Annotated in this window: 50 protein-coding genes and 20 pseudogenes (1 of these 70 running past the window's edge); 43 read left to right on the top strand and 27 right to left on the bottom strand. The window is 40.8% G+C overall.

What is annotated here, in order from left to right; genetic code table 11:
• From DXA05_RS26995 to DXA05_RS03700, 20 genes and pseudogenes are all read right to left on the bottom strand, one after another.
• Positions 1-45, bottom strand: partial view of a RagB/SusD family nutrient uptake outer membrane protein gene (locus DXA05_RS26995; RefSeq protein ID WP_284515399.1) — the beginning only. The gene continues 993 nt to the left of window position 1, outside the view; only the first 45 of its 1,038 coding nucleotides appear in the window; it begins with the start codon at positions 43-45; the stop codon falls past the left edge of the window.
• A 21-nt stretch (positions 46-66) separates the two neighbouring features.
• Positions 67-3,218 (bottom strand): annotated as a pseudogene (locus tag DXA05_RS03785) (TonB-dependent receptor).
• 235 nt (positions 3,219-3,453) lie between these two features.
• A pseudogene (locus DXA05_RS03780) lies at positions 3,454-4,064 on the bottom strand (DUF1793 domain-containing protein); the annotation flags it as partial.
• 240 nt (positions 4,065-4,304) lie between these two features.
• Complete coding sequence (locus DXA05_RS03775; RefSeq protein ID WP_004298164.1) at positions 4,305-5,105, bottom strand: nucleotidyl transferase AbiEii/AbiGii toxin family protein; 801 nt, start codon at positions 5,103-5,105, stop codon at positions 4,305-4,307.
• Positions 5,102-5,908, bottom strand: a complete 807-nt coding sequence (locus DXA05_RS03770) for a type IV toxin-antitoxin system AbiEi family antitoxin (protein ID WP_049702264.1) — start codon at positions 5,906-5,908, stop codon at positions 5,102-5,104. Before DXA05_RS03770 ends, DXA05_RS03775 begins: the two co-directional genes overlap by 4 nt.
• 238 nt (positions 5,909-6,146) lie before the next feature.
• Positions 6,147-7,145, bottom strand: a complete 999-nt coding sequence (locus DXA05_RS03765) for a DUF4973 domain-containing protein (protein ID WP_049702263.1) — start codon at positions 7,143-7,145, stop codon at positions 6,147-6,149.
• Between the two features lie 16 nt (positions 7,146-7,161).
• A pseudogene (locus DXA05_RS03760) lies at positions 7,162-9,210 on the bottom strand (RagB/SusD family nutrient uptake outer membrane protein).
• 15 nt (positions 9,211-9,225) lie between these two features.
• Positions 9,226-12,347 (bottom strand): annotated as a pseudogene (locus DXA05_RS03755) (TonB-dependent receptor).
• A gap of 21 nt (positions 12,348-12,368) precedes the next feature.
• Positions 12,369-13,853, bottom strand: a pseudogene (locus DXA05_RS03750) (IPT/TIG domain-containing protein).
• Positions 13,854-13,871: 18 nt separating this feature from the next.
• Positions 13,872-14,480, bottom strand: a pseudogene (locus DXA05_RS03745) (DUF1793 domain-containing protein); the annotation flags it as partial.
• Between the two features lie 274 nt (positions 14,481-14,754).
• Positions 14,755-15,912, bottom strand: coding sequence for an ATP-binding protein (locus tag DXA05_RS03740; protein ID WP_049701665.1), 1,158 nt, complete (start codon positions 15,910-15,912; stop codon positions 14,755-14,757).
• Positions 15,913-16,274: 362 nt separating this feature from the next.
• The gene (locus DXA05_RS03735) at positions 16,275-17,747 is read right to left on the bottom strand and encodes a glycoside hydrolase family 76 protein (protein ID WP_225450163.1); all 1,473 of its coding nucleotides are present in this window, start codon (positions 17,745-17,747) and stop codon (positions 16,275-16,277) included.
• A 98-nt stretch (positions 17,748-17,845) separates the two neighbouring features.
• Positions 17,846-18,871: a DUF4973 domain-containing protein gene (locus DXA05_RS03730; protein ID WP_008024164.1), complete on the bottom strand. Its 1,026-nt coding sequence runs from the start codon at positions 18,869-18,871 to the stop codon at positions 17,846-17,848.
• A 17-nt stretch (positions 18,872-18,888) separates the two neighbouring features.
• A pseudogene (locus DXA05_RS03725) lies at positions 18,889-20,939 on the bottom strand (RagB/SusD family nutrient uptake outer membrane protein).
• A 12-nt stretch (positions 20,940-20,951) separates the two neighbouring features.
• Positions 20,952-24,077, bottom strand: coding sequence for a TonB-dependent receptor (locus tag DXA05_RS03720; RefSeq protein ID WP_008024168.1), 3,126 nt, complete (start codon positions 24,075-24,077; stop codon positions 20,952-20,954).
• A 13-nt stretch (positions 24,078-24,090) separates the two neighbouring features.
• Positions 24,091-24,201: a hypothetical protein gene (locus DXA05_RS26990; protein ID WP_284515410.1), complete on the bottom strand. Its 111-nt coding sequence runs from the start codon at positions 24,199-24,201 to the stop codon at positions 24,091-24,093.
• 1,057 nt (positions 24,202-25,258) lie between these two features.
• Positions 25,259-25,639 carry an IPT/TIG domain-containing protein gene (locus DXA05_RS26985; protein ID WP_284515398.1) on the bottom strand — a complete coding sequence of 127 codons (381 nt, stop codon included), beginning with the start codon at positions 25,637-25,639 and terminating at the stop codon, positions 25,259-25,261.
• 72 nt (positions 25,640-25,711) lie between these two features.
• A complete protein-coding gene (locus DXA05_RS03710; RefSeq protein ID WP_225450165.1) occupies positions 25,712-27,514 on the bottom strand; it encodes a family 43 glycosylhydrolase in 1,803 nt (600 codons plus the stop codon).
• A 67-nt stretch (positions 27,515-27,581) separates the two neighbouring features.
• Positions 27,582-28,193 (bottom strand): annotated as a pseudogene (locus DXA05_RS03705) (DUF1793 domain-containing protein); the annotation flags it as partial.
• Between the two features lie 713 nt (positions 28,194-28,906).
• On the bottom strand, positions 28,907-30,190 hold the full coding sequence (locus DXA05_RS03700) for a site-specific integrase (protein WP_008024175.1): 1,284 nt from the start codon (positions 30,188-30,190) through the stop codon (positions 28,907-28,909).
• Between the two features lie 535 nt (positions 30,191-30,725).
• Here DXA05_RS03700 and DXA05_RS03695 point away from each other — a divergent pair.
• The 9 genes and pseudogenes from DXA05_RS03695 (at position 30,726) to DXA05_RS03655 (ending at position 45,838) form a co-directional block, all read left to right on the top strand.
• Positions 30,726-32,714 carry a DUF4965 domain-containing protein gene (locus DXA05_RS03695; RefSeq protein ID WP_128858806.1) on the top strand — a complete coding sequence of 663 codons (1,989 nt, stop codon included), beginning with the start codon at positions 30,726-30,728 and terminating at the stop codon, positions 32,712-32,714.
• Positions 32,715-32,722: 8 nt separating this feature from the next.
• Positions 32,723-33,247 carry a DUF1793 domain-containing protein gene (locus tag DXA05_RS03690; RefSeq protein WP_128858818.1) on the top strand — a complete coding sequence of 175 codons (525 nt, stop codon included), beginning with the start codon at positions 32,723-32,725 and terminating at the stop codon, positions 33,245-33,247.
• Positions 33,248-33,264: 17 nt separating this feature from the next.
• Complete coding sequence (locus DXA05_RS03685; protein ID WP_008024180.1) at positions 33,265-34,770, top strand: IPT/TIG domain-containing protein; 1,506 nt, start codon at positions 33,265-33,267, stop codon at positions 34,768-34,770.
• 12 nt (positions 34,771-34,782) lie between these two features.
• A pseudogene (locus DXA05_RS03680) lies at positions 34,783-37,886 on the top strand (SusC/RagA family TonB-linked outer membrane protein).
• A 15-nt stretch (positions 37,887-37,901) separates the two neighbouring features.
• Positions 37,902-39,948, top strand: a pseudogene (locus DXA05_RS03675) (RagB/SusD family nutrient uptake outer membrane protein).
• Between the two features lie 20 nt (positions 39,949-39,968).
• The gene (locus DXA05_RS03670; protein ID WP_087318141.1) at positions 39,969-40,988 is read left to right on the top strand and encodes a DUF4973 domain-containing protein; all 1,020 of its coding nucleotides are present in this window, start codon (positions 39,969-39,971) and stop codon (positions 40,986-40,988) included.
• A gap of 220 nt (positions 40,989-41,208) precedes the next feature.
• Entirely contained in the window at positions 41,209-42,561 is a 1,353-nt protein-coding gene (locus DXA05_RS03665; protein WP_087318142.1) for a sulfatase-like hydrolase/transferase, read from the top strand.
• Positions 42,562-42,598: 37 nt separating this feature from the next.
• On the top strand, positions 42,599-44,284 hold the full coding sequence (locus DXA05_RS03660; protein ID WP_087318143.1) for an arylsulfatase: 1,686 nt from the start codon (positions 42,599-42,601) through the stop codon (positions 44,282-44,284).
• Between the two features lie 135 nt (positions 44,285-44,419).
• The gene (locus DXA05_RS03655; protein WP_087318144.1) at positions 44,420-45,838 is read left to right on the top strand and encodes a glycoside hydrolase family 28 protein; all 1,419 of its coding nucleotides are present in this window, start codon (positions 44,420-44,422) and stop codon (positions 45,836-45,838) included.
• Positions 45,839-46,028: 190 nt separating this feature from the next.
• On the opposite strand, the pseudogene DXA05_RS03650 reads toward DXA05_RS03655, so the two are convergent.
• Both DXA05_RS03650 and DXA05_RS03645 read right to left on the bottom strand, forming a co-directional pair.
• A pseudogene (locus DXA05_RS03650) lies at positions 46,029-48,589 on the bottom strand (hypothetical protein).
• A gap of 9 nt (positions 48,590-48,598) precedes the next feature.
• A pseudogene (locus DXA05_RS03645) lies at positions 48,599-50,382 on the bottom strand (sugar-binding domain-containing protein).
• A 301-nt stretch (positions 50,383-50,683) separates the two neighbouring features.
• Here DXA05_RS03645 and DXA05_RS03640 point away from each other — a divergent pair.
• From DXA05_RS03640 to DXA05_RS03620, 5 genes and pseudogenes are all read left to right on the top strand, one after another.
• Complete coding sequence (locus tag DXA05_RS03640) at positions 50,684-52,276, top strand: arylsulfatase (protein WP_162487422.1); 1,593 nt, start codon at positions 50,684-50,686, stop codon at positions 52,274-52,276.
• Positions 52,277-52,294: 18 nt separating this feature from the next.
• The gene (locus tag DXA05_RS03635; RefSeq protein ID WP_004310842.1) at positions 52,295-53,665 is read left to right on the top strand and encodes a sulfatase; all 1,371 of its coding nucleotides are present in this window, start codon (positions 52,295-52,297) and stop codon (positions 53,663-53,665) included.
• A 55-nt stretch (positions 53,666-53,720) separates the two neighbouring features.
• Positions 53,721-55,097, top strand: coding sequence for an arylsulfatase (locus DXA05_RS03630; protein ID WP_118218239.1), 1,377 nt, complete (start codon positions 53,721-53,723; stop codon positions 55,095-55,097).
• Positions 55,098-55,131: 34 nt separating this feature from the next.
• Positions 55,132-56,510, top strand: a pseudogene (locus DXA05_RS03625) (sulfatase).
• Positions 56,511-57,073: 563 nt separating this feature from the next.
• A pseudogene (locus DXA05_RS03620) lies at positions 57,074-58,598 on the top strand (sulfatase-like hydrolase/transferase).
• A gap of 102 nt (positions 58,599-58,700) precedes the next feature.
• Here DXA05_RS03620 and DXA05_RS26975 read toward each other — a convergent pair.
• From DXA05_RS26975 to DXA05_RS03610, 3 genes and pseudogenes are all read right to left on the bottom strand, one after another.
• Positions 58,701-58,832, bottom strand: coding sequence for a hypothetical protein (locus DXA05_RS26975; RefSeq protein WP_284515395.1), 132 nt, complete (start codon positions 58,830-58,832; stop codon positions 58,701-58,703).
• Between the two features lie 307 nt (positions 58,833-59,139).
• Positions 59,140-60,231: pseudogene (locus DXA05_RS03615) on the bottom strand (sulfatase).
• A gap of 155 nt (positions 60,232-60,386) precedes the next feature.
• A pseudogene (locus DXA05_RS03610) lies at positions 60,387-62,200 on the bottom strand (sugar-binding domain-containing protein).
• Positions 62,201-62,746: 546 nt separating this feature from the next.
• Between DXA05_RS03610 and DXA05_RS03605 the strand changes: the two are divergent.
• The 12 genes and pseudogenes from DXA05_RS03605 (at position 62,747) to DXA05_RS03560 (ending at position 84,178) form a co-directional block, all read left to right on the top strand.
• Positions 62,747-64,249, top strand: coding sequence for a DUF6377 domain-containing protein (locus tag DXA05_RS03605; RefSeq protein WP_241149817.1), 1,503 nt, complete (start codon positions 62,747-62,749; stop codon positions 64,247-64,249).
• 351 nt (positions 64,250-64,600) lie between these two features.
• Entirely contained in the window at positions 64,601-66,538 is a 1,938-nt protein-coding gene (locus tag DXA05_RS03600) for a glycosyl hydrolase 115 family protein (RefSeq protein WP_232305843.1), read from the top strand.
• Between the two features lie 149 nt (positions 66,539-66,687).
• Positions 66,688-69,852, top strand: a complete 3,165-nt coding sequence (locus DXA05_RS03595) for a TonB-dependent receptor (protein WP_128858805.1) — start codon at positions 66,688-66,690, stop codon at positions 69,850-69,852.
• A gap of 21 nt (positions 69,853-69,873) precedes the next feature.
• The gene (locus tag DXA05_RS03590; protein WP_087322861.1) at positions 69,874-71,772 is read left to right on the top strand and encodes a RagB/SusD family nutrient uptake outer membrane protein; all 1,899 of its coding nucleotides are present in this window, start codon (positions 69,874-69,876) and stop codon (positions 71,770-71,772) included.
• A 24-nt stretch (positions 71,773-71,796) separates the two neighbouring features.
• Complete coding sequence (locus DXA05_RS03585) at positions 71,797-74,568, top strand: SusC/RagA family TonB-linked outer membrane protein (protein WP_032852725.1); 2,772 nt, start codon at positions 71,797-71,799, stop codon at positions 74,566-74,568.
• 9 nt (positions 74,569-74,577) lie between these two features.
• The gene (locus DXA05_RS26970) at positions 74,578-75,045 is read left to right on the top strand and encodes a hypothetical protein (RefSeq protein ID WP_284515394.1); all 468 of its coding nucleotides are present in this window, start codon (positions 74,578-74,580) and stop codon (positions 75,043-75,045) included.
• Positions 74,994-76,361 carry a RagB/SusD family nutrient uptake outer membrane protein gene (locus tag DXA05_RS03580; RefSeq protein WP_284515393.1) on the top strand — a complete coding sequence of 456 codons (1,368 nt, stop codon included), beginning with the start codon at positions 74,994-74,996 and terminating at the stop codon, positions 76,359-76,361. Before DXA05_RS26970 ends, DXA05_RS03580 begins: the two co-directional genes overlap by 52 nt.
• 28 nt (positions 76,362-76,389) lie before the next feature.
• Positions 76,390-76,905 carry a DUF1735 domain-containing protein gene (locus tag DXA05_RS26965; protein ID WP_284515392.1) on the top strand — a complete coding sequence of 172 codons (516 nt, stop codon included), beginning with the start codon at positions 76,390-76,392 and terminating at the stop codon, positions 76,903-76,905.
• Complete coding sequence (locus tag DXA05_RS26960; RefSeq protein WP_284515391.1) at positions 76,893-77,309, top strand: hypothetical protein; 417 nt, start codon at positions 76,893-76,895, stop codon at positions 77,307-77,309. Before DXA05_RS26965 ends, DXA05_RS26960 begins: the two co-directional genes overlap by 13 nt.
• Before the next feature lie 159 nt (positions 77,310-77,468).
• Positions 77,469-79,481 (top strand): alpha-glucuronidase family glycosyl hydrolase, encoded by a 2,013-nt coding sequence (locus DXA05_RS03570; protein ID WP_225450215.1) that lies wholly within the window; start codon positions 77,469-77,471, stop codon positions 79,479-79,481.
• A 198-nt stretch (positions 79,482-79,679) separates the two neighbouring features.
• Positions 79,680-81,202 (top strand): annotated as a pseudogene (locus tag DXA05_RS03565) (sulfatase-like hydrolase/transferase).
• A 27-nt stretch (positions 81,203-81,229) separates the two neighbouring features.
• Positions 81,230-84,178 carry a glycosyl hydrolase 115 family protein gene (locus DXA05_RS03560; RefSeq protein ID WP_128858803.1) on the top strand — a complete coding sequence of 983 codons (2,949 nt, stop codon included), beginning with the start codon at positions 81,230-81,232 and terminating at the stop codon, positions 84,176-84,178.
• A gap of 1 nt (position 84,179) precedes the next feature.
• Here the strand turns inward: DXA05_RS03560 and DXA05_RS03555 are convergent, their stop codons facing one another.
• On the bottom strand, positions 84,180-85,283 hold the full coding sequence (locus tag DXA05_RS03555) for a glycoside hydrolase family 43 protein (protein ID WP_128858802.1): 1,104 nt from the start codon (positions 85,281-85,283) through the stop codon (positions 84,180-84,182).
• Positions 85,284-85,447: 164 nt separating this feature from the next.
• Between DXA05_RS03555 and DXA05_RS03550 the strand changes: the two genes are divergently transcribed.
• The 17 genes and pseudogenes from DXA05_RS03550 to DXA05_RS03470 all read left to right on the top strand — a co-directional run bounded on the left by DXA05_RS03550 (position 85,448) and on the right by DXA05_RS03470 (position 113,353).
• Entirely contained in the window at positions 85,448-86,437 is a 990-nt protein-coding gene (locus DXA05_RS03550; RefSeq protein WP_118029770.1) for a glycoside hydrolase family 43 protein, read from the top strand.
• A gap of 105 nt (positions 86,438-86,542) precedes the next feature.
• Positions 86,543-87,115 (top strand): sigma-70 family RNA polymerase sigma factor, encoded by a 573-nt coding sequence (locus tag DXA05_RS03545; RefSeq protein ID WP_004299529.1) that lies wholly within the window; start codon positions 86,543-86,545, stop codon positions 87,113-87,115.
• Positions 87,116-87,228: 113 nt separating this feature from the next.
• Positions 87,229-88,431 carry a FecR domain-containing protein gene (locus DXA05_RS03540; protein ID WP_049702267.1) on the top strand — a complete coding sequence of 401 codons (1,203 nt, stop codon included), beginning with the start codon at positions 87,229-87,231 and terminating at the stop codon, positions 88,429-88,431.
• 158 nt (positions 88,432-88,589) lie between these two features.
• The gene (locus DXA05_RS03535) at positions 88,590-92,021 is read left to right on the top strand and encodes a TonB-dependent receptor (protein WP_049702268.1); all 3,432 of its coding nucleotides are present in this window, start codon (positions 88,590-88,592) and stop codon (positions 92,019-92,021) included.
• Positions 92,022-92,032: 11 nt separating this feature from the next.
• On the top strand, positions 92,033-93,952 hold the full coding sequence (locus DXA05_RS03530) for a RagB/SusD family nutrient uptake outer membrane protein (RefSeq protein ID WP_004322390.1): 1,920 nt from the start codon (positions 92,033-92,035) through the stop codon (positions 93,950-93,952).
• Between the two features lie 23 nt (positions 93,953-93,975).
• Positions 93,976-95,296 (top strand): annotated as a pseudogene (locus tag DXA05_RS03525) (glycoside hydrolase family 76 protein).
• Positions 95,297-95,321: 25 nt separating this feature from the next.
• Complete coding sequence (locus DXA05_RS03520; protein ID WP_128858801.1) at positions 95,322-96,464, top strand: DUF4972 domain-containing protein; 1,143 nt, start codon at positions 95,322-95,324, stop codon at positions 96,462-96,464.
• A 22-nt stretch (positions 96,465-96,486) separates the two neighbouring features.
• Entirely contained in the window at positions 96,487-97,953 is a 1,467-nt protein-coding gene (locus DXA05_RS03515; RefSeq protein ID WP_117611276.1) for a DUF4972 domain-containing protein, read from the top strand.
• Between the two features lie 232 nt (positions 97,954-98,185).
• Positions 98,186-99,445: a glycoside hydrolase family 76 protein gene (locus tag DXA05_RS03510; RefSeq protein ID WP_128858800.1), complete on the top strand. Its 1,260-nt coding sequence runs from the start codon at positions 98,186-98,188 to the stop codon at positions 99,443-99,445.
• A 55-nt stretch (positions 99,446-99,500) separates the two neighbouring features.
• Positions 99,501-101,978 (top strand): DUF4965 domain-containing protein, encoded by a 2,478-nt coding sequence (locus DXA05_RS03505; protein WP_128858799.1) that lies wholly within the window; start codon positions 99,501-99,503, stop codon positions 101,976-101,978.
• A 12-nt stretch (positions 101,979-101,990) separates the two neighbouring features.
• Entirely contained in the window at positions 101,991-104,282 is a 2,292-nt protein-coding gene (locus DXA05_RS03500) for a GH92 family glycosyl hydrolase (RefSeq protein ID WP_128858798.1), read from the top strand.
• Positions 104,283-104,386: 104 nt separating this feature from the next.
• Positions 104,387-105,748 (top strand): annotated as a pseudogene (locus DXA05_RS03495) (glycoside hydrolase family 125 protein); the annotation flags it as partial.
• Positions 105,749-105,891: 143 nt separating this feature from the next.
• Positions 105,892-107,020 (top strand): annotated as a pseudogene (locus DXA05_RS03490) (aldose epimerase family protein).
• Positions 107,021-107,453: 433 nt separating this feature from the next.
• Complete coding sequence (locus DXA05_RS03485) at positions 107,454-108,629, top strand: retropepsin-like aspartic protease (protein ID WP_284515390.1); 1,176 nt, start codon at positions 107,454-107,456, stop codon at positions 108,627-108,629.
• A gap of 95 nt (positions 108,630-108,724) precedes the next feature.
• The gene (locus DXA05_RS03480) at positions 108,725-110,146 is read left to right on the top strand and encodes a retropepsin-like aspartic protease (RefSeq protein ID WP_087318161.1); all 1,422 of its coding nucleotides are present in this window, start codon (positions 108,725-108,727) and stop codon (positions 110,144-110,146) included.
• Between the two features lie 37 nt (positions 110,147-110,183).
• Positions 110,184-112,238: a beta-L-arabinofuranosidase domain-containing protein gene (locus DXA05_RS03475; protein WP_117611265.1), complete on the top strand. Its 2,055-nt coding sequence runs from the start codon at positions 110,184-110,186 to the stop codon at positions 112,236-112,238.
• Positions 112,239-112,264: 26 nt separating this feature from the next.
• Entirely contained in the window at positions 112,265-113,353 is a 1,089-nt protein-coding gene (locus DXA05_RS03470; protein WP_117611264.1) for an acyltransferase, read from the top strand.
• Between the two features lie 241 nt (positions 113,354-113,594).
• On the opposite strand, the gene DXA05_RS03465 is transcribed toward DXA05_RS03470, so the two are convergent.
• Positions 113,595-114,938, bottom strand: coding sequence for a VapE domain-containing protein (locus DXA05_RS03465; RefSeq protein WP_128858796.1), 1,344 nt, complete (start codon positions 114,936-114,938; stop codon positions 113,595-113,597).
• Positions 114,939-115,343: the final 405 nt, after the last annotated feature.

Here is a 115,343-nt window from a genome sequence, read left to right as displayed (position 1 = left end):
ACCAAGAATGAAAACTGAACAGATATATAATAATACTTTTCTCATCTTTATTTCTTTTGAATATGATTAAAATGAAACTCTTAGTCCTAAAGTGTAAGTACGGACAATCGGATAGCTGCCTACACCTCCTGTTTCAGGGTCCACGCGTTTGTCCCCTTTCCAGAGGTTAGTAAATTATTCCCGTTCATGTAAACCTGAAGATTAGAGATATGTGCTTCACTCAACCATTTTTTAGGGAATGTATATCCTATCTCCATGTTCTTTAATCGTATATACGAATAGTCGGAATAGCGATAAGTACTTTCCACTTTGTTGTATGTATTGTTCAAGTGTGTAGCAGGTCGCATAACACCCGATGAATTAGCTGTTTCCGGCGTCCATCGTTCCATGGATTTTGGTTGAACACGTATGTTTGAAGCTGGAAAATCCCACAGATATTGATCGAACTGTAACTTATATATATTGCGTGGCGAATAGAGCATTGCACTGAAGTTAAGTCCTTTCCAATTGAACCCGAAAGAAAATCCGATGGTAGTCAATGGGTAATTCAATTCGTCTACAACTACCTTGTCGTTTGAGTTGATTATTCCGTCTCCATTGAAGTCTATATAGATAAGGTCTCCAGGAATTACTTGCGATGCTGTAGTACCATTTATAGCTGTTTGTGCGTAATTGAACACATCGTCTATCGAACCATAATTACCGATCGCAATAAAACGGTTTTGATAATCAATCGGTTTACCTGCAGCTTTCAAGTGCTCATCCGCATTTCTAGGATCATCTTTATAGACAATCCGGTTTTCGCTGGCTGCAAAAGTTAAAGCTCCCCAGTAATTAAAATTACGTCCGATTTTGTCATTCCAGCGTAACTCTAATTCTAAACCATGATTTTTTGTTTCTCCTCGGTTGATAGCGTTAAAAGTAGCTCCTACAATAGAAGACGTAGTTTGTGGGGTCATTAGAATATCTTTACGATTCTCTTTAAATAAATCCAAAGTTAAATCTAACTTATTCCATAAGCCAATTTCTATTCCAAAGTTATGTTTAGTCGCTTTTTCCCATGTTGAAGTCAAGTTAGCAATATCTCCTTCTGTATAGAGCGGGCTATGTGTGACTCCTTGTGTATTTCCTAATTCAATACTTCCTAAAGAATTAAATAATTGGATGTAATTCCAACGTGCAGCAGCTGCATCACTACCGACTTTTCCGTATGAATATCTAAATTTTAGGTTAGTCAGCACATCTCCAACATGTTTTTTTATAAAAGGTTCTTCTGAAGCACGCCATCCCAAAGAATAGGAAGGGAACAGGCCGAAGCGTTGTCCTCGGGCAAATTTTTCCGAACCTGTATAAGAGATATTCATCTCCGCCAAATAACGTTCTTTCCAGTTATAAGTAACACGTCCCACCCATTCTTCACGATAACTTGGGAATTTGATAACTTTATCATCTTTTGAATCAGATACTTGACGGTTCATCAGCGCTAACGCTGTTACATTATGACTCCCGAATGAACGATTATATTCCACAGAGAATTCGTAATATAACTTACGATTATAACCATCCAAATTATCATAAGAAACGTTGGGAGGGAGTTCAATATCCTCATCATTTGGCCATCGTTTTTCCAAAATCATGGGGTAAGTGAGGGAACCATCTGCATTGACTGTCGGATTAGAATAATCATATTCGCGATGGTATTTAATAATACTGTTTCTGGATTCAAAATCATTGTTACCCCAAATTTCACCAGTCTTTATACTAGAACGAGTAGTGGAAGCAGAGGTGTATGAAACTTTAGCGGCAGCTTTTAGTCCTTTAGTTAGAAAGTCCAGTTTTTGTTCCAAACGAACATCATACCATCCCTGAAAGGTTTTATACAGTTGTGATCCATTCGTATTCATATTACAAACAGGATTATAGCCGGCAGTAGATCCATCTCCCCAATAGCCATCACTATACTTTATCGGGAAAGAATTGGTTGGTGCCGCAATGATTCGAGTGTACACATCATCAGCAAAGTTGTCATTGCGGTATCCCATTTTCCCTGCAATATTTACTGATAAGGAAGTCGTTTTAGTTAAATTAAAATCTAAATTTGAACGCCAGTTATAACGGCGATAGTAGTTTCTTGGATCAAAATTCTCCTGTTTCTGTAAATCATAAATATCACCGTCATTTTGATAACCGATGGAGGCGAAGTAACGCATGAAATTGGTTCCTCCGCTGATATTCACATTATATTGTTGGGAAAAACCTGGTTTAACCAACTCATCCCACCAGTCTACTTGTGGAAAGACATCATTATAAGGGCCGTAGTTGCCTGTATCAAAAGCATTTGACCAAGCATTGATAACAGATTGTTTAATTTGTTGATTCCAGTTGTTGTCATTAGCTACAGCTTCATTATACATTTTCATGGATGTAACATAATCTGCCCATTCCATATTTGCAGTAGTCTGTTTAATACCAAAGCTTGTAGAAAAATTGATGTTTGGTTTCTTATCTTGTCCGCGTTTGGTTGTTAACAATATTACACCATTTGCACCTCGAACCCCATATACGGCTGTAGCAGAGGCATCTTTTAGAATAGATATAGACTCGATTTCATTCATGTCAACATCGTTCATATCCCTTTCTATACCATCCACTAATACCAAAGGGTCAGAGTTTTGCCAGGAAGCCTTGCCACGAATGTACATTTTGGTATCACTAGCTCCAGGTTTGCCTGAAGTATTGATAGCTACCAAACCATTTAGTTTGCCTTGTAAAGCCTCTGATACAGAAGTGATATTACCTCCTTTCAACAATTCTTCTCCTTTAGTTTGGGTAATAGCGCCTACACTTGATACCTTTTTCTGAATACCATAACCTACTACCACTACTTCTTCTAGTTGTTTGCTGTCTTCTTCCAGAGAAATGATAGGCTCTTTTTTCAGATCATCCACTTTGATTTTCTTTTCTTGATAGCCGATATAAGAGATTTTGAGTACAGCATTAGCAGCTACAGATAGCGTAAACCGACCATCTATGTCAGAAATGGTACCATTCGAAGTGCCTTCAACAGTAATATTTACTCCTATTAAAGGTTCATTACTTTTTGCATCTACAATTTGTCCTTTAATGCTATGATTCTGCCCCCAAAGTAGAGGAGGAGAGAGTAGCAGAGCTAGAAAGAGTAGACACATCCACTTAAATTCCAAGTTTTGATGTTTCATAGTAATAACGTTAAAAAGTTGTGTGTATAAAAAACATTCTTATTTCTTTTTTGGGTAAGGTGCTACTATACAGCGTTTAGCCCATATTTGGTAAGCCTTTGTCATTTCAACAACTTTTTGCCATAGCATTATTGATGAACAATAATGCTATTGGCAAAATGAGATAATTTGATTTTATAGTAATATTCTTTAAAGATCTCATATGTATAAATTTGAAGTAAACGTCGTGCTAACTTTATTGATTATTCTGAACTTTATCCATTAATACTTTCATCCAGTATCCTCCGATCACCGAACGGGCTCTGAAGCCTACCCATCTACGCTGTCTGTATGGTGCCAGTCGCTGATAGGTACACGAGATACTGTTTCATTGATATATTTATAGACAGGATCAGAGAATTTCTGGAAGGTTTCCTTATCTGAAGACATAGCTGCCGTCCACATGATCCAGTCGGATTTTGTGTATTCTTTACGAGAGTCTAGAGGGAGCCCATAAGGATTCTGTTTTGTCAAATAATAGTTAATCTCTTTTCTGATAACATTATTAGGGAATAAATTCAGGTTCCACAACTTATCCCAAACCATGTTATATTTTTGACTCCAGGTATCTTTACGGTCAAAAGCCAGACGGTAATGATCTCCCTCATTCGCCATTTCTTCCCATTTCACTGCCATTTTCTTAGCTATAGCAGCATATTTATCTGCCACATCGTTCAAACCGAGCATACGAGCCATTTCGCTGTATCCAGCTACGCCCATGATCGCTTTCACTGAAAGATTGGCATTATGAGCCCAGTGACCAGCAAAATCATCCGTGCAAAGTTGGTTTTCCGGGTCCTGTCCAAACTAAGATATAAGTATGTAACCTGCTGTAATTTAGTGTATTATTCATTATTGTGTTGTTTTTGTATTGTTATAAGAAGATGTATCAGGTAAAAACCAGAGATTTTGCCTGATAAAAAATAGCTTTTATTTTTTATCAGGTATATTAATGATAATGTGCTTGAATTATGAATTATTTTGTCTTTCCCTCCCCCAAAAAACAAAATCAAAAATAGATAAGTGTATGTAATAAAGTATATGAATTTAAAAGTCTTTTTTCAAACGCTCAATCAATACTTCTTTAATAAGCTCATACCCTTCTTGAGGATTGAACATCTCATTAGGACGTATTAGATTTTGGATATCCCCTAAGAAATCCATATCGTTCATCTTTTCTTCCATGTTCAAAATGAACTGTTTGTAAGTAGGTGGTTGTCCGGCAACAAAGTCCATATATCGTTTATAGCAGCGAATAATTTCATCCGGATTTACTTCATGTAAAGTGAGAGCTTTGTATAAATCAAATAAGTCACGACCTTTTTTACGCTGATATAATGCGCGTAACTTAGTGCCTAACAGTTCATTCAGTCTATAAGTCGTTAATTCACATTGTCCTGTAAACCAACTATTGTCTACAGAAAAAGGAATCTTGACTAGCCCTAATTCGTTGAAGTGTTCAAAACAGTTAATCTCCACTTTCAATCGAATTTGCACAGTCGGTGGTATCTCCGATTCCATACGAAAAAGCATTGTGTTATTAAATCTTTTCTGTTTTGTGACTCGGTCTGGCAAGAAATTCAAGACTTCACCTAGTCTATACATAGTAGATTTAATTGGTTCTGCATCGATTTGTACAAGATCAATATCCTCACTATATCTAGGCTGCGGAGAAAGATATAATTTGTGTAATGCAGTTCCACCCCTAAAAGCAAGTTTGGAAGCTAAAAAATCATCACTGAAGATGGCAACTAATGCCCGACTAATAATAAGATCTTGCTCAACTTGTTCGTTTGCATTCCATGGAACATGTGTTCTCCATTGCATTATAGCAGCTCTGTTTATCATAGTTCGTCTATTTCTATATCAATATTTATATTTATTTTCCAACGTCTATTCGCACCCTTCAAAATTCGAGGATGGCGTGAACTCAAAGGTATATAATTCAAACGTTTATCATAAATCCGTAACTGTTCATATAGTGTATCTGCCTGTTCTGATTCATTGAGAATACAATCCAAAATATAACCTAGTCTCTGAATAGTTGCTACGGATGTATTATCAAACAAATAATCTTCCACTGCGTTAGAGAAATCTGTCTTTTCAACAAGTTCAGCTAATACAGTAGACACTCGTGATAATCCACCTACATATTGCTCATATTGTACAAGGTCAATAGCTGTTAACTCTGGATTAGAAAAAAGAATAGTTCCTGTTTCTGAATTCTTTTCTTGTAAAAGTCTATCAGGAATCTGTTTGCGATATATCCAACTCAAAAAACTATTTTTATTTTCTGAAACAGACGATTTGGGAAGAATAGTCATTACTGAAAACTTTTGTGGACGTTGATGGGCAGCACCTAATAATTCAGCAGCATTTAACAGGCAAATGTAATAGGGTTTTTTCAGAAAACTCATTAGCTGTTCAATGTAATATATTGGCGGTACAATACGTTTGGCAGCATATTGTATGGGAACAATTACATAAAATCCTTTATAAACAGACAAAATTTTGCCCTGCATTTTTAATCGGTAAAGTTCATTCTTAATTACTTGTTCTGATGAAGCAATGAAACAAGAACGAAGCTCTTCAACACTAAAAGTTGAAGTCCCATTGATTTCTTTTTCTCTGATCCATTCTCTTACTGTCATTTCTTGATATGCTAAATTCAATGCAAAGATAATCATAAATAGATTACTTTTGCATTAAAAACAGGCATTTTATCCATTAATATATCATCGAAAGAATAGCTTATTTTTGTCTTAATCATTAAAAGTGACTATTCGAGAAATGCCTTAAAATGAAGTTTCCCCCTGCTACAACTGTTTTGTAACAGGGGGGAAATCCTTTCAGACGTATTTCTTTAACCTCTTCTAGTAAAGACTAATATTACCACTCAATCTGTTGATCTTCATCTGGTATTTGGGTATTGATGTTACGTTCAAGCGTTAATGTACCTTTTACTTTATATGGCACTATTGCTCCCGGAGCAGAAGTAATGTCATCATAATTATACTCAATCGAAAAGGAGACATAATGATGTTCCAAGTATGGACGAGTAGCATCTTTAATTACCGCAACACTGTAATCAGGTGTACCAAACAATTCGAAATTAATCCTATCATCTTCCGGCCATACTTTCAATGTTTTTGTTTCCTGATCAAATTGCATATATATTTTGTAGGTACGGCGTATCTCTTTGTCTAAATTCTCACCGACTAAACCTGCGTAAAAGAAAATTGTATTTTCGTCTACTACGTATGCAGTACGTGAATTGGCAACCATTGGCTTTTTATCAATGCTTCCATCCGGATTACGAAAAAACACTTCCATAGTAGTTGTACTATAACTTCCTGAATAATCATTGAACGGAATAACCCTTAAGAGTGCTTTTGCATAATTCTTACGCGGATGACTCATATAATTATAAGAAGCATCATCAACTATAGTCAGAGGTAATACCCATTTTTCTACCATGTCAATTCCGTTTAATGTAAAATCAATATTCATAGTTTCCGCATAAGAGTCGGCAGGGATATGAACCGATTCAGAAAAACTGTAAAACTTCTCATCCAATAGCTCATAGAACAATTCAGTTCGTGTACTAAAACGTTCCTGATTCATAATATTCAAAGTATCTGGATCTATGGCGACATGTACATCCAGATCTTGAGAATTCATAGTGGTTCCACTCACTGTTAGAGGTAACTTATACGTTACTTTACCATCTGTTTTATACCGCACATAGATGTTCATGACACCCTGATCGTTTATGGGAGCTGCAAAAGATATGTATTGCTTATACTGTTCTTCTGTCCATTCATCATTACAAGATGTAGCTAATAGCAAAACGGACAATACAATCCAACAATTATATATAGTTTTCATATTATACTTTTTTATATTAATCATTATATGTCCATCCAGGATTCTGGGTTAACAAATTATTCCGTTTTAACTCATCATACTATAGACGCAGAAATATAGTTTGCGCGAGAATGGTTGAAGGCAGATCGTTTATAACCACAGGAGAATGAAATAGAACTTTTTGATCTTCCGAATCAGTCATTAACGTATTGCATCCATATACTTTCATTGCCTCTTCCACCGGAGCATCCTTCCATCTACGTAAATCAAAATATCGATGCCCCTCACCCATTAATTCAATTTGGCGCTCACGTTTCAACTTCTTACGAAATTCATCCTTATTCCCATATACAGTAGTAAGATCATAATCAGGCACACCGGCACGGCAGCGAATCGGTCGAATCCCCTTCTTCATTTCATTAATGTCACGCTTGATGGAATAACTAGTAGAGCCATCCCACGACGAAATGTCATACGTGGATCCATCTTCCAGCTCATTCAAAGCTTCCGCATATATCAGTAATATTTCTGCGTAGCGGATTGCAGGCTCTGGTTTTTTAGTGATGCGGTCGTTTATTTTGCCTACTGCTGTATCATCCGGACTGACAAATTTCATAATTCCTATTCCACTACGTAACCAGAAATTTGTATTCGTATATCCATTACCATTACCACGATAATAGAATATTTGTACATCTACCGGCTGGGCAGGGGTTAGGGATGAATTTTGTAGCATAGGCCATATAGCTCCATTAAATCCGACGGAAGCGTAGAAGCGAGGTTCACGCCCGGCATATTGCTTGGAGACTCCAGCACGTAAGTGTTCATATCCTTCAGTTCCTGCTTCTGTTTTGCTGACAAATCCATTTGCACGTTCGCGCATGTCACTACGACCAGGAATATTTAATTCACGTTCTTTACCCGGACAATCATCCCCATTAGCCATATAATAGGCATCACATTGTTTTTGTGTCATACCATGTGTATTCCAACCACCATAAATTGATGGGAGTTGATGCCTGACCATATCCGCCAGATCACGGTCACCCTGATTTTTACCACGTGTAAAAATCAATTCTTTATTATCTGAGGCTGCTAAATCACCATCAAAGAGCGAACGGTATGACTCAAACGGATCTATATTTTTGTACCCATCCGGCCAATCCTGTTTCGAGAAATCGTTATCTTGATAGGGAGTAACGGTTTTAGGAAAGCCTGGACTTGATTCTGTCTTTGCTAACGAATAATGCAACTCATATTGCCCGAGTTTCATCACATCAAGTGCAGCTGCAGCAGCTTTTGCCCATTTATATTCGTCATATTCCTGCGCAATGAGACATTTACCATCATGGTCCACCAAGTCAGTAAATCTTTCTGTATCTTCCGGGCGAGGATTGTTTATCGGACTTGCCGCATACAGTAACACTTTGGCACGCGCAGCTAGAGCGGCTCCTCTGGTTGGACGAGCTATGTGGTTGGTTCCTCTCTCCAATGGTAAATCTTTTGCAGCTAAAGCCATTTCGGAAGCAATGTAGTTGGCACATTCGTCATAAGTATTGCGTTGCCGTGCCAAACCTTCATAACTATCAGTGTAATCAAGTCCTTCGTCCGGCAACAAAGGTATAGGACCATACCTACGAAGTAAAAGCCAGTAGTAATAAGCTCTTACGAAGCGCGCTTGTGCTTTAAAGTCTGCTTTTTCCTGTTCCGTAATCTTCATATTCATGTCAACATTTTGAATAAAAATAGAAGCTTGACGAATGCCTTTATAGCTTGCTCCCCAAGAATGTCGGAAGCCTTCATTATATGTACCGTTCTTAAATGTTTTATAATCATCACGGTCACCGAAATAAATATCATCGGCAAAGCAGAACAGATTATTATCTTTACTGGAAACATCCATATTTTCTCCTGACAGATATGAAAAAGCATGTGCTAACCACCTTTCTGTCCGTGTTTCATCAGTAAACACATCTTCAAGTAACATGCGGTCTTTGAAATACTTGTCAGAATCCAAGTTGTCCGCACAGGATGCAATTCCTACTCCTAATAGGATATATATGCATATATAATATATTCTTCTCATTTCACGTATATTAAATTAGATATTAACAGATAAACCTAGAGAAAAGACTTTGGAAAGTGGATACTCGGTACCTGTAGAACTACCGAGTTCAGGATCCCATTCTTTGAATTTAGCGAATGTCAATAAGTTCGTTCCGATAAAGAATACGCGTATCTTATTAAATTTCAGTTTGTTTACAACTGTTTTAGGTAAAGTATAGCCAACTTCCAGAGTTTTTAATCGCAAATAAGAACCATCACGCAACCAAAATGTAGACTTCCGGAAATTGTTATCATTTCCACCGAAACTTAAACGAGGATACGAAGCATTTGGATTTTCATTAGCAGGAATACCAAACCTGGCAGCAGTTTCTGCATCCACCCAGCGATTTTCCACCAAATTCTCCAATACGTTTCCCCATTGGTTGTCTTTGAAAGCATATACGGTAGAGCCCTCAATAAAGAATGAAGACTTGCCGGCTCCTTGAAAGTGAACATTGAAGTCAAGTCCTCTCCATTGTGCCGAAATACCAAATCCGTAAATCAAGTTCGGTTTGGTAGTGGCTCCAATAGCCGCTTTATCTCCATCATTAATGACCCCGTCACCATTCACATCCTTATACTTGATGTCACCTGGCTGTACTTTACCAAACTGTTGTTTAGGACTATTACGAATATCATCGTAATCTTTGAACAGACCTAACGCAATAAGTCCTTTTGCCTGATTGACACGATATCCTTTTTCTAATTGATAAGGATAGACAGTATTTGTTTCATCTCTCTCCAGAATTTCATTCTTACTATAAGTCATATTACCTCGAATGGTGAGATTTACTTTACCTAACTTTTGTTTGTAAGCAAAATGACCGTCAAATCCTTCAGATAATACACTACCGACATTGGCTTTAGGATTACTTCTTACGATACCTACCATACCTGGAAGAAATTTTCGCTCCATGTAAATGCCATCACGTTGCTCGTGGAAATAATCGACTGTAGCTGTCAATTTATCATTAAATAGAGATAAATCTACTCCAAAATCATGTTTGGTAGCAATTTCCCATGTTACATTTTCGGAAGCCAACATGCTATATGTCATACCATCAAACTTTTTATCGTATCCGTAATCTCCCCAATTCCATCCGGGGAATATCTTTTCTACATCTTTGTCATCCACTTTTTCTGTATACTTACCGGAAATGGTATATAAATAAGGAAAGCGTGTTCCCAACTGATCATTTCCGACTTTTCCGTATGAATAACGTAGTTTAAACATGTTCATCCATTTCAGATGATCCTTGATCAATTTTTCTTCAGCTATATTCCAAGCAACAGAAAATGCAGGAAAAAAACCGAACCGATGTCCGTCAGCAAAGTTCTCCGAACCGTTGTATCCAAAATTGAAATCGACGAAATAACGGTAATTCCAGTTGTAACTGGCTCGTCCGGCTATTCCCATATGACGTTTGGCAATACTGTTTTTTACATCTGTACCAACATCAACAGTTGTTTTATAAGCATCCTGGCTATATTTGAGAGTTGCTCCTACATGGTGTTCTTTAAATCCACGATTATACTGTAAAAAAGCTTCGAGGAACTCTCTGCGATTACCTGATGACTTACTGGTCTGTTCCATCTTCTGTTCTTCCCTTTGTCGATCATACACTATTTCGCCCGCCGAATTACGGAAACGTTGTGCACGCCATGTTTCAGGCATTTTCTTGTGGTTGATTTCATTATCATTATTGATGTCAAATCCAAAACGTCCTTCAAAGCGTAGCCCTTTTGTTATAAAATCCAGTTTTTGTTCCAAAGAAATGTTTGTCTGTACTTTATTATTCCAAAACTCTTTGTATCCAGTTTGCGTAGCAAGCACCCATGGGTTCGAGCGATCATCTTCTTTACCAAATGCCGGTATATAGCCGTTAGAATACATCAATGGAACACTAATCGGATTTTGATTCATCAATGATTTCCATACATTTTCCCCTTGTCCCGGTGCATTTCGTTTCTTTAAAGAACCGGAAACTCCAACTTTCAGGAGAGTACTTTTAGTTATATCAATGTCCGTGTTCAATCGATAATTCCAACGTTGACTACTTGGGTTGCTATTATAATCCTCACGCATAGCGTCGTCTGTTTTATACATTCCTCCTTCGCTGATATAACTAAGTGAAACAAAATAGCGTGCAGTAGCCCCACCACCATTCATGTTCACATTAGCACGATAAGTCATCGCTCCATCTTTCAGCAACACATCCTTCCAATCCACATTCGGATAAAGATCAGGATCAAGTCCTAATCGTAAAAGCTCCAATTCATCATCTTGGTATATAGGTTCTTTATTACGAGTAATGCGTGATTCATTCATCATGCGTGCGTAAGTGTAACCGTCTGCAAATTCGGGTGTAATGGTGCGTGTGTTGTAAGACGTTTCAACTTTTGCGTTTATATTGATTTTACCGGCTTTACCGTGTTTGGAGGTAATCAAGATTACCCCGTTAGCACCACGGGGACCATATATAGCTGTCGTAGAAGCATCTTTCAATACAGTGAAAGACTCAATGTCCTCTATATTCATTTCGTCCAGGCTACGTTCAAATCCATCAACTAATACCAGCGCAGAATTGTTTGCTCCGAAAGTGGAGATACCCCGAATCCAGAATTCAGAAGTATTCACTCCCGGCTGCCTGATGTCTGCATGGCGAGAATACCTGCTACATTACCTGCCAAAGCATTTGAGAGGTTTGCTGAAGGATTTGATTTCAGGTCGTCTACATTTACAGTCGTTACCGCTCCTGTCACCGTCAGTTTTTTCTGCACGCCTGTTCCGGTGATGACAACTTCATCAATCTCTCTTGCATTGGCTTCTTTCATTGTAATATTCACTATACGTTGCTGCTTTATCAGCACTTCCTGTTTATCAAATCCAATATATGAAAAGAGCAGCCTTGAATATTCTTCAACATTTATTTTGTAACGTCCGTTAATATCTGTGATAGCTCCCAAGCCAGCCTGGTCTTTTACTGTTACATTCACACCAATCAGTGGTTCCTTATTCTCATCTGTTACAATTCCTGTAACTTCTATCTTTTTTTGCGCAAAAACGCTTATAGAAATCAATAATAGACAGAAAGTTATCAATTTCTTAATATTTATGCATTCCATATTATTCGGTTATTATTTAACTTCATCCGATATTCTTTTATCTGATTGGTCTCTAATGAGGTCTTCCGGTATTTTTTCCAAAGCAATTTTACGGATACGATGATTATTTACATCTCCCACATAAAATATATTGTTTACTTCATCGTATGCCAATGCGGCTGGAGAATCAAAACGAGCCTCTTCGCGTAATGCCCCATCTACATAACCATTGGCATGTATATTCATACCAACGCTTCCTCGTCCTGCAAAAGTTGAAGTAATTCCGTCTGGTGTCAGCTTTCGAATACAATGATTATCACGATCAGTAAAGTAAAAATCGTAAATTTCATCTTTTCCGGCTGCCTTATACTCTGGATTCTTGACAAACACTCCTTGGTAGGGTCTGCTTAATCGCGCCTTAGCTCCAATTTTATCATCATAGCCAGCTTGACCTGGTGCTCCGCATACGACATACGGATTGGTAAATGTTTTCTTGTCTTCATCATAGTTTGCACGGAGGATATAGTGACGGTTTATTACCACTATATATGCATACTTTCCGGATGGGTGAATGATATAATTGAATTCCCAATCTATATCTTGAATAGCGTACAGCTTTTCTTGATGTTCCTTATTATTGTTTATTCCCCACTTGTGATAATCATATCTTATCACCATACCTTCTCCGAAGTTATTATAATATAATTCTCCATTTCTGGGATGCACAGCAGAAGCTTGGCATCCATTACCGGTAGTCAATCGTTTCTGATCCAAAAAGTTACCTTGGCGAGTCATGAAGATGTTACTTGCACCATTAACATCTCCTTTTGAGCATGCAATTATCATTGTATCACCATCTAATGTCTAGGTAATACTGCGAAAACGTCCTACTCCATCACTTCCGGCAGCCAATCCAGTCGTTATGTATTCTCTTTCTAAATCTAAAATTCGTATAGGCTTTTTACCTTGATCACCATTGTCTTGGGTTAAATAAAGAAGATTCGGAAATTTTGGATCAAATGAAAACCACGTAGGAGAATCTATCTTTCCACAATCATTAAATGGACCTTCTTTTTTTATTTCTCCATTTCCTAGTTCATCCACATAGCCACATAAAGTAGTGACAAGCATCTGTTGGACATATTTATATTTCTGTGGTATAGTTACAGTTGGGGTTTCGCCGACTGTTAGTTCTATCGTACCTTCATAACACTGGTCTGGAGTAATGCAATATAAACAATTGCCTTCTACACTAATAACCTTAGCTTCTTTTCCACCTACCCTAACTGAAATAATAGAGGGATCAATGCCAAAATTACTACCATAAATAATCATACGTACTTTTGTTCCTCCTGATTTAGGGGTAAAGTCCGTTACCTCTACTGGTTGACTTGGATCATAAGGGGCTGCAGTTGTATCTTTGTCGTCTTTACAACTGCTGAAACAGACTGTAAAGATGAATGCCAACATCATGCATTGTAGTCCTATGTTCCCATGTTTCATAGTTTTACATTTCATAATACACTAGATTTAAAATTATTGATTATTCTGAACTTTATCCATTAACACTTTCATCCAGTATCCTCCGATCACCGAACGCGCTCTGAAGCCTACCCATTTACCGCTGTCGGTATGGTGCCAATCACTGATAGGCACACGTGACACGGTCTCGTTAATGTATTTATAGACAGGATCAGAGAACTTTTCAAAGGTTACTTGATCCGGAGACATAGCTGCCGTCCACATTATCCAGTCGGATTTTGTGTATTCTTTACGAGAGTCCAGAGGAAGCCCGTAAGGATTCTGCTTTGTCAAGTAATAGTTTATTTCTTTTCCGATTACATCGTTAGGAAATAAATTCAGGTTCCATAACTTATCCCAAACCATGTTATATTTTTGACTCCAAGTGTTCTTTCTGTCAAAAGCCAAACGGTAATGATCACCCTCATTCGCCATTTTTTCCCATTTCACTGCCATTTTCTTAGCTATAACAGCATATTTTTCAGCTACATCATTCAACCCGAGCATCCGAGCCATTTCACTGTATCCGGCCACTCCCATGATCGCTTTCACGGAAAGATTGGCATTATGAGCCCAATGTCCGGCGAAGTCATCCGTGCAAAGTTGGTTTTCCGGGTCCTGTCCAGACTAAGTTTTTTTTAGTTATTTAGTTTATTATCAGATATGTATAGCTAACATGTCTTGTTTCTGTGTTGTAATTAGTTGGTTTTTCGAGTGTTTTTGTAGTCTATAAAAATGATTTATTTCTAGGATTTGGGGTATCCCAGATTGTTTCAACAAATTCTAATTTTAGAATAAAATATCAACAGTTCATGCATGATAAAGAAATAATATATCCCCAAATGTAGTTTCAGGGATCAAATAAGATGGAATAAAGACATGATATATTAGTGGCGGTTTAAAACAGACTAAAATGATTCCATCCATTCACTTGACCGACAGATGTTTTTATATCCTTATCTCCATTATAAATCGCGAAACATTGTTCCGTTGGAGTATTAGATAGTTTAGCCCATTTTGAAATACCTTTAAAGAAATCCGGTGAATAAGTTGCTCCTGATTTGATTTCATAGGCATACTGTTTCCCGCCAACCATTCTTAATAAGTCAACCTCATTGCCAGTACTATCACGCCAAAATGATAATCCCGGTTCAACACCTCTATTATAGGATTCTTTTACAAATTCATTGATGACAAGATTTTCAAACAATCCTCCACGTAAAAAATGAGTAGTTATTTGTTCTGCATTTTGTATGTCAAGTAAAGAACAGGCTAGCCCTGTATCATAAAAATATAACTTAGGAGTTTTTACCAATCGTTTGGCATAATTGTTATAATCAGGTTTCAGTAAATAACAGATATAACTTGCTTCTAATATAGATAACCAGTTAGTAGCTGCTGTGACAGAAATTCCACATTCATTTGCTAATGATGAAAGATTTAATAATTGCCCTATGCGACCTGCACATAATTTGAGGAATTTAATAAATTTACTTAGATCCCCAATATTACGTAATAATCTCACATCTCTTTCTACATATGTTTGTATATAGAAAGGATAATAATCATCCGGATTTATAGCTTTATCATAAATACGTGGATAAGCTCCCTTAAAAACTTCTTCATTTACACTGGATGGCAATATTTCTCCTTTTTCCATTTCATAATGCGAAAACGGTAGTAGCTTGAGTACTGCCGTACGTCCAGCTAATGATTGATTCACACTTTCCATTAATAAGAAGTTATGAGATCCGGCCAGCATATACATACCTTCTTTATTCTCTTTATCGGTATGCGTTTGGATATAAGAGAAAAGTGACGGAACTCTTTGAACTTCATCGATAATTGTTTTATCCGGGTAGGTGGAAAGAAATCCTCTCGGATCATCTGTAGCAAATAGTCTCATATCAGGATCTTCCAAAGACACATACTCATAGTCCTGAAAGGAATTCCTCAATAATGTTGATTTTCCAGATTGTCTAGGTCCTGTCAATGTAACAATCGGATATTTATTTGCCATTTCAATTAGCTTGGATTTCAGTATTCGTTCTATCATTGCTGCTCTTATTTTACTGTTTGCAAATTTAATCTTTAAAAGTGAATTTGCAAAACTTCTCTGTTTTTTAATTTAAAGTTCTCTATTTATATTAGATTATATTAGATCTTTTATAATCATATCTGCAGCATACTATAAGTAATTATAATTTAAGCAGCCTGTCATTGAGCTGGATTTAAACAATGGCAAGCTGCTTATTATTTATCTTATATTCAATAATATACCTTCTATCTGTTCTACGGAGCGTATCAAAGCTATTTTAGCATCAAAGAATTTCTTAAAAACAAGAACTTACATTCAACAACTGATTCGCATGAATAATTAAGGTTGCATTGCTTCATTTTAAACAGTGATGCTTATGACTAATTATTTTCTAGTGCTGTATTCAATCGGAGAACACCTTCCAAAAGAGAAGCTCCACTTGCTTGTGCGCCCATAGAAGCAATATTTCCAGTAAATATGGATCCCCAATAATAGTTACAATACATTTCCGGATAAGTTCCACGAGTCAAGTTTGCGCTCAACGTTTCTGCATTTTTTCGCAGGAAAAGAATCAGATTCTGCCTAAGTGTACTATTAGCAGCTTCATCCAATGCCAAATTGACTATATAAGGAATCAAAACTGCTTTAAAGATGCTTTGGTCCATAGACGGACCTTCATTACGCAAAATGCCATTAGTTAAGCACCTATCACTGGTTGTGACATAGCTAATAACTTTTTCTGCACATGTCAGATAATATTTTTCATTTGTAATATGATACAATTGCCTACTTGCTTCTCCATACGTACCTTGCGTATAGGTTAAAGGAGGTTCCTCTATTCTACCATCTCCCAATGTTAAGTAATTATTATCGTAGGCAAATTTATGAAGTATTTTAGCATCTGATAAATACTTATCTTCATTGTATTTTTTATACAATTTGGTAGCCATCAAAGCACCGGGAGCATTGGTACATATATTCCGGCTTCGCCCATTAGAATTATTTTCATTATTCCAAGGAAGTCCAGTTCCTTTATCATCTGTCCATTTTCGTGTAATAATGTAAGTGTCATACAACCTCTTGGCTGTATCGGCAAACTTATTATCGTCTAACACTTCTGACATTCGCAATAAAGTCAGACCAATCCAACACATATCATCAGTATATGGATTTGAAAAGCCTGTAGGATCGTTGTTGTCGTGATGATAATTATTTCCATGATTTTGAAACCATCTTTCAAAATATTCTTTATATGTCGCAGCCAATATAGGATTATTATCTTTGATACGTTCATAAGAATACAATACCACATCAATAGCATGAGCCTGTTGCCAATAAATATAAGTATTAGCCGAATTTCCAGATATATTTTGGGGGGATACCCAAAACGTTCCTTTCGTTTTATCCATAAACTGTTCAATAAGTACATACGTACAACTATCTGCCAAAGGTACTCCCTTATTCGATGGAATAGCAGTAATGGTAACTCTTTCTGATTTTCTTCCGTAGTTATCCACCACAACAACAGATATGAAATAAGGCTCTGCGGATGTCAACCGGAGTAAATACCCTTCTCCTTTCTGAATCGTATTCACTCTTTTTTCGTCATTGGAACCTTTCTGCTTATAATAGATCTCTACCCCTAGCATATTGGTCACAGTAATCGGATTCGTCCATGTTAGATAAAGTTCATTGGGATTTTGTGTAATCTTAGCCTTCAAATTCGTCACTGGTGTAATAGTTATTTGCGAAGTATCGGTGCTACCCTCTATTGTATTGGTATCCTGTTCATTTGTTTCCCCACAGGCAATACATGAAAATATAAAAATTAAAAACAATACATATTTATTCATTGCGATTAATAATAAACGACTGAAATGCTATGGATATTTACAAATATCCATAGCATTTACAATCCCCATTTATAGTTTATTTATTCTTTGACCAACCTTTAATTTCCTTCTTCCCATTCGATAGCTTGGTCTTCATCCGGAATTTGAGTATTGATTTGACGTTCTAATGTCAACGAACCCATTACATGAAATTCAGTTTCGACACCGGGAATCGTTGTATAGTCTTTGAACGTATAGTTGATATTATTGATAATAATGGTTCGGTGCATTAAGTAGGGACGGATAGCGTCCATTGACTCCGTGATACTGTAAGAAGCAGTGATCTCATTATTAAAATCATCTTTACCGAGCGCAAACTGCATTTTATTATTTGGATCTGCCGGAGAAAGCGTTACTGTTCCATTATTGTTGAATTTTGCTTTAATCCGATACCCTTTCCTGTCTTGACGAGTTTCATCAAATAAACCTGCATAGAAGAATAACGTTTCATCGTCAACTACATACATCATGACATAATTTTTCACGTATGGTGCATCTGTTTCTGAACCATTCAAATATGTTTTGTAATTTACAGCACTATAATTTCCTGAATAATCATTGAATGGCATCACACGAAGCAATGCCTTCCGATAGTGCTTTCGATAGTTTGGGGTATAGTTTCCATCAGGTGATTCTTCGATAGTCAATGGTAATACCCATTTGTCTGATAAGTCGATGCCCTCCATTGAAAAGTCGATAGGCATTAATGCTACATCTTGCCCGGCATTGATCTGCACCGTTTCTGAATGAGAGTAGAATTTTTTTGGCAATACTTGATAGTACAAGTCGGTACGATTATTGAAGCGTTCTTGGTTTAGTACTTTTAAGGTATCTGTATCCAAACCAACATGTACTGTAATGTTACGTTCATTGGTGGTAGATCCGCTCACAATGATTGGTAACTGAAATGTCGTCTTTTCATTACCAGATCTATAGCGTACATTGATTCGAGACACACCATCACTGTTAATGGGAGCTTTAAATGATATATAATGTGTAAACTGTTCATTTTCCCATTCATCATTGCACGAACTACATAAGCCGGCTATGGGTAACAGATATAATAAGATATTTTTCAGTTTCATATTCTAGTTTTTTTAGATTAATCATTGTAGGTCCATCCCGGGTTTTGGGTCAGAAGTTTATTTCGTTTCAGTTCACTGTGCTTGATGGGCCAAAAATACATTTTCGGTGAGAAAGTAGCAGAAAGATTTGATATAGGAACCGGTGTGTGGAACAGGTCTTTATTGGCATTACTCATAAATGTATAACAACCGTAAACAGGCATTGCTTCCTCTACTTCCGCATCTTTCCAGCGTCGAAGATCATAGTAGCGTTTTCCTTCAGCAAAGAGCTCAATCTGACGTTCGCGTTTTAGTTTGATGCGAAATTTAATCGGGTTACTATATGTATCTGCATCATAATCGGGCACCCCGGCACGCATGCGTATTGGTTTTATACCTGTACGCATATCTTCTACGTTGCGGCTGATTGTGTAAGTGATGGAGCCATCCCAAGAAGGAACTTCATAACTAGCAGTCAATTCATTCAAAGCTTCTGCATACATCAGCAGGATATCAGCATATCGAATAGCTGGTTCATCTTTATCTTTTACCTTGGCTGCATCGCTATTATAATAGGTATCATCAGGATGCACATACTTAGCTACCCCAATGCCGGTGCGCAACCAGAACATACTATTTGCATAACCATTTCCATCTCCGCGATAATAGAATACTTGTTGATCTTGATTCTGAACTTCTGGTTCATTACCTAGATGCCAGTACATACCATTATAAGCAATGGACGCATAGAAACGTGGTTCACGTTCAGCATATTGCAAAGATACTCCATTTGGAAGCGGTTTGTGATCTGTATTATTTGTTGTATAACCAGTTGCGCGAGGGCGAGTATCTATGCGTCTTGATAAGCTGGAGTACCTGCATATTCAGAGTTCATTCCCGGACAGTCAGTACCATCGCTCATATAATAGGCATCTACCTGTTTCATGGTGGCGCCGTGCGTATTCCATCCTTTAGCTACAGTGGGCAATTGATGAATGACCATATCTTTGATGCGTTCACCGGAAATATTTTTTCCACGAGTAAAAATCAATTCAGGATTGTCCATAGCAGTTACCTGTCCGTTGAATAGAGAACGATAAGATTCGAACGGATCAATATTCTGCCAACCTTCTGGAAAATTTTTATAACTATATTCCGGGTGAATCGGAGGAGCGATGGTAGCAGGAAAAGCAATAGAATGAGTCGACCGGAAATCGGCTGTATAAATATGGTAAACGCCTAGTCCCATCACATCTTTGCAAGCAGCTGCTGCTTTAGCCCATTTACTGTTGTCGTATACAGGATTTAATAAACGTTTCCCGTCACGGTTGGTCATTTGCTGTGCATACGCATCATCGTTGCCATTCATTAGCGGACTTGCAGCATAAAGCATTGCCAAAGCACGGGTAGCTAAGGCGGCACCGCGAGTAGGACGGGTAATGGAAAGCTGGTCTCTTTTCAAAGGTAAACCCTGTGCTGCCAAGACCATCTCTTTAGCGATATAATCTACACATTCATCGTATGTATTGCGGGGAAGTTCCAAATCTTCGTATGACTGATTGTAATCAAAACCCTCATCTGGAACCAGTGGAATAGGACCATACTTCCGGAGTAACAACCAATAGTAATAGGCACGAACAAAGCGGGCTTGTGCTTTGAGGTCAATGATTTCCTCCGCACTATGCTCAATGCTCATATCTGCATACTGGATGAAAATAGAAGCCTGTCGAATACCATTATAACAACGGTTCCAAGTATCTTGGAAAGTGTTTTCATCGTATGCTCCTTCACGGAATTTATTATAAGATAAAGCACCGCCTTTGGTTGCATCCACTGTAACATCATCATCGCCATAATACATGCAATCATCAAACACAAAAGGTGTATTACGTTTACTTGCAACATCACAACATTGTCCCAACAAATAGGTATACGCCTGTGCCAACCATTGTTCTGTTTTTTTATAGTCGGTAAAAACTTTATCAATTGTTTCTCTATCCTCAAAAATGTAATCAGAATCCAAATAATCGGAACAAGAAGTGGAACTGATCGCAAAAATTGCGACTAATAGTATATATATTTTTTTCATATCATTAATCATTTATAAGTTAACGCTCAAACCTAACGTTACGGATTTGGACAATGGATATTTCTCTCCATTATTGCTACCCATCTCCGGGTCCCAGAGTTTGAAACTAGACCATGTAAGTAAATTGGTTCCAGTCAAGAAAATACGTACATTATTAAAATGTATTTTGTTAACCAGTGCTTTGGGAAGTGTGTAGCCAATATCAACCGTTTTCAGACGTACGTAGGAACCGTCACGCAACCAGTAAGTAGAGTTGCGGTAGTTATTAGTATAAGCATAAATCGTTGTATTTCCATTTCCTTGGTCTGTGTAACTTAGGCGGGGGAAAGTAGCATTGGGATCCTCGTTGGCTGCAATACCTAATTTCTCGGCAGTATCCGCATCTACCCAGCGATTATCCAAAGTTCCTTTAATAATATTACCCCATTGCCCTTCGCTGAAAGCTCTGATACATTTCCCGGACAAGAAAAACTGCGACTTGCCCGCGCCTTGAAAATGCAAATTGACATCAAGTCCTTTCCATTTAACAGAAAGTCCAAGACCATAAATCAGATTCGGACGATTAGTAGCTCCTACTGCTACAATATCGTTGTCATCCACTACACCATCACCATTTACATCTTTGTATTTAATATCACCGGGCATTACAGGACCATACTTTTGAGTAGGACTATTGCGAATATCATCGTAATCCTTGAACAGTCCTAATGCAATCAATCCTTTATTCTGGTTCACTCGATAGCCCTTTTGCATTTGATAGGGATATACATTGTTAGCTTCGTCTCTTTCAATAATCTCATTTTTGCTGTAAGTCATATTACCACGTACTGTCAAACTTACCTGATTGAACCTCTGTTTGAAAGAGAAATTGCCATCGAATCCCTTGGAATTTACTTTACCGACATTTGCAAAAGGACTCTTTCCTTGCAGGCCAATCATGCCAGGCAAATACTGGCGTTGCATGAAAATTCCGCTACGACTTTCATCAAAGTAATCAACTGTCAATTTGAATTTATCATCAAACAAAGCCAAATCTACTCCCAGGTCTTTCTTCGTTGCCACTTCCCAACTAACTTGGTCGGAAGCTAGTTCTGTGTAAGTTAATCCTGTGAATCCATAAGAACTACCGTAGTTTGCCCAATCATAACTATTGCCTTCGCCAATTGCGTACAGATAAGGGAAACGTACATCTGCATTGTTATGACGAATCTTATCATTACCTACTTTACCATAAGAGAAACGCACTTTGAACATACCCATCCATTTCCAATTCTTTTTGATAAATGATTCTTCTGCAATGTTCCATGCTAAAGAGTATGCCGGGAAGAAACCGAAGCGATGCCCTTTTGCGAAATTCTCCGAACCATTATAGCCGAAGTTGAAATCTACGAAATATCGATAGTTCCAGTTATACGCAATTCGCCCTGCCAATCCTTGATTACGTCTGTTGACACCATTTTTCAGATCATCACCTAAGTCTTGTGTTTTGATGTACGAGTCCTGTGTGTATTTCAACGTAGCATTGAGATGATGTGCCTTAAAACCGCGTTCCCAATTAAGCATCATATCTAAAAATTCACGACGGTTACCGCTAGAACCACTTTCTTGATGCATATTGCTACTATCCGAAATTTTCTTGAATACCAAATTTCCATTTTCATCGCGTGAACGTTCGGCACTCCATTGCTCAGGCCATTTACGACGATTGATGTGATTGTTATTATAGGTATCATAGCCGAAGCGTCCAACAAATTTCAGACCTTTGGTGATAAACTTCAAATTCTGTTCCAACGTAATATTTGTCTGAATCACATTTTCCCAGTTTTCATTGAATCCAGTCTGTGTAGCTGCTACCCATGGGTTTGTTTTGTTGCCTGTACCTACTGCCGGAACACGACCGTTGGAATAAAGTAAAGGAGTACGAATGGCGGTATAGCCAAAAAGTTCACCCCATACATCTGCATCACCCAGTCCCGGACTGTTTCTCTTAGATAACCAACCGGATACACCTAACTTTAATAGTGTAGTTTTCGTGATATCAATATCTGTATTCAGACGATAGTTGTAACGACGATAGTTTGCATTAGTGTTGTAATCGTCTTTCAACGCTTTATCAGTGTTGTACATGCCTTCTTCATCAAGGTAACTAATAGAGGCGTAATACCGTGCAGTAGAACCACCACCGCTTAAATTCAGGTTAACGCGGTGTTGCCATGAGCCTTTCCTCAACAATAAATCCATCCAATCCACATTCGGATAGAGATCTGGGTCTAATCCGTTTTTTAGAATCTCCAGTTCCTCCGGTTGATATACAGGTTCATAATTGCGTGTAATTCGTGACTCATTCAATAAGTTTGCATACGAAATCCCGTCTTCAAATTCAGGTGTAATAGTGCGCATGTTGTAGGTGGTTTGTGCCTTTATGTCAATCTTGATTTTTCCGGATTTACCATGCTTAGTGTTAATCAATACAACGCCATTAGCTCCTTTAGAACCGTATATTGCAGTAGCGGAAGCATCTTTCAAGATAGAAAAGTCTTGAATATCCTCAATATTGATTTCATCCATGCTACGTTCGAATCCATCTACCAAAATATAAGCACCGGTTCCAGCCCCAAATGTGGAAATACCGCGAATCCAGAATTCTGAAACATTTTGTCCTGGTTGACCGGAAGTCTGGCGGGCTAATACACCTGCAACGTTACCTGCCAAAGCATTAACAACACTAGACGACGGATTAGCCATCAGATGTTCCATGTCTACTGTAGTGATGGCACCGGTTTGTACCAATTTACGTTGTGCACCGGTACCTGTGATTACAACCTCATCAATAGTAGTAGCTACATCTTCTTCCATTTTTATATTGACCGAACGCTGTTCCTTAATCAATACTTCTTGTGTCTTATATCCAATATATGAGAAGACCAGTCGGTTATAAGGTTCTACTTTAATGGTATATTTCCCGTTGATATCAGTAATGGCTCCTAATCCGGGAACATCCTTGACGATAATATTCACACCAATAAGCGGTTCCTTATTACTGTCAGAAACAATACCCGATACAGTAACAGTTTTCTGAGCCATTGTGTCGGTTACTACACATAGCAACAGTATACATAAAATTGTTATTTTTTTCATTTTTATACGGTGTTTATTCATTAATATCTTCTTCAGGCACATCTTCTTCAAGGCCAATCTTTCTGATTCGATAGTTGTTGGCGTCTCCCACATATATCGTATTATCACGCTCATCCCACGCAATTCCTTTAGGCCGGTTAAAACGTGCATCTTCTCGTAAGCGACCATTTGCATACCCCCATGGGTTGAATTCAAACTAGCGCTACCACGTCCGGCATAGGTAGTCACTTGACCCAAAGGAGACAAGATACGAATGGCATGATTATGCCTGTCTGTCAAATAGAAGTCATATTCATCCGAATTTCCGGCATATTCTGGGTTCTTTACAAATACACCAGAGTAGGGATTACCGAATCGAGCCTGATTACCGACCCCATCCTGATAAACATAAGTGTCTTTGTTACTATTAACACCTGCAATGACATAGGGAGCGGTAAAGGTTTCCCCATTGAAATCTGAGCGAAGAATATAATTGCGATTGATGACCATGAAATAAGCATATTTACCAGTTGGATGAATCATAATATTGAACTCCCATTCTTTGTCTTGCACTTTTAATATTGTTTGAGCGGCATCATCTGCTGTACCAGGTCTGACAGGGGTTGTTCTCTTTCCTGTTGCAAATTCCTCTATAACATATTTCTTTACCCGATAAAGCAGACTGTTCTGGTAATTGGAGAAGTAGAGGTCGCCAGTAGTAGGATGTATTGCAGCAGCTTGGCATCCTTGGTTCTGTGCGATCACCCTTCCATTGCCCCACGTGAACCCACACGGCTTCGTTCCTCCTTCAATTCGATCGAACATCATAACAGCCGTACTATTAACATTTCCTTGCGCTAATCCTACAATCATGTGATATTTTCCATTGTCATCTTTATAGAAATCAATGGTTCGGCAACGCTGTGAGCCTACAAATGAGTTCTTGGGAATCATTGTATAGACCTGCTTGTTTGTGAAGTCAAAACAACGAATACCTTGTCCTACACCTTCAGCGTCTCCTGCGTCTTCTGCATCATATAACAAATTATGGTCCTCCGGGTCCCAAGTCATAAAACAGGGATTCGTAATGGAGCCACAATCATTAAACGGACCATCTTTTGCTGAATTGGAACCTTGCTCACTAGTTGCACCACACAAGGAACTTACCACCACTTGGCGTTGATATTCAAACTTAACTTCGGCTACCTCGGCTGATAGATTTCTTCTCCTTGTTTGATAGTTACTTGGATTTCACCCGAATAAGCCTTCGTTGGTACAATACAATATATGACAGTTGATTGTACGTTGACCACAGGCGCCTTCTGTCCGCCGATAGTGACTTCTATCAGAGACGGGTCATTGCCGAAGTTTTCTCCATAAATAAGAACCTTCTGACCTGCAGCACCATTAGTCGGACTGATTTCCTTGACACTAATAGGAAGCTGCGGATTAAAGGGACTGCCACCACTTCCTTGAGCCGGAGTGACTTCTTTTCCATTATCGCAACTCTGTAATAGAAAAGTGGTCAATGTAAACATTGCCCATAAAATGCCCAAACAGGCTTTCATTACTTTTTGTTTCATAATAAATTAGATTAAAAATGTTAATAAAATCGCATAAGCAATAAGTGTTACTTGTTTTTCTGTATAGGATATTTATTTCTGAAAGTAGGGTGCCACTTCCAAGATGGAAGGTGCGTTACTCTTGACGGAAGGCCATCCATCGTTACTCCAAATCAGTTTATCCATTAAAACATATCTTCCGTTTTCGGCTTCTTTCTTCTTGTAACCGTGGTAAATGATCCAGTCAGTTCCTACATCATCCTGAATCAGAATGGAGTTATGTCCAGGTCCTGCCCAGGTTTCATTGCCACTCATAATGATTTCACAATAATCATACAACATATCCCTTCCTGTCTTATCTAAATAAGGTCCAAGCACATTCTTTGAACGCCCTACCACAGTTTGATATGTACTGGTTGCTCCATTACAACAAGTTCCTATGGAAGCAAACAAGTAATAATATTCTCCACGTTTGTATATGTTGGTCCCTTCAAAACGATTTCCACAAATACGCTTCTTCAGGACTGGGGTTCCATCCGTTTTTTTCTTTATTTCCAGACCATTATCCGTGAGTTCTGTAGCATAGATACCCCGAAAACTTCCCCAAAACATATATTTTTTGCCATTGTCTTCATAAAAGAACTGGTCAATAGAATTTTGTACCCCAATCACTTTCGAGTCGATCAAACACCCTTTGTCTATAAATGGTCCTAGAGGAGAGTCTGACACAGCAACTCCTACATTACTTCTCCACTCATCTCCCCATATAGCCCATGAATAATAAAGCACATAATGATTATTGAAATAACGTATCTCTGGTGCCCAAATATTGTGGTCGCCACCCCAAGTGGGGCGAGTAGCATCCGTGAAAGCTGTACCCTTATACTCCCAATTCACCAAATCTTTGGAACGATAAATAGGAACATTTCGAGTATTCTCTGTTCCATAGAGATAGAAATAACCATCTTGGGCACGAATTACTGTAGGATCTGGTGCGCTAAAAGCAATAATCGGATTGCAATAACCACGCACTAATGTCAATATCCGGACAGACTTATCTATTAACACTGTTTCGCTATCGGCATTCGTTAGACACAGAGGAAGTAGATAGTACGTAGGATGTAGTTTGGTTGATTGAATAGTTAATTTCGTAGAAGCTTGATTATTCCCTGCAGAATAAGTCAATCCACCAAGAGTATACGAGTCATCAGGTAGCAACTCATAAGATGTTCCATGAGCTGCATTATAATCATTTACCAACTGTACAGCCTCTGGTGCAACACTTAACGTACAATGAAATGTACTCTGGTTTGTGCCACTAAAATCATAATAAGATTTAATGTCTACTTCTACTTTTTCTTGGTTTAATAGTATTTCTCCGCTAATACTCTCCAACTTGACAATAGCTGCTTGGACATCTATCGTAAGAAGTAAATTTCTTTTGTTTTCTTGAGCGCTAACCGATGCACTTTCTAACCGAAGAGGGAGTACATAATTAGTTTTTTCCCTCTTCCATCTTGAGAAGATTTCAGAGGAATGAAATTGAATTTCTATACTTTTTTGTTTCTCATTCGCTTTCAGTGTTAACATTTCCTCTAGCTGATAAAGATCTTCTGGAAGCAGTTGAAAGTTTGTTCCATTGTTAGAATTATAAGCTTTCAATTCACTGTCACTCCAAGTTTTCAATCGAACAGATATCTCTCCATTCAAAAGGGTACTCTTGCAAACAAGCACATTGTATGAAACGAAATTCTGGTCGGGCACTAGATTCAAATTCTGGAATCCATTCTGTTGTAAATACACAGATACATTAGTCTCATCTCCTTCTTTTCCATTCGACTCTTCATTATTATCGCTTGTCGAACAGGAAAACCAGAATAGTGTGCTCAATAGCATTACTAGATTCCATCGAAGAATTGATACAGTAGATAAGTTACACATAATATCACTCCCTAATAGAAAATTACTTGCTACCACTCAATTTATTCATTAACACTTGCATCCAGTATCCTCCAATCACGGAGCGTGCTTTGAAGCCAACCCACTTACCACTATCAGTATGATGCCAGTCACTGATAGGTACACGAGATACTGTCTCGTTAATATATTTATAGACAGGATCAGAGAATTTCTGGAAAGTTTCCTTGTCTGATGACATAGCTGCCGTCCACATGATCCAATCGGATTTGGTGTATTCTTTGCGGGAATCCAAAGGAAGTCCGTAAAGATTCTGTTTAGTCAGGTAATAATTGAGCTCTTTTTCGATTACATTGTTAGGGAATAAGTTCAAATTCCACAACTTATCCCACACCATATTATACTTTTGGCTCCAAGTGTTCTTACGGTCAAAAGCCAAACGGTAGTGATCGCCTTCATTTGCCATTTTTTCCCATTTCATCGCCATTTCTTGGGCTATTAAAGCATATTTGTCTGCTACATCATTCAATCCGAGCATACGAGCCATTTCGCTGTATCCAGCTACCCCCATGATAGCTTTTACAGAAAGATTGGCATTGTGGGCCCAATGGCCTGCAAAATCATCTGTACAAAGTTGATTCTCTGGGTCCTGTCCAAACTAAATTACTATTTATTAATCATTTGAAATACAGATAATTATCTTTGGTCTGTATTGTCTTTGTGTTGTTATGGCTATTAAATGAAGTACAAAATTCTAACTTATGAGCAGACTTTTAATAAATAAAAAGTTAATGGATAAATGTAGTGGTAGTCTAAGATGAGAAATGGACTAATCTGAAAAAATGAATATTTTTCCTCTCTCTTTTTCCATTTATCCATGTAATTTCTTTTATGACATAAAAACTAGCAGCATTTTAAGATATTAAAAATCAAATAGATTGAATAATTGCTCTTGTTGAATAAATTCGACGTAAATAAAGCCTTCTGGAATGATTTATCTATCTTTTTATGCTATTTTGCAGAGAAATGTTATTGTGTGATAGCTTAAGGTAATAAGGAAAGTAGATGTTAGAACCCCATTCAGGAGTCCATAGTGTGGTTTATTTTAAACCAATAAGTAGTTTCTTTTAAAGGTAGGAGATGTTCCTTTTAAACCAACGACTTGTTTCATTATATCAAAACATCTTTTTGATAGTAGGAAAAAGTACATATTTATAAAGAATTATGCTATATATATTCAATAAAAGGAATATATATGATGTAAATGTGACTTTCTTTTTTCTATTTAGCAATTCAATAGAATCTTAATTCTTCTGCATACATGAAAAATGGAACATAATTTGAAATAACTAAGATAAAATCTTTCAATCTTTACCTGGCAAGTTTAGCTCGAAGTTCTTTTAGTCTTTTTGCAGCCTGTAGATTATCAACCTTTATATATCTCATGAATGCAGATGGACTCTTATGTCCGGATATACGCATAAGCTCTCCGGCAGGAAAGCCGGATAAATACATATTTGTGCAAAACGATCGTCGACAAGTATGAGAAGAGATCATCTCCCATTTTTCATAGACTCTCTTTTCCCGTTCTTTTCCTTTTTTGCGAACAACTTCGATTTTTTGTTTTAGTTTTGCTCTTCGCCCTAATTCTTTAACCCTTTCGTTGAATATATATCTAGGAATTTTAGGTAAATCATAGTTGTACTTCTTGAGTATTTCCGGTACATAATCAATCATAGGAATTATGACAGCTTTATGCACTTTTCTCTGTTTGAGATTTATAATCTCATTATCTAAGTCAATATGTTCGGGACTTAATGTTGAGAGATCACTATATCGTAGTCCTGTAAAACACCCAGTAATAAAAACATCTCTAATCTCTTCCAATTGCTTATCATCTGACAAGTCTAACTCATGTATTGTTGAAAGTTCCTTTTCACTTAAATAAATAGCATCAGTTTCTTCTTCTACGACCTTAAAATGCTTCAAGTCAATTGGGGGAATAACTCCTTTATCTATTTGATAATTAACAAATCCCTTTAACAAACGTACAATTTTTCCTGCAGAATTAGTGAGTAAACCAACACTTCCATCAGGCTTTATAACCTTATAAAATAAATAATCCATGAATTCATTGTAAAATATAAGATTCAGGTTATGAAAAGTAATTGGCTGCGATGAATGTTCTTTGAAAGCGATCAGATGTTTACGAAGTGTTCGGTAGTCTTTTATTTGGTCTGCAGAAACAACTGGAGCTTTTTCTGTAATATATCTTTCTAATGCGTCAAATATATCTACCCGATTAGGACGTAATTCATATTCTCTATTTTTTTTTAATTCAAGTAAAACAAAATCTACGGTTGGACTTATTCCGTTTATCTTAGCATATGTAAGAATTTCTCCAAGCTTGGACGTTATTCTAATCAGGCAGGCATCAATTTCATCATAGTTTGGACAAGCGCGCTTAATCCATCTCTTTTTAGAATCCCAGTGTTCCGGTTTAATACTGTATCCAGTAGAGATGAGCGTACGCTTAGTCCGATTGTAGTTATATCGAACATAAAGGACAGTAGTCCCTTCTCGAGTGACGTACCTAGGTTTAATATATGGAGTATATTTTGCGATAGTAAAATCTGTATTGCTTTCGTATTGCAAAGTTACAAAAGCTATCCGAAATGAGCAATATCTTATCGTTAAAAGCTAGAACCTCCAAAAACATTGTACTATCTTAAAAAAAAGTGGATAAATATTGCTCAAAAAGGAAAAAAACTACTCAAATCACACTGTAGGAGACTAATTTTACACTTTAAAAACATTCGAAACATGAAAAAAGAATAGATTTTGTCCTTTCTTGAACACAGATTTTCCTAATCTTTAGCATTAATTCCATTATTTTGTAGCGTTACAAATAAAATACTATGGAAAACAAATGGATTTGTATGATTCCTGGGTCCTACCTGAAACACACAATTCTATATAAACTTTTCCTCTAGCATTTATAAATATTCGACAGTACTGATTTTAATATATTATTTAGGTATAGCGATAAGAAAGGTAAGATTGCATTTAAAAGGTAATAGTAAGAAGGTAAAAAGAGAAATAAAAGAAAACGTAGGGTTTGTTTTTCTTTATAGGTAAACAAGATTGTAGATGGGTAACCTTAAAATTGTAGATTAATTAGAAAATATTTATGAAGAAACTACTAACAGTAATGGCCTTTTCGGTCGGTTTATTCGCAAATGCTCAAACCGGCAACTTATTTAAACCAGTAAAAGAGGTAGCGCTACGTACTCCATCGGTACCTATCGTTGTTTCAGATCCTCACTTCTCTATCTGGTCTCCTTATGATAAATTAATGGAAGGAAGTACAGAACACTGGACTACAGCTAAGAAGCCATTAGTAGGGGCTTTACGCGTAGATGGTAAAGTGTATCGTTTCCTAGGTAAAGATCAAGTAGCTCTAATACCTATTGCTCCCATGACAAATGTGGAACGTTGGGAGGCTGCATATACTAATAGTCAACCAGCAAATGGATGGCAAGAATTCCAGTTTGATGATAGTAGTTGGAAAAAAGGTAAAGCAGCTTTCGGTAGCCGTGATATGCCACGTGTTCGCACAGAATGGAAAGGAGATAATACAGATATTTATATCCGCCGTACATTTGAAATAAATGATTTGGATTTAACAGAGAATATTTTTCTTATTTATTCTCATGACGATGTATTCGAATTATATTTAAATGGAGAAAAACTGGTTGCTACAGATCTCGTATGGAAGAATAATGTAAACCTAAAACTTTCAGATGAAGCCAAGAAAAAACTTCGTAATGGCAAAAATGTGATTGCAGCGCATTGTCATAACACAACTGGAGGATCTTATGTGGATTTTGGTTTATATCGTGAAAAGAAAAATGCAGTAACATTTGAAAATGAGGCTGTACAGAAATCGGTAGATGTACTAGCCACTTCCAGTTACTATACATTCACCTGCGGACCTGTCGAATTAGATGTTGTATTTACAGCGCCTCAATTGATAGATGACTTGGATTTGTTGTCAACTCCGATTAACTACATCTCCTATCGCGTGCGTCCTCTTGATAAAAAAGAGCATGATGTACAATTCTATATAGAAACGACTCCGGTATTAGCAGTGAATGAGACTACTCAGCCTACTATTGCACGTACATTATCGAAAAATGGTATTAGTTATGTAGAAGCTGGCACCATCAACCAGCCGATATGTGATCGTAAAGGTGATTTGATTTGTGCTGACTGGGGATATGTATATCTTGGTAGTGTAAATGGAGCAGGAAAATCTATAAGTTTGGGTGACTATAGCGGAATGAAGGAAGCTTTTGTTAAAAATGGAACTTTAGCTTCAAGTAAGACCAAATGGATTACTCGTCGGGAAGAAAATACTCCTGCAATGGCTTATGTACATAATTTTGGAACTGTTACCAAAGATGGTAAAGATGGTTTCTTGATGATCGGTTATGATGACATTTATTCCATTGAATATATGTATGAGAAACGTATGGGATATTGGAAGCATGATGGTAAAGTAACGATTTTTGATGCTTTCGAAAAACTAAGAGACAACTATCAATCCATCATGGAGCGTTGTCGTGCACTTGATGAGCTTATTTATAGCGATGCAGAAAAAGCAGGTGGTAAAAAATATGCAGAAATATGCTCTGCAGCCTATCGCCAAGTTATTTCTGCTCACAAACTATTTACAGACAAAGAAGGCAATCTGATGTGGTTCTCTAAAGAGAATAACAGTAATGGTTGTATCAATACAGTCGACCTGACCTATCCGTCTGCTCCCCTGTTTTTGGTCTATAATCCTGATTTACAAAAGGCAATGATGACTAGTATCTTTGAATATAGTGCTAGCGGTCGCTGGGATAAACCTTTCGCAGCACATGACCTTGGCACTTATCCAATAGCTAATGGACAAGTTTATGGTGGTGACATGCCGATTGAAGAAAGTGGTAATATGGTGATTCTAACTGCAGCTATTTCGAAAATTGAAGGTAATGCAGATTATGCTAAGAAATATTGGGACATTCTAACGACATGGACTAATTATTTAGTAGAGTATGGACAGGACCCGGAAAACCAACTTTGCACGGATGACTTCGCCGGACATTGGCTCATAATGCCAATCTTTCAGTGAAAGCCATCATGGGAGTGGCCGGATACAGCGAAATGGCTCGGATGCTCGGATTAAATGATGTAGCAGACAAATATGCGGCTATAGCCAAGAAAATGGCGGTGAAATGGGAAGAAATGGCAAATGAAGGTAGTCATTATCGCCTGGCTTTTGACCGTAAAGATACTTGGAGCCAAAAATACAATATGGTTTGGGATAAGTTGTGGAATCTGAATTTATTTCCTAATAATGTAATCGGAAAAGAAATAAACTATTACTTGACCAAGCAGAATCCTTACGGGCTTCCTCTGGACTCTCGTAAAGAATACACAAAATCCGACTGGATCATGTGGACAGCAGCTATGTCATCAGATAAGGAAACTTTCCAGAAATTCTCTGATCCTGTCTATAAATATATCAATGAAACAGTCTCTCGTGTACCTATCAGTGACTGGCACCATACAGACAGCGGACGATGGGTTGGCTTTAGAGCTCGTTCGGTGATTGGAGGATACTGGATGAAGGTATTAATGGATAAAGTTCAGAATAATCAATAATTTAAATCTAGTGTATTATGAAATGTAAAACTATGAAACATGGGAGCATAGGGTTACAGTGTATGATGTTGGCATTCGTTTTTGCAGTCTGTTTTACTGGCTGCAAAGATAGCAAAGACGAGACATCAGCACCTTATGATCCGAATCAGCCAGTAGAGGTAACTGATTTCACACCCAAGTCGGGAGGTGGAAAGAAAAAGATGATTATCTATGGCAGTAATTTTGGCACAGATCCTTCTCTTGTTTCCGTTAAGGTAGGTGGAAAGGATGCGATTGTTATCAGTGCTAAAGGTACTAGCATTTATTGTTCTACACCGGAGAGTTGTTTTGAAGGAACTGTAGAAGTGAAAGTTGGTGAGCAAGTTGTGATATTGCCTGAAAAATACCAGTATGAACCACAATTGGTGGTGACAGACTTATGTGGTGATGTAGATGAATTGGGTCAGGGCGATATTGTAGAGACTGGACCGTTTGATAATTGCGGAAAGATTGATTATCCTTTTTGGTTTTCTTTCGATCCTCAACATACTAATATCCTATACTTGTCTCAAAATGATAATGAAAGACCTTTAAGGATACTGGATTTGGAAAAGAAAATGATCTACTCTAAAAAATTGAATGACATTAAACGTGCAACTACTATTACATGGACTAATGATGGTGATATGGTATTGGCTACTCCTCAGACTGGTAATTCTAAGAATAGAAACAACATTATCTTAAAGCGTGGAAGTAGTGTGGACGGACTAGATTTCAAAGAGTCTAGTTGGGTAGCTTTGACGCGTGGTAATGCTTGCAATGGCTCTATGGTCCTTCCGCAAACGGGAGAACTTTACTTCAATTATCGTGCAGAGGGTAAAGTGTACAGATATAATTTTGAAGAGAACGGTTATAATAACAATCCGGAAGTTCCTAAAGGAGAAGGGCTGGATGATCTTTTGGCATTTAGCGTACCTAACCAAACCGTTGACTTTAGTATGGTTCCTCATCCAACAGGTAAATATGTGTATATCATAATGCATGAATCGCATTATATACTTCGCTCCAATTATGATGATGAAACAAAAAAATTAGTGACGCCGTACATTGTGTGTGGACAATCCGGTCAGGCGGATTATAAAGATCTTGTTGGTATCAATGCACGTATCAATAGGCCCGGTCAAGGTGTTTTTGTTCTTAATGAGGAGTACAAGGCTGCCAATAAAGCTGATTGGTATGACTTTTATTTTGCAGATAGAGAGAATCATTGTATCCGAGTGTTGACTCCGGATGGAGTGGTTTCTACATTTGCCGGACGTGGTTCCGCTTCCTCAACCAGTTATAAATGGGGTAAGCAAAATGGGGAGGTGCGTGAAAGAGCACGTTTTAATCAACCGACAGCTTTAGCCTACGATGAGGCTACAAAGACTTTCTATGTAGGTGATTGGGGAAATCATAAGATTCGGAAGATTGCTAGGGAACAAGCCTCTGACGATTTAAGCATAGAAGCATCCGATGATAATCAGAACCAAGGAAATCAATAAAAAGAAGAACGCATGAGAATAAAAGAATTTATTACGATTTGTTTGTTGTTAGTCTCAGTTTCTCTCTTTGCACAAGAAAAAACGATTGAGGTGACAGGAGTCGTGACAGACATGAATAAAGAACCATTGGTAGGTGTTAATGTGACAGTGAAGGACAAACCGGGTTTAGGTGCAATAACAGATATCAACGGACGCTACAAGATTAAAACTGAGGAATTTTCTCGTTTGGTATTCTCGTATATTGGTTTCGATACGCAAGAGGTATTGGTGAAACGTCAGAATCTGGTTAATATATCAATGAAAGAATCGGAAGCTAAGGAAATCGATGAGGTTGTAATCACGGGAACTGGTGCACAGAAAAAGTTGACCGTGACTGGTGCCGTGACGAATGTAGATGTCGAGGTTTTGAAATCTAACCCTACAGCCAATCTTTCTAACGCACTGGCGGGAAATGTGTCGGGTGTGCTTGCTATGCAGACTTCCGGACAACCGGGTGTGAACACTTCTGAATTCTGGATTCGAGGTATCTCCACTTTTGGTGCCAATAGTGCTGCATTGGTGCTGGTTGATGGTTTTGAACGTGATTTGGATGAAATTAACATTGAAGATATTGAGTCTTTTACTGTATTGAAAGATGCTTCTACCACAGCAATTTACGGTTCTCGCGGTGCAAATGGTGTGGTTTTGATTACTACTAAACGTGGTAAGGAAGGTAAGATCAAAATCAATGCTAAGGTGGAAAGTTCTTATAATTCGCGCACCATCACACCCGAATTTGCGGATGGCTATAGTTATGCTATGCTGATGAATGAAGCGCGGATTACGCGTAATCAGGAGAGAATGTATCAGGATGATGAAATGGAATCTTGCGATTGGGGCTTGATCAGGATTTGTATCCGAATGTGGACTGGATGGATGTGCTGATGAAGGATGGAGCCATGACTTATCGTGCCAATCTGAATATGAGTGGTGGTGGTAGCACGGCACGTTACTTCGTATCTCTCAGTTATATTAATGAGGAAGGTATGTATAAGACGGATGAGGCTATGCGCAAGGATTATAATACCAATCCCAGTAGCCAGCGTTGGAACTATCGTCTGAATACAGATATAGACATTACTAAAAGTACACTTGTTAAAGTGGGAGTATCTGGTTCTTTGAAAAAACGTAATGCACCGGGACAAGGTGCTAACGTATGGACTTCCTTAATGGGACAGAGCCCGATCAGTATTCCCGTCATGTACTCTAACGGTTATATTCCCTCACACGGAACGGACGATAATCGCAATAATCCTTGGGTGCTTGCTACACAGAGTGGTTATAAGGAAATCTGGAACAATAAAATTCAAACCAATATTTCTTTGGAGCAAAAGTTGGATTTCATCACGAAAGGTCTACGTTTTGAGGGACGTTTCGGGTTTGATACGAGTAACCAGAGCGAAATAAACCGCATCAGAATGCCGGAAACTTGGCGTGCTCAAAGGGACCGTGATGATGACGGGAATCTGGTTTTTAAGCAACAAAATGCTGAGAAACCTATGGAACAGACTAGTTCTTCGAGTGGTGAGCGTCGTGAATTCTTAGAAGCATTTTTACAATATAATCGGGCGTTCAAAGCACATCATGTGGGTGCAATATTGAAATATACTCAGGACGCTTACCGGACTACAGTTGATATTGGTACAGATGTAAAAAATGGTGTTGCCAAACGACACATGGGATTGGCGGGACGTGTCAACTACAACTGGAACTATCGTTATTTCGTAGATTTCAATTTCGGCTACAACGGTTCGGAGAATTTTGCAGACGGACATCGCTTTGGCTTTTTCCCGGCCTTTTCTTTGGCTTGGAACATAGCGGAAGAGAAATTGATAAAAAAACATCTGAAATGGATGAATATGTTTAAGTTGCGTTATTCATATGGTAAGGTTGGTAGTGATAAACTTAAAATAGGCGATACTGTACATCGTTTCCCCTATTTATATACTATCAAAGATGATGGAAATGGCTGGACTTGGAGTGATTATGGCTCTCCGGACAATGTCTATACAGGAATGCACTATACGCAATTAGCCTCCAACAATGTTACTTGGGAAATTGCAACCAAGCACGATGCCGGTGTGGACCTTTCTCTATTTAATGATAAGTTAACAGCTACTGTAGATTATTTCCATGAACAGCGCGACGGAATCTATATGGAACGTCAATATTTACCTGGTATTGTGGGCGTGAATAGTAATCCGAAAGCTAATGTAGGAAGTGTTCTGTCGAAAGGCTTTGACGGTAACTTTGCTTACAAACAGAAGATAGGAAAGGTTAATCTGACTGTTCGCGGTAATTTCACTTACAGCAAAAACGAAATTTTGGAGAAAGATGAAATGAATGCGGTTTACCCTTATCAAAAGGAGGCAGGTTACCGGGTGAATCAGGCAAAGGGACTAATTGCTTTGGGACTGTTCAAAGATTACGATGATATACGCAATAGTCCTCAGCAGACAGCATGGGGAAAAGTACAACCGGGTGACATCAAATATAAAGATGTCAATGGAGATGGCGTTGTTAATGACGGAGACAAAGTGGCTATTGGTGCGACAACCAAACCGAATTTAATTTATGGATTTGGTGTCTCTGCACAATGGAAAGGGTTCGATTTCAATGCACACTTCCAAGGGGCAGGCAAGTCTTCGTTTTTCATTAATGGTCCTACAGTATACGCTTTTAGTGGCAGTCAATGGGGAAATGTTCTGACAAATTTGGTGAAAAACCGCTATGTTGATGCGGAGACGGCAGCTACATTGGGCATTCCTGCTAATGAGAATCCAAATGCTTCGTATCCTCGGCTTAGTTATGGAGGGAACGATAATAACTATAGAGCTTCTACTTTCTGGCTTAGAGATGGCTCTTATTTACGTTTGAAGACATTGGAGGTAGGTTATACATTGCCTAAATCAATCGTGAACAAAATACGGTTTAATAAAATACGCGTATTTTTTATCGGTACAAACCTCTTGACGTTTGCTAAATTTAAAGAATGGGATCCGGAAATGGGAAGTACTAATGGAGAGAAGTATCCACTTGCCAAGACATTTACTTTGGGATTGACTGTGAATATCTAATTAAATACATGAAAAATGAGAAAGATATATAAACTGTGTATTGGTATTGCGTTGAGTGCGATTATTGTTGCTTGTGCGGATAAACTCGACTCTGATAAATATTTTAAAGACCGTCGTTCTTTGGAGGATGTATTTACTGATAAAGAAAATACAGAAGAATGGTTGGCGCATGCTTACTCCTTTTTAAATGGTTACAATTTGGAAGTATCTATGATGTTGAATACCATCACTAATTTTGCCGATGATATCTATTTTGGAGGTAATAGTCTTGCTGTGTATAAGGAGTTCAAGACTGGTACTTACGATGAAAGCTATCGGCATTCGTGGAGTGAAAGTTATAAAGGTATTCGTCAAGCATCTATCTTTATCCAGCATATTGATATGAACACGAAATTTACCGAAGAGGAGAGGGCCGATCTGAAGGCGCAGGCACGTTTTGTGCGTGCTTACTATTATTGGTTATTGTTGCGTAAATATGGTCCTGTGCCTTTGTTACCTGATGAAGGACTGGATTATACTGCCAGTTATGATGATTTGGCCATCCAACGTAGTTCGTATGATGAATGCGTAGAGTATATCGAATCGGAGATGCTCTTGGCTGCCAAAGATTTGCCTCTGAACCGAGCTCTTAATCAGGGCGCGCGTCCTACACGCGGAGCGGCATTGGCGGCTCGTGCCAGAGCGTTGTTGTATTCGGCAAGCCTATTAATAACCCACGTCCGGGGGAGGCAGATAAGTTTTCGGATATGGTAGACTATGATGGAAATTGTCTGATGTCTCAAGAATATAATGAATATAAGTGGGCAAAGGCAGCAGCTGCGGCCAGAGATGTAATGGAACTTCCCGGGGAAAATAACGGACGTCGTTATGAGCTTTATCATAAGAAGGCTACTGATATTGCCGAACCTGGATATCCTGCTACCATTGCTCCTTATCAGGATGGTGATTTCTCGACAAAAACATGGAATGAAGGTGGTTATAGTGATATAGATCCTTACGAATCTTACCGGTCGGTTTTCAACGGTGCGTTAGCGATGTATCAGAATCCGGAGCTGATTTTCAGCCGTGGACGTAACCAAGGGGGGAACAGTTTGGTTGAAATGGTGAAACTTCAAATGCCGAGAACATTAGGTAATGGAAGCAATGCTTATGGTATGACAATAAAGATGTGTGATGCTTACTATATGTATGATGGCTCGGAGTTTAACCGCCAAACCTTTTTGGATACCTGTCAGGTTGGAAATCGTTTTGTGACTAAAAAGGAAGGAGAAGCAGGAACATATCCTCATTTAAAGAAGGGGGTGTGGAAAGAGTATGCATGGCGTGAACCGCGTTTCTATGCTTCCGTTTCGTTCAATGGTTGCGTGTGGCCTTTACTAAAAAATGCAGAGACAGTTGATTATAAAAATGACGTTGAGAAACAAGTTAACTATTATTACGGTATCAATACAGACGGTTTCTCCGGTACTGGTGTCTATTTACGATCCGGGATCGGTATCATGAAATATGTGCATCCGGATGACACGAATCGTAAGGAAATCAAAGCGAAAGCAGAGCCTGCCATTCGTTTTGCCGAAATCCTGTTGATTTATGCTGAAGCACTGAATGAACTGGAAGACGGTTCCTCATACGACATTTCGTCATGGGATGGATCTACTACTTATTCCGTTAGCCGTGATATTAATGAAATGAAAAAAGGTATCAGGCAAGTACGTCGCCGTGCAGGTGTGCCTGATTATACAATGTCGGAATATCAGGATCGGGATGTATTCCGCAAAAAGTTGAAACGTGAACGTCAAATTGAACTTATGGCCGAAGGGCAGCGCTATTTTGATTTACGTAGATGGAAAGATGCAGAAGTGGAAGAGTCCAAGAAAAATTACGGATGTAATTTCTATATGTCGGACACAGAGGAGCAGAGAGAACAATTTTATACTCCGATTGAAATTGCAGACTTACCTACTGCTTTCTCGCGTAAACTCTATTTCTGGCCTATCAGCCATGATGAGTGAAACGTAATAAACGGTTGACGCAGAATCCGGGATGGACGTACAATGATTAATCTCCTAATAAGAATATGATATGAAAAAAATATATATATGCTTAAGTTTATTGGCTGTCATCGTCTTGGGAACCGCTTGCAATAATGAGTGGGAAGATGAACAGTATGAACAATATGTGTCTTTCAAAGCGCCTATTGCTTCAGGAGGTGATGGTGTTACTACCATTTATGTAAGATATAAGGACAATGGAAAGGTGACTTATCAGCTACCTATCATTGTCAGTGGCTCTACAGTGAATGGACAAGATAGAGATATACGTATAGCAGTGGATAAGGATACGCTGGAAACACTGAATATTGAGCGTTTTAGTCTTTATCGTCCGGAATTATGGTATACGGAAATGGAGGAAGATAAATACGAATTCCCCGAAACAGTACATATTCCTGCCGGTTCGTGTGTAGAGCAATTGAATATAGATTTTAATCTACAAGGCATTGATATGTTGGAGAAATGGGTTTTACCATTGACCATTGTTGATGATGGAGCCTCTGATTATCAGAGTCATCCGCGTAAGAACTATGCAAAAGCTTTGTTGAAAGTAGTGCCTTTTAATGATTATTCCGGTTCGTACACGGCTTCTTCCATGAAAGTGTACACCTATATAAATGGCAAGCCTGACAACAACGCGAGAACGACGAACAAGCGTACAGGATATGTGATAGATAACAATTCCGTATTCTTTTATGCAGGTCTGATTAATGAGGATATGGATAAAGACATACGTAAGAAGTATAAAATTAATGTACATTTTAAAGAGGATGGAACATTGGATATGGAGCCGGACGATCCAACAAACGAGATGGAATTCAAACTGATAGGAACACCTATCTACAGTAGTACATCGATAATGGACGCTACCCGTCCTTACTTGGAACGTCGTTATGTTCAAATTATGTTTGAATACGATTTTCAAGATTTTACCTATGGTGGAAGTGGTACAGAAGTTATTCCTATCAAGTATAGAGTAGAAGGAAGCATGACGCTTCAACGGAATATCAATACGCAGATTCCGGATGAAGATCAACAGATTGAATGGTAATCTTATAAATGAGTAGAGGTAGGGAAGATATTAGGAATAGTGTCTTCCTTATTTTGTTTATATATGGGGTTAGATTAGCTGTTCCTCATCTCTGTTTACCTGTTTTTTTCCTTTATTGATTTGTATTTTTCCCTTTCTCTTAAAAAACTTCTCTACTTTTGCTACATAAGTCAGTCACACGAAACCGACAAAAAGCATAGTTAATTAAATCAGAATAATTATGAACATCAAAAAACATTTGCCTTGGTTGGGAGCTTTATTACCCGTGGCCAGTATGCAGGCAGAGACAAAACCCAATGTGGTCGTCATCTATGTAGATGATATGGGAATCGGAGATATCGGTTGTTATGGAGGTAAGTTTGTTCCTACTCCGAATATTGATAAGATAGCGCAGGACGGATTGTTATTCAATCAGTATTATTCATCCGCACCGGTCAGCTCACCTTCACGTTGCGGATTGACAACAGGCAAATTCCCGATTGAAGTAGGAATTAATACCTTTTTAAATAATAAAGCCAGCAACAAGAAGTGTGAACAGCGTAACTTTTTGAGTGACAAGAATCCTTCCATGGCACGTGCTTTCCAAAGTGCAGGTTACGCTACCGGGCATATAGGTAAATGGCATATGGGAGGCGGACGCGACGTGCACAATGCACCTTCTATTAAGAATTATGGTTTTGACGAATATATATCAACGTATGAAAGTCCGGACCCTGAACCTGCAATCACTGCTACAAACTGGATATGGTCGGCCAAAGACAGCGTAAAACGCTGGAGACGTACCGAGTACTTTGTAAACAAGAGCATCGACTTCGTTAAACGTCATAAAGATCAGCCTTTCTTTTTGAATCTCTGGCCGGATGATATGCATACCCCTTGGGTACCGGAATTTAAGCAAAAGGATAACAAAAGCTGGAACACAGAAGAAGCCTTCATCCCTGTTCTTGCTGAAATGGACAAACAGATCGGACGTTTTATCAAAGCATTGGATGAGTTGGGATTGTCGGAAAATACAATCGTGATTTTCACTAGTGATAATGGACCGGCGCCCAGTTTCCAATCCGTTCGTGCTGCCTATTTAAGAGGAACGAAGAACAGCCTTTATGAAGGTGGAATTCGTATGCCGTTCCTTATAAAATACCCCAAGAAAATAAAGGCTGGACAAGTGAATAATGAGAGCGTACTGTGTGCTGTCGATTTATATCCCTCTTTATGTGCGATAGCCGGAATTGAAACAGAGAAAGGTTATCAGGGAGACGGACAAAATTATGATAAAGTTCTTTTGGGTAAATCGAAAGCTAAACGTAAAACGGATTTGATGTGGGATTTCGGTAGAAACCAATTCTTTAAGAAACCGGGAAATGCAAACGACAGAAGTCCTCATCTGGCTATACGCAGTGGCAACTGGAAGCTATTGATAAATAGCGATGGAAGCGATGCACAGCTGTACGATATTGAAAAAGACAAATTCGAGAAGAACGATGTGGCGCAGTCGCATCCGGAAGTCGTAGCTAAGTTGAGCAAAAAAGTATGTAAATGGTTTGCGGAAAACAAAGACAAAGGAAAAGAGTAATACAGTGAAAACAAATTATAAACCAATATTAAACTTTATGAATTCTAAATTATTACTATTACCGACCGCCTTGATGGTTGCTGGCCATTCTGCAGCAGAGGCGAAAGGCAAGAAATCGGACAAACGTCCTAATATCTTGGTAATTCTTGCAGATGACCTTGGCTATTCTGATCTGGGATGCTATGGTAGCGAGATTCATACTCCTAATTTGGATAAACTGGCACAAGAAGGAGTACGCTTTAATCATTTCTATAATGCAAGTCGTAGTTGCCCGACTCGTGCTTCCCTGTTGACGGGACTTTATCAGCACCAAGCCGGAATTGGACGAATGACCTTTGATGCTCACTTGCCGGGCTATCGCGGAACACTCTCACGCAATGCCGTTACTATTGCCGAGGTGTTGAAAGAAGCAGGATATACCACCAGTATGGTTGGAAAATGGCATGTTGCAGAGACTCCACTCCGTAAAGACCAACGCGAATGGTTGGCACACCGTGTCTTCCATGATACATTCTCTGATTTATGTCATTATCCCGTCAATCGTGGGTTTGATTCTCACTATGGAGTAATTTATGGAGTGGTGGATTACTTTGATCCGTTCAGTCTGGTAGAAGGTGAAGTGCCTATAAAGGAAGTACCCAAAGGATATTATATAACCCAAGCTCTTTCTGACCGCGCTGTGCAGGAAGTGGAAGAATATGCAAAGGATGATAAACCATTCTTTATGTACTTGGCTTATACAGCACCACATTGGCCGCTGCATGCACTTCCTGAAGATATTGAGAAATATAAGGATACTTATAAAGTAGGTTGGGAAGCTATCCGTAATGCCCGTTATGAACGTCAAAAGCAGTTGGGTATTTTCCCGGGAATGGATAACTTTTTGTCCGAACGTCAGTTTCATGACAAATGGGAAGACAATCCACATGCAGAATGGGATGCCCGTGCGATGGCCGTTCACGCTGCAATGATCGACCGTGTAGATCAGGGTATTGGACAAATTATCGAGGCTTTGAAAAAGACCGGACAGCTTGATAATACACTGATTCTTTTCTTGTCTGATAATGGTTGCAGTAACGAAGACTGCCAGAACATGTCTGGTGGAGAGAACGACCGTCCGGATATGACTCGTGATGGAAAGAAAATCATTTACCCGCGTAATAAACAAGTATTGCCTGGACCACAGACTACATACGCTTCATTGGGAGCCCGTTGGTCTAATGTAGCGAATACTCCATTCCGCTTTTGGAAAGCTAAATCTTATGAGGGAGGAATCTGTACTCCGATGATTGCTCATTGGCCGAAAGGAATTAAAAAGAACGTGGGTGGCATGACATCTGAAATAGGTCATGTGATGGACATCATGGCTACTTGTGTCGATTTAGCGGATGCTGAATATCCAACTACCTATAAAGGACATGATATTCTTCCAATGGAAGGAAAGAGCTTGCTTCCTATCTTCAAGACCGGACATCGCAAGGGACACGCCTATCTGGGTTTTGAACATTTCAACGAACGTGCTTTTCTTTCCAATGATGGCTGGAAATTGGTTCGCCCGAAAAATAACTCTCAATGGGAATTGTACAATTTGAATGAAGACCGGAGCGAGCAACATGATCTGGCTGCTAAATATCCGGAGAAGGTGGCAGAAATGTCAAAAGCCTACGAAGCATGGGCTAAGCGTTGCATGGTAGAACCTTACCCGGGACAGAAAAAGAAATAACTGTCATTCCATTTAAAACGGAATGAATAGAACATTGAATGAATAATGGGGATGAGGTTGTTCTTGATTAAGAATCATTCATCCTCATTGATATATCTAAAGATCTTATTCTTTTGGGAATAAAAATAAGTACAAATGAAAGTTCCATATAATAATTTGGATATGCAGATGCAGAAGAGTTTCTTAATAGTGTTTACTTTAATAGTGACAAATACAGCAAATCTTGCAGCAAAAAGTTCACCTTGGGATATAGCGGACAAAATAGTAGCAGAACTTAATCCGGTGACTTTTCCTGATAAGACATACAACATTGCTGATTTTGGTGCTGTAGCAGATGGGAGAATGCCTTGCAAAGGTGCTTTTGATAAGGCTATAACACAATGTAGTGATCAAGGCGGCGGTAGAATAATTGTACCTGCAGGAACTTATTATATGAATGGACCGCTGGTATTTAAGAGTAATGTCAATATCCATTTGGAAGATGGTGCTATCTTGAATTTTAGTAGTAACCAGGAAGATTATTTGCCCGCGGTAATTACACGATGGGAAGGTACGGAGTTGTTTAATTATTCTCCGCTAATTTACGCTTATCATGTACAGAATATCGCTTTGACTGGAAAAGGCACGATAAATGGCAATGGTTCCAAGAAATTTTCTGCCTGGGCTGATAATCAGAATATAGACAAGGAAATACTAAGACGAATGGGACGTGAAAACCTGCCTATTTACAGGCGTATATTTGGAGAGGGTTTCAGATTACGTCCAGGGTTTATCGAACCGTATGGCTGTGCAAATGTGCGTATTGAAGGTATCACAATCAAAGATTCACCGTTCTGGGTGATCCACCCGATATTTTGCAACAATGTTATTGTTCGTGATGTAACGGTTGACAGTCATAATCGGAATAACGATGGTTGTGATCCTGAATCATGCAGCAACGTTTTGATTGAAGGTTGTACTTTCTCCACGGGCGATGATGCTATTGCTATTAAGTCGGGACGGGATAATGATGCTTGGCGTATTGGACAGCCTACTGAAAATGTCGTCATTCGCAATTGCACCTTTTGGTCAAAAATAAACGGGGTATGTATCGGAAGCGAAATATCGGGAGGTGTACGTAATGTATTTATAGAAAATATTAGTATCCTTAAATCATCGAATGCCATCTATTTCAAATCGAATCTTGACAGAGGGGGATATATCGAAAATATTTATGTTCGCAACATACAGGCTGACTCGGTGCGCACAGCTTTGGTTCGCGTAGAACCGAATTATAAGGGAGAGCGATCGGGATTTCATCCTACCTTGTTCAACAAGATTACGGTCGAAAACGTAACTTGTGGGCAAACGAATGAGTGTGCTATATCCATGGCTGGATTCCCGGAACTACCTATAAGAAACATTACGTTGAAGAATATCACCGTAGATAAGGCTGTGTCGGACTATCGCTTGGAGAATGGTGAGAATATTATTTTCGAGAATGTGAGAGTAAATGGTGAAAAATTACCGGAAAAACCAGAAGCGAAAAAGATTAAGAAACTTCGTGTTTTATAAGATATACTGTCATTATTAAGTGCCAAACATACTTGTAATGGGATATTCGTTGAATTAAAAATATAAGGCAACTAGCTCGCAAAGAGTTAGTTGCCTTTTTGAAAGAGAGAATTACTCTTGTTAGGATAGAAAAGTGAGAATTTTCAGAATGTTCTTGTTCATATACTTACTACTTTTGTAGTAAGGAATATTATTCTATTTGTCCAATGGTAGAAGACCTCATACTTCCTATCTGTCCATCTTTTCCCAGCGTTTCCGCTTGAATAATCAATGGAGTGGAATATTGATTATTATAGCATTCAATCACCGCTTTTCCATTTTCATCAGCTTGTACGGATGGATTCCAGTATAACGTCCGTCTTTTGTCCACTTTATCCATATACAATTCCTTGGTCGGGTAGGCAGGAGAATAATATTCCAAAGGACGGGTATATCCCTGGATAACGGTTTGTCGGGTACCAAGTACGGCACTCTGACTTTTATTCAACACATCGCGTCTGGGTAGGGGAATCAGGTAGAAAACACTGTATTTATCCAGTTTGCTGATATCCACTCCCGTACTATCGGTAACTTCGGACATTTTGGTGTTTTGGATAATCTCGTCATCGATGCCTCCTGTTCCTTTGCTGATGATGATAGAGGCCAATCCATCCACCTCGGTCAACATCATTTGAGTTTCTGTCTCGGATAAAATGTGGTTATCCATGATATAGCAGATCGGTTTCTGCCGATAAGTAAGCTTGTCATTGCTACGATCCCAATCGAATTGCGGACTTAACTTTTCCATTAATTCCGGAATAGTTGTGACAATCTTCCCATTGTCACGTAATAAATCTACAGAACGGCGTACGTCGTAATAAGCGTCGATGCTTTTCTCATTGATTTTAGTAGCCATATTACTTCCTTGCCGGCGTTTACTTTTTATTTCCACCTCATCCAATACATAAAGTCCTTCTACCTTTCGGATAGAATCCATGTATAGAGAATCAAAACTCTCGGCTTTCTGTTGCCAGTAGGCCAAGTCTTTCCATTCCGGATGAAGCTCCTTGTAGCCGTAAGCCCGCGGAGCGGGGGAGAAATTACGGTCGATCAGGATAGAAGCATCCTTATTACGTTCTTTACCGACTTTCCGGGTTTGGATCACTGCCTCCGTCGTTCCTTCAAAATCTTCCACCGGAATGCTGAAACGGCCGTTTTCATCGGTCACGGTTCCTCCGGTTATGAATTGATCGTCCTTCTTTACGATCACGCTAAGCGCAATATCTTTCAGTTTATTTTTGAGAATGGTTGATTTCACCTGCCCGTTCAGTGCTAATTGTGTTTCCGGCAATTGAAGCGGAGTGAAAGGAGCGGTAGAGATGGCCTGGCTCATGTCGTATTTACGCCATCCGTGCACCATCAATAAAACATCCAGTTCGGTTTGCTTCCGCGGAGACGGAGACGCAAAGTAATAACCGGGTTGATGGATATATCCTTTTAAATCGGAGGTTAATAGCAGGTCAGTGAAAATATTGTTGTCATACTCCAAATAATCCGACCGGACACCATCCCGGATGCTGACCGACAATTCTCCGGACACAGGTTCCCCCTTAGCATTCTTTATTTGCAATTCACAACGGATGGGAGCGTAGGGAGCATACACCTCTTTCAATTTTTTTGTCGATATTTGCAGGGGAGCACGCGGATTGGCAAAGACAAAACGTTCGCACAATGTATTGCCTGCCCGGTTGATGAGCTGACTTGCAGTACGCCTGCCGGTAGCTTACGGGTGGGTAGAATAAACTCCTGCGGAGCATCCGACCGGCAACTAATCAATTGATGAACATACGGGCGTCCCTGATGACTGATAAATACAGCCAGTGTATCTTGAGGAGTAGCGGCATTACAGAAAACTCTCACCAAAAGGGCACCGGCATTACTGACAGTGCTCAAAACATACCCGTTAGGCAATGCCTGTGGAAGGGTAAATTCATATTTCTTTCCTTGAAAATCGACTTTAGCAATCGCAGGTTGAGCTGAAGGCGTATATTCAAAACGCCCCATTCCATCGTGCAAAGTCTCGAAAGAAGTGATTTCTGCCCCTTCTTTGGTATAGATCGTTCCCGATAATTCGATATTCCCTTCATTTTTACTCTCCGCCTTGAAAGCCACTTGCGAAGTCACCCCCTCCACTAATTGTCCTCCTTCAGGGAAAAAGCGTACATTTAACTTCTCCTCTGTTTCCGACGGACGGTTCTCCATCGACGAACTAAGTTCGTAAGTCGTGATACTACGTTCCAGCTTATCACTATTTGTCAGTTGATAAATAGGAAAAGTGCGCGAAAAGTACTGTGGTTCATTAAAAGCAAGCATCCAGCGGGTATAGGCACGTACCTCGTAATAGCCGGATAACATGGAAGGGGGAAGAATGAATTGTCCGTTTCCTTCTCCCTGTGTCAGTTTGATGATTTGTTTATCTGCTATATGCCCTGTCTGGTCTACCAACTCTACATATAGAGGACGACTGATCTGACTGAAAGTCTGTTGTTCAGCAAGAGTGACATAAGCCTTGAACCAGATCGTATCTCCGACGTAATAACTCGTATTGTCAAAATGCAAATACGCCTTCTCCCGTGGAAAGTTGTTGGCAAATGTTTGTGCCTGGTTCATGTATTGTTGGAATACAACCTTGGCGGGAGGTACTTCTCCTGACACATACGCGGTCAGGAGATTACATACAATGAGTATCAGTATGAATAGTTTGTTCTTCATGATAGCTTACTATTTTATCTTTTTCGGTCTGCTTGGAATCTTTTCGAAGATAGTCTTAATACGCTGCATATCCAGCTTGGGACGTCGGTCATAATAATAAATTCCATTTTTCTCTAAATCAATGTCGGTCAATTGCGTGTAGCAAAATCCTGTAACGTCCGGTGAGGAAGCTATTGTCTGTATCAACCCTTCCAGCCGTTCGTAGATCCTTCTTCGTTGGTGAGCATACCTCCATACCCCCATGAGTTATCCCGTTTGGTAGATTCTGTCCAAAGTATACCTCCGAATTCTCCGATGAAAAAAGGCTGGTTGTTGTAAAATGCCATTCTGTTGTTAGGCTTCAAGTGCTGTGCAAAACGCATGGCATCAGATTCGTAGTTTCGGATGCTCCATATATCACTCATGAAATGCACATCTCCTGCAATACCGTTCACAGGACGTGAAGGGTCTATGGCTTTGGTCAGTTGATAGGTACCGATGCACAGGCGCATCATTGTACCCGTCAGGAGGGTTAATGCGTCTTCAAGCGGCTGATTGAAGGGAACCCAGGTGATGATTGACGGGTGGTTGCGATCCCGTGTGATAACTTCTGCCCATTCGCTAAGGAAGTTGCGTGATGCTACTTCGTTCTTGATATTCATCCCCCAGTTGGGAGATTCTCCCCAAGTTATAAATCCCAATTTGTCGGCCCAGTAATGGAATCTTTCTTCAAATACCTTCTGATGAAGACGTGCTCCGTTGAATCCGGCAGCTTTGCTTAATAGAATATCATTTTTCAGAGCTTCGTCGTTTGGAGCAGTCCAGAGTCCATCCGGATAATATCCCTGATTTAAGACGAGGCGTTGAAAGTAAGGTTCATTGTTTAAATAGATCATTCCATCTGCCGTATGCACCTTACGCATACCTATATAAGATTTTACCTCATCTACGGTTTCTCCGGTCGGACTTTTGATACTGTAGACAATATCATAAAGGTGTGGATCTTCGGGACTCCAGAGTTTCATGTTTTTAATGGGAAGGATGACAGGAGTTCCGTTGTTACATTTTACAGTTTTTTGAACCACCTTTTTCTGATTGTCATACAAGGTGATTTGAAGCGTCCTATCATTGGATGCCTGATAAAATTCGGGTGTGATGATTAACTGCTCTTCATCAATATCCGGAGTGGTTACGGCTGATTTCAGACCATAGTGAGAAACAGCTTCCATCCATACGGTTTGCCAAATACCTGTGACACGGGAGTAGAAACATCCATAAGGAGATATCCGGGTAGATTGCTTACCGATAGTTTGAAGCCCTGAACGGGCATCATCCGTGACATAAACAACTAGGTTGTGCTTTTGTCCCGCTTTGACGGCAGGAGTTACATCCATTGAAAAAGAAGAACTTCCTCCATAATGACTGCCTACATAATGCCCGTCAATGAAGACTTCTGCATAATAATCGACCGCTCCGAAGTGCAGTATGATTTTCTTTCCCTCCCAGTCGGAAGGTATGGATATGGGACGTTGGTACCACATCTGATTGATAAAATCGGTATAATTCACTCCTGACAGTTTACTTTCAGGACAGAAAGGGACGGTAATCGTATTACTGAATTGCTTGGCTATTGTCAACCGCCGGCTTCTCCCCGAATTGGAGAAGTCGAACTCGTATGTCCATTCACCGTTGAGATTAATCCATTCGGATCTTTCAAATTGAGGTCTTGGATATTCCGGACGAGGAATATCATTGGCTGCGTTTAATGTAAAGGATAACAATAAGCCGGCCAAAATCAGATGTGCCTTTTTCATTATTTATTTTTTTTGTTTTGCGTTTTGTGCGCAAAGTGTATTAGTTTATACAAAGATAGGACATTTGACATACAAAAGAGGAAACATATTGTTCAATAAAAGAAAAAAGCTGTTCATTCTAAAAAACATTGGTGGTAACATTGAATCAAATGTTGAAAATAGAAGGGAACTATTGTCTTTTAAATAGGGAATTTTCTTTTCGGGTATCACATATACCTGATTTTGTTCTTTATTGATTAGCATTTTTCCTTCCTTTTCCTTAAACTTCTCTACTTTTGTTTTCCAGATAATTGATAATACTATGGTAAAGAAGAATTTCTTAATGACTGCCCCCTTACTGATGGCATCGTTTTGTTCGGCACAAGAGAAGCCGAATGTCGTACTGATTATGGTAGATGATATGGGTTATTCCGATATCGGCTGCTATGGTGGAGAAATACTGACCCCTAATATTGATGCGTTGGCATCCAAAGGAGTACGTTTCACACAATTCTACAACACTTCACGTTCTTGCCCCGCCCGGGCCAGTTTAATGACAGGACTATATCAACATCAGGCAGGTATCGGTCAGATGTCCGAAGACCCGTTTAAAAATCCCGGCCAGAAGAGTCCGAATGATTGGGGTGTACCCGGATACAAAGGATTCCTCAACCGCAATTGTGTCACAATAGCCGAAGTTCTGAAAGAAGGCGGCTACCATACCTATATGGCAGGTAAATGGCATTTGGGAATGCATGGAGAAGAAAAGTGGCCCTTACAACGGGGATTTGAACGCTTCTACGGAATTTTGGCAGGAGCTTGCAGTTATCTCCGTCCATCGGGAGGACGCGGCTTAACCCTTGACAACACAAAACTTCCGGAGCCGGAAGCACCCTATTATACAACAGATGCATTTACCGATTACGCGATTCGCTTTGTTGATGAGCAGAAAGATGATAAACCTTTCTTCCTATATCTGGCATTTAACGCTCCTCACTGGCCGTTGCAGGCAAAAGAAGAAGACATTCAAAAATTCACGAAGATCTATCGTGAGAAAGGATGGGATGAAATTCGTGAAGCAAGACGGAAGCGGATGGCTAAGTTGGGAATTATCGACTCGAATACAGAGTTTGCCGAATGGGAAAATCGGAAATGGGACGAACTGACAGAGAAGGAAAAAGATGAAGTAGCCTACCGGATGGCCGTTTATGCAGCGCAGGTGCATTGTGTAGATTATAATGTAGGAAAACTGCTGGACTACCTGAAGAAGAACCGTAAGTTGGATAATACGCTTGTCATGTTCTTGTCCGATAACGGTGCTTGTGCCGAGCCATACGCTGAATTGGGAGGCGGGAAAGTGTCTGAAATCAACAATCCGGCTTGTAGCGTGTTCCCTTCTTACGGAAGAGCATGGGCACAGGTTTCCAATACTCCGTTCCGTAAATACAAATGCCGTTCTTATGAAGGAGGTATTTCTACCCCTCTCATCGTGTCGTGGAAAAGCAATCTGAAGAATAAGAAAGGTGAATGGTGCCGTGTTCCCGGTTATCTGCCGGACATTATGCCGACCATCCTGGAAGCAACAGGAGCCGCCTATCCGGAAACTTATCACGGCGGAAACAAAATATATCCATTGGTAGGCAGTAGCCTTTTCCCTGCTATTCAAAAGAAAGCAGACTCTATCCATGAATATATGTATTGGGAACATCAGAACAATAGAGCGATCCGCTGGGGAAACTGGAAAGCAATCCGCGACGAAAAAGGAAAAGAGTGGGAATTGTACGATGTGGTTAAAGACCGTACCGAACGTAACAATCTGGCAGAACAGCACCCTGAAGTGCTTACCAAGTTAGTTGCCGAATGGGAGAAATGGGCGAATGCAAACTTTGTATTACCGAAACATCCGAAGAAATAAATAAAGGAGGAACACAAAATGAATAAATTACTAGTAAGTGCATCCGTAGCCTTGGGAGCTACCAGCCTGTCTTTCGCCCAGCAAACGGAAAAACCGAACTTCCTATTGTTCATAGCCGACGATTGTTCTCATTATGATTTGGGCTGTTATGGCAGTGTTGATTCGAAGACTCCGAATATCGACCACTTTGCCACACAGGGAGTACGCTTCACACAAGCCTATCAGGCTGTTCCGATGTCATCGCCTACCCGCCATAATCTATATACTGGTGTATGGCCTGTACGTAGCGGGGCTTACCCTAACCATACTTGTGCCAATGAAGGCACATTGAGCGTTGTACATCATCTGCAACCGTTGGGTTATAAAGTCGCGTTGATCGGGAAATCGCATATTGCCCCGAAATCAGTATTTCCTTTCGACCTTTATGTACCTCCTTTGAAAGGTGGGGACTTGAATTTTGAAGCAATTCAGAAATTTATTTCCGATTGCAAGGCGAAAGGCGAACCTTTCTGTCTGTTTGTAGCTTCCAATCAACCACATACTCCCTGGAATAAAGGCGATGCCTCTCAATTTAATGCGGACAAACTGACACTGCCTCCTATGTATGTAGATATTCCCCAGACTCGCGAGTTGTTTACCCATTATCTGGCAGAGATCAATTATATGGATCAGGAATTTGGTAATGTCCTTTCTATCTTGGATCAGGAAAAAATGACGGATAAATCTGTTGTCGTATATTTGAGCGAACAAGGCAACAGCCTGCCTTTTGCCAAATGGACTTGTTATGATGCGGGGGTACACTCTGCCTGTATCGTTCGTTGGCCGGGAGTGGTTAAGCCGGGAAGCGTAAGTGACGCGTTGGTAGAATACGTAGATATTGTCCCTACTTTTGTCGATATAATAGGAGGAAAGCCGCAGGCAAAAGTAGATGGAGAAAGCTTTAAACCGGTATTGACAGGCAAGAAGAAAGCACACAAGAAATATTCTTTCTCCCTTCAGACCACGAGAGGCATCAATGCCGGATCGCCTTATTATGGCATCCGTTCGGTATACGACGGCCGATACAGATATATTGTCAATCTCACCCCGGAAGCTACTTTCCAGAATGTTGAAACAAAATCTCCTTTGTTTAAAGAGTGGAAAAGTCTGGCGGAAACGGATAGTCATGCAAAAGCGATGACGACTAAATACCAGCATCGTCCGGCTATCGAATTGTATGATGTGAAGAACGACCCGTATTGTATGAAGAATCTGGCGGAGGACGCGAAACAAGCTTCTACCATCAGCCGCTTGGATAAAGAGTTGAAACGCTGGATGAAGGATTGTGGAGACGAAGGACAACCTACCGAGATGCGTGCCTTCGAACACATGCCGGGAAAGAGAAAATAAACCGTCACACATCAAAACGAATGAAACACAGAATGTTATTTATAAATCGTATATCATGAAAAAAGAATTTTTTGGTTTGCTTTGTGGATGTACTCTGCTTCCGGCATTTCTTCATGCGCAGACAGAGCGTCCTAATATTGTGATTGTATTGGCCGACGATTTGGGTTGGGGTGATGTAGGATTTCATGGTAGTGAAATCAAGACTCCCTGTTTGGATGCTCTGGTGGGCGAAGGAGTGGAACTCGAACGCTTTTACACTTCTCCCATCAGTACGCCTACCCGTGCGGGGCTGATGACGGGACGTTACCCGAACCGGTTTGGTGTCCGTTCGGCTGTTATTCCGCCCTGGCGTGAGGACGGACTGGATGAGAATGAAGAAACGATGGCCGATATGCTGGCACGTAACGGATATAAGAACAGAGCCATTATTGGTAAGTGGCATCTGGGGCATACCAAGAAAGTGCATTATCCGATGAATAGGGGCTTTTCGCATTTCTATGGTCATCTGAACGGTGCGATAGATTATTTCGACCTGACGCGTGAAGGTGAACTGGACTGGCACAACGACTGGGAAACCTGCCACGACAAAGGATATTCTACCGAATTGATAACCAAAGAAGCCATCCGCTGTATCGATGCATACGAGAAAGAAGGTCCGTTTATGTTGTATGTGGCCTATAACGCACCTCATACCCCTTTGCAGGCACAGGAAAAAGATATAAAACTCTATACTGACAATTTCGACAGCCTGACACCGAAAGAACAGAAGAAAGTGACTTATAGTGCAATGGTTTCCTGTATGGACAGGGGAATCGGTGCTATTGTAGATGCCTTGAAGAAGAAAGGAATTATGGACAACACTTTCTTTATCTTCTTTAGTGATAACGGCACTGCCGGTGTTCCGGGATCTTCATCAGGACCTTTGCGTGGACATAAATTTGACGAGTGGGATGGAGGGGTACATGCACCGGCTGTTCTTTATTGGAAGAAAGCAGAGAAACAATATAAGAACTTGAGTTCACAGGTGACAGGTTTTGTTGATCTTGTTCCCACATTGAAAGATTTGGTAGGAGATCACAGCCGTCCGAAACGTGAATATGACGGTATCAGCATCCTCCCTGTATTAAACGGTAAAAAGGCCTGTATCGACCGCGATTTTTATCTGGGACACGGAGCAGTAGTCAATAAAGACTATAAACTGATAAGAAAAGGTATGAAACCGGGACTGGATTTGAAACAGGACTTCCTGGTTGATTATAAAACAGATCCTTACGAAAAGAAAAATGCCAGCGCAGGAAACGAGAAAATTGTGAAAGCTTTGTATGAGGTTGCCCTGAAATATGACACGATCACTCCTTGTATACCGGAAGTACCTTACGGTAAAGGTCGTGACGGATTCAAAGCTCCTAAAGAATGGAAAGTAGTACGTTGAATCTGTTAACCCTATGAATTGAAAATAATACAAGATGGAAAAATCAATGATTAGTTTATGCCTCCTAGGCGGATTGGCGATAGGAAACGGGTTTGCCCAAACTCCTTCAAAGCCTAATATATTATTAATCATAGCCGATGACTGCTCCTATTACGATATAGGCTGTTTCGGAGCAGTCAACAACAAGACTCCCCATATAGATGCATTGGCTCGACAGGGGATAAAGTTCAACAGTGCGTATAATTCTGTTTCGATGAGTACGCCTACCCGGCATTGTGTTTATACAGGTATGTATCCGATGCATCACGGCGGTTACGCCAACCATAGCTCGGTCAATGCCGATGTAAAATCTCTTCCCACTTATCTGGGAAATCTGGGTTATCGGGTTGGATTGGCCGGGAAATGGCATATCAAACCTTTGGCTAACTTCCCCTTCGAAAAAGTACCGGGATTTCCTGAAGGATGTACAAGTACAAACACTGACTATCATACCAAAGGTATCGAGAAGTTTATGGAACGTGATGCTTCCCAACCTTTCTGCCTTGTCTTGGCATCTATTAATTCGCACGCTCCCTGGACAGGTGGTGACGCTTCCGTTTTCGACCGGAAGAAACTTCAGTTGCCGCCACAGTTTATCGACACGGAAGTAACACGTGAATACTATGCCAGATATTTGGCAGAAGTCGGCTTGCTCGATCAGCAGGTGGGTGACGCTATGCAGATTCTGAAAGAAAAGAATCTGCTGCAGAACACTCTTGTCATTTTTATATCCGAGCAGGGTACGCAATTTGCCGGAGCCAAATGGACCAATTGGAGTGCCGGTGTCAAGTCGGCGATGGTGGCTCCTGGCCGGGTGTCATTAAACCCGGTACGGAGACTTCCGCTATTGTGCAATATGAAGACCTTCTTCCTACATTTATCGATGTTGCAGGCGGAAAGGTGCCTGACGTAATAGATGGAAAGAGTCTGGTAGATGTATTTCAAGGGAAAACAAAGACACACCATAAGTATGCTTATCATGTTCACAACAATGTTCCGGAAGGTCCGGCATATCCAATCCGTTCTATTTCAGACGGACGCTATCGTCTAATCTGGAACTTGACTCCGAAGGAAACATACGTAGAAAAGCATATTGAAAAGGCAGAATGGTATCTCTCGTGGAAAGCACAGGACACGGATCAGGCACATAAAATCATGAACCGCTATAAGAATCGTCCCGAGTTCGAATTATATGATATCAAGAAAGATCCGTTTGAAATGAATAATCTGGCGGATGTGAAGAAATATAGTAAGAAGAAGGCAGAACTGACGATGGAACTGCAAAAATGGATGAAACAGCAAAATGATACTGGAGCTGATAAAGACCGGCCGCGTGCTCCTAAGAATAGGCAGAAGAAAGCAACCAATGTATAATATTCGTAATGCTACCGCTTGGCTTGCTCTCTGAAAGAGATTTATCTTTTTTATTTCTCATTTCTCATGAAATCTAGATAATGAGTTTATAATCAGTAATATCTGGTATGAGAAATGCTTTCTATACAGGCATTTCTCATACTTTTTACAGATATTTTAACGAAAAAACGGCTATTTCTCATTCGTTTTTCAATGATTTCTCATACATCTGCCCTGTATTCATCCTGCATTTCTCATACATTTCTCATGATGACTGCATAGACGATGGTTGCTGATCTTATTTACATTGAAAACAGATGAAAGGTACTTATCATTCAAACAACCCTATGCCGGCATGTTTTTCATTCGTTATCGTCCAGTTATTGATAGAGCATCTCCATCGTTCCACTAGAGTGACGAGGGTTGCTCACTAGAGTGCATAGATTCGTTCACTGGAGTGAAAAGACTTGTCTACTGGAGTGGAACGATTGAAATGTCAGTCAGATAATCCGGGCATGTCGGTTGGAAAACATGAAGAGATAGGTTATATCATACATAAACTATAGCTTTAATACATTCAATATATGAATAAACTAATCACAATCTCCTCTGCACTTCTTACAGCAGCTGCTGTAAAAGCGCAAACGCCCAATATTGTATTTATATTGGCGGATGACTTGGGTTATGGAGACATCTCGGCCTTTAATCCCGAATCTAAAATCCATACTCCTAACATTGACAAACTGGCCGAGCACGGGATTGCCTTTACGGATGCCCATGCTTCTTCCGCTTTATCCACTCCTTCCAGATATTCTCTCTGACTGGAAAGTATCCGTGGCGAACCAAGCTGAAACGAGGTGGTCTTGATGGCGATTCGCCTGCAATGATTGATCCTGAACGTTGCACAATCGCACAGATGTTTTCTGCCAATGGATATAATACTGCTTGTATTGGCAAATGGCATTTGGGCTGGAGTTGGGGATATACAGGAAATGGCAGAAGCATGAAAGATATAGATTTCTCGCTTCCGATCAAAAACGGACCTACCGACAGAGGATTTAATTACTATTTCGGCATACCGGCATCATTGGATATTTCTCCTTATGTATATGTAGAGAATGATGAAGTGACCTCCATCCCCGATCATGTGATAGAACCCCAAAAGAAGAATCTGGCTTTACTGATGCACGGAGGATTGGCAGGGGCCGATTTCAAACCGGAAGAATGTTTTCCCAACATCATCCGTCATAGCCTGAACTACATCAATGAGCAGAAAGACAGCAAGAAACCATTCTTTTTATATTTGCCTATTACTGCTCCTCACACCCCTATATTGCCTCGAAAGAGTTTCAGGGCAAAACCAGTATCGGTCCTTATGGCGATTTCGTAGTCATGATAGACGACATGGTGCGCCAAATCGTAAAAACATTGAAGAAAAACAAGCAACTGGATAATACCATCATTGTCTTTGCTTCGGATAATGGGTGTGCCGGTTATATCGGCGTGAAAGATATGGAAAAGAAAGGACATTTTCCTAGTTACATCTACAGAGGCTACAAAAGCGATATTTACGAAGGCGGACACAGAATTCCCCTTATTGTCTCCTGGAAAGGAAAATATGGGAAAGAGACAAACAACTCTTTAGTCTCATTGATAGACTTTTATGCCACTTTTGCTCAAATGCTTAACCACAATTTGGAGACAGAAGAAGCTGTTGACAGTTACAGTATGTGGCCGATATTGAGTAAGAAAGGTACTTCTGCACGTAAAGACTTGGTGCACGAAGCGGGAGAGGGGTATTTGTCTTTGCGTACTTCCCAACTGAAATTGGTGTTCTACGGAGGTTCGGGTGGCTTTTCCTATCCTGTCAAACCTTCTGATGTGGCGAAGTTCCCTCCGATGCAATTGTTTGATATCGTGAAAGATCCTTCGGAAAAAGAAAACATTATTGGTGATAAACGTTATGAGAATGAGGTGAAAGAGATGAAGCGGGCTATGAAGCAATATGTAGAGAATGGCCGTTCTACTCCTGGTGAAAAAGTATCGAATGATACGAAGAATAGTTGGAATCAGGTAAAGATCTTCATGCAGGAAGAGGAGGGAATATAATATACTGTATACTTTTTTACTAGTAGGCATGGATTACACGGATCTTACGGAAAGAGAATAAACTTGTCCCTATTAATCCGTGTAATTCGTGCCTGAGTGATGTTAGTCAGTGAGCAAAGGTGCTGGGAAGGTACGCATTGCTCCACTCAAACGCGGATAAGTTTCCCAGATGTCATCTTGAGTCGGATCATCTAAGTAGCGTGTATCTTTGGTCTTTTTAAGTAATTTGTCCATTTCTTTACGTAGATTATTTAGCTTTTCAGTGCATTTACCATTTCCAACTAAATTATGAAGGCAACCGGGATCGGTAGATACATTATACAATTCTTCATAAGGTCGTTTCCCTGCTGCTTTCAGAAAATAAGGATATATTCTCTGTCATCTCTGTTGCTGACAATGAAGTCCCATGCCGGACATTGGTCTATGTCGTAATAAGCACTATGCATTGCTTCTAGTTTTCCTTTTTTATCAATAGCGCAAGGGGCACCTGCAGGCCATCTCTCCGGACGGAAGTTTCTGATATAAAGAAAATCTTTTGTTCTTAATGCACGGCTCGGATATCCCCAATTATTATATCGCGCAGAAGCATGACGTTCTCTTCCTGCAAAAACCATCGTTCTTCCTGTGTCTTTTCTCTTTTTCTGAAGATAGGGTAGTAGCTGATACCTATCATTTGCCCTTTATTTGGTATACCGACTGCATCAAGGATCGTTGGGGCCAGATCGACGCCACTTACAAATTCATCGCTGATACCTCCTTCGTTAATCTTACCTATCCAGCATATAGCCATTGGAATATGGATACCATATTCAAAACAAGTTGCTTTGGCTGCGGGGAAAGGCATTCCATTGTCTGCCATGACAATAATCAGGGTATTTTCTAATTCGCCCTCTTCTTTCAATGTGTCAAGGATACGGGATAATTGGCTGTCGTACCATTCTATTTCCGTTCCATAGTCTAATAAATCTCCTTTTATGGCCTCCTTATCGGGAAGAAAAGAAGGAACTTTTGCATCGGCCAGTTTTCTATTGGCTTTTTCCTAGCTATCCTTTTCATAAGGACGATGCGGCTCACGTGAACCGACCCAGAAATAGAAAGGCTGTTTCTCCTTTCTGGCGTGGAGAAATTCTTTAAAGTTTTGATAATAATCGGTATTGGACACTCCTTTGAAAGGAGGTTGAATGTGTCTTTTATTGTATTCCGGACCTGCAGGGTTATGCTTTCGTCCCGATATTTTCCAGTCGCCGGGACCCCATCCTTTCCCTGTGCAGCCAACATGATAACCTGCTTCCGCCAAAATATCAGGAAAGCATTTATATTTGGCAGGGAAGGAGGAAGCATGAGTGCCTGCTTCTGCTATTTGCCAGGGATAAAGTCCGGTTAAGATAGAAGCTCGCGAAGGACTGCTTCCCGGAGAAGTAACGAACGCATTGTTGAATAACCAGCCGTTACGGGCTACAAAATCAAATGCCGGTGTTTTAGCTATGGGTGATCCGTAAGCCGATGCGTGCGGGTAAGACTGGTCGTCAGAAATGACAAATAGTATGTTGGGTCTGTTGGTTTCGGCTGCATTGAGTGACGGAATTACTAAGGGACCGATTAAGGTGGATAAGAAGATATGCTTGCTGTTCATAAAAATCTCCTTTAAATGAAACATTGCTCTCTGACTGATGACAATGGGAGAGCTTTCTTATTATAAATGAAAATACAGCACCTCGAATTTAAAAATTCAAAGGTGCTGTCTTGATATTCAACAAGGAAAAGAGTATTTATTTAATTTGCTATTTCCTATTTATTCAGAGAGTTACAGATCTGTTGGTTGATTTCTCTGACTTTAGCTTCATTCATCTTGATAACTTTACGGTCATAAGTCATCAGACCGTTGATTTCACCTTCTACGTCTGTTGTCTGGGTATATACGGCAGCAGAGAATCCTTTCTGGATCAATTCCAACAGATGTTTGCCATACTTAATGTATTCGTTCGTTACTTCGTCCGATGTATTGAACTTCACATAACCCCAGTTTTTCTTGTCATTCACCCAAGTGTTTCCTTCTACTACCAAGCCGATACCTCCATATTCACCCAATACGGTAGCACGTCTCGGATCGTAAAGGAACATGTTCGGACCCGGATAGTGGTGAAGGTCGAGAATATCGCCACAAGTATAGTGATTACCACCACTGGCAGGATTCACCAGGCGGCTAGGATCGTATTCTTTAGTCCATGCTACGATTTCCGGAGTCTTGAATTGTCCCCATGCTTCATTGAAAGGAACCCATACGGCGATACTCGGATAAGAATACAGACAGTCGATGATTTCTTTCCACTCTTTGCGGTAGTTAGCCTCCGAAGCAGCGGAACGAATCACTTCTCTGCCGTTAAAGTAGTTGCGTGCCTGCCACTGTGGGCTAGGACCACCGTTCGGCATATCTTGCCATACGATCAATCCTAATTGGTCGCAATGAGTGTACCAGCGTGCAGGTTCTACTTTGACGTGCTTACGTACCATGTTGTAGCCGAAGTCTTTCGTCTTCTTCAAGTCATAAACCAATGCTTCATCTGTCGGTGCAGTATACAAACCGTCAGGCCACCATCCCTGGTCGAGCGGACCGAACTGGAAATAGTCTTTGTTGTTCAATTGCAGGCGAGTGATGCCATTCTGACCTTTGCGGATAGAATATTTACGCATAGCCGTATAACTCTTTACCTGGTCTATTGCTTTTCCGTCCTTATACAGAGTCACTTCCATGTTGTAGAGGAAGGAGAGTCTGGAGACCACAGTTTAGCATTAGCAGGCATTGCCAGTTCAACAGGTACTCCGTTCAACGCTGCGCCTTTGGCTACAAGGTTCTTGCCATCGAATACTTTTACTTCCACTTTGTCTGCTGAAGTTGTATTAGCGGCAACTTCTACCTTAACAGAATTATTGTCAATATCAGGAGTAGTTTTCAGATTAGTGATGTATTGTGTTGCTACCGGTTCCAACCACACTGTTTGCCAGATACCTGTAACCGGAGTGTACCAAATGCCATGAGGATTTGCTATTTGCTTTCCTCTGGGTTGTTCACCACGATCTGAAGGGTCCCATACTTTTACTACCAAGTCATTATTTCCTTTATTAAGTACAGAAGTAATATCGAAATAGAAAGGAGTAAATCCGCCTGTGTGTTCGCCTACTTTTACATCATTCACCCAAACTTCTGCTTTCCAGTCTACCGCACCGAAATGCAACAGGATTTGTTTACCACGCCAGGCAGAAGGAACGTCGAAAGTACGTTGGTACCACAGTTCTTCTTTCTCGTTTATCATTTTGCCTACGCCTGATAAAGACGATTCTACGGCAAAAGGAACAAGAATATCGCCTTGGTAAGCAGCAGGTGCAGGAGTACCTTTGGGAGTGATTGCATATTTCCAAAGCCCGTTCAGGTTTTTCCAGTCGTTGCGCTCCATGATAGGACGCGGATATTCCGGCAATACGTTTTTAGGGTCAAGCTGTTCTCCCCACGATGTCTTGATTTTGTCACCGGCAGGTTTCCATTGAGCAAAAGTCGAACTGCATAAAGCCAATGCAAGCAGCATTGTTAGAAAATTCTTTTTCATGTTCATGGTATAAAAATATAGTTAGTTATTAGATATAAATTCTATTAAAAGGATATTGCAAAGAAAGGGGAATTAAAAGAGAATAAAGGAAATTTGCCGTTCAAAAAACAATAAATTCTCTTCTTTTTGATCAAATTAAAGAGTTTTTGGTGGTATAAAAGGGGAATTGACTGATTTTTATTCTTTATTGAACTCTTCTTTTTGATCAAATTAAAGAGTTTTTGGTGGTATAAAAGGGGAATTGACTGATTTTTATTCTTTATTGAACCGTTATTTTTATATGATATTGGAAATAATGTACACCTTTGTAATGTAATATCAGGATACAAAAATATAATAGTCTTAAAAAGTTTCTTTTATATGAGATTTTATATATTTTTGTATGACCGATGATTGTTAATCTATTCTTATTTGATATTTATGCAGGAACATAGACAAAAATACGTTTGGGACTTTTGGATAATATTCTTTATTATTATTTCTATATTTTATATGGGTTGTACAAGTGGAAAGCCATTTCAATATAGGGAGGAAGTTGCTAAACAAATGTCACTCGCTTTGCAACAGAAAGATGTGTATAATCAAATGAAATTGAATGATATAGATTCTATCCGGAACTTCTTGAATACTAATTCGAACAGGATGACATGTGAAGAAAAGTTTCAGGTCAATGTAGATTTGTATAATGAATTTAAGTTATATTCTTTTGATTCGGCCTTTCATTATGCTACCCAGTTGTGTAGGATAGCTAATGATATAGACAGCTCCGCATATAGAGTAGATGCCAGAACCCGATTGGGATATATTTTAGCGCGAGGAGGCTTTTTTAAAGAAGCTATCGATTCGCTTTCCTCTATTCGAATTGATAAAGAAGTACTGCCTGCAAAGGTCTTGTCAGACTATTATATTAGCTTTGGACGTGTTTACCACGATTTGGCAGATTATACTAAGGATAATGTGTTTTCATCCAGGTATAACCAAATAGGGAATGAACTTTTGATGGAAAGTTTGCCTTATCTTTCCGATTCGTCGACAATCTATTATGTAAGAGGAAAAGTAGCTCTGAAAGAAGATAAGTTAGCTAAATCCAAACAACTTTATCAACGCTCTTTGGAACTATGTGATACTACTGATACGGAAACGCTTTCTGTTCTTTTGTCCACGATGGCGTATGTCAACCGTAAACTGGAACTGAATGATGAGGCTATTCACTATTATGTGAAGGCAGCTGTAAATGATATCCGTAGTGCCACAAAAGAATCAGTGTCTATGAGAGGACTGGCGACTATGCTATACTACTATAAAAATGATGTGAATCTTGCTTCCGAATATATAAATGAGGCTTTTGAAGACGCAACTTTTTATGGAACGCGTCATAGGATTAACGTTATCGGAACATTATTCCCTGTTTTTGTTGGGGAAAAACTGGGTATAGAGCAGGTTAAACGGCAGACTTTTCAAGATAGTTTTATTTTAAGTTCTGTTTTTGCGGTTGTATTAATAATAGCTATCATTTACATTTTGATGCAGATGAAGCATCTGCGACGTTCTCGCCAATTATTGGAAAAGTTGAATTTGAAATTGTCGGAAGCAAACCGGATTAAGAACTCTTATATAGGACATTATCTGGATGCTACTTTTAAACTGGTCAACCAGCTCGATAATTTTGTATTAGTAGGACAGCAAAAACTGGATAGCAAACAGTATGATTCTCTTTCCTCGATGATTCATAATCTGAATTCGGATTTTAACAGGAAAAGTGCATTTGCCGATTTTGACCGGACATTTTTGTCTCTGTTCCCGACATTCGTCGAGAGCTTCAATTCATTGCTTCAACCAGATGATAAGTTTGTTCTGGAAAATAAAGGTGCATTAAATTCTACTTTGCGTATTTTTGCCTTGATCCGGTTGGGAATTACAGAATCTGAACAGATTTCGGAGATTTTGGGGTATTCTGTGAATACAGTTTATAATTATAGAGTTCGCACTCGAAATAAAGCAGTTGATCCTGCAAATTTTGAAAAAGATGTCAGAAAAATAGGTCTTTAGGGTTATATAAGGATGTGCGAATCCCTATATTTTTATCCTTGTTATGGGACGATAAATAATTGATTAATAGTGCTATGTGGGTTGTAAAATCCTATATTTTTATTATACAGCGGGTGTAACCTTATACTTTTCGGTAGGTAATTTCTAATTTTGCCTATGCTTCGATTAACGAAGAATGTAAATGGCTTAAATCAACAAAGAACCGTGAAAAGTATGAAGAACTACAGCAGATTATTCTTATTACATCTAATTGCTTTATTTGGGGTTTCCATCCCGTCTCTGGCAATAGATACAAATTCCTCTTTAAAGCTGCAGAAAGGAAATTTCAAGATTCTACTATCCAAGAACGAAATGGAGCCAGTAAAATTGGCAGCAAAAACTTTATGCAAAGATTTTGAGAAGGTGATGCATTATAAACCTGAAATCTTTCAGAATACTGATGATACACAGCAAATCGATATTGTTATTATAAATGAGGCGGTGGATACCCCTTTGTTTCAGTCACGATTTATCCGTCCTTTGGATGGTTTTGAATCTCACAGGGTATATTGTAGCCCGGAAGAAAAGCGCATTTATCTTCATGGAAAGGATATGCGTGGAGCTATTTATGCCATTTATACTTTTAGCGAGTTATTTTTAGGAGTGCCGCCCTTATGGTATTTTTGCTCGTGGGAACCACAGTATAAGAAACAGGTAGAGATAAAATCAAGCTTTGACTATTTTAAGAAGTCACCACAAGTCAGGTATCGCGCATGGTTTCCTAATGATACAGATTTGTTCAAACCTTGGAGGCGGTTGTCAAAAGAGAATGATGAGCTGTGGCTTGAAACGATGCTTCGGTTAAAACTGAATACGGTAGAATTAGAGGCAACGGTTACTTATCCTGATTATAAACTGAATAGTCAGGCTGCTTTATTACGCAAATATGGACTTGTACTAACTTCTCACCATCATGTTGCTTGCAACAATAATTTAATGAATTGGGCAGGATATTGGCGAAAAGTACGTGGCGTCGAACCACCGGAGCTACTTTTGTCGAATGAGAAAGCTTTGATTGAGTTTTGGCAATATAGTATAGAGACGGTATGTCGCAACAAACAGGAAAACTTGTGGCAGATTGCTTTTCGTGGTGTAAATGACCAACCTTTTTGGGCCGCATTCTCTGATGCACCGAAAGATGATAAGGAACGTGCAGATATTATTAACCGTATGATCCGTATACAGCTGGCTATGATAAAAAAAGCAACCGGTGAAGAGGATCCTTTCGTGCGAATGACCTTTTATGATGAGCTTTCTGATTTGTTGGCTAAAGGTTATTTACAACCTCCAACAGGTAAAAATATGCTCTGGACTTTTGTTGCAGGACGGAGAGATCATTATCCTTATGATGATTTGGTCTCATTCGATACGACGAAACAAGTGAAGCTAGGTTATTATATGAATCTCCAATTTACTTCAACCGGCGCCCATCTGGCTCCTGCAGAAGGCCCTTGGAAAATGGAAGCCAATTATCGTTATGTGAATACCCGCGGTCCGCTAACTTTTTCGGTGGTTAATGCCGGTAATTTAAGGGAGTTTGTGATGGAAATGTCCGCTAATGCTCGTATGATGTGGGATATGCAAGCATATAATACAGATTCTTTCTTGATTGATTTTTGTTCTCAATATTTTGGACAAAAATATGCTGAAGAAGTAGCCAAGCTTTATCACGACTATTACTATGCTTATTGGCAGCAGAAACTGTCTGAATTTCCGGGAATGGAACGTCAGTTTATATTCCAGGATTTGCGTTATTCCCGTGTTTTCGATCAGATAGGTAAACGTTTTAGCGATTTTTCTCCGAATCCGCTCTATGACATAGGATTTGAACGGGTTCCCGGACGTTCATTCCGCATTGATGGCAATAACCAAGTTGATTCATTGATTGCAGGTATGAAAAAGACAGCTGTGCGTTTTGAGGAAGTCTCTCAACGTTGTGAGAATCTTTTAAAACGTTTGCCAAAGCAAGACCAACGTTTTTTTAGGGATAATTTGGCTGCTCCTTGTCATTATATGGCAGCATTGAGCCATTCATTATATCATTTTGTCTCTGCTTATAAAGAAAAAGAAAGTAGTAAGCGCGCAGAAAACCTGGATATTGCTATCCGGCGATTGGAAGAGGCGCGTGATGCACTATATGATACCCAAGAAGGAGTGTTCTCAACTTGGTATGCCGGCGACTCGGCAGATGGTAAATTTAATATTCCAGCCAAGCTTAAACTATTAAGAGAACTGCGTAACAAAATATAATAAGGCAAATCTTTATCATATTCTTTCTCTCCTTGGGAAAGAATATGATGAGGTCATTGATTGAATGATATATTTTAATAGGCGAAAGGCGTAATATATTAAAATGCTAATTCGCTTCATAATAAATTTGTTAATTAAATAGAATCACTATGAGACATCAAAGCATGAAACTAAAGTGGATGTGCCTGCTTTTTCTGTCCCTGTTGCTTTCTCCTCCTTTGCTTTGGGGACAAAATCACAGCATCAAAGGGCAAATAGTAGACGCAAAAAGTAATGAGCCTTTGATCGGTGTGAATATCACCGTTGAGGGAACTTCGAATGGAACCATTTCCGATGTGGATGGTCATTTTACATTAACGGCGACTCCCGATGCTGTGCTAAAGATTTCTTATATCGGATATAGGGAGATACTTTTAAAGGTAGCTGACTTGAAAAAGGATGCTATTATCTCTCTGGAAGAGGATAGTAAGCAATTGGAGGAAGTTGTAGTGGTGGGTTATGGAGTGCAGAAGAAAGTCACCAGCGTAGGTTCCATCACGCAAACCGGTGGTAACGAACTGATGAAAGGTGGTAGTGTAAACTCGGTATCCGAAGCGCTGCAAGGAAAGCTTAATGGAGTGGTAGCCATCAATTCGTCGGGCATGCCGGGCGACAATGAGGTTAAAATGTATATTCGTGGGAAAAGTACTTGGGACAATACCGATCCGTTGGTGTTAGTGGATGGCATCGAGCGTAACATGAATGATGTTGACATGAACGAAATCGAAAGTATCTCCGTGTTGAAAGATGCTTCGGCAACAGCTGTTTATGGTGTTCGTGGTGGTAATGGCGTTATCCTTATCACAACCAAGAGAGGTACTGATACGGCTCCGGTCATCAACTTTTCTGCCAATTACACTTTTAAATCACCGACCACAAGCATGAAGCTTGCTGATCACGTTACTGCCATGCAGGCCTATAACATGGCAATGGCCAACGATGCCAGTTGGGACAAGTTGATACCACAATCTACCATTGATGCATGGAGCAGAGCCTATGCAGAAGGCAACTATGGAGCTTACAACGATGTGTTTCCCTATGTTAACTGGTGGGATGAATTGATAACGGGCGGATTTACTCAAAACTATAATATCAACATACGTGGTGGAACCGACTATATGAAATATTTTGCTTCGGCGGGTTATCAGGGTGATGGAGATATTTACGACCTGAAAAAGAATGACGACTTTGATCCGCGGCATACCTACAAACGGTACAATTGGCGGTCGAATTTCGACTTCAACTTCACCAAGTCTACCAAGCTATCCATTAACATAGCCGGTAGCATGGGTTATCGTAACAAGTCGATTGATAACGACAGTCCCTTTAATCGTATTCTGACCGAATCCACTAGCGACCATCCGATTATGTATTCTGATGGCAATTGGGGTGATGATGAAGAAAAGAATCCGGTGGCCAACATGAATCTGGGAGGTGCCAAACTTCGTAAAACGTTTCAGGGGTGGTATGATGCATCTTTGGAGCAGAAACTGGATTTCATCACCAAAGGATTGAAAGTGGCTGCAAAAGTATCTTATTCGTCTTCGTCGACTACCAATACCGATGTTTATCGTGGAGGAGGCTCTGCCGATCAAGCCTTAAAATCCATTGTCCGGTATCACCGAGTCTATGATTATGCCAATCCGGTGGTCAATACCGATGGGACCATCACCTATCCGATGATAGAAGATAAAAGGCTTCCGACTTCCGAATCGGTGCCTCTGCCTCCCGGTGTGACTATGTGGGACGGATTGGATGCCTATACGCGTCGTTTCTATTATGAATTTTCTGTTGCTTATAATCGATCTTTCAACGATCATAATGTAAGTGCGCTTGCTTTGGTCAACCGTAAAATCTATGACGAAAGGTACACGGAGAACAATACCCAATATATGCGTTTCCCTAACTACAATGAAGACTGGGTGGGGCGTGTCACCTACAACTGGAAAGAGCGTTACCTTACGGAAATGAATATCTCGTATACTGGTTCCGAGAAGTTTGCCCGTGGAGAACGGTTTGGTTTGTTCCCTTCGTTCTCCTTGGGATGGCGGCTTTCGGAAGAACCGTTTATCAAGAAAAGTATAGGCAAGGTACTTACAAATGCCAAGTTCCGTTATTCGTGGGGTAAGGTAGGCTCCGATGCAGGTGCCAAGAGGTGGAACTATATACAGCAGTTTACTTCGGACGGCAACATCACGTTGGGTACAGATGCTTCCGGTCAGATTTGGGGGCCTTTGTATCATGAAGGAGATGTAGCCAACCTCAATTCCACGTGGGAGAAATCAACGAAACAAAATCTGGGTATTGAGATTGGATTGTGGAACAAGCTTGACATCACGCTCGATCTTTTTGACGAAAAACGTAAAGACATTCTGATGGAGCCTCAAACTACTTCTTTCATTACGGGAGCCAAGTTCAATGCATTAAACATTGGTTCCACCAAGAACCATGGATTTGAGTTAGAACTGCATTACAACGATAAAATAGGTTCCGATTTCCGTTATCATGTAGGTTTCACATTGGCCTCGAGCGAGAATAGGGTAGTATTTCGCGATGACCCTGTCAACGGTCCCAACCATTTGAAAGAGGCGGGAAAACCTATCGGGCATCAAAACCGCTACTTGGCGGTGGGTAATTATGAAACTATCGATGATGTATTTAATAATGCGCAGACCGGTTCCATCAATTCGGTAGCTCCCGGTCAGGTGGTGCCTGGCGACTTTATCTACATTGACTTCGATTCCAATGGAATTCTCAATGGTCAGGACAAAGTGGCAGTAGACGAGCTCAACTATCCGTTACACACGTATGGCTTGAATCTGGGCTTTGATTGGAAAGGGTTGAGTTTCAGTGCTATGTTTTATGCGTCTACCGGTGTTTATAAATTGGTAAATTCTGTTTATTCCGCTTCGTTTAAATCCGGGAAAATTAATGCGCAGCCTGATGTGATGAATGCGTGGACACCAGAAACAGCCAATACTAGCGGTGTGAGAGCACCCGCTTTGCACCTGACAAATGACGGTGCTTTTAATGGAACCGAAAGTACTTACCGCTATCAAAACTTCTCGTACTTGAGACTGAAAACCATGGAATTAGGATACAATCTGCCCAAGAAGTGGTTGAAAACGGTAGGGTTGAAGAGTTTGCAAGTTTACGTCACCGGAAACAATTTACTCACTTGGTGGGGCGGCGACGACCGTATTGACCCCGAGGGCGAACAAGCCAAATATCCTATCTTACGTTCGTTTACTTCGGGCGTGCGAGTTTCATTTTAATCTATTAAAACGATGAATTCAATGAAGAAAACATATAAATACGCAGTGGTTGGACTACTCTTCCTGTTTTTGGCAGGTTGCGAAGACTTTCTGGATAAGCGCGAAGACTCCGGTGGGCTGACGGAAGAGGCTGTATATAGCAGTTATGAGTCCATCCGTGGATTTTTGGATCAAGTATATCCTAAATTGGAAGCCTATAACACATTTGAAGGTGCAGATGATGGAAAGAATCAACGCACGTATGTAGGTGTAATGGCGGATGAAATGTCTGCGACATACAATAAAACCGTTTTTGCCAAGTTTTTTTCCGGGGCATGGTTGACTACCGATAAGGCGGCCAATGTGACAGAGATCGGAAATGGCAACAATACTCCCATTGGTAAGGCACTTCCTTCCATACGCATAGTGAATCGGGTCATTGCTAATATTGATAAAGTACCATTGACGGGAGAGCAACGTAATGAAATTCTGGGACAGGCTTATTTTTATCGTGCTTGGTTCTATTTCAACGTCATCAAACGCTATGGAGGTATGCCGATTCTGGATAAAGTATTTGCCGGTGGTGACGACGATATTCCCCGTGTCACCTATCATGAAAGTAGTGCATGGATGATAGGCGATATAGATCAAGCCATTTCCATGCTACCTGACACTTGGCCCGATAACCAGTATGGCCGTCCTACTAAATTAGCAGCTCTGGCATTCAAAGAGATGGCTTTGCTTTATGACGCCAGTCCATTGATGCAGAACGACCTGAACTCTGTTCAAATAAAAAGCTATGATCAGGAACGTGCAAAGGCTGCTGCAAAGGCTGCATGGGCAGCTATCACCTATATGAAGCAGAATGAAGCGAAAACAGGTGTACGACTGGCAACTGCCGATGAGTATATGAACCTGTTTTGGTTTCCCGATACGGAACTCAAGCGTGTAGAGACTATCTGGTGGCGACGCAGAATACCCAGTGATAGCGATCGTTCCAAGACCGCACGTGCTTTCTGGCTTTATGCTGATATGACGGGAGGAACCGGCTCGGAATCATTCGCTATTTCTTGTCCTACACTGAATGCGGTAAATATGTACGAGCGCAAAGGAGCGGATGGTATTTATTATCCGATTAATGATACCCGGTCGGGTTACAAATTCGACCCGGAACATGCTTTCATTGATCGTGATCCTCGTTTCTACAACAACATTCTTATTCCTGGTGATACTTGGGGAACCTATGCAAGTGGCAAGCCCTATTACATTCGTTTGTGGAGAGGTTGCACAGCCTACAATAACTATGGAAGTTCGAAACATACCAACGGACGACAATTATCAGGATTTATGTGCCGGAAGTTTTTATGGCCGGAAGCAAACTATCGCCATGATCAAACGTTAGGAACAACCAAACCGTTCCTGCAAAAGATTGCTCAAACCGTCTTTATCCGTGCTACGCAACTTTACCTTGATTTTGCCGAAGCCTCTTTTGAAGCTACCGGAAGTGCGACCGCTAAAGTAGAAGACTGTGGTATGACGGCAGAAGAAGCCCTTAATACTATTCGCAATCGTATCGGTGTGACGGATATTCCTTCCGACATCGTGTCTGATCCCGAAAAGTTCCGCGAAGCCTATCGTCGGGAACGGGGAGTAGAACTGATGTTTGAGAACCACCGTTGGTGGGATGTTCGTCGTTGGATGATCATGCACACACTGTTTAACGAACCTTATCCGATAAAGGGAGTTTACTTCGATCCTGTAGGCAGTTATGAAGATTCAGCTGACGGCAAGTCTGGTACACGTCCGGCAAGTTTTACTTATACGGTGTTTGACATGGAGAAAGAAATTCGCGGATTCTCGAATATGCGCAACTATTGGTATCCGTTGCCGCAACACGATGTGGATGCACTTCACAATTTGCAGCAGAATCCCGGTTGGTAATAACACTTTAATATTTTGATATTTATGAGAAATAGTTATAATAGATTCTTAAAAGGATTGTTCGCAGCCATCTTCTTTCTGGGGATAACATCTGTTGCGAATGCCCAAAAAGAACAGCCGGATTCGGTAAGTGCCGTGAGCCGGGTCAATATGGATCACCTGAAGAAGTATCCTACCTTGCAACTGTCGAATGCGTTGCAAGGACAGGCTGCCGGACTGATAGCGATCCCTAATGTGGGAGGTATCGGTTATGATAACTCTACTTTCTATGTGCGAGGTCTGCACAACAATGGAACGAGCGAAGCTATCGTGATTATTGATGGTATCAAACGTCCGATTGACGACATCCTGCCCGAAGAAATCGAATCTATACAGATTTTAAAGGATGCCACTGCTAAAATTATGTATGGAGAGCAGGCTACGAATGGAGTGATACTCGTTCGTACTAAACGGGGAAAAGCCAACGAACGCGTGATTCGTGTAGGATTGGAATACGGCATACAACCGGTTACCCGTATGCCGGAATTTCTTGATTCCTACAACTATGCTACGCTGTTCAATGAAGCTTGTGTAAACGATGGTATACAGCCTTTTTATTCGGCAACTGATCTTGAAGGTTATAAGAATTCGAAGGGGGTGAATGATTTGCGTTATCCTAATGTCGATTATTACAAAGAATTTCTACGTGACGCAAGTACATTCCGCAAGGCTACGATCGAATTGAACGGAGGTACAGAGAAAGCGACTTATGCCGTGACAGTAGGCTATACCGGCAGTTCAGGTTTGGAAAAAGTCAGTGATCGTTCGAATTTGAATCGTATCAACGCGCGAGGTAATTTGGATTTGCGCATTACCGACTTTCTGACTGCTTCGGCTGATGTAGCAGGACGGATTGAGAAGAAAGATTGGGGGGCTGTGGATGGAGCCACGCTGTTTAGTGAAATCTCTACCCTTCGTCCCAACGAATATCCTTTCATGATTGCTCCGGAAGATATTAATGGTCGCGATGGAGTCACCACCGACGAATCGTCTTTGATATTCGGAACCAGTGTCCGCAAGACCAACAACCTGTATATGGATATGGCTTATGGAGGTAACACTTCGGAACGTTATGTGAATAGTCAGACCAATTTAGGATTGAAGTTTGACCTGAAATCATTGACTGAAGGTCTGACGGCAAATGCTTATATGACATTTGATAATTATAGTTACTTGCGTCAACAGTTACGTAATGCTTATCCTACTTATTCTATCGAACGCTACCTTGATGACGAAGGGGAGGAAGTGCTTCGATTCACGGAGCGTAAGAAGTTGAATTTGCCAAAAAAGCAATCTATCTCATCCAACGATACATATCGTAACTTTGGATGGCGTGCTAACGTAAACTATGAGCATTCATTCGATTTGCACGATGTATTGGCAGAAGCCGCTTTCCGTTATACTACTGAAGAGAAAACCGGTAATACACAAGATGTGAAAAATGGTACTTTTACCTTTCGTGGTAATTACGCTTACAATAAGCGTTATTTTGTGGAAGGCGTTCTTTCAGCTATGGGGTCGAACCGCTTTAGCGGCAGTAACCGCTACTTCTTTGCTTATGCCATTGGGGGGGCATGGATGATTTCTAAGGAAGACTTCATGAAAGATGTAAAGGCTGTTAACTCGTTAAAGTTGAAGATTAATTACGGACATTTGGGATATGCCGGCAATACGGGGCATTTCCTTTATCGTACCAACTGGAAGAATGGTGATAAATTCGAACACAAACCTAGTACCGGAGGTCCAACTACCGATTTGGTGCGTTATGGCAATCCGGACTTGAAATGGGAATATTCCAACGAATTGAATATAGGCGTAGAGGGAACCTTCTTCAACAACCGCCTCTCGGCTGACGTGAACTATTTCCGTGAAATGCGTAAGAATATCATAGGAAAGAACACCGTTAAATATGCTGCTGTAGTGGGAGACTTTATTCCTGCCGAAAACATCGGTGAAGTAATGAACCAAGGCATAGATGCGCAAGTAAGGTGGCAAGATAAAATAGGTGAGATTCATTACAATGTGGGGGTGAACCTTACTTTTACCAAAAACAAATTGCGTAAGAGCGATGAATTAGATAACATCGAAGACTATCGTAAGAGCGTGGGACGTTCCACCAGTACAATTTTTGGTTTGCAGGCAGAAGGATTGTTTGGTAAAGACGTGCAGTTGGCTGGGCATCCGTTGCAAAGCTATGGTGCCTATCAGGCCGGTGATATCGCTTATGCCGATTTGAATGGTGACAATATGATTAATGATAATGACGTAACCGATTTGGGACAAAGTTTCCCCACTACCACGATGGGTATTGATCTTTCGTTGAATTACAAAGGTTTTGGCCTTTACATACTGGGTACAGCTACGACAGGCGTCACGAATATACTTTCCAGTTCGTACTATTGGAACAACGGACTGGATGGATATTCCGTATTGGCGCTCGACCGTTATCATCCGGTAAACAATCCTACCGGGACCCAGCCCAGACTGACTACCACCTCCGGAGCAAACAACTCCCGCAATTCCTCTTTCTGGTCGGAAAACGGGTCGTTCTTCCGTCTGAAGAATGTGGAGTTGAGCTATACGCTTGCCAATAAAACGGGCAAGTTTATAGGAAAAGATTTCAAATTCTTTGTGAGGGGAACCGATTTGTTTGTACTTTCGGGCATCAAAGACTTAGATCCCGAACGTATGTTGTCCGGCTTGACCAACTATCCGACTTACCGAACCATTACGGGCGGAATATCCATTAACTTCTAAATGAAAGAAATGATGAAAAGATTTAGATACATAATAGTCCTTGCATGGGTTACAGGCATCGTAAGTGCCTGCACCGATCTCGATACCAAGATGAACAATCAATGGTCGGTGGATGATACATGGACCAACGCTGAAAAGGCACAAGGTGTGCTACTCTCGGTTTATCAGGATGTTTTGACCGTCCCTGATGCATGGGATGGCAACTTTCTGGATGCGGCAACAGACAATGCCATGACACGTGTTTACGATTCCAGTGTTTATCGTGCCGGACAGGGCGGCTTTAGCCGCACGAACAATCCCTTGGGAAATTGGAGTGCTTGTTATGATCAACTGCAACGTATTCATACTTTCCTCGACAATGGACTTACGGATGAAATACGCTATAGCATTTCTAGCGACGAAATTGATCAGCTTACAAAAAACGTTTGCGTGGAGAAGCTATTTTTCTTAGAGCATGGTGCAGTTTCAATCTGTTGAGAATGTATGGTGGAAAGACCGATAACGGACAAGTGTTGGGCTATCCTATCGTAACACATTATATTACTCCGGAAGAAGCGGCGCATCCGGAAAGTTTTTCGCGCGATAGTTATGAAGATTGCGTTAAGCAAATTTGTTACGATTGTGACGAAGCAATGGCGTTACTTCCGTTGACTTATTCCGGAGGGGATGCTATATTGGGCGACCAAGCATTTGGTCGTGCTTCGGGATTATCTGCCGCAGCACTGAAAGTACGAACACTGCTCTATGCGGCCAGCCCTGCTTATCAGCCAGATAACATAGTACGATTGAACGGCATGGGCGATTATACGGTGGTGGACGAAACGGCTTACCAAGCCAAATGGGAACGTGTGGCTAATTATGCCGATGAAGTGTTGGCGATGAGTGGAATGAAAAACTATTCGGCATTAGTTCCGAAAGATCTGTACGATGGAGGGGATGCCCAATCGGCCGAATTCCTTTTTCGCACATTTGTGGGACGTAATCATGGTTTGGAGCAACGGCATTATCCGCCTTTCTATTTTGGGAATGCGCAGACTACGCCTTCGCAGAATTTGGCTGATGCTTTCCCGGCAAAAAATGGATTTCCCATAACCGATTCGCGGTCGTTGTATGACGAAACCGATCCTTATGATTGCCAGCGTGACAACCGCTTCGATGTGAATCTTTACTATCAGGGACGTCAATTTGGAGCCAACAGCTCGTATATCGACGTTACTCCAGGTGGAAAAGATTCCGGTTACATGAACGTAAATGCTACACGTACAGGTTATTACCTGGCAAAGTTTATGAATACGGTTGCCGACTTTTTGAAACCTCTTGAAGAACAGGATTCCCGTCACTATAATCCGATGTTGCGCAAAGCAGAGGTATGGTTCAATTTCGCCGAAGCATCCAATGAAGCTTTCGGACCGAAAGTTGTGGGACCCGGATGCACCAAGTCTGCCTACGACGTGATAAAAACTATTCGGGAGAAGTCAGGTGGAATTACCGATGTGACTTATTTGGACGAGATGGCTGCCTCGAAAGAAACATTCCGTACATTGATACAAAATGAACGTCGAATTGAATTTGCGTTTGAAAATCAACGCTTTTGGGACTTGCGGCGTTGGTTGTTACCTCTCAATGAACCTATTTATGGAATGCAGGTTACTCGTGACGGTTCAGGCGATGAGGCATTCAAGGTGGTGAAGGTAGAAGATCGCCCATTAAACGATGTTCGCTATTATTACATGCCATTACCCTATTTAGAGGTACAGAAAAATCCGAATCTTATCAATAATAAAGGATGGTGATTGTGTTTAACTATAATAAGAAGAAAGTATGAAATCTGCAAAACTTTTACTGTCCGCACTCCTGCTGTTAGTTGGGATTACGGCGTGTTATGACGACTATACCCACGATTACGAAGGAGCTGATATGGGCTTTGCTGTAGCAAAGCCGCTGCGAACTGTGATTAGCGACCGTGATATGAACATTTATGTCGGAGTGGCTATTGGTGGGAAACGTGAAATAGACATGAATGATTGGGCGAAATTTACCATTGACCCCTCCTTGCTTGAAGGAACGGGGAAAACGTTGCTTCCCGCCAACTATTATACACTGGCGGATCCGGAATATTTCCGGGTGCGTAAATCGAACTCTCCGGTAGCCGATGTAGGGATCACTTTTACCAATCTTTTCTATGAGGATTCGCGTTGTTTGACGGATTACTATGCACTTCCTTTTCGAATGACAGAGAATTCAATGAAGCTATACGCGAAGGAGCAGAGACTTGTGTTGCCGTTATTAAATACATCAGTACTTATGCCGGTACTTATTACCGCATGGGAAACGTAACCGAAGTTGATGCTGGAGGAAATCCTGTCGGCGAACCAGTAAGTTATGGTAATACTAAAGATATTATCAAATGTGCTACTGCCACTTTTAAAACAATGGAACCGCGTGTAGTGGTGTGCCCGGGCGTAGGTGATAAGTTGGAGACAGTTGGTAGTTTGACGTTGACGATGGATGCCAATAATAATGTTACAGTGGAAGAAGTGAGCGGTAAAGCTGCAATCACTAATGCATCGGGTACTTATAAGATTGAGGGCGACTACGATTATGTAGCGAAAGTAGGTACGCGTGCACCGCAATTCGATCTGGAATATACGTATGAGAACGGTGGCAAATATTATCATGTGGTGGAGAAATTGGTGTTGCGTCAAGATCCGCTTTATGATTTGCGTGTAGAGACTTGGTAATTATAAAAAAGGAGTAAAAATGAGAAAGATATATCTGAAGGGAGTGGCTTGATTTGAAGCTGCGCTCAGACAAAATAAAGTTTTAATACGATAAAATAGAAACTCATGAATCACTGTTTTCGTTGTTTTAGCATAGTTCTGTTCTTCTTTTTGAGCTGTATGAGCTATCTTTTTGGTCAGGAACAGACGTTATCCACTGTAGATACGGGGTATGAACTTTGGATGAATTATAAACCTCTTCCCGAATCTGGCTTAAAACAATCTGCCATTCGGTATGGTAGTCACATTAGTCTGCCCGGAAGCCGATACGATGAAGTCATAAGAGAAGAACTGGAGCGTGCTTTGAAGGCGTTACTGACAGTTACACCAATATTTGTTCAGGATAATGCGGTGGGAATTCAAATGAGTTTCTGTAAAGATAAAGGGCTGGGAGAGGAAGGATATATCATCCGCAGTGGTAAAAAGAGGATAACACTTCAAGCCTATTCCGATGCAGGATTTCTTTATGGTACGTTCCACTTGATTCGATTGATACAATGTGGATATCCGCTTGAACAGTTAAATATCAAAGAAATTCCTGCATTGGAATTCCGTATGATCAATCATTGGGTAGGTCTGGGTGGAACGGTAGAACGCGGCTATGCTGGAAAAGGATTGTGGGCATGGGACGATTTGCCAAAGAAAATCGAACCTCGATATACCGACTACGCCCGTGCGGAAGCATCCATCGGCATCAACGCCGTGATTCTGAATAATGTTAATGCCGATCCGCGCATCTTAGGACATGACTATTTAGAGAAGGTTGCTGCGTTAGCTGATATCTTCCGCAAGTATCACATCAAGGTGTATCTTGCACCCAACTTTGCTGCTCCCGTAAAACCTTCTACGACCAAAGACGTGGGGAAACAATGGGGAGGTGTCGGAATTGGACATCTGGATACAGCCGATCCTCTCAATCCCGAAGTGCAAAAGTGGTGGATGGATAAGGTCAACGAAATTTACAGTCTGATACCTGACTTTGGAGGTTTCCTTGTAAAAGCCAACTCTGAAGGCATGGCAGGTCCGCAAGATTATCATCGTAGCCATGTGGATGGCGCCAATATGTTAGCCCGTGCACTCAAACCTCATGGAGGCATTGTGCTTTGGCGCACCTTTGTCTACAATCCGGAGATTGATAAAGATAGAATGAAACGTTCTTATAAGGAGTTTCAGCCTTTGGACGGACAGTTCGACGAAAACGTAGTGTTGCAAACCAAAAACGGAACGCTTGACTTTCAGCCTAGCGAACCGGCTCAACCGTTGTTCGGAGCCATGCGCCATACTCCTTTGTTCCCTGAACTCCAGATTACGCAAGAGTACTTGGGGCGTTCTGTTAGCTTGGTGTATCTGTTGCCCATGTGGAGGAAAACTTTCCTCGATTTCGATACATATTGTAACGGAAAGGGAAGTACTGTGTCGAATATTATCGCCGGAAAGACATTCCCGTCGCGTATGCTTGGCATGGCAGGAGTAGGCAATATCGGTCGTTCGCGCAATTGGACTGCTCATCACTTTGCCCAAGCCAACTGGTATGCTTTCGGGCGTCTGGCATGGAATCCGGAAGAATCGACCGAAAGTATTACATCCGATTGGATAAAGTCTACATGGAATTGTGACGAAGCAACGCTGGAAGTCATCCGGCAAATGATGATGCCCACATGGGAGAGCTTTGTTTGTGCTCATGCCCCTTACAGTTTGGGATTTACTGTGAAGCGGGAAGACCATTATACGGCGGGGTTCGAACAGCGTGCAAACAAAGAGTGGCATGTGAGCAAAGAGTCTATCGGCACTGATCGTACCACAAAAGGAACGAACTATGTGTCTCAATATTTTAAATACAACAAGGATATATTCAACAGTTTGTCACAGTGTCCCGAACTTTACTTGCTTTGTTTCCACAACGTGCCGTGGTCGCATAAAATGAAATCCGGGAAGTCATTACGTGAAGAGTTCAAATCTAATTTGAAACGAGGCATTGAGCAGGTTGATGTGAACATCGGGCTATGGAAATCTATCCGGAATAAGATTGACCCGGTTAGATATGAAGAAGTATTGGAGAGCCTATATAAAGAGCAAAGAGATACAAAGGTCTTTTACCAGGCGGCTTTGAATTTCTTTAGTCAATATTGGTAATTGCTCTGTGTATAACTATTGATCGTGGTCAATAGGCTCATCGTGTGTTTGTAACTGGACTATTTGTCATTTTTTGTCCTTTATTGAACAGCTATTTTCGTAGTTTGTCAAATGAATTGTCGAACTTTGGGCGTGAACGATTAAAGAATTTATTATATGAATACAAAAGTTTTAGTTTCAATCTCTGCGATTTCCAGTATGGTTAATGTTATTCCAATGCTGGCACAAACACCCAACCCAATGTTGTTATCATCATGACCGACCAACAGCGAGCTGATTTGTGTGGTCGCGAAGGTTTTCCGATGGCTGTCACTCCTTTTGCCGATTCGCTGGCATTGAGTAATGTCTGGTTTGATAAGGCGTATACGGTAGCTCCTGCTAGTATGCCTGCGCGTTGTTCCATGTTTACAGGACGTTATCCGACTGCTACGCATGTCCGTACGAACCACAACACTCCCGATATGTATTATAAGAAAGATATGCTCGAAGTGTTTAAAGAACAAGGATATAAGACGGCATTAGTGGGAAAGAACCATGCGCATGTGAAAGGGAAAGATTTTGATTATTGTGAGGAATATTTTCATTGGGGAAAGAATCAGCGTGACACGCAGGAAGATAAGGACTTTGCATTTTTTCTGAATAATAAAGCGAGAGGTCAATATTTGGAAGCCACCCCTTTCCCGGCAGAAGCGCAGAATCCGGTGAAAATGGTTACCAAAGCTTTGGCTTGGGCGGAGCAGCAAAAAGATTCCGCATTCTTTATGTGGGTTTCAATGCCTGAACCGCATAATCCATATCAGATATCAGAGCCTTATTTCTCAATGTTTTCTCCGGAAAAGATACCGGCAACTTTGACTAGCCGGAACGATTTATCTAAAAAAGGAAATAAGTATGAGATTTTGGCGGAATTGGAAGATACAGCCTGCCCGAATCTGGCAAAAGATCTTCCTCGTTTGCGTGGAAATTATTTAGGAATGCTTCGTCTGATTGATGACCAGACCAAACGTCTGATTGAAGGATTCAAAGCAGCCGGGCTTTATGAAAATACTATTTTTGTAATCCTGTCAGACCATGGGGATTATTGTGGGGAGTATGGCTTGATTCGTAAAGGTGCAGGAGTGCCCGAATGTTTGACCCGTATTCCGATGATTTGGGCAGGATATAACATTCATCCGCAAAAATCTCCTATGGATGCACATGTTTCTATTGCTGATGTATTTCCTACTATTTGTACAGCAATCGGTGCAGATATACCTCTTGGAGTGCAAGGACGCAGTTTATGGCCGATGTTGACGGGTAAATCGTACCCCAAGAAAGAATTTTCGAGTGTAATTGTACAACAGGGATTCGGTGGTGAAGATTTCACCCGGGATGAACCGTTGACATTTGCTAAAGAGGGGGCTTTGCAACCCAATAAAATAGCTCACTTTGACGAACTGAATACCTGGACACAAAGCGGAACTGAACGTATGGTTCGCAAAGATGACTGGAAACTAGTACTCGACAATTATGGTCGTGGTGAACTGTATAACTTGAAAGCCGATCCTTCCGAGATTAATAATCTTTATAATAAAAAGAAATATGCCTCCAAACAAATGGAATTGCTGGAAGAATTGATGACTTGGGAACTGCGTGTACAAGACCCATTGCCGGTGCCAAGAAATCGTTACCATTTTAAGCGGAATCCATATAACTATCATTTTGAAGATAAAAAGAAATAGAACTGAATAACTAGAACTACTGTATCAATGAGAATCTTTTCGCTATTAATATTATTGGTAGTGGCATCTGCCCTGCAATCACAAGTGGTTGTGAATGAGAATGTAAAACATAGTAAATATGCTTTCCCATTAGTCGCATCGAAAATAAAGGCGACCGTGTGTTATGATGCCAATGATTACCCGGTTGTAAAGAAGGTTGCCGAACTGTTTGTGTCTGATATTGAAAATGTCACAGGACAGAGATTAAAATTGGCAGATGAATGGAAGAAAGGAAGAACAGTGGTTATTGTCGGTACTATTGAAAAGAATCAGGCAATTCGTCAGTTAGCCTCCAATGGGAAAATAGATATATCTCCTTTGGAAGGAGCATGGGAACGTTATCTGATCCAGACAGTTAATCATCCTTTTCCAGGAGTAGATAAAGCGCTGATTGTAGCCGGAAGTGACAGGCGAGGAGCTTCTTACGGTTTGTTTTCTCTTTCGGAAATGGCAGGTGTGTCTCCTTGGTATTGGTGGGCGGATGTCCCTGTGAAGAAACATAAAACACTTTATGTGGATGCTCCCACCACTGTTTCCAAGACCCCTTCCGTGAAATATAGAGGTGTTTTTCTGAATGATGAAGATTGGGGACTGAAACCTTGGGCCGCTAAGACTTTTGAGAAAGAGCGTGGCAATATAGGTCCCCGTACTTATGCCAAAATATGCGAATTGTTGTTACGGTTGAAAGCCAATCATCTGGCTCCTGCCATGCATCCGGTGTCGACCGCATTTTATAAGATACCTGAAAATAAGTTGGTGGCAGATACTTTTGCTATTGTAATGGGGTCCAGTCATTGCGAACCATTATTGTTAAATACAGCTAGTGAATGGAATTCAAAAACGATGGGGCCTTGGGATTATGGTAAAAATAAGGATAAAATTAATGAAGTTCTAGGAAACCGTGTAAAGGAAAACTGTGCTTATGAGAATGTATATACATTGGCTTTGAGAGGATTGCATGATGCGGCAATGGGAGGAGGTGATGTCCCCATGAAAGAAAAGGTCAAAATGCTGGAGAGTGCGTTGAAAGACCAGCGTAATTTGATTGCAGAACATATTGATCGACCGGTTGAAACAATTCCACAGGCATTTACTCCATACAAGGAGGTGTTGGAAATCTATTCGAATGGATTGGAATTGCCGGATGATGTAACCATTATTTGGCCGGATGATAACTTCGGCTACATGAAGCGCTTAAGTGGCCCGCATGAACAGAAGCGCTCCGGGCGTGCAGGTGTTTACTACCATGTCTCTTATCTGGGAGTTCCCCATAGCTATTTGTGGTACAGTACTACTCCCCCGGCTCTGATGTATGAGGAACTCCGAAAGGCTTATGATACGACGGCAGACCGTATCTGGCTGGCTAATTGCGGTGATTTAAAAGGAGCCGAAATGCAAGTCTCTTTATTCCTTGATATGGCTTATGATATAGATAGCTTTAATGCGAATAATGTGGTTACCTATCCCGCCCGTTGGTTGGCAAAGATGTTTGGGGAACAGTATTATAGCGTATTTGAAGATATCACTTCTTCGCATATCAATTTGGCTTTTTCCCGGAAACCGGAATATATGGGTTGGGGATATTGGAATAATTATTGGGGCGGGGGAGAGAAACGTACGGATACGGAGTTCTCTTTTGCCAATTATAATGAAGCAGAAAATCGTCTGAACGAATATAGCCGCATTGGGAAGAAAGCGGAAAATCTTTTGGCATCTTTGGATAAAGACAGTCAGCCGGCTTTTTATCAGTTATTATACTACCCGGTGAAAGGTGCCGAACTGATGAACCACATGACTATAAAAGGACAATATTATCGGCAGTATGTTCGTCAGCAGCGTGCCGCCGCTAATTTGATAAAGGAGAAGGTAAAGAATTACCATGATAGTCTGCAAATCATAACTGAAGGGTATAATTCTTTGTTGAACGGGAAATGGAAATATATGATGTCTTTGAAACAGAATTATGAAGGTTCCAGTTCTTACTTTATGCTCCCGTTGATGGAAGAAAGTTATACACCGGTTGGTGCTCCTAAATTAGCTCTTCAGGCAGAAAGTGAAATTTTGGATAAAGGTGGGTTGAGCTATCATAGTTTGCCTGTTTATAACACTTTTTCTCGTAAAAGCCATTGGATCGATGTGTATAATCAAGGAAGTGGAGATTTGAGTTGGACTGCAAAGCCCTCGGACGATTGGATTATAGTGTCTCAAAAAGCTGGGCAAACTCCGACAGAGGACCGAATCAGGGTATCTGTTGATTGGGAGAAAGTTCCGGTTGGAGAGAGTATTAAAGGTGCTGTGGAGTTTAGTTCTAATGATCAAAAAGAATGTGTATTGGTTTCTGTTTTTAATCCGGCGTCTCCTGTGCGTGATGAGATGCAAGGAGTATATATGGAAGAGAATGGGTATGTCTCTATTCCGGCTGCAGGGTTTCATCGTAAGTTTGAGAGTAATGACATAAAAATGAATATTCTTCCCGGGGTTGGGGTTGAAGGGTGTGCTTTGCAATTAGGGAATCCTATATCTCCCTTACAGATGTATCGTGCTGGTGATGTACGTAGAGTGGAATATGATTTTTATACGTTTAATGCCGGGATTTATGATGTGTATACCTATGTTCTACCTACATTCCCTTTACACGCAGAGCGAGACTATAAATTGCCGGAACATACTAATTCGGACACAAAGTATAGTGTCCGTATAGATGATGGTTCTATTTCTACTCCATCTACTTCTGCTATTGAGTATTCTCAAGTTTGGTATGATAGTGTACTGAAGAATTGTAGAGTGAATAAATCTACTTTGTATGTGAAGAAGCCGGGCAAACACACCCTACAGATACGTTGTGGTGATCCCGGGGTCGTCATTCAGAAAATAGTCATCGACATGGGAGGATTAAAACGTTCATACCTTGGACCTGAAAGTACAAAATGTAATTAGTCTAATTGATTGGAGAACCAGATGGCTTTGCCATGGGTTCTCCGGCTTTATCCGGTATTCCCAGTATAGGCATCCTATCTTTGTCCCACTCTATTTTCTGCAAGCGGGGAGTACGTGAGTCCATTGCACCCGGAGCATCATTCGGTATCTGACGGGCATGATAAAGCATATAACATTCCTTTCCATCCGGTGAAGAGACGAAAGAACTGCCGCCGGGGCCAAAAACTTCATTCTCCGGTTTCTGCTGAAATACGGGTGTCGGATGTTTCTTCCAGGAAGCAGGGTCCAACAGGTTGGCATTGGCGTCTGCTGTTAGCAATCCTACACAATAATAGGGAGTCCAGCTACCGCTGGCGGAATAAAAAATGCATACTTTATCTTTATTCTTCGGCTGGAAGAAATGAGGTGCTTCGTTCACATGGATCGGATAGGCTGTTTTGCTGCCATCGGGATTCACCCATTGACACTCCCATTCATATTCAGGTTTGGAAATCAGAACTCTGTCGGAAGAAAGAGTCCACGGATTTTCCATCGAAGCGATGTAAATACATTGTGTCTCGCTGTCAATTCTTCGTTTTTGCCATCCGCACCAAATCATGTAACGCTGTCCGTTGTGTTCGAAAGTACTCGCATGAATTGCCCAGTTGTTATCTTTGTCGGTCGGTATGCGCCCTTTCATAACAAACTTACCCTCTGTAGGAATATCAGCCTCGTTTTCAATTACATAAATCTGGTGATTATCCATATTACCATCGTCTGCTGCGAAGTAAATATACCATTTGTTGTTGATGCGATGCATTTCGGGGGCCCATAAGTGATGGGAATTGCTTGGATCGGTTGGTATCCATACCGGCTTTCTAAGACTGTCATTCAAATTTGTAATATCACTGGTCTCCCAGAGCATGATTCTGCTTTCAGAGCCTTGCGTATAATAATATTTCCCTTTATAAAAAACAGCCCATGGCTCTGCTCCTCTTTCACGTAGCGGATTTGTATAAGTAGCTCCTGTTATGGCTTCCTTTTCCGGCTCTGTTTTCTTCTTGGGTTGACAGGATGCACAAATAATGACTAAAAGTACGGCTAGTAATAACAATCTGCTTTTCATGGTATTTTTCATTTAATAATGACACTGCAAAGAAAGCACAAAATCCTGATAAATCATCTTTTTTTTGCAGATTGGTTAGTATTTATCCTTAATTGGTTTGTATTTATTGAATTTCTAGTTGTTTTTTCTCATCTTTGTGGCACGAACTTTAAAATTGATATTGTATGAAACTGAAGCACCTTATTCTTCTTAGTGTTATTTGCTGTTCCCAGTCTGTATTTGGACAAAAAGCCAATCAACAACCGAAGACGAGTGGCAATCCTGTATTTCCGGGATGGTATGCCGATCCGGAAGGAATTGTATTTGGGGATGAATACTGGATTTATCCTACGTATTCGGCGCCTTATGACGAACAGACTTTCATGGATGCCTTCTCATCTAAAGACCTGGTGAACTGGACAAAGCACCCGAAAGTGTTATCAAAAGAGAATATTAGTTGGTTTAAACGTGCTTTGTGGGCACCTGCCGTGATTCATGCGAATGATAAATATTATATATTTTTCGGTGCGAATGATATCCAAAGCAATAATGAACTGGGCGGTATTGGTGTAGCTGTGGCCGACAATCCTGCCGGACCATTTAAAGATGCGTTAGGCAAACCTCTGATTGATAAATTTGTAAATGGTGCGCAACCGATCGATCAGTTTGTTTACAAAGACGATGACGGACAGTATTATATGTATTATGGTGGCTGGGGACATTGTAATATGGTGAAACTGGCCCCGGACTTGTTGAGTATCGTGCCGTTTGAAGATGGTACCCTTTATAAGGAAGTAACCCCCGAAAAATATGTAGAGGGACCTTTTATGTTGAAACGTAACGGAAAATACTATTTTATGTGGTCAGAAGGCGGTTGGACCGGACCGGATTATTGTGTTGCTTATGCCATTGCCGACTCACCGTTCGGACCTTTCAAAAGAGAAGCAAAAATATTACAGAGGGATCCCAATATTGGAACAGGGGCCGGCCATCATTCAGTTGTAAAAGGGCCGGGAGAGGATGAATGGTACATCATTTATCATCGCCATCCATTGGGTGAAACGGATGGAAACGCTCGTGTGACCTGCGTTGACCGTATGTACTTTGATAAAGATGGAAAAATAAAACCCATAAAGATGACTTTCGAGGGAGTAGAGGCAAGCCCATTGAAGTAAAATCTGAAAAGTTCAGTCCATCCGTAATTAATATTTTAATAAAGATGGGCTTTTTTTGATTTATTGTTTTATTTTTGTCCTTGTAAATCAAACATACTTATTATAATGAACCCAGATATACACACTCTTTCCGACTCCCTTTTGTGGAAAAGGTTTCTCGAGGGAGATTCGAGTGCGTATACCCAAATCTATAATCGAACGGTGCAAGATCTGTTTCGATTCGGACTATTATATACTTCAGACAAAGAATTAATTAAAGATTGCATACATGATGTGTTTGTGAAAATCCACATGAATCGTGCAAAGTTAGCCCCAACAGATAATATTGCAGCTTATTTGACGGTAGCGTTGAAAAACACTCTTTTTAATGCGCTAAAAAAGACAACAGATTCTCTTTCGTTTGATGAAATAGGTGAGAGAGAAGAGACGGTTGACGAATCCCCCTCCACTCCGGAAACTATATATATTAATAATGAACAGGAAAAACAAGTTCAGGCAACCGTACATACTATGATGTCTGTATTGACGGACAGACAGCGTGAAATTATTTATTATCGATATATCAAAGAGATGAGTATTGATGAAATAAGTAAGGTGACAGACATGAATAATCAATCTGTTTCTAACTCCATTCAACGGGCTTTGGGACGTATCCGGGACTTATTTAAGAGAAAATAAGAGAGAATAATCAGCCTATTTTTCCTGTCAATCAAAAAAAAGTGGAAAAAACTTCGGAAAAGGTGAGTATAAAATGAAAGTACAACTGTTATTCATACGTAAAGACAATGAAAATGATGAACTCTGAACAAAAACATACAGATTTTTCCCTATATACTTTTGAAGAATTCCTTCAGAATGATTTCTTTATTTCTTCCATGAATCATCCTACGGAAGAAACACAGAAGTTCTGGGATGAATTTGAACAGATGAATCCTTCCAATATAGATGAATATATAGCAGCAAAAAGATATTTGGAGGTTTTTTCAAAAGAGAAAGAAGAAGTACTTTCAAACGAGGAAACGGATGATTTATGGACTCGTATACAGGCAACCAATATAAATAAGGAGAAGGCGAAACGTAAGAACTATTTCTTAATAGGATTGAGCTCGGCGGCCAGTGTTGCTATTCTTGTGGGATGTTTCTTCTTATTAAAGAGTTATTCTTCGGTGCTGGATCCGGATATTGCCACTTTTGCAGTGAATACCAAAGCTGATTTGCCTCTGACGGAGGAAACACTGTTGATTTTGGCGGAAGATAACGTAGTGAGCCTGAAAGAAAAAGAAACGGAGATTACGTATGATTCCGTAGAAATCAAAACAAATCAGGAAAGTATACAAAAGGAAAAATCGGCAGCTTACAATCAATTGGTCATTCCGCGTGGAAAGCGATCGGTATTGACGTTTGCCGATGGATCTAAAGTCTGGGTGAATGCCGGCACGAGAGTGATTTATCCGGTAGAGTTTGAAAAAGATAAACGTGAAATCTATGTGGACGGAGAAATCTACATAGAAGTAACCAGAGATGAAAACCGCCCTTTCTATGTGCGGACCAAAGATATGAATGTCAGGGTGCTTGGTACTAAATTTAATGTAACGGCGTATGAGTCGGAAGCAATTAGAAGTGTAGTGCTGGCGCAAGGATGTGTTCAGGTAGAGACAGCCCGGACTCCGAAAGCGATTTTGGCTCCTAATCAGATGTTCAGTTCTGCCGATGGAAAGGAAAATATATCACAAGTAGATGTAGAACAGGCAATATCGTGGATAAATGGACTATATTGTTTCCAAAGTGCCGATTTGGGAATAGTCTTGCAACGCCTGTCTACCTATTATGGTGTGAATGTAGAATTTGACCCAGCGCTAAGTAAAATAAAATGTTCCGGAAAAATCGATTTGAAAGACAGCTTTGAAACAGTTATTAATGGATTAACCTTTGTTGCACCAATTTCTTATGCCTATGATGAACAATATAAAACGTATCGAGTAGTAAAGAAATAGATATAAAAAATAAGATAATAAACTAATCTAACTCCCTTATTTTATGGTAATTATTGAAGAGAGTGGATGATACGAACTATCATCCAGATGGGACTTGTGTGCCTATGAATGTTTATATACAGAAAATAATATTATGAGAAATTTTTAACATGTTTAATATGAAAAATGCAATTAGAGAACGAAAGAGTAAGGTTCTCGGGCTATTCCTGTGCTTTTTACTTCTCGGAATAGACTACTCTTTCGCAAGTTACAACAATTATTCTCAATTTAAGACTCTTTCGGTCAGCATGAGTAACTCGACGTTGAGAGAAGTGCTTAAAACAATAGAGAAAAGTAGTCAATTTGTTTTCTTCTATTTAGATGACGCTGTCAACTTAGAACGTAAGGTATCTATCGACAGTAAGAATAAAAATATAGAAGAAATCCTTTCTGAACTTTTCGAAGGTACTTCGTGTACTTATCGGATCTCTGACAGGCAAATATTTATTTCCGGAAAAGCCCCTGCTTCAACCGAACAGCAACAGAATAAGCGGAAAATATCCGGACGTGTCACTGATATAAAAGGAGAGCCGCTTATTGGGGTGAACGTCACTGTGGATGGAGATGCAAACGGTTCGATTACAAATATGGATGGTTTGTATGAGATATTCGTAACCAAGAAGAGCGTAGTGCTTAAGTTTACCTATATCGGGTTTAAAACTTCTGAAATACGAACCAATGCCTCGACCAACATTTATGATGTCACCTTGGAAGAACAGGTCAACGAATTGGAAGAGACTGTTATTGTGGGTTATGGTACCCAGCGTAAAATAAGTAATATCGGTGCACAGTCTTCCATGAAGATGGAAGATATTAAGACGCCTTCTGCCAGTTTGACAACTACATTGGCGGGACGTCTGGCGGGTGTTGTGGCTGTACAACGTACAGGAGAACCGGGAAAAGATGCTGCTGATATCTGGATTCGTGGTATTTCCACTCCCAACACTTCTTCTCCGCTGGTATTGGTGGATGGAGTGGAACGTTCGTTCAATGACATCGATCCGGAAGATATTGAATCGTTGACAACGCTGAAAGATGCATCAGCAACAGCTGTGTATGGTGTACGTGGTGCCAATGGCGTAATTTTGATTAAAACCAAACCGGGAAAGGTAGGAAAACCGACAGTGAGCGCGGATTATTATGAATCGTTTACCCGTTTTACGAAGATGGTCGATTTGGCAGACGGTATCACTTATATGAATGCAGCCAACGAGGCAATGCGTAATGACGGTATTGCTACGAAATATACAGAAGATCAAATACGTAACACGATTGCCGGCAAGGATCCTTATCTATACCCGAATGTGGATTGGTTGAAAGAAATCTTTAATGATTGGGGACATAATCGTCGTGTGAATGTAAATGTACGCGGTGGTAGCGAGAAAGTCGCTTATTATGCATCAGTCAGCTATTTTAATGAGACAGGTATGACGGTGACTGATAAGAATATCAACACCTATGACTCCAAAATGAAATATAGCCGTTATAACTTTACTACCAATTTGAATATCGATGTAACTCCTACTACTAAGGTCGAGATCGGTGCGCAAGGTTATCTGGGAGAAGGAAATTATCCGGCCATCTCTTCTGCCGATTTGTATAATGCGGCAATGTCTATCTCACCGGTTGAATATCCGAAGATGTTCTTTGTTAACGGAGAAGCCTATGTACCGGGAACTTCAACCAATAACAACTTTAACAACCCTTATTCGCAGGCTACACGTCGTGGCTATGACAACCTGACGAAAAATCAGATTTACTCTAATTTGCGCGTCACACAGAATTTGGATATGCTCACGAAAGGACTGAAACTGACTGCTATGTATGCATTCGACGTATACAATGAGATACATGTACATCAGGACCGTGCGGAGTCTACCTACAACTTCCTGGACACTAGTGTTCCTTACGATATGAATGGGCAGCCTATTTTGCAACGTATTTATGAAGGAAGTAACGTGTTAAGCTATAAACAGGAAACGAGTGGTAACAAAAAGACCTATTTGGAGGCTTCCTTGAACTATGACCGGACATTCAACGACGATCATCGTGTCAGTGCGTTATTCCTGTTCAATCAGCAATCCAAACTATTATATCCGAAAGGAACACTGGAAGATGCGATTCCGTATCGTATGATGGGTATTGCCGGTCGTGCCACTTATTCATGGAAAGACCGTTACTTCGCAGAGTTCAACATCGGTTATAACGGTGCCGAGAATTTTTCGCCCAAACATCGTTTCGGAACTTTCCCTGCATTTGGTGTAGGATGGGTTGTTTCAAATGAGAAATTCTGGCAACCTCTGTCGAAGGCAGTTTCTTTCTTGAAGATACGTTATACGGATGGTAAAGTGGGTAATAGCGAAGTTTCCGACCGTCGTTTCATGTATCTGGATCAGATGAAAGAGAATGGAGACTATGGCTATAAATTCGGACCGAATGGAACTAAGTGGGCCGGTTATGAAACAGTGAATATGGCTGTTGACCTGATCTGGGAAGAATCTCGCAAACAAGACTTGGGTATTGACCTTAAGCTATTTAATGACGACCTGTCTATTGTGTTCGACTTGTTTAAGGAACGTCGTGAAAACATTCTGTTGAAGCGTGAACATTCTATGCCTTCATTCTTGGGGTACAACACATCTGCTCCTTACGGAAACATCGGTATCATAGAAAATAAGGGATTTGACGGAACAATCGAATATAACAAGCGTATCAATAAAGACTGGGTAATTGCGCTTCGGGGTAATGTCACCTTTAATAAGGATAAATGGATTCAGGGAGAATTGCCGGAACAGAAATACGAATGGATGAACCAATATGGACGTAACATCAATGGAGCGAAAGGGTATGTCGCCGAGGGACTGTTCACTCAGGCTGAAATAGATGATATGGCACGTTGGGAATCTTTGTCGGCTGCCAATAAAGCCATTACTCCCAAACCGTTTGCTTCACAGTTTGGAACAGTGAAAGCCGGAGATATCAAATACAAGGACTTGAACAATGACGGTCAGATTGATGCGTACGACCAGACTTACATTTCTCGTGGAGATGTGCCGACAACTGTCTATGGTTTCGGATTTACAGTAGGCTGGAAAGACTTGTCTGTGGGCATGATGTTTCAGGGCGTAGCGGGAGCCGAACGTGTATTGAACGGTAGCAGTATTAATCCGTTTAATGGCGGTGGTGGTAGCGGTAACCTCTACTCTAACATTGACGACCGTTGGACAGAGGAAAATCCGGATCAGAATGCCTTTTATCCGCGTTTGTCTTATGGAAGCGAAACAACCAGTAGCATTAATAACTTCCAGAAAAGTACCTGGTGGGTGCGTAACATGAACTTCCTGCGTCTGAAGACATTGCAGCTCTCTTATAATCTGCCGAAACCCTGGGTGAATAAAGTTCATCTGAAGAATGCGGCTGTATATGTAATGGGAACTAACCTGTTCACTTTGAGTCGCTTCAAATTGTGGGATCCGGAGTTGAATACCGATAATGGTGCTTCTTATCCGAATACGACTTCTTATTCAGTTGGTATTAATTTCACATTCTAAACAAAAAGATAATGAAAAAATATAATTATATAATCGTAAGTTTGCTGGCGTGTCTCTTGACGACATCTTGTAATGACTATTTTGACCAGGTGCCTGATGACCGTTTATCACTCAAGGAGATTTTCACAACCAGAGATGGAGCCTTGCGGTATCTTTCGAATGTATACACATTCTTACCGGATGAATTTAACCAACGTCAGGTGCATGAAACAAGTCTGTACCGTACTCCCGGTCCTTGGACGGGCGCTAGCGATGAGGCGGAGTGGACAAATGACAAAAAGGAAAAACTGATAAATAACAACTCTATCGATGCGACTGAAGGAACAATGGTATTATATCGCTGGAAGAGTTGGTTTTCAGGTATTCATGAAGCGGCAGTATTTACAGAAAATGTAGATCAGGCACCGCTGACTGTTACAGAAAGAAATCAATGGAAAGCGGAGGCAAGAGCTTTGCGGGCGATCTATTATTTTTATTTAGTACGTACTTATGGTCCGGTTCCTTTGCTTGAAAAGGATTTTCCGATGGATACTCCGAGTGATGAGTTGCAACTCTCGCGCAATACGGTAGATGAGTGTTTTGATTTTATCGTATCAGAACTGAAAGGTGCACAAAACGATGGTTTATTGGACGATGCTTCTACCGACAAAGTGTCCGGATATGGCCGTATTGACAAGGCGATTGCACAGGCGTTTATCATTGAAGCATTGACTTATCGTGCCAGCTGGTTGTTTAACGGAGAGTGCACTTACTATTCAGGCTTGGCTAATACGGACGGAACAAAGCTGTTCCCTAACAAACCGGATGAAGCTACCAAACGTGCCAATTGGCAGAAAGTGATTGATGAATGTAACACTTTCTTCTCTAATTACGGAAGTCGTTATCATTTGATGTATACCAATAAGGACGGTGTTGCTGTTTCCGGTCCGGACTCGGAAGGATTCAGTCCGACGGAATCTTATCGCCGTGCAGTAAGAACCTTGTTTTCTGAAATGGGTAACAATAAAGAAATGATTTTCTACCGTTTGGATAATGCTGCCGGAACCATGCAGTACGACCGTATGCCGAATAGATCCGGTAATACGACCAACTATAGGGGTGGTAGCTTGTTGGGAGCAACCCAAGAAATGGTAGATGCCTATTTCATGTCAAACGGAGAATCCCCTATTTCCGGTTATAGTGCTGACGGTGTCACTCCGATTATCAACGAAAAATCCGATTATGTAGAAGAAGGAGTCTCTACAGCAGAATACAAAGGAATAGACGGTACTTTATATGCACCGGTAGGAACCAGAATGATGTATGTTAATCGTGAACCTCGTTTCTATGCAGACATAACCTTTAGTAATTCAAAATGGTTTGAAGGAACAGAAGGCGGTTATATAGTAGATTTCACTTATAGCGGAAGCTGTGGTAAGGAACAAGGTAGCAATGACTATACGAGTACAGGTTATTTAGTACGTAAATGTATGGATTCCGGTGACCGTAACCAGAATCTGGTTTGTGTGCTCTTGCGTCTGACTAATATTTATTTTGACTATATCGAAGCGCTTGCTCATGTCAGCCCGACTCATGAAGACATCTGGACGTATATGAACATGATCCGTAAGCGTGCGGGCATTCCGGGCTACGGTGAAACAGTCAATCTGCCTAAACCGACTACAACGGAAGAAGTCATGGAGCTGATTCGTAAGGAGAAACGCATTGAGTTGAGTTTTGAAAACTGCCGTTATTTTGATGTACGTCGCTGGGGATTGGTAAATGAGTATTTCAACAAGGCAATTCACGGTATGAATGTCAATTATGACGGAAATGAATTCTTCAAGCGTACGGAGATTGTGAAGCGTATTTTTGACCGTCAGTACTTCTTCCCCATACCACAGGGCGAAATTGATATTGATAAAAACTTGGTTCAGAATACAGGATTCTAAATACTGATTATAAAATAGAAATGATGATGAAACAATATATTTTCTCTGCAGTTTGTCTCATGTCCGGTGTCCTTTGTATGTCCTCTTGCAATGAGGATAAACAGGCAAAGCCATATACTCGGATACGAGATTGTACCGGAGTATACCAATGCGGATACCTGGACTGCCTATGAAGCATTTAATGATAACTTACTGGACCCCGATAAGAATATTTATAAAACAAGTACCGCTTATACTGCTGCTACCGACCGTAATAACGGAGCTGCCGCTATCTGGTGCCAACCGATCTATTGGGATATGGCTATGAACGCATATAAACGTGCAAAAGCGGAAGGAGATACGGAAAGAGAAAACAAATACAAGCAGTTGTGTGATGATTTGTTTGCCGGAAATAAAGCACATTATGTAAACTTTGATTTCGACGATAATAATGAGAATACCGGCTGGTTTATCTATGATGATATACAGTGGTGGACCATTACTTTGGCACGTGCTTACGAATTATTTAAAGTGGAAGAGTATCGCAGTCTGGCAGAAGCAAGTTTTGCACGTGTATGGTACGGTTCTCCCCGCGTAGGTGATACGGGTTCTTATGCAGATCCTGAAAAGAATTTGGGTGGAGGTATGTTCTGGCAATGGCAGCCTATCGGCAATCCGAATGAAAATGCTGCCGGTGATGGTAAGATGGCTTGTATTAATTTCCCGACTGTGGTAGCTGCATTGACCCTTTATAACAATGTTCCTGCCGATCGTGTGGCTGATCCGAATCCGGAAAGCTGGAGTAATAAGTACGGTGATTTTACCCGTCCGCATTATGAAACGAAGGAAGCTTATCTGGCAAAAGGAAAAGAAATCTATGAATGGGCTGTGAAGAATTTGGTAGACAGCAATACCGGAGAAGTTGCCGACAGCAAGCATGGTGAAGGCAATCCGGCATGGTCGGACCATGTATACAATCAGGCCACTTTTATCGGAGCTTCGTTATTGCTTTATAAAGCTACCGGTGAGAAAACATATTTGGACAATGCAATTTTGGGAGCTGACTATACAATGAATACCATGTCCGGAACGTATGATTTACTGCCGTTCGAGAGTGGCGTGGAACAGGGTATTTATACCGCTATCTTTGCGGAATACATGGCCATGCTGGTAAATGATTGTGGCCAGACCCAGTACGTACCGTTCTTGAAACGTAACATTAATTACGGCTGGGCTAATCGCGACCAGACACGTAATTTGTGTGGTGGCGAATATCATAAGGCACAGATAGAAGGCGCTACTATTGACAGCTATAGTGCATCCGGAATACCGGCATTGATGTTGTTGTTTCCGGCAGATAAATAATTGTAACCCATAAAAAAGAAGAATAATGAATACGAAATATTCAAATTGGAAAATGTGGTATTATGTGTTATGCATGGTACTGACACTTCAATTGGCGGCTTGTTCTGAAGAAACGCATGACGAGTATACTGCGGCTCCTGAAATAGAAGATACCTATATCGACCAACTGGATGCATTGATTGCTGAAATGACCGATTTGCAGCAAAATTCAGACTACGGAGATAAGAAAGGACAGTACCCCACCGAAAGCCGGGCAATTCTGACAGATGCGATAGATGATGCCAATCGTGCGGTACTTTTAATCAAATATCAGCAACCCTCTCCGTCGGAAAGTGAGAAACAACGCTATGTGGCAGAAGCCAAGGCGTCTATAGAACAGTTCAAGAGTACGATCCGTACAGAAGACGCTGAAACAACACCGGCTGAACTGTTTGTGGACGGACGTGGTGATGGTGGTTCTTATATCGATTTCGGACGTAGCGAAGAATATGTCAATTTCGGAACCGAAGGAAACCAAGCCTTTACTGTTGAATTTTGGGTGAAAGTAACCAAAGGTGGTGGAAAAGACCAGAATGTGTTCCTGTCAACTTACATGGGCGGTGATGGATGGCGTAACGGCTGGATGATGTACTGGCGTAATGCGGACGGTGGTATTTATCGTGCGAGTTGGGGCGAAACAGGAGGAAATATCTGTGAACCGTCACTAAAGGCACCGGAAGATGGAGAATGGCAACATTTCTTGTTTGTGTACAGTGATAAAGGCTTGCCGGGCAGTCCGGAGCTTCGTGCGAAATTGTATGTGAACGGAGAAGTGAAAACAACCGAGGGAAGCGTGGGTAACAGGTTCTATAATTCGAGCAACTATGCTAACTATAATGCACCGATGACCGCTTTCGGACGTTATATGCGTACCAGTGATAATCTGTTTGAAGAAGGTTTTGCCGGTTATATGAAGAAAATCCGTATCTGGAAAAGCGCAAAGGATGACGAATATATTCAGAATTCTTATAATGGAACGGCTGAAGTGACGGGTAAAGAAGCAGACTTGGCAGCAGCATGGGATTTCATGACCAAACCTTCCGGTGCGGGTAATGAAGTAATAGACCTGACAGGCCGTCATACTGCTAAGATTATCGGTACTTACGAGTGGCAACGTATTGTTGAATAATAATGTAAAAACGATGAAAAACATGAAATGTTTAACTAATAAATGGAGAGAGGGAGCAATGCTCCTCTCTTTCCTCCTGATTTCTAGTCTGGCAGGGATATTTACCGCTTGTGACGATATTGAAGACGAGTATATAACAGATACACAGTTGAGTATCTTACAGGAAAGCCGTACGTCATTGAACTATTTATTGAAAAATTCAACCTACGGAACTGCTCCCGGAACATATCCTGAAACCGGAAAGGATATATTAAATGCTGCTATTACCGAGTTGGATGCACTGATAACACGGGTAGAAGCTGGCGAAGAACTGGATGAAACAACTTTGGAAGCTGCTGTAGCAAAGGTAAATCAAGCGATTGACGAGTTTAAAAATTCAAAATATTATAATCTGTCTCCGGAAGCACAGCAATATATCAATAATTTACTGGCTAAGGCGGATGAAATACTTGCGATCGTTAATGATGAAACGAAGTGGGGAAATCATCAGGGACAATATCCGGTAGAAAATAAGTCGGTTTTGGAGAGTGCAGCTAAAGACTTGGAAAGTCTGGCTGAAAGAATCAAATCCGGTTCCATCACAGATATGACGCAGGAGATTTATAATGAGGCTATTGCTGCTGCCGATAAGAAAGTAGAAGAAGTCGAAGATTCTGCATGGCCGGATAACAGTCAGATTACCTGGAATCTGTTTGTAGATGGAAATGCCGGTTCCTATATAGACTTTGGTTATAGCGAGGATTATGTGAAGTTTGGAGAGGATGACAATCAGGCATTTACGATTGAACTTTGGGTGAATATCAAAGAATATTGCAATAAACAGGGAGAAGACAACTGTACTTTCCTTTCTACCATGACAAACGATCCTCATTGGAGCGGATGGCGTGCCCAGGATCGTACAAAGGGATTGTTGAGAACAATGGTTGCTCACTGGCAAGATAATAATCATACAAATCCACAAGAATGGGAACCGGGATGGAAAAAATCGGACAACTGGACTAAAGATCGTTGGACTCATTATGCATTCTTATTCAGAGATAAAGGGCTGCCAGGATTTGATACCCCGACGGATGTGAAGTGTTATTCTATGATTGACGGTACGAGACAAGGTGAAATCATTCGTGTGGGCGAATCTTGGAGAACGTATATCAACGATAACTCTATTTCTAAGAAGATTCATATGACCGGATTCTGCATGAAAGACAATAATGGAAATCGTAACGAATGGTTCTCCGGTTACATAAAGAAGATCCGTATCTGGAAAACAAACCGGACAGAAAATCAGGTATATGCTTCTTATATGGGTAATGAAGAAGGTGTAAGTGCCGATAATCCGAATTTGGTAGAAGCCTGGGATTTTGAAGTGAAAGGTGATCAGCCTACTCAAAGTGCTACCAGAACAATTACAGGTTTGAAAGGTCATACAGCAACATTAGTTGGTGATAACTGGCAATGGATTGAATCCACAGACATTACAGATAACAAATAATTGTTTACCGGAATGAGTTTTCAATAGGTAGATTAAATATTCCCCTTATCTCTGTCATAAGGACAGAGTGAGGGGAAATTATTCTCCAATAACCCTTTATTAATCCTTTATTTTTATTGTAGAAAAGTGTTTTGGTCTGTATTTGTTCTTTATTGAATAAATATTATCGTTTTTTTTCAGCTATTTCTGCAATCTTTGTAACAGGAAAAATACTATAAACTTATAAACTATCATGAAAAGCAAAATTCTTTTGGCTCTGACACTACTATTGGGAGTATCAACTACCACATGGGCAGTCGGTAATTTAGGAAAAGCAAACCAGAAGAAGCATGCGTATACGAACGAAGATGTATGGGCAGCTTATGAAGGATTTAATAATACACTACTAGACTCCAATAAATATATTTACAAGACAAATTCGTCCTATCCAAGTGCTGTTGACCGTGGCAATGGAGCAGCGGCTATCTGGTGTCAACCTATTTATTGGGATATGGCAATGAATGCCTATAAACTGGCAAAAGCACAGAAAGACAGAAAGAAGACAAGTTATTATAAAACACTCTGCGAGAAAATATTCGCAGGGAACAAAGCGCAATATTGTCAGTTTGATTTTGATGATAACAATGAAAATACCGGCTGGTTCATCTACGATGACATCATGTGGTGGACGATCAGCCTGGCACGCGGTTACGAGCTTTTTGGAGTGGATGAATATCTGAAACTCTCGGAAGCCAGTTTCAAACGGGTATGGTATGGCTCGGAAAAAGTGGGTGATACAGGTTCGTATGACAAAGAAAACGGAGGTATGTTCTGGCAATGGCAACCCATTCAAAATCCGAAACCGAATAAATTCGGTGATGGAAAGATGGCATGTATCAACTTTCCGACAGTTGTTGCAGCATTAACCCTCTACAATAACGTGCCTGAAAATAGAAAAGAATCGACCGACAAACGGCCGGATTATCAGACGAAAGCTCAATATCTTGCCAAAGGTAAAGAAATCTATGAATGGGGAGTGGAAAATCTCTTGGATAAAGCAACAGGAAAGATTGCCGATAGCCGTCATGGAAATGGCAATCCCGCATGGAAAGCACATGTATACAATCAGGCAACCTTTATCGGAGCTTCCATACTGCTTTATAAGGCGACCGGAGAGAAACGTTATCTGGACAATGCTATTCTGGCAGCAGACTATACAGTGAAAGATATGTCTGCAGAACATAAAGTGCTACCTTTCGAAGGTGGTATTGAACAGGGTATCTATACTGCTATCTTTGCGGAATACATGGCATGGTTGGTGTATGATTGCGGACAAACTCAATATCTCCCGTTCCTGAAACGTACCATCAAAATAGGTTGGGCAAACAGAGATAAGACACGGAATGTATGTGGAGGCGAATACTATAAAAAGTTGCCGGAAGGTGCGGAAATTGACAGTTATTCTGCTTCCGGTATACCGGCATTGATGCTTTTGTTTCCGGCTAAGAAATAAATAGAAAACGACGGAATTTGCGTAAAATAGATTAAATAAACAGGTGAATTAAATTATGAAACAACAACTGATGATGCTGTTGCTGGGAACAGCTTCTGTACTTTGTAGCTGTGAGACCCAGGTAGAACAGCACGAGAAGAATGAATTACGTGCTCCGGCATATCCGCTGGTGACAATTGATCCTTATACTAGTGCATGGTCTACTACGGACAATCTATACGACAGTCCTGTAAAACATTGGACAGGCAAGGATTTTTCTTTACTTGGTGTTGCAAAAGTAGACGGACAAACCTACCGTTTCATGGGAACGGAAGAACTGGAACTACGTCCTTTGGTAAAGACATCCGAACAAGGTAGCTGGACAGGAAAGTATACCACTCAACAGCCTGCTGACGGATGGCAGAATGCCGGATTCAATGATAAAGCATGGAAAGAAGGCGAAGCTGCCTTCGGAACCATGGAGAATGAGCATACAGCCAAAACCCAATGGGGAGAAGAATTTATCTGGGTACGCCGGGTAGCTGATATTCAGGAAGACTTGACAGGAAAGAATGTATATCTTGAATTCTCTCACGACGATGATGCTATTATTTATATCAACGGCATCAAGGTAGTGGATACAGGTAATGCTTGTAAAAAGAACGAGCGGGTAAAACTGTCGGAAGAAGTAGTAGCCTCTTTGAAACCGGGTGAAAATCTGATTGCAGGCTATTGTCATAACCGGGTAGGAAACGGACTGCTGGATTTCGGATTACTGGTAGAATTGGACGGTTATCGTTCTTTCCATCAAACAGCACAACAAACTTCTGTAGACGTACAACCTATGCAGACTTATTATACATTTACTTGCGGTCCGGTAGATTTGAAACTGACATTTACCGCTCCTATGTTCATGGATAATCTGGACTTGTTGTCACGTCCGGTCAACTATATTTCTTATGAAGTAGCCTCCAATGACGGAAAGAAACATCAGGTTGAATTGTATTTCGAAGCATCTCCGCAATGGGCAATCGACCAACCTCACCAGGAATCTGTTGCCGACAGCTTTACTGACGGCGATTTGTTATTCCTTCGTACCGGAAGCCGCAATCAGGAGATTCTGAAGAAAAAGGGTGATGATGTTCGTATCGACTGGGGACATTTCTATCTGGCAGCTGAAAAGGAAAACAGCACATCTGCAATCGGTGACGGCAGAGAGCTGCGCAAGAACTTCGTAGCCAATAAACTGGAAGCTCCTACCACAAACGGTTATGATAAACTGGCTTTGGTACGTTCATTGGGCGAAACACAAAAAGCTGATGGCCATCTGTTGATCGGATATGATGATATTTATTCTATCCAATACTTTGGTGATAACCTGCGTCCTTACTGGAATCGTGAGGGTAATGAAACGATTGTTTCCCAATTCCAGAAAGCAGAGAAAGAATACAAGACACAAATGAAGAACAGCGCTGCTTTCGACAAGAAACTGATGGAAGAAGCTACTGCTGCCGGTGGACGTAAATATGCCGAACTTTGTGCATTGGCTTATCGTCAGGCATTGGCTGCACATAAACTGGTACAGGCTCCGAACGGCGACTTGGTATTCCTTTCTAAGGAGAACTTCAGTAATGGTTCCATCGGAACAGTCGACCTGACTTATCCGGGAGCTCCGTTGCTTTTATACTACAATCCGGAATTGGTGAAAGCTACCATGAACCATATCTTCTATTATAGCGAAAGCGGAAAATGGGCGAAACCATTTGCTGCGCATGATATCGGTACTTATCCATTGGCTAACGGCCAGACTTATGGCGGTGATATGCCGGTAGAAGAATCGGGTAATATGGTAGTATTGGCTGCTGCCATTGCAAAGGTAGAAGGTAATGCAGATTACGCACAGAAACACTGGGAAACCCTGACTACGTGGACAGACTATCTGGTAGAGAACGGACTTGATCCGGCCAACCAACTTTGTACCGATGACTTTGCAGGTCACTTTGCACACAATGCCAACCTTTCTATCAAAGCAATCATGGGTGTTGCTTCATACGGTTATCTGGCAGATATGCTGGGCAAAAAAGATGTGGCTGAAAAGTACACACAGAAAGCGAAAGAAATGGCTGCCGAATGGGTGAAAATGGCTGATGATGGTGACCACTATCGTCTCACATTTGACAAACCGGGAACATGGAGCCAGAAGTATAACTTGGTGTGGGATAAACTGTTGAATCTGCAAATCTTCCCTAAAAATGTTGCAGAAACGGAAATAGCTTACTATCTTTCGAAGCAAAATAAATATGGTCTTCCGTTGGATAACCGTGAAACATACACAAAGACCGACTGGATCATGTGGACAGCTACATTGGCAAATGACAAAGCTACCTTTGAGAAATTTATCGAACCCGTATATCTGTTTATGAACGTTACACCTAACCGTGTTCCGATGTCCGACTGGGTATTTACAGACGAACCGAATCAAAGAGGCTTCCAGGCACGTTCCGTTGTAGGTGGATATTATATCAAAATGCTTGAAGGAAAACTGATTAAATAAAACAAAAATACCATGAAGAAACTAGCTCTATTCGCTTTTACGTTACTTAGTGCATGGGCTATGACTGCAAAAACAATTACCGGACCGGTGGACTATGTTAGTCCGCTGGTTGGTACGCAGTCAAAGCACGCATTATCTACCGGAAATACTTACCCTGCCATTGCGCTGCCCTGGGGAATGAACTTTTGGGTTCCGCAGACTGGTAAAATGGGCGATGGATGGGCCTATACGTATGACGCTGACAAGATCAGAGGATTCAAACAAACCCATCAGCCAAGTCCCTGGATCAATGATTACGGTCAATTTGCCATCATGCCGGTAACCGGTAAGGCAGTATTTAATCAGGATGAGCGTGCCAGTTGGTTCTCTCATAAAGCTGAAACGGCTACTCCTTATTATTATAAAGTATATCTTGCCGATCATGATGTAGTGACCGAAATTGCTCCGACAGAGAGAGCGGCTGCTTTCCGTTTCACTTTCCCCGAAAACGACCACTCTTATGTAGTGGTAGACGCCTTTGATAAAGGTTCGTTTGTGAAAGTAATCCCTTCGGAGAACAAGATTATCGGTTATACCACTAAAAACAGCGGTGGTGTTCCTGTCAACTTTAAAAACTACTTTGTACTAGTATTCGACAAACCGTTTACTTATACGGCTGCCGTAGCCAGTGGTGTGATTGACACCAACAAACTGGAAGCGACAGACAATCATGCCGGTGCACTGATCGGTTTCAAAACCCGCAAGGGCGAACAGGTAAATGTGCGTGTGGCTTCCTCTTTTATCAGCCCTGAACAGGCGGAACTGAACCTGAAAGAGCTGGGTACGGACAACATTGAACAGATTGCTGCGAAAGGCCGCAAGGTATGGAACGATGTTTTAGGACGTATTGAAGTGAAAGATGATGATATCGATCATTTGCGTACCTTCTACTCTTGTCTGTATCGTTCAGTATTATTTCCCAGAAGTTTCTACGAGATAGATGCTAAAGGAGATGTGATGCACTACAGCCCTTATAATGGTGAAGTACTTCCGGGATATATGTTTACCGATACCGGTTTCTGGGATACGTTCCGTTGTCTTTTCCCATTCCTTAACCTGATGTATCCATCCATGAATACAAAGATGCAGGAAGGATTGGTGAACACTTATAAAGAAAGCGGATTCCTGCCGGAATGGGCAAGTCCGGGACACAGAGGTTGCATGGTTGGAAACAACTCCGCTTCCGTCGTTGCCGATGCCTACCTGAAAGGATTGAAAGGATACGATATCGAGACATTGTGGGAAGCCGTGAAACACGGAGCGAATGCAGTACATCCGAATGTTCGTTCTACCGGACGATTAGGACATGAGTATTATAATAAGTTGGGATATGTACCTTATAATGTAGGTATTAACGAGAATGCAGCCCGTACACTGGAATATGCATACGATGACTGGTGTATCTATCAATTGGGTAAAGCCTTGAAGAAACCGAAAAAAGAGATTGAAATCTTTGCAAAGCGTGCAATGAATTATAAGAATCTCTACGATCCCGAACACAAACTGATGCGTGGTAAGAATGAAGACGGTACGTTCCAGTCTCCGTTCAATCCGTTGAAGTGGGGGGATGCCTTTACGGAAGGTAATAGCTGGCATTATACCTGGTCGGTATTCCACGATCCTCAAGGTCTGATCGATTTGATGGGTGGTAAAGACGGATTCAACCAAATGATGGATTCTGTATTTATCCTGCCTCCGATTTTCGATGAAAGTTATTATCGAGCCGTTATTCATGAAATCCGTGAAATGCAGATTATGAACATGGGCAACTATGCACATGGCAACCAGCCGATTCAGCACATGCTCTATATGTACAACTATTCCGGCCAACCTTGGAAAGCGCAACATTGGATTCGTGAAGTGATGGACAAACTTTATACCCCTGCTCCCGACGGTTATTGCGGTGATGAGGACAACGGCCAGACTTCTGCCTGGTATGTATTCTCGGCAATGGGATTCTATCCGGTATGTCCGGGTACGGATGAATATGTTTTGGGTACTCCCTACTTCAAGGAGATGAAGCTGCATCTGGAAAACGGAAAGACGGTGACTATCTCTGCTCCGAATAACGGAGACGATAAACGTTACATTTCGTCGATGAAATTGAACGGTAAAGAATATACCAAAAACTATCTGACTCATCAGGATTTGTTGAATGGCGCTAGCATTTCTTACAAAATGGACGCGAAACCCAATCAGCAACGTGGTACCAAAGAATCCGATTTCCCTTATTCTTTCTCTAACGAATTTAAAAAGAAGAAGTAATCATGAAGAAACAGATCAAATATATCAGCGCAGGTATGCTGGCAGGTATGCTTCTCTGTGGCGGGGAGCTGCAAGCCTCCAACCGTATGACGGAAATGCATGTATGTCTGGCGGATGCTATTCAGAAAGATAACCGCCCGGAAATATCCAATCGTTTGTTCCGTTCCAATGCGGTAGAGAAGGAGATTCTCCGTGTACAGAAACTTTTGAAGAATGCGAAGTTGGCATGGATGTTTACCAACTGTTTCCCGAATACACTGGATACAACCGTACATTTCCGTAAAGGAAGCGATGGCAAACCGGATACGTTCGTATATACGGGTGATATTCATGCTATGTGGCTACGCGACTCCGGTGCACAGGTATGGCCTTATGTGCAATTAGCTAATGCAGACCCTGAACTGAAAGAAATGCTGGCAGGTGTTATTCTCCGCCAGTTCAAATGTATCAATATCGATCCGTACGCGAATGCTTTTAATGACGGCGCTATTCCTGACGGTCATTGGATGAGTGACCTTACAGACATGAAACCGGAATTGCACGAACGTAAATGGGAAATTGACTCCTTGTGTTATCCTTTGCGCTTGGCCTATCATTACTGGAAGACTACCGGAGATGCGAGCATATTCAACGAAGAATGGATTCAAGCAATCACTAATGTACTGAAAACATTCAAAGAGCAACAACGCAAAGACGGAGTAGGTCCTTATAAATTCCAACGTAAGACGGAACGTGCACTGGATACTGTGAGTAATGACGGTCTGGGAGCACCGGTGAAACCTGTCGGTTTGATTGTTTCCAGTTTCCGTCCTTCGGACGATGCTACTACGCTTCAGTTCCTGATACCTTCCAATTTCTTCGCTGTATCTTCGTTGCGCAAGGCTGCCGAGATTCTGGAGACGGTAAATAAGAAGACAGCTTTGTCTAAAGAATGTAAGGACTTGGCGCAGGAGGTGGAAACAGCTTTAAAGAAATATGCGGTGTATAACCATCCTAAATATGGTAAAATCTATGCATTCGAGGTAGATGGTTTTGGAAATCATCATCTGATGGATGATGCCAATGTGCCGAGTTTGCTTGCGATGCCTTATTTGGGTGATGTGAATGTAAACGATCCGATTTATCAGAATACCCGCCGTTTTGTGTGGAGTGAGGACAATCCTTATTTCTTTAAAGGCAAGGCAGGCGAAGGAATCGGCGGACCGCATATCGGTTACGATATGGTATGGCCGATGAGTATTATGATGAAAGCCTTCACAAGTCAGAATGATGCCGAAATCAAGACTTGCATTAAGATGTTGATGGACACGGATGCTGACACCGGCTTTATGCACGAATCTTTCCATAAGGATAATCCGAAGAAATTTACCCGCGCATGGTTTGCCTGGCAGAATACTCTTTTCGGTGAGTTGATTTTGAAGTTGGTTAATGAAGGAAAGGTAGATTTATTGAATAGTATACAGTAATATGCTGACATAGTAATTTGAACGCGGATAACGCGGGTGATGCGGCTCTTTTTCTGATGCAAAATTAGAAAAAACGCGTTATCCGCGTCGTCTGCATCTAAATATGAATAGCTGAAAACTAATATTTAAAAAACAATTGTATCATGAAAAAGTTATGTGTATGGGCAGTTGCCGCCCTTTTAATGGCAGCTTGTACTCCGAAAGCTGAAAAGGCTACAGATTCCGGTTTATTGCAGAGTAAATTCCAGACAGAAGTAGATGGAAAGAAGACTGATTTGTTCACTCTGCGTAACAAGAACAACATGGAAGTTGTATCACGAACTTCGGTGGACGTATTGTTTCAGTGATGGTTCCCGACAAAGACGGAGTAATGCAGGACGTAGTGCTTGGCTTCGATTCTATTCAGGACTATATCAGCAAGCCTTCGGATTTCGGTGCGACTATCGGACGTTATGCCAATCGTATCAATCAGGGACAGTTCACCTTGGATGGTGTGGAATATCAGCTTCCCCGCAATAACTACGGTCATTGTCTGCACGGCGGACCGCAAGGATTCCAATACCGGGTGTTTGATGCAGCATTGTTGAATCCGCAGGAATTGCAGTTGACTTACCGTGCAGAAGACGGTGAAGAAGGTTTTCCGGGAAACATCACTTGTAAAGTGGTGATGAAACTGACGGACGATAATGCCATCGATATTCAATACGAAGCGGAAACAGACAAACCGACGATTGTAAATATGACTAACCACTCTTATTTTAACCTTGAAGGTGATGCCGGCAACAACTCCGGTCATTTGTTGATGGTGGATGCGGACTATTATACTCCGGTGGACAGCACCTTCATGACAACTGGCGAGATCGTTCCGGTAGAAGGAACCCCGATGGATTTCCGCACCCCGACTCCGGTAGGCGAACGTATCAACGACTATGATTTCGTACAGCTGAAAAACGGCAATGGTTACGATCACAACTGGGTATTGAACACGAAAGGCGACGTAACCCGTAAATGCGCTTCTTTGAAATCACCGAAGACTGGTATCGTACTCGACGTTTATACTAATGAACCGGGTATTCAGGTATATGCAGGTAATTTCCTCGATGGTTCGCTGACAGGAAAGAAAGGCATTACTTACAACCAACGTGCTTCCGTATGTCTCGAAACACAGAAATATCCGGATACTCCGAACAAACCGGAATGGCCGTCGGCTGTACTTCGCCGGGCGAAAAGTATACAAGCCAATGTATCTTCAAATTCTCTGTAGACAAATAATGGATTTATGAATCAGCTCCCTGCTCTCGGTTGCCAATTATTTATTTCGGAATATATTCATAGGCAGCTATTTGTGAGGCTTTATTACGGCCTTCCGTCTCTTATTGGGACTGTTCTCTACAATATATTTCTATGGTTTACGGGAGTAGGGGGATTGATAAGTCTGTTATCGGGCAGCTCTTTTTCAAAAGATGGAAATGGAAATCAATAATTTATGAGATACTGGAAAACATATTATATCATCTGTCTTATATTTATGCTTACTCCGCTTACATTATGCGGACAGGTAGATGCAGAACGGTTACAGGAGCTGGACAAGCTAATGTTTAATGGGAGATATTTTGAATCAAAAGAGCTGTATAAGAATCTGTCTGATACGACAACTATCCCTTCTGATTTAGATTTGTTCTATAAATTTAGGATGGCACAGTTTTTGAACAAGACGGATAGTGCTGTTTACTATTTGGAGAAGTATATACCTTATTATTATGAGGATTGTGGAAATCAAGTGTTAATTCTTTATTCTATGTTGTTTGATGCATACATTGAACTTGGGTATAAAGATAAGGCACTATGTACTTATCAACAAATGAAACAGCTTTGGGATGAAAGTCTTTCAAATATAAATGGTAAAGCGTATGAGGGGTGGCAAACTGATATTAAAAATTTTTTATCCTATGCTGAAAGTGCCGTGAATTCGCCTCCTATAACAATGAAACGGAGCAATACATCTTCTTTTGTGGATATAAAAGGACATGACAAACCTGTTTTTCAAGCAAAGTATAATGGGATATCACAGACTACTATCTTTGATACAGGGATGCAACCTTACTGTTTTTTGAGTAAAAAGTTAGCCGAGGGGATGGGGATTCGATATGACAGCATTGAAAGGAATAAAGTAGTGGTGAATGAGACTTTGGTTTGTGTCCGAAGTATTATCGATTCTATTGAAGTCGGAAATATCACCTTTTATAATATTCCTACCCTTATCTATAAGGAATCTGAAAGTATTCCGTATGTATCCAGTTCATTAAGGAAGAAGAGGCGGATGAAGAAGGCTTTAGATTCGGTGCGTACATGGGTGGCGGAGCGTGTATGTCTTGGGCTACCGATCATGAAGTTGATAGGGAAAATACAGACTGATTATGATCATAATAGAATGTGTTTCCCTGTTTCAGATGTCACTCTTTCCAAGGAAGCAAATATTTATGCATACGAAAAAGGGCTTTATATGCGTATAAAACTTAATGACATTGATTTTACGGCTAATCTGGATACTGGATCTGGTGAATATATTGAAGTTGATTCTGCATTTTATGAAAAACATCAGAAAGAGATGCCAATTGGTTTTGTAATGAAAAAGAATAGGTTTGGAGTAGCTATGGTACATCAGGCGCGGATGTCCTCATATAAATCATTAAAAAATCCTGTAATTATATTTGATAACAAATTAATGCAGCCTCCGACTATAGATGATGAGGTAAGGGTATATTCTGTTAAATCTATAGCACCACTCTTTGATGGATTTGTAGGATATCGTTTTTATCGAAGCATAGGAAAGAAAGTGCTGCTGGACCTTGATAATATGCGTCTTGAAGCAGTGCAATGAGAGTTGGGTGTTTTTATGTATAAGTTGATGCCAAATAAAGCTCACTGGATAATGAGATAGCCTATAAAAGAAAGAAAATGTAAATCAATAGTAGTATGAGATATCGTAGGTCATATTATATCATCTGTCTTATTTTTATGCTTACTCCACTTACATTACATGGACAGGTCGCTGTTGAACGATTACAAGAGTTGGACAAGCTAATGTATAATGGAAGATATTTTGAATCAAAGGAATTGTACGAGAATCTATCAGAGACAACGACAGTCCCTCCTGATTTAGAGTTATACTATAAATTTCGAATGGCGCAATTTTTAAACAAGACAGACAGTGTCGCTTACTATTTAGAGCAGTTTATACCTCACCATTATGCAACTTTTGGGGAGAAAACACTTGTTTTTTATTCTAATTTGTTTGATGCGTACATAGAACTAGGGGATACGGATAAGGCATTGGATACTTATCTGCAGATGAAACGAATTTGGAATGAAAGTCTTACAAAGACAAATATAGGCGGAAAAGAATATGAGGAATGGCGAACTGCTACAGAGAATTTCTTATCCTATGCTGAAAATGCAGTGAATCTGCCTCCTATAAAAATGAAACGGAACGAAACGTCTTCTTTTGTTGATATAGAAGAAGGTGATAAGTCTGTTTTCCAGGCAAAATATAATGGAATATCACAGAACACTATCTTTGATACAGGGGTGGGCCCCTACTGTATCCTAAGTAGAAAGTTGGCGGATGGGATGGGCTTTAGATATGACAGCATTGACGAGAATAAAGTAACGATCAATGAGAACTTGATTTCTGTCCGGAGTATCATTGATTCTATTGAAGTTGGAAATATAACTTTTTACAATATTCCAGCCTTCATTTACTCGGACACCGCGAGTGTTCCATTTGTATCCGGTTTATCAATTAAGAGAAGAAAGAAGAGGAAGAAGGCTCATACTGTTGTAGATTCGGTGCGTACATTGTTTACGGATTGTGTGTTTCTTGGACTGCCGGTAATGAAATTGATAGGGAAGATACAGACTGATTACGAACATAACAGAATGTGTTTCCCCGTCTCTGTGCCCAATGCTCACCTTTCTAAAGCCCCCAATGTTTATGCATACAAATACGATTTGTATATGCGTATAAAACTTAATGGAACTGATTTTACGGCTCATCTGGATACGGGTTCTGATGAATATATTACAGTAGATTCTGCATTTTACGAGAAACATCAGAAAGAACTGCTGATTGGTTCTACCAGTAAAAAGAATACATTCGGGGTAGCTATGCTGCATCAGGCACGGGCGATCACATATAAAACGTTAAAAGATCCTGCAATAATATTTGATGATAAATTAATGCAGCCTCCTGGTCCGGAAGCTGTAAAAACATATCCTCTTGGCCAAATAGTTCCCGGTATATTCTTTGATGGAGTTATAGGCAATGGCTTTTATCGGAGAATAGGAAAGAAAGTGCTGCTGGACCTTGACAATATGCGTCTTGAAGCAGTGCAATGAGAGTTGAAATAATCTAAATGAGAATAGAATAGACGAAATGAAGAAAAATAAAACGAAAGGACTTTTTGCATCGATAGTGCTTGGAGTGGCGGTTACAGCTTGTGCGTCTGCTTCTTCTAGTGGTACGGTGACGGTAGTGGACCGACCGGACATACAGTCCGTCAATACCAATTATATCGGGTATCGCGCTCCGCTTCGACCGTTGAATTTTATAAAGTTGCCGGTAGGTAGTATTCAGCCTGAAGGATGGGTGAAGAAGTATCTGGAGTTGCAGCGTGACGGTCTGACCGGACACTTGGGAGAAATCAGCGCTTGGCTGGAAAAGGATAATAATGCCTGGTTGACAACTGGTGGCGATCACGGCTGGGAGGAAGTCCCTTACTGGCTCAAAGGGTATGGCAATCTAGCATATATCCTGAATGACCCGAAGATGATTGAAGAAACCAAATATTGGATTGAAGGTGTATTTGCCAGTCGCCAGCCGGATGGCTATTTCGGTCCGGTCAATGAACGTAACGGCAAACGCGAACTTTGGGCACAGATGATTATGCTCTGGTGTCTGCAATCTTATTATGAGTATTCTCAAGATCAGCGTGTCATTGACCTGATGACGAATTACTTCAAGTGGCAGATGACTGTTCCCGATGACCAACTTCTGGAAGATTATTGGGAGAAAAGCCGTGGCGGTGATAACATCATCAGTATCTACTGGCTTTACAACCATACTGGGGATGCTTTCCTGCTCGAACTGGCCGAGAAGATTCACCGTAACACAGCCGACTGGACGAAATCCACCTCCTTACCTAACTGGCACAATGTAAATATCGCCCAATGTTTCCGTGAACCTGCCACTTATTATATGCAGACCGGAGATTCAGCGATGCTGAAAGCCTCTTATAATGTCCATCATCTGATACGGCGTACTTTTGGACAGGTTCCCGGAGGTATGTTCGGTGCAGATGAAAATGCTCGTCTGGGATATATCGATCCCCGACAGGGAGTGGAAACCTGCGGCTTGGTAGAACAAATGGCTTCCGATGAAATCATGCTTTGTATGACAGGAGATCCCATGTGGGCGGAACACTGCGAAGAAGTAGCGTTCAACTCTTATCCGGCTGCCGTGATGCCGGACTTCAAGGCATTGCGTTATATCACTTGTCCGAACCATGCCATCAGTGATTCGAAGAATCATCATCCGGGCATTGACAATCGTGGCCCGTTCCTTTCGATGAATCCTTTCAGCAGTCGTTGCTGCCAACACAATCATGCACAGGGCTGGCCTTACTTCACCGAACATCTGGTACTGGCAACTCCCGACAACGGAGTGGCAACAGCTATTTATGCAGCTTGCAAAGCTACAGTGAAAGTGGGTGACGGCAAGGAAATCACTCTTCACGAAGAGACAAATTATCCTTTTGAAGAAGGCATTGCCTTCACTGTTTCTACCGATGAAAAGGTTGCTTTTCCATTTTATCTTCGTATTCCTTCATGGACTCAAAAAGCGGAAGTGCGGGTGAATGGCAAGAAGGTAAGTGCAGCTCCTGTAGCGGGAAAATATCTTTGCATCAATCGCGAGTGGGCGAATGGTGACCGTGTGGAATTGACTCTTCCGATGTCTTTGTCTATGCGTACCTGGCAGGTCAATAAAAACAGCGTAAGCGTAGATTACGGACCTTTGACTTTGTCTCTCAAGATTGCAGAGAAATATGTAGAGAAAGACAGTCGCGAGACTGCTATCGGTGATTCAAAATGGCAGAAAGGTGCTGATCCCCAGAAATGGCCTACTACTGAAATCTATCCGGATAGCCCCTGGAATTATTCATTGGTATTGGATAAGAAAGAACCTTTGAAAAATTTCAAGGTCATCCGTAAATCCTGGCCGGCTGACAACTATCCTTTCACAGTAGCCAGTGTACCTTTAGAAGTAAAAGCTATCGGTCGTCCGGTTCCTGAATGGAAGATAGACGAAACAGGACTGTGTGGCGTATTGCCGGAAGAAGATGCGGTGAAAGGTGATAAAGAAGAAATAACATTGATCCCTATGGGGGCGGCACGGTTGAGAATCTCTGCGTTCCCGAACACAAAAGAATAAATTAATAACTAGAAAACTTAGAATAAATGAAACGTATTGTTTTTTTAGATTACATCCGTGTGTTTGCATGCTTTCTCGTCATCCTTGTTCATGCCAGTGAGAATTTCTACTGTGCTCCCGGAGCCACTGATATGGCAGGTCCGCAGTCTTTTTTGGCAAATGAAGTAGACCGGCTATGGGTATCAGTGTACGACGGTTTTTCACGTATGGCAGTACCCCTGTTCATGATAGTCTCTGCCTTCCTGCTTGCACCGATGAAGGAAGAGCAGTCTATGTGGCAATTCTATCGCCAGCGCTGTCTTCGCATCCTTCCACCGTTTTTCATATTCATGCTACTGTACAGCACTCTACCTATGTTGTGGGGACAGATAGACGGAGAAACATCTATGAAGGACTTGTCGCGGATATTCCTGAATTTCCCGACGCTAGCCGGACACTTGTGGTTTATGTATCCTCTGATAAGCCTTTATTTGTTTATCCCAATTATATCCCCATGGTTGAGAAAAGCCACGGCTAAAGAAGAACGTTTCTTTATAGGGCTGTTCGTGTTGTCAACCTGTATGCCTTATCTCAATCGTTGGTGCGGTGAAGTGTGGGGACAATGTTTCTGGAATGAATACCACATGTTGTGGTACTTCTCCGGTTATCTGGGCTATCTTGTTCTAGCGCATTACATTCGTGTACACCTTACCTGGAACCGTTCCAAACGTTTCATTATAGGAACCATTTTAATGGTGATCGGTGCTGTATGGACTATTTATTCATTCTATGTGCAGGCTATACCCGGCGAACTCCATTCCACACCTGTAATAGAAATAGGATGGGCTTTCTGTACCATTAACTGTGTGCTTCTCACAACGGGTACATTCCTTATGTTTACATGTATCAAACGTCCGCAAGCTCCCAAGTTGGTGACGGAAACATCGAAACTTAGCTATGGCATGTATCTTATGCACATATTCTGGCTCGGACTGTGGGTGACTGTGTTCAAAGATACATTGGCGCTTCCCACTGTTGCCGCTATACCATGTATCGCAGTGGTTACGTTTATCTGTTGTTTTGTAACAACTAAGATCATTTCGTTTATACCGGGCAGTAAATGGATAGTAGGATAAATATCCGGAAACAAAGTAGCATATACTACTGACTTCAGGCAGATGATCCTAGGCTATAAACAGTAAGATATTGAATAGATAATCAAGTTTTTCCTGATTTTCTATTCAAAATCTTACTGTTTATAGCTTATTTCCCTCTTAATGTCCTCTTTTTCTTTTTACTTCTTTCACCTCTTTCACTCCTATTATAAACCATTACTCCCCAGATCCTTACGGGTGAACCCTTCCTCTATTTGAAGCTTTATGCCGCTTTCATCGGTTTCACCAGATACACATTCCCATATTTGGTATGTTTGCGGGTGACCCCTGCCGCAAGTAAAACTTGCGCGAATGTAGCCGGATTACTTCCTCGCATGGCAGCGGGGTTATACATCTTCAGTCTCCTGAATATATCCGAAGCCGAGAGCCGTTCGCTTCCCTCTTCATCATCTTTAGCTATCCGGAAGCAGGCATGAAAGATTTCCTCTGCCGGACACGGATGATAAAAAGCAGCATTGTGGCGTTGCAGTTCCCGTTCCTCTTCTTTTGTGAACCAATAGCGGATGCCGGAGAGCAGTTCAGCTTTCAGTTGGGCATAGATCTGATCGTGCATGATCCCTTCGCAATCGATCAGATGTTCTGCTTCAATGCAGATGAATCGCCGGCTACCGGTGGGATCGGTGAGCAAGTCAAAGCGGTTGCTTGTACCGATGAAAGAAGCGATGCGCGGCAAGTTGCGGAAATTCTTTTGATAAGCTTTGCAGATATTTAGGTTTGCCATTTGCATTAGATTTTTCAATAATGGCATTTGCTGCGTTCCGTACTTGTCAAATTCATCCATGTTCAGGAGTCCCATTTCGGCAAGTAACCTTTCCGGTTTTCCTTGTGCAGACAGTTTCAGGTTGTCCATGTAATAACGTGACAGTGCCGGCGGCATCAGTGCCTTGCAAAATGTGGATTTTTGTCGTCCCTGCTCGCTGCTGACAAGTATGGGGGCTACGCTGTTGGCATGTATTCCCGTCATGCCTAACCATTGGGCGGTGAGTCCCAGCATCCAGGTATGGAAGCTTTTTATCCAGAGCTGATTGTCAGAGACACGCTGCGCCAAAGCCTCCAGTCTGTCTGTCCCATCCCAGCCGGGCAGTTCTTCCATGTAAAGCCGGAAAGGATGGTATTCAGGAATACAAGTGGAATAAATGTAACGGCTCAAGTCTTTATCCCAGCAGGATATGCCCTGGTCGTGTGCTTCCATGCAGAAAGTGTTCAGTTCCCGCTTATTTACAGGTTCGAAAGGAACGGCACGTTTGTTGGCAGGGCGATATTCCGTTTCTTCCGTCAATAGGTTGTAACGAAAATCATACTGTTTTTGCAGGAATGTACGTACCTCTTGGGTTAACCGAACCGGTTGTTTTCGCTCTGCCTCTTTCTCCCTTCCAGTAGGCGGTGCAGTGTCCGGCAGGAGAACGGTATATTTATCTTCATGACATTTTAGCGTTTTCTGTGGCTCTTTGTCTGTTTTCTCAACTGCATCTTCTTTGTTCTCTTTCATTTGAAACAATTTTAGTTCCTTCAATACCTGTCTCCATATCAATGTTATTGCATTCATTATTTTTTCTATTTTTTAGTGATTAAAATCGGTTTATTGTTCAGCGCTGATACTGCGAATGTACTATCGGATGATACCGGTTTGCAAGTATTTCTCCGGAAAAAATATTAATTTCTACTTGACTGAAGAAGGCGGCTTCTTATCGTCCTTTTCTCTATTTTTTATCGTATCTTTGACGAAGAGTTATTTTTGATTCACTTTCGTGGTCCAATCAAATGACAAGAGTGATCTAATTGGATAACGACTGTGATTTGAATGAACCACAGTAGTGGTTTAATAATAAACTTAAAGTTTTTCAGGGAAAACGCACGAGTTAAAACGCTTTAATAAAGTTGTTTATCAAATTAGCTAGATACTCATCACTCCATCCAGCCTTCTTCCTTTTCCTATTGACAGAAGTCTTCT

The sequence above is a fragment of the Bacteroides sp. AM54-2NS genome, from assembly GCF_003602935.1.
GTDB classification, from domain to species: Bacteria; Bacteroidota; Bacteroidia; order Bacteroidales; family Bacteroidaceae; genus Bacteroides; species Bacteroides xylanisolvens.
The sequence above is the reverse complement of the archived record's forward strand: the minus strand, read 5'-3'. Positions and strand labels throughout refer to the sequence as shown.

Excerpts from the sequence above, each read along its gene's own strand:
- DXA05_RS03775 (WP_004298164.1), bottom strand. The coding sequence starts at position 5,105 with ATGATAAACAGAGCTGCTATAATGCAATGGAGAACACATGTTCCATGG.
- DXA05_RS03770 (WP_049702264.1), bottom strand. The coding sequence starts at position 5,908 with ATGACAGTAAGAGAATGGATCAGAGAAAAAGAAATCAATGGGACTTCA.
- DXA05_RS03765 (WP_049702263.1), bottom strand. The coding sequence starts at position 7,145 with ATGAAAACTATATATAATTGTTGGATTGTATTGTCCGTTTTGCTATTA.
- DXA05_RS03740 (WP_049701665.1), bottom strand. The coding sequence starts at position 15,912 with ATGATAGAACGAATACTGAAATCCAAGCTAATTGAAATGGCAAATAAA.
- DXA05_RS03735 (WP_225450163.1), bottom strand. The coding sequence starts at position 17,747 with ATGAATAAATATGTATTGTTTTTAATTTTTATATTTTCATGTATTGCC.
- DXA05_RS03730 (WP_008024164.1), bottom strand. The coding sequence starts at position 18,871 with ATGAAACTGAAAAATATCTTATTATATCTGTTACCCATAGCCGGCTTA.
- DXA05_RS03720 (WP_008024168.1), bottom strand. The coding sequence starts at position 24,077 with ATGAAAAAAATAACAATTTTATGTATACTGTTGCTATGTGTAGTAACC.
- DXA05_RS26985 (WP_284515398.1), bottom strand. The coding sequence starts at position 25,639 with ATGAAACAAAAAGTAATGAAAGCCTGTTTGGGCATTTTATGGGCAATG.
- DXA05_RS03710 (WP_225450165.1), bottom strand. The coding sequence starts at position 27,514 with ATGCTATTGAGCACACTATTCTGGTTTTCCTGTTCGACAAGCGATAAT.
- DXA05_RS03695 (WP_128858806.1), top strand. The coding sequence starts at position 30,726 with ATGAAGAAACTACTAACAGTAATGGCCTTTTCGGTCGGTTTATTCGCA.
- DXA05_RS03690 (WP_128858818.1), top strand. The coding sequence starts at position 32,723 with ATGGGAGTGGCCGGATACAGCGAAATGGCTCGGATGCTCGGATTAAAT.
- DXA05_RS03685 (WP_008024180.1), top strand. The coding sequence starts at position 33,265 with ATGAAATGTAAAACTATGAAACATGGGAGCATAGGGTTACAGTGTATG.
- DXA05_RS03670 (WP_087318141.1), top strand. The coding sequence starts at position 39,969 with ATGAAAAAAATATATATATGCTTAAGTTTATTGGCTGTCATCGTCTTG.
- DXA05_RS03665 (WP_087318142.1), top strand. The coding sequence starts at position 41,209 with ATGAACATCAAAAAACATTTGCCTTGGTTGGGAGCTTTATTACCCGTG.
- DXA05_RS03660 (WP_087318143.1), top strand. The coding sequence starts at position 42,599 with ATGAATTCTAAATTATTACTATTACCGACCGCCTTGATGGTTGCTGGC.
- DXA05_RS03655 (WP_087318144.1), top strand. The coding sequence starts at position 44,420 with ATGAAAGTTCCATATAATAATTTGGATATGCAGATGCAGAAGAGTTTC.
- DXA05_RS03640 (WP_162487422.1), top strand. The coding sequence starts at position 50,684 with ATGGTAAAGAAGAATTTCTTAATGACTGCCCCCTTACTGATGGCATCG.
- DXA05_RS03635 (WP_004310842.1), top strand. The coding sequence starts at position 52,295 with ATGAATAAATTACTAGTAAGTGCATCCGTAGCCTTGGGAGCTACCAGC.
- DXA05_RS03630 (WP_118218239.1), top strand. The coding sequence starts at position 53,721 with ATGAAAAAAGAATTTTTTGGTTTGCTTTGTGGATGTACTCTGCTTCCG.
- DXA05_RS26975 (WP_284515395.1), bottom strand. The coding sequence starts at position 58,832 with ATGGACAAATTACTTAAAAAGACCAAAGATACACGCTACTTAGATGAT.
- DXA05_RS03605 (WP_241149817.1), top strand. The coding sequence starts at position 62,747 with ATGTCACTCGCTTTGCAACAGAAAGATGTGTATAATCAAATGAAATTG.
- DXA05_RS03600 (WP_232305843.1), top strand. The coding sequence starts at position 64,601 with ATGGAGCCAGTAAAATTGGCAGCAAAAACTTTATGCAAAGATTTTGAG.
- DXA05_RS03595 (WP_128858805.1), top strand. The coding sequence starts at position 66,688 with ATGAGACATCAAAGCATGAAACTAAAGTGGATGTGCCTGCTTTTTCTG.
- DXA05_RS03590 (WP_087322861.1), top strand. The coding sequence starts at position 69,874 with ATGAAGAAAACATATAAATACGCAGTGGTTGGACTACTCTTCCTGTTT.
- DXA05_RS03585 (WP_032852725.1), top strand. The coding sequence starts at position 71,797 with ATGAGAAATAGTTATAATAGATTCTTAAAAGGATTGTTCGCAGCCATC.
- DXA05_RS26970 (WP_284515394.1), top strand. The coding sequence starts at position 74,578 with ATGATGAAAAGATTTAGATACATAATAGTCCTTGCATGGGTTACAGGC.
- DXA05_RS26965 (WP_284515392.1), top strand. The coding sequence starts at position 76,390 with ATGAAATCTGCAAAACTTTTACTGTCCGCACTCCTGCTGTTAGTTGGG.
- DXA05_RS26960 (WP_284515391.1), top strand. The coding sequence starts at position 76,893 with ATGGGAAACGTAACCGAAGTTGATGCTGGAGGAAATCCTGTCGGCGAA.
- DXA05_RS03570 (WP_225450215.1), top strand. The coding sequence starts at position 77,469 with ATGAGCTATCTTTTTGGTCAGGAACAGACGTTATCCACTGTAGATACG.
- DXA05_RS03560 (WP_128858803.1), top strand. The coding sequence starts at position 81,230 with ATGAGAATCTTTTCGCTATTAATATTATTGGTAGTGGCATCTGCCCTG.
- DXA05_RS03555 (WP_128858802.1), bottom strand. The coding sequence starts at position 85,283 with ATGAAAAGCAGATTGTTATTACTAGCCGTACTTTTAGTCATTATTTGT.
- DXA05_RS03550 (WP_118029770.1), top strand. The coding sequence starts at position 85,448 with ATGAAACTGAAGCACCTTATTCTTCTTAGTGTTATTTGCTGTTCCCAG.
- DXA05_RS03545 (WP_004299529.1), top strand. The coding sequence starts at position 86,543 with ATGAACCCAGATATACACACTCTTTCCGACTCCCTTTTGTGGAAAAGG.
- DXA05_RS03540 (WP_049702267.1), top strand. The coding sequence starts at position 87,229 with ATGATGAACTCTGAACAAAAACATACAGATTTTTCCCTATATACTTTT.
- DXA05_RS03535 (WP_049702268.1), top strand. The coding sequence starts at position 88,590 with ATGAAAAATGCAATTAGAGAACGAAAGAGTAAGGTTCTCGGGCTATTC.
- DXA05_RS03530 (WP_004322390.1), top strand. The coding sequence starts at position 92,033 with ATGAAAAAATATAATTATATAATCGTAAGTTTGCTGGCGTGTCTCTTG.
- DXA05_RS03520 (WP_128858801.1), top strand. The coding sequence starts at position 95,322 with ATGAATACGAAATATTCAAATTGGAAAATGTGGTATTATGTGTTATGC.
- DXA05_RS03515 (WP_117611276.1), top strand. The coding sequence starts at position 96,487 with ATGAAATGTTTAACTAATAAATGGAGAGAGGGAGCAATGCTCCTCTCT.
- DXA05_RS03510 (WP_128858800.1), top strand. The coding sequence starts at position 98,186 with ATGAAAAGCAAAATTCTTTTGGCTCTGACACTACTATTGGGAGTATCA.
- DXA05_RS03505 (WP_128858799.1), top strand. The coding sequence starts at position 99,501 with ATGAAACAACAACTGATGATGCTGTTGCTGGGAACAGCTTCTGTACTT.
- DXA05_RS03500 (WP_128858798.1), top strand. The coding sequence starts at position 101,991 with ATGAAGAAACTAGCTCTATTCGCTTTTACGTTACTTAGTGCATGGGCT.
- DXA05_RS03480 (WP_087318161.1), top strand. The coding sequence starts at position 108,725 with ATGAGATATCGTAGGTCATATTATATCATCTGTCTTATTTTTATGCTT.
- DXA05_RS03475 (WP_117611265.1), top strand. The coding sequence starts at position 110,184 with ATGAAGAAAAATAAAACGAAAGGACTTTTTGCATCGATAGTGCTTGGA.
- DXA05_RS03470 (WP_117611264.1), top strand. The coding sequence starts at position 112,265 with ATGAAACGTATTGTTTTTTTAGATTACATCCGTGTGTTTGCATGCTTT.
- DXA05_RS03465 (WP_128858796.1), bottom strand. The coding sequence starts at position 114,938 with ATGAATGCAATAACATTGATATGGAGACAGGTATTGAAGGAACTAAAA.